General features: G+C 48.5%; 115 protein-coding genes, 2 pseudogenes and 3 riboswitches. Of the genes and pseudogenes, 94 read left to right on the plus strand and 23 right to left on the minus strand.

From position 1 onward, the window contains the following. The first annotated feature begins 24 nt into the window (after positions 1-24). From KI362_RS07300 to KI362_RS07345, 10 genes are all read left to right on the plus strand, one after another. Positions 25-408, plus strand: a complete 384-nt coding sequence (locus KI362_RS07300) for a DUF6157 family protein (protein ID WP_301626036.1) — start codon at positions 25-27, stop codon at positions 406-408. An 18-nt stretch (positions 409-426) separates the two neighbouring features. Next, positions 427-552, plus strand: coding sequence for a hypothetical protein (locus KI362_RS07305; RefSeq protein WP_301626038.1), 126 nt, complete (start codon positions 427-429; stop codon positions 550-552). Further along, positions 549-1,274 carry a sulfite exporter TauE/SafE family protein gene (locus KI362_RS07310; protein ID WP_301626040.1) on the plus strand — a complete coding sequence of 242 codons (726 nt, stop codon included), beginning with the start codon at positions 549-551 and terminating at the stop codon, positions 1,272-1,274. The genes KI362_RS07305 and KI362_RS07310 overlap by 4 nt, the downstream gene beginning before the upstream one ends. Positions 1,275-1,373: 99 nt before the next feature. Next, positions 1,374-1,577 carry a zinc ribbon domain-containing protein gene (locus KI362_RS07315; RefSeq protein WP_301626042.1) on the plus strand — a complete coding sequence of 68 codons (204 nt, stop codon included), beginning with the start codon at positions 1,374-1,376 and terminating at the stop codon, positions 1,575-1,577. Between the two features lie 269 nt (positions 1,578-1,846). Continuing rightward, entirely contained in the window at positions 1,847-2,638 is a 792-nt protein-coding gene (locus KI362_RS07320; protein ID WP_301626044.1) for a lipid II flippase Amj family protein, read from the plus strand. 24 nt (positions 2,639-2,662) lie between these two features. Continuing rightward, positions 2,663-2,965 (plus strand): putative quinol monooxygenase, encoded by a 303-nt coding sequence (locus KI362_RS07325; RefSeq protein WP_301626046.1) that lies wholly within the window; start codon positions 2,663-2,665, stop codon positions 2,963-2,965. A gap of 21 nt (positions 2,966-2,986) precedes the next feature. Beyond that, positions 2,987-3,514, plus strand: a complete 528-nt coding sequence (locus tag KI362_RS07330) for a GNAT family N-acetyltransferase (protein ID WP_301626048.1) — start codon at positions 2,987-2,989, stop codon at positions 3,512-3,514. Next, the gene (locus KI362_RS07335) at positions 3,514-4,320 is read left to right on the plus strand and encodes a VanW family protein (protein WP_301626049.1); all 807 of its coding nucleotides are present in this window, start codon (positions 3,514-3,516) and stop codon (positions 4,318-4,320) included. Before KI362_RS07330 ends, KI362_RS07335 begins: the two co-directional genes overlap by 1 nt. Before the next feature lie 90 nt (positions 4,321-4,410). Next, on the plus strand, positions 4,411-4,869 hold the full coding sequence (locus tag KI362_RS07340; protein ID WP_301626050.1) for a hypothetical protein: 459 nt from the start codon (positions 4,411-4,413) through the stop codon (positions 4,867-4,869). 43 nt (positions 4,870-4,912) lie between these two features. After that, a complete protein-coding gene (locus KI362_RS07345; protein WP_301626051.1) occupies positions 4,913-5,893 on the plus strand; it encodes a BadF/BadG/BcrA/BcrD ATPase family protein in 981 nt (326 codons plus the stop codon). 63 nt (positions 5,894-5,956) lie between these two features. On the opposite strand, the gene KI362_RS07350 is transcribed toward KI362_RS07345, so the two are convergent. Next, positions 5,957-6,562, minus strand: coding sequence for a zf-HC2 domain-containing protein (locus KI362_RS07350; protein ID WP_301626052.1), 606 nt, complete (start codon positions 6,560-6,562; stop codon positions 5,957-5,959). A gap of 358 nt (positions 6,563-6,920) precedes the next feature. Between KI362_RS07350 and KI362_RS07355 the strand changes: the two genes are divergently transcribed. Together KI362_RS07355 and KI362_RS07360 are read left to right on the plus strand one after the other, a co-directional pair. Next, positions 6,921-7,547 (plus strand): hypothetical protein, encoded by a 627-nt coding sequence (locus KI362_RS07355; protein WP_301626053.1) that lies wholly within the window; start codon positions 6,921-6,923, stop codon positions 7,545-7,547. 3 nt (positions 7,548-7,550) lie between these two features. Then, positions 7,551-8,171: a LysE/ArgO family amino acid transporter gene (locus KI362_RS07360; RefSeq protein ID WP_301626055.1), complete on the plus strand. Its 621-nt coding sequence runs from the start codon at positions 7,551-7,553 to the stop codon at positions 8,169-8,171. Positions 8,172-8,323: 152 nt separating this feature from the next. On the opposite strand, the gene KI362_RS07365 is transcribed toward KI362_RS07360, so the two are convergent. Next, complete coding sequence (locus KI362_RS07365) at positions 8,324-9,223, minus strand: AraC family transcriptional regulator (protein WP_301626407.1); 900 nt, start codon at positions 9,221-9,223, stop codon at positions 8,324-8,326. A gap of 393 nt (positions 9,224-9,616) precedes the next feature. Between KI362_RS07365 and KI362_RS07370 the strand changes: the two genes are divergently transcribed. The 6 genes from KI362_RS07370 (at position 9,617) to KI362_RS07395 (ending at position 18,958) form a co-directional block, all read left to right on the plus strand. After that, entirely contained in the window at positions 9,617-10,444 is an 828-nt protein-coding gene (locus KI362_RS07370) for a class I SAM-dependent methyltransferase (RefSeq protein WP_301626058.1), read from the plus strand. A 3-nt stretch (positions 10,445-10,447) separates the two neighbouring features. Beyond that, the gene (yqeK, locus tag KI362_RS07375; protein ID WP_301626060.1) at positions 10,448-11,566 is read left to right on the plus strand and encodes a bis(5'-nucleosyl)-tetraphosphatase (symmetrical) YqeK; all 1,119 of its coding nucleotides are present in this window, start codon (positions 10,448-10,450) and stop codon (positions 11,564-11,566) included. Continuing rightward, positions 11,563-12,132, plus strand: coding sequence for a DUF4269 domain-containing protein (locus KI362_RS07380; protein ID WP_301626062.1), 570 nt, complete (start codon positions 11,563-11,565; stop codon positions 12,130-12,132). The genes yqeK and KI362_RS07380 overlap by 4 nt, the downstream gene beginning before the upstream one ends. 29 nt (positions 12,133-12,161) lie before the next feature. Further along, positions 12,162-12,698, plus strand: a complete 537-nt coding sequence (locus KI362_RS07385; protein WP_301626064.1) for a GNAT family N-acetyltransferase — start codon at positions 12,162-12,164, stop codon at positions 12,696-12,698. A gap of 124 nt (positions 12,699-12,822) precedes the next feature. Continuing rightward, entirely contained in the window at positions 12,823-13,851 is a 1,029-nt protein-coding gene (locus KI362_RS07390) for a DUF4349 domain-containing protein (protein ID WP_301626065.1), read from the plus strand. A gap of 154 nt (positions 13,852-14,005) precedes the next feature. Beyond that, positions 14,006-14,094: riboswitch (cyclic di-GMP riboswitch) on the plus strand. A gap of 148 nt (positions 14,095-14,242) precedes the next feature. Beyond that, positions 14,243-18,958, plus strand: a complete 4,716-nt coding sequence (locus KI362_RS07395; RefSeq protein ID WP_301626066.1) for a MucBP domain-containing protein — start codon at positions 14,243-14,245, stop codon at positions 18,956-18,958. A gap of 58 nt (positions 18,959-19,016) precedes the next feature. On the opposite strand, the gene KI362_RS07400 is transcribed toward KI362_RS07395, so the two are convergent. Continuing rightward, positions 19,017-19,682, minus strand: a complete 666-nt coding sequence (locus tag KI362_RS07400) for an anthrax toxin lethal factor-related metalloendopeptidase (RefSeq protein ID WP_301626068.1) — start codon at positions 19,680-19,682, stop codon at positions 19,017-19,019. 72 nt (positions 19,683-19,754) lie between these two features. Continuing rightward, positions 19,755-19,842: riboswitch (cyclic di-GMP riboswitch) on the minus strand. 87 nt (positions 19,843-19,929) lie between these two features. Beyond that, positions 19,930-20,016, minus strand: a riboswitch (cyclic di-GMP riboswitch). A 334-nt stretch (positions 20,017-20,350) separates the two neighbouring features. Here KI362_RS07400 and KI362_RS07405 point away from each other — a divergent pair. Next, positions 20,351-22,549: an alpha-galactosidase gene (locus KI362_RS07405; protein ID WP_301626070.1), complete on the plus strand. Its 2,199-nt coding sequence runs from the start codon at positions 20,351-20,353 to the stop codon at positions 22,547-22,549. Between the two features lie 68 nt (positions 22,550-22,617). Here the strand turns inward: KI362_RS07405 and KI362_RS07410 are convergent, their stop codons facing one another. The 5 genes from KI362_RS07410 to KI362_RS07430 all read right to left on the minus strand — a co-directional run bounded on the left by KI362_RS07410 (position 22,618) and on the right by KI362_RS07430 (position 29,684). Next, complete coding sequence (locus tag KI362_RS07410; protein ID WP_044478268.1) at positions 22,618-23,868, minus strand: methyl-accepting chemotaxis protein; 1,251 nt, start codon at positions 23,866-23,868, stop codon at positions 22,618-22,620. 127 nt (positions 23,869-23,995) lie between these two features. Beyond that, positions 23,996-26,437, minus strand: a complete 2,442-nt coding sequence (locus KI362_RS07415; protein ID WP_301626072.1) for a GH36-type glycosyl hydrolase domain-containing protein — start codon at positions 26,435-26,437, stop codon at positions 23,996-23,998. Positions 26,438-26,534: 97 nt separating this feature from the next. Beyond that, a complete protein-coding gene (locus tag KI362_RS07420; protein ID WP_301626074.1) occupies positions 26,535-27,593 on the minus strand; it encodes a LacI family DNA-binding transcriptional regulator in 1,059 nt (352 codons plus the stop codon). Between the two features lie 115 nt (positions 27,594-27,708). Next, positions 27,709-28,632 carry a molecular chaperone DnaJ gene (locus KI362_RS07425; RefSeq protein WP_301626076.1) on the minus strand — a complete coding sequence of 308 codons (924 nt, stop codon included), beginning with the start codon at positions 28,630-28,632 and terminating at the stop codon, positions 27,709-27,711. Between the two features lie 149 nt (positions 28,633-28,781). Continuing rightward, a complete protein-coding gene (locus KI362_RS07430) occupies positions 28,782-29,684 on the minus strand; it encodes a C40 family peptidase (RefSeq protein ID WP_301626078.1) in 903 nt (300 codons plus the stop codon). 187 nt (positions 29,685-29,871) lie between these two features. Between KI362_RS07430 and KI362_RS07435 the strand changes: the two genes are divergently transcribed. Next, positions 29,872-30,870, plus strand: a complete 999-nt coding sequence (locus KI362_RS07435) for an aldose 1-epimerase (RefSeq protein WP_301626079.1) — start codon at positions 29,872-29,874, stop codon at positions 30,868-30,870. Positions 30,871-30,953: 83 nt separating this feature from the next. Here the strand turns inward: KI362_RS07435 and KI362_RS07440 are convergent, their stop codons facing one another. Then, positions 30,954-31,289: a LytTR family transcriptional regulator DNA-binding domain-containing protein gene (locus KI362_RS07440; RefSeq protein WP_044478273.1), complete on the minus strand. Its 336-nt coding sequence runs from the start codon at positions 31,287-31,289 to the stop codon at positions 30,954-30,956. A gap of 179 nt (positions 31,290-31,468) precedes the next feature. Between KI362_RS07440 and KI362_RS07445 the strand changes: the two genes are divergently transcribed. Further along, positions 31,469-32,536: a lactonase family protein gene (locus tag KI362_RS07445; RefSeq protein ID WP_301626082.1), complete on the plus strand. Its 1,068-nt coding sequence runs from the start codon at positions 31,469-31,471 to the stop codon at positions 32,534-32,536. Between the two features lie 3 nt (positions 32,537-32,539). On the opposite strand, the gene KI362_RS07450 is transcribed toward KI362_RS07445, so the two are convergent. Next, positions 32,540-33,613, minus strand: coding sequence for a bifunctional 3-deoxy-7-phosphoheptulonate synthase/chorismate mutase (locus KI362_RS07450; protein WP_044478275.1), 1,074 nt, complete (start codon positions 33,611-33,613; stop codon positions 32,540-32,542). 527 nt (positions 33,614-34,140) lie between these two features. Between KI362_RS07450 and KI362_RS07455 the strand changes: the two genes are divergently transcribed. Beyond that, the gene (locus tag KI362_RS07455; protein WP_044478276.1) at positions 34,141-35,229 is read left to right on the plus strand and encodes an AI-2E family transporter; all 1,089 of its coding nucleotides are present in this window, start codon (positions 34,141-34,143) and stop codon (positions 35,227-35,229) included. 72 nt (positions 35,230-35,301) lie between these two features. Here KI362_RS07455 and KI362_RS07460 read toward each other — a convergent pair whose 3' ends face one another. Then, complete coding sequence (locus tag KI362_RS07460) at positions 35,302-35,820, minus strand: hypothetical protein (protein ID WP_049894837.1); 519 nt, start codon at positions 35,818-35,820, stop codon at positions 35,302-35,304. 131 nt (positions 35,821-35,951) lie between these two features. On the opposite strand from KI362_RS07460, the gene KI362_RS07465 reads away from it, so the two are divergent. From KI362_RS07465 to KI362_RS07500, 8 genes are all read left to right on the plus strand, one after another. Continuing rightward, positions 35,952-36,974 (plus strand): FUSC family protein, encoded by a 1,023-nt coding sequence (locus KI362_RS07465; protein ID WP_301626085.1) that lies wholly within the window; start codon positions 35,952-35,954, stop codon positions 36,972-36,974. A 309-nt stretch (positions 36,975-37,283) separates the two neighbouring features. After that, a complete protein-coding gene (helD, locus tag KI362_RS07470) occupies positions 37,284-39,623 on the plus strand; it encodes an RNA polymerase recycling motor HelD (protein WP_301626086.1) in 2,340 nt (779 codons plus the stop codon). A gap of 83 nt (positions 39,624-39,706) precedes the next feature. Then, positions 39,707-40,960, plus strand: coding sequence for an MFS transporter (locus tag KI362_RS07475; RefSeq protein ID WP_301626088.1), 1,254 nt, complete (start codon positions 39,707-39,709; stop codon positions 40,958-40,960). Between the two features lie 98 nt (positions 40,961-41,058). Further along, entirely contained in the window at positions 41,059-41,733 is a 675-nt protein-coding gene (locus KI362_RS07480; RefSeq protein WP_301626090.1) for a thioredoxin domain-containing protein, read from the plus strand. A 116-nt stretch (positions 41,734-41,849) separates the two neighbouring features. Continuing rightward, positions 41,850-42,524, plus strand: a complete 675-nt coding sequence (gene rpiA, locus KI362_RS07485; RefSeq protein ID WP_301626093.1) for a ribose-5-phosphate isomerase RpiA — start codon at positions 41,850-41,852, stop codon at positions 42,522-42,524. A 28-nt stretch (positions 42,525-42,552) separates the two neighbouring features. Next, the gene (locus KI362_RS07490; protein WP_049894839.1) at positions 42,553-42,975 is read left to right on the plus strand and encodes a GNAT family N-acetyltransferase; all 423 of its coding nucleotides are present in this window, start codon (positions 42,553-42,555) and stop codon (positions 42,973-42,975) included. 155 nt (positions 42,976-43,130) lie between these two features. Continuing rightward, positions 43,131-43,580 carry a MarR family winged helix-turn-helix transcriptional regulator gene (locus KI362_RS07495; RefSeq protein WP_301626096.1) on the plus strand — a complete coding sequence of 150 codons (450 nt, stop codon included), beginning with the start codon at positions 43,131-43,133 and terminating at the stop codon, positions 43,578-43,580. Continuing rightward, complete coding sequence (locus KI362_RS07500) at positions 43,577-46,750, plus strand: MMPL family transporter (protein WP_301626098.1); 3,174 nt, start codon at positions 43,577-43,579, stop codon at positions 46,748-46,750. Before KI362_RS07495 ends, KI362_RS07500 begins: the two co-directional genes overlap by 4 nt. Before the next feature lie 66 nt (positions 46,751-46,816). On the opposite strand, the gene KI362_RS07505 is transcribed toward KI362_RS07500, so the two are convergent. Further along, positions 46,817-47,491, minus strand: coding sequence for a tetratricopeptide repeat protein (locus KI362_RS07505; protein ID WP_301626100.1), 675 nt, complete (start codon positions 47,489-47,491; stop codon positions 46,817-46,819). Positions 47,492-47,618: 127 nt separating this feature from the next. On the opposite strand from KI362_RS07505, the gene KI362_RS07510 reads away from it, so the two are divergent. Then, positions 47,619-48,326: a glycoside hydrolase family 73 protein gene (locus KI362_RS07510; RefSeq protein WP_301626102.1), complete on the plus strand. Its 708-nt coding sequence runs from the start codon at positions 47,619-47,621 to the stop codon at positions 48,324-48,326. Positions 48,327-48,536: 210 nt separating this feature from the next. Beyond that, a complete protein-coding gene (locus tag KI362_RS07515; RefSeq protein WP_301626104.1) occupies positions 48,537-48,941 on the plus strand; it encodes a hypothetical protein in 405 nt (134 codons plus the stop codon). A 35-nt stretch (positions 48,942-48,976) separates the two neighbouring features. Here KI362_RS07515 and KI362_RS07520 read toward each other — a convergent pair whose 3' ends face one another. From KI362_RS07520 to KI362_RS07535, 4 genes and pseudogenes are all read right to left on the minus strand, one after another. Next, the gene (locus KI362_RS07520; protein WP_301626106.1) at positions 48,977-49,204 is read right to left on the minus strand and encodes a hypothetical protein; all 228 of its coding nucleotides are present in this window, start codon (positions 49,202-49,204) and stop codon (positions 48,977-48,979) included. Continuing rightward, positions 49,201-50,334, minus strand: a complete 1,134-nt coding sequence (locus tag KI362_RS07525) for a GerAB/ArcD/ProY family transporter (RefSeq protein WP_301626107.1) — start codon at positions 50,332-50,334, stop codon at positions 49,201-49,203. The genes KI362_RS07520 and KI362_RS07525 overlap by 4 nt, the downstream gene beginning before the upstream one ends. Positions 50,335-50,341: 7 nt before the next feature. After that, positions 50,342-51,562: a Ger(x)C family spore germination protein gene (locus tag KI362_RS07530; protein WP_301626109.1), complete on the minus strand. Its 1,221-nt coding sequence runs from the start codon at positions 51,560-51,562 to the stop codon at positions 50,342-50,344. After that, positions 51,534-53,155, minus strand: a pseudogene (locus KI362_RS07535) (spore germination protein). The gene KI362_RS07530 and the pseudogene KI362_RS07535 overlap by 29 nt, the downstream one beginning before the upstream one ends. A gap of 386 nt (positions 53,156-53,541) precedes the next feature. On the opposite strand from KI362_RS07535, the gene KI362_RS07540 reads away from it, so the two are divergent. Both KI362_RS07540 and KI362_RS07545 read left to right on the plus strand, forming a co-directional pair. After that, complete coding sequence (locus KI362_RS07540; RefSeq protein ID WP_301626110.1) at positions 53,542-54,150, plus strand: TetR/AcrR family transcriptional regulator; 609 nt, start codon at positions 53,542-53,544, stop codon at positions 54,148-54,150. 104 nt (positions 54,151-54,254) lie between these two features. Beyond that, positions 54,255-55,286 (plus strand): alpha/beta fold hydrolase, encoded by a 1,032-nt coding sequence (locus KI362_RS07545; RefSeq protein ID WP_374705630.1) that lies wholly within the window; start codon positions 54,255-54,257, stop codon positions 55,284-55,286. 167 nt (positions 55,287-55,453) lie between these two features. Here KI362_RS07545 and KI362_RS07550 read toward each other — a convergent pair whose 3' ends face one another. Then, positions 55,454-57,250 carry a helix-turn-helix transcriptional regulator gene (locus KI362_RS07550; protein WP_301626111.1) on the minus strand — a complete coding sequence of 599 codons (1,797 nt, stop codon included), beginning with the start codon at positions 57,248-57,250 and terminating at the stop codon, positions 55,454-55,456. Between the two features lie 204 nt (positions 57,251-57,454). Here KI362_RS07550 and KI362_RS07555 point away from each other — a divergent pair, with 204 nt between their 5' ends. Genes KI362_RS07555 through KI362_RS07565 form a run of 3 tightly spaced genes read left to right on the plus strand, consistent with a single transcriptional unit; the run spans position 57,455 to position 60,027 of the window. Next, entirely contained in the window at positions 57,455-58,366 is a 912-nt protein-coding gene (locus tag KI362_RS07555) for an ABC transporter ATP-binding protein (protein ID WP_081671662.1), read from the plus strand. Further along, positions 58,363-59,301 carry an ABC transporter permease gene (locus KI362_RS07560; RefSeq protein WP_301626113.1) on the plus strand — a complete coding sequence of 313 codons (939 nt, stop codon included), beginning with the start codon at positions 58,363-58,365 and terminating at the stop codon, positions 59,299-59,301. The genes KI362_RS07555 and KI362_RS07560 overlap by 4 nt, the downstream gene beginning before the upstream one ends. Before the next feature lie 21 nt (positions 59,302-59,322). Further along, the gene (locus KI362_RS07565; protein WP_301626114.1) at positions 59,323-60,027 is read left to right on the plus strand and encodes a hypothetical protein; all 705 of its coding nucleotides are present in this window, start codon (positions 59,323-59,325) and stop codon (positions 60,025-60,027) included. Between the two features lie 195 nt (positions 60,028-60,222). Here the strand turns inward: KI362_RS07565 and KI362_RS07570 are convergent, their stop codons facing one another. Further along, positions 60,223-61,065: a hypothetical protein gene (locus KI362_RS07570; protein WP_301626115.1), complete on the minus strand. Its 843-nt coding sequence runs from the start codon at positions 61,063-61,065 to the stop codon at positions 60,223-60,225. Between the two features lie 207 nt (positions 61,066-61,272). Between KI362_RS07570 and KI362_RS07575 the strand changes: the two are divergent. The 12 genes and pseudogenes from KI362_RS07575 to KI362_RS07630 form a co-directional block, all read left to right on the plus strand. Next, positions 61,273-61,695, plus strand: a pseudogene (locus KI362_RS07575) (IS5/IS1182 family transposase); the annotation flags it as partial. 110 nt (positions 61,696-61,805) lie between these two features. Continuing rightward, positions 61,806-62,447 (plus strand): hypothetical protein, encoded by a 642-nt coding sequence (locus tag KI362_RS07580; protein WP_301626116.1) that lies wholly within the window; start codon positions 61,806-61,808, stop codon positions 62,445-62,447. Between the two features lie 474 nt (positions 62,448-62,921). Continuing rightward, positions 62,922-63,161 (plus strand): hypothetical protein, encoded by a 240-nt coding sequence (locus tag KI362_RS07585; protein ID WP_301626117.1) that lies wholly within the window; start codon positions 62,922-62,924, stop codon positions 63,159-63,161. Positions 63,162-63,181: 20 nt separating this feature from the next. Next, a complete protein-coding gene (locus KI362_RS07590) occupies positions 63,182-63,334 on the plus strand; it encodes a hypothetical protein (RefSeq protein WP_301626119.1) in 153 nt (50 codons plus the stop codon). Positions 63,335-63,538: 204 nt separating this feature from the next. Beyond that, positions 63,539-63,745: a hypothetical protein gene (locus KI362_RS07595; protein ID WP_301626121.1), complete on the plus strand. Its 207-nt coding sequence runs from the start codon at positions 63,539-63,541 to the stop codon at positions 63,743-63,745. A gap of 396 nt (positions 63,746-64,141) precedes the next feature. Then, positions 64,142-64,576: an RHS repeat-associated core domain-containing protein gene (locus tag KI362_RS07600; RefSeq protein ID WP_374705631.1), complete on the plus strand. Its 435-nt coding sequence runs from the start codon at positions 64,142-64,144 to the stop codon at positions 64,574-64,576. Further along, positions 64,516-65,079, plus strand: a complete 564-nt coding sequence (locus tag KI362_RS07605) for a hypothetical protein (protein WP_301626123.1) — start codon at positions 64,516-64,518, stop codon at positions 65,077-65,079. The genes KI362_RS07600 and KI362_RS07605 overlap by 61 nt, the downstream gene beginning before the upstream one ends. 11 nt (positions 65,080-65,090) lie before the next feature. Further along, positions 65,091-65,450 carry a DUF7674 family protein gene (locus tag KI362_RS07610; protein WP_301626125.1) on the plus strand — a complete coding sequence of 120 codons (360 nt, stop codon included), beginning with the start codon at positions 65,091-65,093 and terminating at the stop codon, positions 65,448-65,450. 282 nt (positions 65,451-65,732) lie between these two features. Then, positions 65,733-66,137, plus strand: a complete 405-nt coding sequence (locus KI362_RS07615; RefSeq protein WP_301626126.1) for a YxiG family protein — start codon at positions 65,733-65,735, stop codon at positions 66,135-66,137. A 110-nt stretch (positions 66,138-66,247) separates the two neighbouring features. Then, positions 66,248-66,745 (plus strand): hypothetical protein, encoded by a 498-nt coding sequence (locus KI362_RS07620; RefSeq protein ID WP_301626127.1) that lies wholly within the window; start codon positions 66,248-66,250, stop codon positions 66,743-66,745. Positions 66,746-66,981: 236 nt separating this feature from the next. Continuing rightward, on the plus strand, positions 66,982-67,425 hold the full coding sequence (locus tag KI362_RS07625) for a hypothetical protein (RefSeq protein ID WP_301626128.1): 444 nt from the start codon (positions 66,982-66,984) through the stop codon (positions 67,423-67,425). Positions 67,426-67,441: 16 nt separating this feature from the next. Next, on the plus strand, positions 67,442-67,708 hold the full coding sequence (locus KI362_RS07630) for a hypothetical protein (protein ID WP_301626129.1): 267 nt from the start codon (positions 67,442-67,444) through the stop codon (positions 67,706-67,708). Positions 67,709-67,801: 93 nt separating this feature from the next. Here the strand turns inward: KI362_RS07630 and KI362_RS07635 are convergent, their stop codons facing one another. Beyond that, a complete protein-coding gene (locus KI362_RS07635) occupies positions 67,802-68,380 on the minus strand; it encodes a hypothetical protein (protein WP_301626130.1) in 579 nt (192 codons plus the stop codon). 174 nt (positions 68,381-68,554) lie between these two features. Between KI362_RS07635 and KI362_RS07640 the strand changes: the two genes are divergently transcribed. The 4 genes from KI362_RS07640 (at position 68,555) to coaD (ending at position 70,788) form a co-directional block, all read left to right on the plus strand. Beyond that, positions 68,555-68,695: a hypothetical protein gene (locus KI362_RS07640; RefSeq protein WP_301626132.1), complete on the plus strand. Its 141-nt coding sequence runs from the start codon at positions 68,555-68,557 to the stop codon at positions 68,693-68,695. Between the two features lie 381 nt (positions 68,696-69,076). Beyond that, complete coding sequence (locus KI362_RS07645; protein WP_301626134.1) at positions 69,077-69,313, plus strand: helix-turn-helix domain-containing protein; 237 nt, start codon at positions 69,077-69,079, stop codon at positions 69,311-69,313. Positions 69,314-69,685: 372 nt separating this feature from the next. After that, positions 69,686-70,279: a 16S rRNA (guanine(966)-N(2))-methyltransferase RsmD gene (gene rsmD, locus KI362_RS07650; protein ID WP_301626136.1), complete on the plus strand. Its 594-nt coding sequence runs from the start codon at positions 69,686-69,688 to the stop codon at positions 70,277-70,279. Continuing rightward, positions 70,276-70,788, plus strand: a complete 513-nt coding sequence (gene coaD / locus KI362_RS07655) for a pantetheine-phosphate adenylyltransferase (protein WP_374705632.1) — start codon at positions 70,276-70,278, stop codon at positions 70,786-70,788. Before rsmD ends, coaD begins: the two co-directional genes overlap by 4 nt. An 18-nt stretch (positions 70,789-70,806) precedes the next feature. On the opposite strand, the gene KI362_RS07660 is transcribed toward coaD, so the two are convergent. Beyond that, positions 70,807-72,024, minus strand: a complete 1,218-nt coding sequence (locus tag KI362_RS07660) for a nucleoside recognition domain-containing protein (protein ID WP_301626138.1) — start codon at positions 72,022-72,024, stop codon at positions 70,807-70,809. Positions 72,025-72,164: 140 nt separating this feature from the next. Between KI362_RS07660 and KI362_RS07665 the strand changes: the two genes are divergently transcribed. Then, complete coding sequence (locus KI362_RS07665; protein WP_301626139.1) at positions 72,165-73,190, plus strand: SepM family pheromone-processing serine protease; 1,026 nt, start codon at positions 72,165-72,167, stop codon at positions 73,188-73,190. A 50-nt stretch (positions 73,191-73,240) separates the two neighbouring features. Here the strand turns inward: KI362_RS07665 and KI362_RS07670 are convergent, their stop codons facing one another. Further along, positions 73,241-74,482, minus strand: a complete 1,242-nt coding sequence (locus tag KI362_RS07670) for a nucleotidyltransferase (protein ID WP_301626140.1) — start codon at positions 74,480-74,482, stop codon at positions 73,241-73,243. 316 nt (positions 74,483-74,798) lie between these two features. On the opposite strand from KI362_RS07670, the gene KI362_RS07675 reads away from it, so the two are divergent. The 23 genes from KI362_RS07675 to KI362_RS07785 all read left to right on the plus strand — a co-directional run bounded on the left by KI362_RS07675 (position 74,799) and on the right by KI362_RS07785 (position 95,567). Beyond that, complete coding sequence (locus KI362_RS07675; protein WP_212938625.1) at positions 74,799-75,314, plus strand: YceD family protein; 516 nt, start codon at positions 74,799-74,801, stop codon at positions 75,312-75,314. A gap of 47 nt (positions 75,315-75,361) precedes the next feature. Beyond that, positions 75,362-75,535, plus strand: a complete 174-nt coding sequence (rpmF, locus tag KI362_RS07680; RefSeq protein WP_018750828.1) for a 50S ribosomal protein L32 — start codon at positions 75,362-75,364, stop codon at positions 75,533-75,535. Positions 75,536-75,948: 413 nt separating this feature from the next. Further along, entirely contained in the window at positions 75,949-76,518 is a 570-nt protein-coding gene (gene fapR / locus KI362_RS07685) for a transcription factor FapR (RefSeq protein WP_044479872.1), read from the plus strand. Positions 76,519-76,533: 15 nt separating this feature from the next. Next, complete coding sequence (gene plsX / locus KI362_RS07690; protein WP_301626152.1) at positions 76,534-77,532, plus strand: phosphate acyltransferase PlsX; 999 nt, start codon at positions 76,534-76,536, stop codon at positions 77,530-77,532. Next, positions 77,529-78,518: a beta-ketoacyl-ACP synthase III gene (locus tag KI362_RS07695; RefSeq protein WP_301626153.1), complete on the plus strand. Its 990-nt coding sequence runs from the start codon at positions 77,529-77,531 to the stop codon at positions 78,516-78,518. Before plsX ends, KI362_RS07695 begins: the two co-directional genes overlap by 4 nt. Positions 78,519-78,556: 38 nt before the next feature. Then, positions 78,557-79,498: an ACP S-malonyltransferase gene (gene fabD / locus KI362_RS07700; RefSeq protein WP_301626154.1), complete on the plus strand. Its 942-nt coding sequence runs from the start codon at positions 78,557-78,559 to the stop codon at positions 79,496-79,498. 282 nt (positions 79,499-79,780) lie between these two features. Next, positions 79,781-80,530 (plus strand): 3-oxoacyl-[acyl-carrier-protein] reductase, encoded by a 750-nt coding sequence (gene fabG, locus KI362_RS07705; RefSeq protein WP_301626155.1) that lies wholly within the window; start codon positions 79,781-79,783, stop codon positions 80,528-80,530. 70 nt (positions 80,531-80,600) lie between these two features. After that, positions 80,601-80,834, plus strand: coding sequence for an acyl carrier protein (locus tag KI362_RS07710; RefSeq protein ID WP_044478311.1), 234 nt, complete (start codon positions 80,601-80,603; stop codon positions 80,832-80,834). Positions 80,835-80,953: 119 nt separating this feature from the next. Continuing rightward, complete coding sequence (gene fabF, locus KI362_RS07715) at positions 80,954-82,192, plus strand: beta-ketoacyl-ACP synthase II (RefSeq protein WP_301626159.1); 1,239 nt, start codon at positions 80,954-80,956, stop codon at positions 82,190-82,192. A 12-nt stretch (positions 82,193-82,204) separates the two neighbouring features. Next, entirely contained in the window at positions 82,205-82,906 is a 702-nt protein-coding gene (gene rnc / locus KI362_RS07720; protein ID WP_044478312.1) for a ribonuclease III, read from the plus strand. Between the two features lie 156 nt (positions 82,907-83,062). Next, the gene (gene smc, locus KI362_RS07725; protein WP_301626161.1) at positions 83,063-86,635 is read left to right on the plus strand and encodes a chromosome segregation protein SMC; all 3,573 of its coding nucleotides are present in this window, start codon (positions 83,063-83,065) and stop codon (positions 86,633-86,635) included. Between the two features lie 22 nt (positions 86,636-86,657). Further along, positions 86,658-87,659, plus strand: a complete 1,002-nt coding sequence (gene ftsY, locus KI362_RS07730) for a signal recognition particle-docking protein FtsY (RefSeq protein ID WP_044478314.1) — start codon at positions 86,658-86,660, stop codon at positions 87,657-87,659. Positions 87,660-87,766: 107 nt separating this feature from the next. Then, entirely contained in the window at positions 87,767-88,411 is a 645-nt protein-coding gene (trhA, locus tag KI362_RS07735; protein ID WP_301626162.1) for a PAQR family membrane homeostasis protein TrhA, read from the plus strand. Positions 88,412-88,671: 260 nt separating this feature from the next. After that, complete coding sequence (locus KI362_RS07740) at positions 88,672-89,025, plus strand: putative DNA-binding protein (protein ID WP_301626164.1); 354 nt, start codon at positions 88,672-88,674, stop codon at positions 89,023-89,025. 24 nt (positions 89,026-89,049) lie between these two features. Then, positions 89,050-90,429: a signal recognition particle protein gene (gene ffh, locus KI362_RS07745; RefSeq protein WP_212938614.1), complete on the plus strand. Its 1,380-nt coding sequence runs from the start codon at positions 89,050-89,052 to the stop codon at positions 90,427-90,429. A gap of 62 nt (positions 90,430-90,491) precedes the next feature. Then, positions 90,492-90,764 carry a 30S ribosomal protein S16 gene (gene rpsP, locus KI362_RS07750; protein ID WP_044478319.1) on the plus strand — a complete coding sequence of 91 codons (273 nt, stop codon included), beginning with the start codon at positions 90,492-90,494 and terminating at the stop codon, positions 90,762-90,764. A gap of 22 nt (positions 90,765-90,786) precedes the next feature. Then, positions 90,787-91,017 carry a KH domain-containing protein gene (locus tag KI362_RS07755; RefSeq protein WP_044478320.1) on the plus strand — a complete coding sequence of 77 codons (231 nt, stop codon included), beginning with the start codon at positions 90,787-90,789 and terminating at the stop codon, positions 91,015-91,017. Positions 91,018-91,114: 97 nt separating this feature from the next. Next, positions 91,115-91,633, plus strand: coding sequence for a ribosome maturation factor RimM (gene rimM / locus KI362_RS07760; RefSeq protein WP_301626168.1), 519 nt, complete (start codon positions 91,115-91,117; stop codon positions 91,631-91,633). 1 nt (position 91,634) lies between these two features. Further along, positions 91,635-92,381: a tRNA (guanosine(37)-N1)-methyltransferase TrmD gene (gene trmD, locus KI362_RS07765; protein ID WP_212938612.1), complete on the plus strand. Its 747-nt coding sequence runs from the start codon at positions 91,635-91,637 to the stop codon at positions 92,379-92,381. Positions 92,382-92,489: 108 nt separating this feature from the next. Then, the gene (locus KI362_RS07770; protein ID WP_158297311.1) at positions 92,490-92,639 is read left to right on the plus strand and encodes a hypothetical protein; all 150 of its coding nucleotides are present in this window, start codon (positions 92,490-92,492) and stop codon (positions 92,637-92,639) included. A 165-nt stretch (positions 92,640-92,804) separates the two neighbouring features. Continuing rightward, the gene (locus tag KI362_RS07775) at positions 92,805-93,164 is read left to right on the plus strand and encodes a BlaI/MecI/CopY family transcriptional regulator (RefSeq protein WP_301626172.1); all 360 of its coding nucleotides are present in this window, start codon (positions 92,805-92,807) and stop codon (positions 93,162-93,164) included. 1 nt (position 93,165) lies between these two features. Further along, the gene (locus KI362_RS07780; protein WP_301626174.1) at positions 93,166-94,752 is read left to right on the plus strand and encodes a M56 family metallopeptidase; all 1,587 of its coding nucleotides are present in this window, start codon (positions 93,166-93,168) and stop codon (positions 94,750-94,752) included. Next, the gene (locus tag KI362_RS07785; protein WP_301626176.1) at positions 94,749-95,567 is read left to right on the plus strand and encodes a TraX family protein; all 819 of its coding nucleotides are present in this window, start codon (positions 94,749-94,751) and stop codon (positions 95,565-95,567) included. Before KI362_RS07780 ends, KI362_RS07785 begins: the two co-directional genes overlap by 4 nt. A gap of 524 nt (positions 95,568-96,091) precedes the next feature. Here the strand turns inward: KI362_RS07785 and KI362_RS25520 are convergent. After that, entirely contained in the window at positions 96,092-96,181 is a 90-nt protein-coding gene (locus tag KI362_RS25520) for a putative holin-like toxin (RefSeq protein ID WP_222860704.1), read from the minus strand. A gap of 214 nt (positions 96,182-96,395) precedes the next feature. Here KI362_RS25520 and KI362_RS07790 point away from each other — a divergent pair, with 214 nt between their 5' ends. The 9 genes from KI362_RS07790 (at position 96,396) to KI362_RS07830 (ending at position 103,460) form a co-directional block, all read left to right on the plus strand. After that, a complete protein-coding gene (locus KI362_RS07790; protein WP_301626178.1) occupies positions 96,396-96,737 on the plus strand; it encodes a hypothetical protein in 342 nt (113 codons plus the stop codon). Positions 96,738-97,065: 328 nt separating this feature from the next. Next, positions 97,066-97,410, plus strand: coding sequence for a 50S ribosomal protein L19 (rplS, locus tag KI362_RS07795; RefSeq protein ID WP_044478328.1), 345 nt, complete (start codon positions 97,066-97,068; stop codon positions 97,408-97,410). A 99-nt stretch (positions 97,411-97,509) separates the two neighbouring features. Further along, complete coding sequence (gene lepB, locus KI362_RS07800; protein WP_301626179.1) at positions 97,510-98,163, plus strand: signal peptidase I; 654 nt, start codon at positions 97,510-97,512, stop codon at positions 98,161-98,163. Positions 98,164-98,178: 15 nt separating this feature from the next. Further along, positions 98,179-99,066 (plus strand): ribosome biogenesis GTPase YlqF, encoded by an 888-nt coding sequence (gene ylqF / locus KI362_RS07805; RefSeq protein ID WP_044478330.1) that lies wholly within the window; start codon positions 98,179-98,181, stop codon positions 99,064-99,066. A 208-nt stretch (positions 99,067-99,274) separates the two neighbouring features. Further along, the gene (tnpA, locus tag KI362_RS07810) at positions 99,275-99,748 is read left to right on the plus strand and encodes an IS200/IS605 family transposase (protein ID WP_301626180.1); all 474 of its coding nucleotides are present in this window, start codon (positions 99,275-99,277) and stop codon (positions 99,746-99,748) included. A 327-nt stretch (positions 99,749-100,075) separates the two neighbouring features. Next, complete coding sequence (locus KI362_RS07815) at positions 100,076-100,693, plus strand: ribonuclease HII (RefSeq protein WP_044478331.1); 618 nt, start codon at positions 100,076-100,078, stop codon at positions 100,691-100,693. 54 nt (positions 100,694-100,747) lie between these two features. Then, positions 100,748-102,754, plus strand: coding sequence for a flagellar hook-length control protein FliK (locus tag KI362_RS07820; RefSeq protein WP_301626182.1), 2,007 nt, complete (start codon positions 100,748-100,750; stop codon positions 102,752-102,754). After that, complete coding sequence (locus tag KI362_RS07825) at positions 102,751-103,050, plus strand: EscU/YscU/HrcU family type III secretion system export apparatus switch protein (RefSeq protein WP_301626184.1); 300 nt, start codon at positions 102,751-102,753, stop codon at positions 103,048-103,050. The genes KI362_RS07820 and KI362_RS07825 overlap by 4 nt, the downstream gene beginning before the upstream one ends. Then, the gene (locus KI362_RS07830) at positions 103,047-103,460 is read left to right on the plus strand and encodes a YraN family protein (protein WP_301626186.1); all 414 of its coding nucleotides are present in this window, start codon (positions 103,047-103,049) and stop codon (positions 103,458-103,460) included. The genes KI362_RS07825 and KI362_RS07830 overlap by 4 nt, the downstream gene beginning before the upstream one ends. Before the next feature lie 35 nt (positions 103,461-103,495). Here the strand turns inward: KI362_RS07830 and KI362_RS07835 are convergent, their stop codons facing one another. Then, complete coding sequence (locus KI362_RS07835; RefSeq protein WP_301626412.1) at positions 103,496-105,091, minus strand: YifB family Mg chelatase-like AAA ATPase; 1,596 nt, start codon at positions 105,089-105,091, stop codon at positions 103,496-103,498. Positions 105,092-105,504: 413 nt separating this feature from the next. Here KI362_RS07835 and KI362_RS07840 point away from each other — a divergent pair, with 413 nt between their 5' ends. The 8 genes from KI362_RS07840 (at position 105,505) to hslU (ending at position 115,217) form a co-directional block, all read left to right on the plus strand. After that, positions 105,505-105,819 carry a hypothetical protein gene (locus KI362_RS07840; RefSeq protein WP_301626188.1) on the plus strand — a complete coding sequence of 105 codons (315 nt, stop codon included), beginning with the start codon at positions 105,505-105,507 and terminating at the stop codon, positions 105,817-105,819. Between the two features lie 394 nt (positions 105,820-106,213). Further along, complete coding sequence (gene sucC / locus KI362_RS07845; RefSeq protein WP_044478338.1) at positions 106,214-107,374, plus strand: ADP-forming succinate--CoA ligase subunit beta; 1,161 nt, start codon at positions 106,214-106,216, stop codon at positions 107,372-107,374. 51 nt (positions 107,375-107,425) lie between these two features. Next, complete coding sequence (gene sucD, locus KI362_RS07850) at positions 107,426-108,355, plus strand: succinate--CoA ligase subunit alpha (RefSeq protein ID WP_301626193.1); 930 nt, start codon at positions 107,426-107,428, stop codon at positions 108,353-108,355. 123 nt (positions 108,356-108,478) lie between these two features. After that, the gene (dprA, locus tag KI362_RS07855) at positions 108,479-109,567 is read left to right on the plus strand and encodes a DNA-processing protein DprA (RefSeq protein ID WP_301626195.1); all 1,089 of its coding nucleotides are present in this window, start codon (positions 108,479-108,481) and stop codon (positions 109,565-109,567) included. Positions 109,568-109,656: 89 nt separating this feature from the next. Continuing rightward, positions 109,657-111,759 (plus strand): type I DNA topoisomerase, encoded by a 2,103-nt coding sequence (gene topA / locus KI362_RS07860; RefSeq protein ID WP_301626197.1) that lies wholly within the window; start codon positions 109,657-109,659, stop codon positions 111,757-111,759. 57 nt (positions 111,760-111,816) lie between these two features. After that, the gene (trmFO, locus tag KI362_RS07865) at positions 111,817-113,136 is read left to right on the plus strand and encodes a methylenetetrahydrofolate--tRNA-(uracil(54)-C(5))-methyltransferase (FADH(2)-oxidizing) TrmFO (RefSeq protein ID WP_301626199.1); all 1,320 of its coding nucleotides are present in this window, start codon (positions 111,817-111,819) and stop codon (positions 113,134-113,136) included. Positions 113,137-113,257: 121 nt separating this feature from the next. Beyond that, complete coding sequence (hslV, locus tag KI362_RS07870; RefSeq protein ID WP_301626201.1) at positions 113,258-113,797, plus strand: ATP-dependent protease subunit HslV; 540 nt, start codon at positions 113,258-113,260, stop codon at positions 113,795-113,797. Between the two features lie 16 nt (positions 113,798-113,813). Next, positions 113,814-115,217 (plus strand): ATP-dependent protease ATPase subunit HslU, encoded by a 1,404-nt coding sequence (gene hslU / locus KI362_RS07875; RefSeq protein ID WP_301626203.1) that lies wholly within the window; start codon positions 113,814-113,816, stop codon positions 115,215-115,217. Positions 115,218-115,343 lie beyond the last annotated feature (126 nt).

The raw sequence follows: 115,343 nt of genomic DNA on the forward strand, positions 1-115,343 counted from the left end.
AAAGAATTGTGAGGGGATTTCTCGTTGAAAGACATCAATTACTACAGCACATTCATTGCAGTCGCAGACGACTGTCCGGTAAGCGCAGCGGAAGTTCCCCAAGCTAAAGGCGGGGTGAAGACCGTTCCTGTAATACAGTATGAAATGATTTCGCGCAGTCCGTATGTCTATACCCAAGCGGATGTGCTGTTTGAAGTACATGCTGATCTGGAGCGGGAGAGTTTTTTTTCCAGGAGCCAGGCCTGCTTGCGTGCGTCTGCATTGGGCAAGCGATACGGGTGGGGAATACACCATAATGCCGAAGGGAAAATGGCGCTTTACGCCGTTGAATCCGAGGAATACCGGAAGCTATTGCAGGACCGTTCAATTAAGCAAGTAAAGGCAATGCGTTCCAGCCGGAAAAGCTGACTTAGAGCGAATAACTTGATGAAGAGGAAGAAGAGAGAAACCATGGTAGCGATCAACTATGCAAAAGAAACTGACCGGGGTATGGACTGTTTGCTGCAGGAGCATGATCCTCTTGAAGTCATTTTTGAGAAGACATTATCATGACTATGGTATATGGATGGCTAATCGTTCTCATTGCCAGCATTGCGCAGGGGCTGACAGGCTTCGGCTTTGCGCTGATTGCGGTTCCATTATTGTCCATGGTCCTGCCGTTTAATCAGATTGTGCCTATCGTTGTCGGCCTAAGCCTGGTGTCTAATCTGGTCATGCTCTGGAGACTATACAAGCATGTGGAGTTGAAAAAGATCTGGCTGCTTATTGTCTTCGGATTTATCGGAATTCCTATCGGCGGTTATCTTTTGCTGGTATTAGATGGGGTCATCCTTAAAATTAGCGTCGGTCTGTTGATTTTCGGCTTTGCAATTCTGCTGCTCAGGAAGATCACATTTCCGATTCGGAATGAATATCTGGCTTATCCGACGGTAGGCCTGTTAAGCGGCATACTCAATGGCAGCATCTCCGCCAGCGGTCCTCCGCTCGTTCTCTTCCTTGCGAATCAGGGGAAAGATCAGCAGGTATTCAAAGCGAATTTGGCATTTTATAGTATTTTCCTTAACCTCTCCACATTAGCGGTATTTTATTTTAACGGAACGCTGGATAGAGCGGTTGCATCCATTATCGTCCAACTGCTCGTCATCATGATTGCAGGCACTGGAATGGGCATGGCTATGGCGAGGCGGATTGACCAGCAGATGTTTAGAAAGCTTGTCATTTACTTATTAATAGCCTCATCCGTCTCGATGATCCTGGGGGCAATTCCATTTTAGTCGTTCTGTAGAGGGTAAAGACAGGATACCGATGTAGGAACGTAACGTTCATTCAAACGTATAAGTTAGACAACAGCACAAAATACGGAGGGATACGTAATGAATAAACAAGGTTGCATCAAATGCGGCAGCAGGGACGCAAGAACAAAAGAGGTGGCTATGACCGGCACGGGTCTTTCCAAGATGTTTGATATCCAGCATAATCAATTTGTTGTCGTATACTGCGCAAAATGCGGTTATTCCGAGTTTTACAATAAAGCTTCATCCACGGGATCTAACGTGCTTGACCTGTTTTTTGGCTGATTTCAGCCCAATCTTAACTAATAGATGTAAGCAAAGACCGACTCAAGTGCTTGAGCCGGTTTTTGTTTGAGCTAAAATCTTGTAGCTAGGCCTTATTCGATGAATATAGATAATGATGTTTTCGCATTCAAGATGTATAATTATGGAATGAGTTCAGTCTATGAGAAGCTAGGACCCAAGAGGGATCAGGCGGGGTTCGGGTGCTGTGGAAATGAACTAGTCAAGCATGTCATTGAGCCGACCAATTGTGACTAAGTGAGGTTGCATGTATGGTACAAAACTTAATTATCATTTCTGTTCTAACAATGATTATCCATATGGTTGAAACTTCATCCTATGCATTACGGTTGGCAGGAGTGAGGATAAATAAGCTTGCGGTAGCTCTTTCATTACTGGGAATCACTGTTCTTGTTTCTAGGACTGCGAACTTGATTCAGGCACCCATGACGGCAAAGTTTATCGACAACAGCAAGACTGCCGTTCAATTTGATGTCTTGGAGTATTTGCGGATTATATTGCTTGCTGCGTCTTTGGGCACGCTGTTGGGTATTCTTTTGTTTCCTACGCTTGTGAACCTATGGCAGAGAGTGATCTCCAGATTTGAAATCGCAGGCTCTTTGCCCAAATTATTTCTGAGCGTAACCGTCGGGCAGTTGAAGAATACCCGGCATTATATTCAAAGACCCTCTTTCCGGCTTTCAGGGTTGCGGTATTTGGGTATTCCCAAGCGGTTCATTCTTCTAAATGTGCTCGTGACTGCTATCTACACAGTAGGTGTGCTGTCTTCACTCTATGCTGCGCATCTGGTTCCCGAATTGGGGACGGCAGCTTCGCAATCCTCGGGACTGATTAACGGAATCGCGACGATCCTGCTGACCATTTTCATCGATCCCCAGGTCGGACTCATTACGGATAAGGCCTGTAACAGCGAACTTTATAAGGAGAAGCTGGGGAAGATTTATGTATTGCTCATGATCTCGCGTTTTTTTGGAACACTGCTTGCTCAGTTTTTGTTGGTACCGGCAGCTTACCTCATTAGCATTGCAGTCAAGCTTTTTTAACTATCAGGACAAGGAGAAGTGACGATGAACAAATTTGGACTTTACACGAAATTTACCACCCATGAAGGGCGGCGGGATGAATTGGCCGGTATGCTGCTTGAGGCAGCCCAAGGCATGGCCTCTGTGGAGGGGTGTGACGTATATGCTATAAATATCCCGGATGAGGACCCGACTGGCGTATGGGTGACCGAAGTATGGAATGATTCGTCGGCTCATCAAGCCTCTCTGTCATTGGAAGAAGCCAAGAGCTTGATCCAAAAGGCAAGGCCGCTGATTGCAGGCATCGAACAAATCAAATTAACCACCTTGGGCGGGAAAGGAATCTAGTGAGCTGGAAAGGAGAGTCCAATGGTATCCATAAGAGAAATAAGGGGAGAAGATGCCGAGAGGCATCTGGCCCTATGCCATAAGCTGGATCATGAGACGAAGTTTATGCTGTATGAACCCGGAGAAAGAAACACGTCTCTTGAGCATCACAGAAAATTTATACAGTCTTTCATTGCTTCCGATAATTCAACAATCCTGATCGCAGAACACGGCGATCAGCTTGTCGGATATCTCTTAGTGGATGGAGGGAAGGCGAGGCGAATCAAGCATGTCGGATATATTGTTGCGGGAATCCTGGCTGCTTATCAAGGACAAGGGATTGGTACCCGTTTATTTCAAGCTTTGGAAGAATGGCGGAAGAACACCGAATTAAAGAGACTTGAGCTAACCGTTATATCTCATAACGAAACGGCCGTTTCTTTATATAAGAAAATGGGATTCGAAATTGAAGGCACCAAGAAAAAGTCGTTATATATCGAAGGAAGATATATCGACGAGTTCTATATGGGAAAAACGTTTGAATACGCGCGGTTAGAAGGAGGGGAATGATGAAGCCGAAGAAGAGATCCAGACTAAGAATCAAGGCAGGTTCCTATTATTTCAAGCTTAAGCGGTATATGAAATGGTATTTCGGAAACGTAACATTCGCAAACCGTATTCTCGACGATCATCTGCCTCATTCGGCTGCAAGTCATGCTACCCCGCTTCTTCGAAAGCTGAAAAATGTGGATATGTGGCTCCAGCACAATAAGATTAAAAATCTGCAAATCGCAATCCCCCGGCTTCATCAAGTCGTGATTGCTCCCGGAGAAACCTTTTCCTATTGGAAACTGATCGGCAATCCAACCAAGCGAAAAGGTTATGTAGAAGGAATGGTTCTCTATTATGGCACCTTTAAACCCGGAATTGGCGGGGGACTGTGCCAGCTATCCAATTTGATCTATTGGATCACACTCCATACTCCGTTAATCGTGACCGAGCGGCATCGTCATAGTTACGATGTATTTCCGGATGCGAATCGAACCCAGCCATTCGGAAGCGGGGCTACCTGTTCTTATAATTATCTGGACCTGCAAATCTATAATCCCACGGATCAGCCCTACCAATTGCTCGTTTATATGGACGAGGAATCTTTGCATGGAGAATGGCGGACAACGCGTAAGCCAGCCCACTATTTTGAAGTGTATGAGCGAGATCACCGAATATCCCAAGAGTACTGGGGAGGATACGTCCGAACCAATTCCATCTACAGGAAAAAATTTAATCTAGATGGCGAACTGCTTGCGGATGAATTCATTACAGGCAATCAGGCCTTGATGATGTACCAGCCTTTGCTGAAAGCGAAGGCGGAATAAGAAGGTTTAAGGGAATTACCTTAGCTATCTAATCACAGAGGGGCTATGGTCTATTTCTAGAGAAAGGAAGACGATATGGAAGATGCAAGCTTGAATAAAACATATGACATTAAGCTCCCGGCTTCCAGCTGGGTTGCGCTTATTTTACAGCTGCCGGTCATATCGATGATATTTTTTTCCGCTTTAACAGGTAGAGGCTTTTACTCTTCTATTTCACCGATGATCGGAACTCTATTTTCTCTATTTTATACAGGCGCACTAATAGCACTCGGTATCAGAATGGTCATCCAGCCGCGTTCTATGGAAATTATCGGTGAGAAGATGATTGTAGGACGTAAGGAGATTACTGCAGTCCATATCGATAAGTTGGTTATTCAAGGCTACCTCAGCCAGATTATCGGAATCAAGCCTAAGGGAAAACGATTAGTTCCCAGCTTGCTATGCTTTAAGATCAAAGGAAATGAAGAGGAGAATATCGAAGAAATTATCCAGTGGGCCAAACGGAATGGAATCCAGATTAAATACGGGAGGATATTCCGCTGGATCTGAATTCTGCTGATCAATTATTAGCGGTGTCTTGGAGGAGTGCGCTATGAGCGAAAAAAGGGATGGGACCGTGATTGGCATTGATGGCGGAGGAACGCATACCCGGGTGATGATAGCCGATCTTTCCGGTCGTGTTCTTTCGTACATACAGAGCGGTTCTTCCTCCATTTACAAAGATTTGCGTGCGAAGGAAAATATGCAACAGGCCATGAAAGAAGCTTTGGAGCGAGCAAGAGTAAACCCTGCTGAGGTAAAAATGCTGGCGGCGGGTGTTGCCGGCTTGGATACGGAATCCGATTATGAATGGGTTCAGCCATTGACGTCTTTAAACGGGCTGGCTTGTCCAAGAAAGCATGTGAACGATGCAGTCGTAGCTCATTACGGCGCTTTTCTAGCGGAGCCGGGAATCGTATCTATATCGGGAACCGGTTCAATCATCTATGCAAGGACGGAAACAGGAAGAGAGATCAAAAACTATGATCTGCATCATTATGCGGCGAGTGCGGCAAGATCGTTGGCGATGGAGGCTACGTTTGAGCTGCTCGCGGGAAATAGTGATGATAGTGATTCGGGCTTGACCCGGGACATCCTTCATTTCTGGAAAGCAAGCAATGTTCAAGAGCTATCCCTGCTAGCCCTCCAAGGCTTTATTAAGGAGCCGCTTGAACGAAACCGAAAATTTGCCGAACTGGCCCCGTTTGTTACCAAAGCGGCGATGCAGCATAGCAGGCTGGCTCGGCGGGTATGTGATCGTGCTATCCGGCAAATTACTGTCGGAACGGAGCTTCTGGCCTCTTATTTCTCAGAACCGGAGGTTAGTGTGACTTTCATGGGAAGCGTAGCGCAAAGCGATTATTTTCAACAGCAGCTCACTGCGGCAATGGCTAGAGGCAATAACAAGAAGTATCGGCTTGTACAGCCGGCATTCACACCGGTGGCAGGTGCCGTATTGCTGGCATACAGAGAGCTTGGTATCGAGATAACTCCTCAAATTTTGAGTAATCTAAGCGGTACCTGCAAGGCATAGTCAGAAAATAAGACCCCCATCAGAAGCATGTCTCTTCTGATGGGGGGTTCGCATGATCTTTGGCTATTCAACGAATTGATCGGATGTGAACTCAATCGTACGATCGGCCATTTGAAGCTCAACTTTATACGCTCTCTGCGCAAAGCTGCTCATCGTGCCGCCAAACATGAAGGAGTCGTTTCCTTTCTCCAAGAGTGGAGAGGGCACGAGCTGATAAGGTTTCAACCGGATTCCGATCACCCGTCTGATTCCGTTGGCACCGGGAGTATCATAGATGGGCTCCGTCCTTACAAGCAAGGACTTTCCATTTGTAAGCTGCAAGTGTATACGCCATTCTCCACCTTCAATAGAGGTGGTGTAAGTGAGATCTTCCTCGTCTACAAGGGATCCAATTGCGAGAAAATAAGTTAATAAGGAAAAAATCAATAAGAGGAAGATGCCCCCGGCTATCCATTTTTTCGAGGTCCTTTTTCTAACTTTTTTCAAATAATCTAATTCTTCCATATCAGCTGGGGGAGGATCCGCCAGCGGAGCGGACAGCTTATCATGAAGAGCTCGGCAGGACTCGCATACCTGAAGGTGTTGCTCAATATCTTTCATCGTATCCGGGTTCACCAAACCATCGACATAATTTGGCATTAAGTCTTGGACAATATGGCATTTGATCAATTATAGCACCTCCATAATTTTCTGCTTGGCCCGGTAGAAAGTGACACGCGCCCAGTTCTCAAGACATGGTTGGCGTATTCTCTATAGATTCCATCCAAATCCTCCGCCACTTTCTCACCTCCTAAACTATATATCTGAAATTATCGCATTTCGTTACAAGGACAAGAAAATAATTATGACATGAGCAGAGAAAAGAGGATTTTTTTAAGACAGGTCAGAATAGTATCTTAATCTGCTATCGGTACGGGCGCAGCTGAATCTATGAGAGCGGAAGGGGCCACGCCGAATGAACAATCTACAGCGTATCAAGCCTGCCATAAAGAACCATTAATAGAAGCACGAATAAGGAGTGGAAAAGTTGAAAATTCTTATCGGCCTTCCTAAGCTGGAGAACCAAAATCGGCAGCTGGAGGAGGTATTGCGCGGAGAACCTGAGGTCGATCTGGTCCTCTTCCCCGAAGGGTATTTGAATGAGGACCTGAAACTGGCTAGTACGTTAATGAGGTCCTGTGGAACAATGCTCGTCTCGGGGTATAGAAAACCCAAGGATCGACTGGTTATAATCGGCCGGAATGGCGAGGTTGTTCTAGACCGGGCGAAGTACGAGCAGCACGGTTCGGTGGAACTGGAGGGAGTACGAATGACTTCCCTTTTATGCGACGAGCTAGTGAAGCAAGGATTAATAGGCGATGGTCATACTTTGGATCTCATCTTCCATCCGATCGGGGTAGGCATGTTCAGCGAAGAGCAATTCAGCGAATGGATTGGACTGGCGAAAAATATAGCTAAGCAGCATGGAGCGATAATGATTGGCACCAGCCATGCGGATGGAGCTTACCGCGACAGTGAAATATCGATTCCAATAGCCTATTGCATTAACCAGAATGGTGAAGAAATCTTTGTAAAGAAAAATGATGTCCGAATGGTAATTTTGGATACAAACACGGGAAGTTTTCATGAATATGCCCTTGTTGAAGGAGCGTAGACAATGACACCGCTTTTTAACGGCCTGCTGCTCGGATTTTCTATCGCTGCACCAGTAGGACCGATTGGAATTCTATGTCTGCGAAAAACCTTGACCCAGGGAAGATCATTTGGATTCGTGGCGGGTTTAGGGGCGGCTTCGGCCGATGCAATCTACGGAAGCGCGGCTGCCTTGGGGCTGACCATAATCTCACAATTTCTAATTAAATATGCTTCATGGGTTCAATTGGTGGGCGCTTTATTTTTATTATTTCTTGCTTACCGTACGTTTAGCTCCCCGGTTATGCATAGGGAAGACTCTGACATCTCCAGGACCGATTACCTTAGGACCTTCGTGACTACTTTCTTCCTGACGCTCACTAACCCGTTGACGATCCTGTCATTTATAGGCATTTTTGCGGGGATGAACTTGGCCTCAGGCTCAGTGTCTTCGGTTTATCTCATCGTTGGGGTATTTCTAGGTTCGGCTGCATGGTGGCTTCTTTTAAGTACGGTAGTGGGGCTGCTCAGGAAGATGATCGGATCTAAGACAATGAAGTTCATCAATCTCTTCTCAAGTCTTATCCTATTATCCTTCGGAATTTACAGCATGTATTCCGCTTATGAAGGGTTAGTTCATCCATAGGAACCATCGTAAGGAATAATAAAAAACCAAGACAGCCGCCCATCGGCGGTTGTCTTGGTTAATATCAGTTAAGCAGCTTTCCTGCAGAAAGCTTTCACTTCAGCACACTTCACACTTATGCTCTTACTACGTAGTTTTTTTGATCAACTTATTCAGTTCTTTTTCTTCACAGGAATGTAAATGTCCATCTCTACCAACTCGTTGCGGTCACTCCAGCAGCGCTCGTCATAATATTCAAAATCGGGCGCTCCGGAGTGCTCATAGCCTGAATGAGGGAACCATTCACTGAAGATTGTCTGCCAGGTTGCTTGAATGGAATCGGTGAACTGATCCAGGGGCACTCTCGGAGTTGTAAATACAGCATAAGTCTGCTCCGTTATATGATGTCTTTCCGCACCTTCAGGAACAACGGCGTCGGCATGAGCTTCAACGCCAATGATGTATTTAAATTCTTCCGTCTCCAAATTGCATGGGGCACAGATGCCATACTCTGCATTGGAAGCGGCCTGATCATACAAAGTCTGCCCCAGCTTCTCTTCCATATAACGTTTCCAGAAGGCGGGGATTTCCCGGCTGTTTTCTCCTTCCTGGGAAGTTGTAAGGATTGAGTAGCCAATGATGTCAAAAGCAGGTTTCGTCACAATTTCATAATTCATCTGAATTCCTCCTAAATATGAATTGTAGCATGGCTGCATGACGGATACTTTCGGGTAAGCAGGAGGCTGGATGCCCCGCTTCCGATATTCTCCAGGCGTCATGCCATATAATCGGCGGAAGGCGCGAGTAAAGGTTTCTGGAGTACTGAAGCCGCAGTCCAGGGCAATATCCAGCAGCCTCTCATTGGAATAGGCTACCTTATTGGCGGCGCAAATGAGCCTTCTTTTTCGAAGATAATCCATCACCGTAGTTCCAGTCATGGCCTGGAAGACCCGATGGAAATGGAACTCCGAAAAGCCGGCCTGCTTAGCCAGGGTTGGAAGAGACAATTCCATAAAGAGATGTGCTTCGATATAGTCTATGATATCCTGAATTATAGCCTCGTAAGTCGAAATCATGCTCGCCTCCTTCTGAAATTAGTCTATCATCGCGGGAACAGATGTTCTTGACGTTTTTTGCTTCTTTTTTGAAGGGCAATTAAGAATATGTAATCAAAGTAATCTTACTATAGGTAACTGGAAGAAATCACTAGAACAAATTTTAACTATTATAGATGGGGGAAGATCATTCTTTCAATCAGCGGGGTTATCGGGTTCTTGCTTGTGAATTTCCGGGGCAGAAAGCGAGATCATGAAATGGTCTTGGGGATTGCTTGTTTAGCCTCTTGGATGTGGCTTGTGTATTAAAGCATGATATCGATCATATTCCCATCGGGTTTTATATTATATAGTTCCTTCAAAGTATTAGCTCATTGATGAAACGGCAAGAGTTGAATGAGGAGGCGGCTTATGAGTCGGATTGTCCAAGCATATTACGATAACCATGCGGACCGGGAATGGAGCCGGTTGGAGAACCCTTATAGCAGGGTAGAATGGCTATCAACCTTAAGGCTGATGGATCGGTATTTTCCTGATACAGGCCATATTTGCGATATTGGATCCGGACCGGGAAGATATGCGATTGAATTACTGCAGCAAGGCTATCAGGTAACGCTTATGGACCTGTCCTCCAACGAGCTTGCTCTGGCTCAGAAGCGCATTGAGGGTCTGGGGCTTCAGGCAGAAGCTTATTTGTGCGAAAGTGCGATTAACATGCATGTTTTGCACGATCAATGCTGTGACGGCGTCCTGGTACTGGGTCCGTTATATCATCTGCTCAAGGAAGAAGAACGTTCACAGGTGATACGTCATGCCTACCGGATCTTGAAGCCCGGGGGAGTCGCGTTACTTGCCTACATCAATTCATGGGGAGTCCTTAAAGCCGGGGTTTCCGAGTTTAGTGAATCCTACAGAGATCCTGAAGAGATATATAAGTATTTGCAGGAGCAGCAGCTTCATGAAAATGAAGGCTTCACCCAATGCTATTTCACCATTCCTGCCAAAGCTATGGAAGAGATTAAGGCCGGAGGATTCGAGATTATTACGTATGCCGGTGCGGAAAGCTTTTTGGCTGGAATGCGAGAGGAAGTGAGCCGATTGTACATAGAAGATCCAGTGGTCTATGGAAATCTGCTGCAGGCTGCCAGTGAGACGAGCGAAGCACCGCAATATCGCGACGCTACAGAACATATGGTAATTGTGGTCAGAAGGCCGGAAAATTCAGAATTTGGAGGTTAATCCATGCGTGATGAACAACGGAAGTCCGGGCTTGAAGCCTATCTCAAGGATTTGGTGCTGACCGGGAGCTTGCTCCAGGATGTGGGTGCTTTCTTTAAATTGCATGGTGATTTAGCGACCTGGGATCATACCCTTAAGGTGACCAGTCATGCAGTTAGAATTGCGCGGCTATATGATGTGGATCCGATGAAGGCAGAGCAGGCGGCGCTTCTTCATGACATCAGTAATGTCATTCCGGTGTCTCTTTTTCTGGAGACCGCACATGAAGCGGGTATAAAAGTATTGGATGAGGAGCACGCCTATCCGCGGATTATCCACCAGAAGTTGTCTCGAGTCATGGCAGAGCAGCTGTTTGGAGTAGACGATCCTCAAGTGTTGGATGCGATAGCTTGCCATACGACACTCAGAGCAGAAGCTACCTGTTTAGATAAAGTAGTATTTATCGCAGATAAAGTGGCTTGGGATCACGCAGAGGAGCATGCTTATCTGAATGAAATTCGACAGCTTGTAGATGAGGAACACTTGGATCAAGCCGTCCTGGTCTATTTGAATCATGTATGGAATCAGCGCGGCAAGTTGAAATTAGTTCATTCCAGCTTGATTCAAGCAAGAGCTTATATGTTAGAGCAAAAAGAGGTGGCAGAGGATCCTGCCAAGCGCAATTTAAGGCGGATGTTTCAGCATATGGACTGGTCCAATCATCAGATTCTGGAGGTTTTGGACCGGGAACAGCCTGAGGGTGATCGTGTTAACAAGCTGTTTGCTCATATCCTTTCAGCGGAAGCTATATGGATATCCCGAATCGAAGGGAAGAGGGTTCAGGCGGCAGTTTGGCCGGATCATATGCAGTTAGAAGATTTACGGATTTTGGTGTCGGAAAATAGAGACCGGTTCTCGTGTTATTTCGATGAGGTTACCCCGGAACAGCTGCGGCAACCCGTCACTTATGTTACGGGAGCGGGAGCGGAATATACTACTGAACCTGTAGATATATTGATGCATGTGGCGCTGCATGGCAGCTACCATCGGGGACAGATTGCTACCTTGCTGCGAATGGAGGAGATCTCCCCGCCCGCCACGGATTATATACTTTATGTGCGGCAATTGGAGCGCAAGGAATGAAGAACTCAATACTTGGGATTCATGATCTTAAGTCAGGAACCACGTTACAGCAGGAAGTTTACAAATTGCTTCGCCGACATCGCTTCATGGAAATTCTGCATAGTTATCAACCGATTCTTGTCGGAACGGTGCCTTTGGACATTCAGGTTCCTGGCAGCGATCTGGATCTGATCTGTGAAGTGCATGATTTTGAGACGTTTCGCATGGAGTCCGACACTCATTTTGCACATTATGCCGGGTATACGGTTCATGAGCGGGAAGTGGACGGTGTACCTCGCATCAAGGTTAACTTTCATTGTGAGCATTGGCCGATAGAGCTGTTCGGTCAGCCTGTTCCGACGACACAACAGAACGGATATCGACATATGATGATAGAAGCTAGATTATTGTCGCTTTATGGAGAATCCTTTAAGCAAGCTATCATTCAGCTGAAGCAGAACGGATTGAAGACCGAGCCTGCCTTTGCCAAGCTGTTGCACTTGGAGGGAAATCCCTATGATGAGCTGCTGAAGCTTGAGGGAAGAGAAGATCAGGAACTGCTTAAGCTGTTATCTGTAAGTGAATAGAAATGCAAATTTGTTGAGGAGTGATGAAAATGCCGCATTTAATAGGAGAACGGATTATACTGCGTGAGTACCGCATGGAGGACATTCCTGCAATCCGCAAATGGGTCAATGATGAGGAGATCACGGATACGTTAAGCGATATTTTTTCTTTTCCGCAGAGCTATGAGAACTCAGAGTCCTTTGTTCGCTCCATGGTGGAAGGGAAGACTGATACGAAGGGCTTTATTATTTCGGAAAAAGACACGCTGGATTACATTGGCCAAATCGATTTGTTTAAATTCGATTGGCGTAATCGCTGTGCAACCATCGGGATTGTGATTGGGCGCAAAGAGTTGCTGGGACAAGGCTATGGACGCGAAGCGCTGCGGTTGATTCAAGAGTTTGCTTTCAAGACACTGAATCTGCACCGATTGGAGCTTCAAGTGATGGATTTTAATGATCGGGGATATCGGTGTTATGCCAGCTGCGGCTTTAAGGAAGAGGGGCGGCAACGACAACGGATATTTTATAATGGTCAATATCGGGATATGATTACGATGAGTATTCTCTCCCATGAGTATAATTAAATAGATGTTCATCAAGCTGATCCTGCATCGCCGTCAATTTTGCGATGCAGGATTTTTTATTTGAGCAACCTTCCAAACCCTTCCAACGTCAATAAAACAAAAAGCAATACAAGGGGGAGTCTATGTGAAAAAGAAAATGTGGTTTCAAGGGATATTCTTGCTGCTGAGCCTGCTGCTGCTGCTTAGCGGATGCGGGAGCGCTAACAATGCTGATCATGCTTCCAGTGCGTATGACGGCTCTGCCAACTCAGGCGGAGCTGAGACAGAGAGCTCATCCATGAATATGGCTGCTTCCTCTTCAGCAGAGGCGCCTTCCTCCTCGGCGATGGATAAGGCGGTTACGGCAGCACAGGAGCCTCAGTCTCTGCCTTCCGGTTCAGGGATTCCTTCGGGAAGTATCGCAGATGATTTGAACAAGAAGCTCATTTACCGGGCAAATGTTGTTATGAAGGTTGAAGAATTTTCAAAGACACAGGCACAGATCAAGGATTTGGTTAGCTTATCCGGCGGTTATATTGTTGAGTTCTCGGAAAGTCAGTCTACGTATGAGCAGGGCGGGAATTTTGTGCTTAAGGTTCCGGCGTCCGGATTTTCCTCTTTTCTGGAGCAATTAGAGCAGCTTAAGCCCGAATCTTTTCAGCAAAGTATTCAAGGACAAGATGTATCTGAGGAATATGTGGACCTGGAATCCCGCTTGAAGGTTAAGGAGGCTGTAGAAGCAAGATATCTGAAATTTGTTGGGGAATCAAAGAGTACAAGTGATCTGGTTCAATTCACGAATGAGCTGGAACGGATTCAGACAGAGATTGAACAGATTAAGGGGAGAATGAGGTATATCGATAATAATGTCTCCTTCTCCACCATTGAAATTCGTGTGTATCAAACAGATGATAATTCCTTGACCAAGCTGAGTCAGGATCAAAAACCACTCTTGAAACGGGCCGGGAATGCGTTGCAGGAAAGTCTTGAGGCAATCTCGGTCATCCTTCAGTGGCTCGTCATCTTTATTTCCGGAGCACTTCCGGTAATTGTTATAGGCGCGGTGATTTTTGCAATTATTTGGCCGTTGAGACGGCGGAGAGCCCGGTTGCGAAATGAGAAAATTGACAGTCCTTTAGTTGAAGCAGAGCCTGAAAATAGGCTAAAAGACTAGTGTTCTGCAGAGTTGAATGGAAGGTCAATATGTGCGCTATGATAAATTTAACAGCCGAGCTCGTTGACAAGTCGATTTTTTTGAAATATATTGAAAACAAGACAGACGAACGTGAGCGGCAGAAATAACAAACGGGACTTTTTGACTAGATAATTAAATAATTTGGCACACCAAATCGAAAGATTGGGTCGCAAAGCCTTGGAGTCTAATAATCCAGTGATTAATGACCGTCCGGCTGCATAACAATAATTATTGTTTATGCAGCCGTTTTTTGTTTTTCTCACGTTCTCTGCGGCTATATGCCGTGAGATAAAAAATACCCAACAGTAAGGAGGGTAGAAAATAACGTGCCTGAAAGGGAGGAAATCTATGAAAAAATGAGGAGGAACTTATGAAACGCGGGTTGAAGATTGTAGTATCTTGGCTATGCCTATTTTCACTTTTTGTTGGACCGTTGTCTGTATTTGGAGCAGGAACAGGGGAGATCTCCTGGCCCAATCCGGGGGCAACACAGCTGACGAAGACGGCTGAACCTACCGGGAAGTCAGGGGAGTGGGAAATAACCCTGAAGGTGGAGGGAAAGAACATTCAGTCTAGTTCGGATGTTGTGCTGGTTATTGATAAGTCCGGGAGCATGGACAATGGCTGGTGGTGGGAGGATGGCAAAATTGACAAAGCAAAGGAAGCAGCAAAGAAATTTGTGGACAATTTGCTTCTTTCCGGTTCAAATAACCGGGTAGCCGTTGTTGACTTCAACAAATCGTCTTCTCTTGTCTCCGGATTTAAAGGGCCTGCCCAGAAAACTGCCCTGAAGAATGCAATTGATGATATTGAAGCAGACGGTGGTACTAATATTCAGTCAGGGCTTAAAAATGCCCGTGATCTATTGGGAAGCAGTTCGGCACAAAATAAAATCATTGTTGTACTGAGTGATGGTGAGCCGACATACAGCTTCAAGGGAACACAGGCAACAAGCTACAGCTGGTCGAACAATAGTTATGGCTATGCCTTAACAGCTTTTAATTATAATGAGACCCTTGGCAGTGGCTCAAATTTCAATATTTCCAATTATAACGTCAATGGATATAGTGTAAAAGACAATGGAATTGGAACGATTTCGGAAGCCAAACTCGCCAAGGACGCAGGCTATAAAATTTACTCTGTCGGGCTGGATGTTTCCAATAACAGCAATGCGATTAAAGTGCTGAAGGACGTTCAGAGCGAGGGCTACTATTCCGCGAACAGTCAAGAATTGAACACGATCTTCCAGCAAATGGCGAGTCAAATCACTTATGCAGCTCAAAACGCCAAAGTGATCGACCCAATGGGAGAAATGTTTAATCTCAAGAAACAAGGAGCCGTAGTTAGTCCAACGGATTATACGGCCTCACAAGGAACGGTTACCTGGAACGCTACGACAGAGACATTCACCTGGGATATCGGCAACATTGCAGAGGGGACTCCTGCGACCCTCACCTACACAGTGGTCATGGACCAATCCAAAAACCCCGTTTCAAACGAACTCTATCCTACGAACGGAACAACAACGTTGACTTATACAGATGTAAATAATAAGAACGTTTCGAAGGATTTTGAGGTACCGAAGGTAAGTGTCGGTAATGGTTCTATCCTCATTAAAGGTTATCTTGTAAATGAGGCTGGTAATCCGATCAATGCAGAAGGCGTTGAGGTGGAGGGGCCAGCATTTGCAGAGCCTTTGTACAGTGAGTATTACAAGGATCAAAGTGGTAAGGAAGCATTCCCTGTAGGCACTACACATTCTATAGCGGCAAAGACAGTGGAAGGATATCTATATCAAGTCGGGGGAAGCCCTAAGTCGGTTACTCTTACTGTAACGAATCCAACCCCAACTGTGTGGTTCGGTTATACGGTTGCAACTGAAACCTCGGTACAGGTGAAGTACCTGGAGCAGGGAACGGAGAAAGAACTGCGAACTGCAACAACAGTACCAGGTGTAGTCGGCCAAACATTGAAGCTGACAGCGGAAGTTATTGACGGCTATACGGTAGTAGGAACTGGTGAAGAGAATTACAGCTTTACTGGATCAGCAAACCAAGAGTTCGTGTTCTATTACACAGCGAATGAGCAAACTGTCACTGTGAAGTACATTGACCGTGAGAGCGGCAATGAAATTGCTGCTGCGACCAGTGAGTCTGGCGTCACTGGCAGTACGGTAACGCTGGAAGCGAAGGAAGTAGACGGCTATACCCCGGATAACAGCACATACGAGTACACGTTCTTGCCGGAAGGTAACGAATACACCTTCTACTACAATGCTGCTGAGCAAAGTGTAGAAGTGAAATACCTGGAGCAAGGAACGGAGAAAGAACTGCATCCGGCAACAACAGAGCAAGGCGTAACCGGCCAGACCTTGGAGCTGACAGCGAAGGATATCCCGGGCTACACCCCGGTAGAACCAAGCTATAGCTACAAGCTGGGAACGACAAATGCGCCGCATGTGTTCTACTACACAGCGAATGAGCAAAGCGTCACTGTGAAGTACATTGACCGTGAGAGCGGCGATGAAATTGCTGCTGCGACCAGCGAGTCTGGCGTCACTGGCAGTACGGTAACGCTGGAAGCGAAGGAAGTAGACGGCTATACCCCGGATAACAGCACTTACGAGTACACGTTCTTGCCGGAAGGTAACGAATACACCTTCTACTACAATGCTGCTGAGCAAAGTGTAGAAGTGAAATACCTGGAGCAAGGAACGGAGAAAGAATTGCATCCGGCAACAACAGAGCAAGGCGTAACCGGCCAGACCTTGGAGCTGACAGCGAAGGATATCCCGGGCTACACCCCGGTGGAACCAAGCTACAGCTACAAGCTGGGAACGACAAATGCGCCGCATGTGTTCTACTACACAGCGAATGAGCAAACTGTCACTGTGAAGTACATTGACCGTGAGAGCGGCAATGAAATTGCTGCTGCGACCAGTGAGTCTGGCGTCACTGGCGGCAAGGTAACACTGGAAGCGAAGGAAGTTCCAGGCTATACCCCGGATAACAGCACATACGAGTACACGTTCTTGCCGGAAGGTAACGAATACACCTTCTACTACAATGCTGCTGAGCAAAGTGTAGAAGTGAAGTACCTGGAGCAGGGAACGGAGAAAGAACTGCATCCGGCAACAACAGAGCAAGGCGTAACTGGCCAGACCTTGGAGCTGACAGCGAAGGATATCCCGGGCTACACCCCGGTAGAACCAAGCTACAGCTACAAGCTGGGAACGACAAATGCGCCGCATGTGTTCTACTACACGGCGAATGAGCAAAGCGTCACTGTGAAGTACGTAGACCGTGCGAGCGGCGAAGAAATTGCCGAAGCAACTAGCGAGTCTGGTGTCACTGACGGCAAGGTAACGCTGGAAGCGAAGGTCGTTGAGGGTTACACGGCAGAGGTAGCGAGCTACGAGTACACGTTCTTGCCAGAGGGCAACACGTACACCTTCTACTACAATGCTGCTGGGCAAAGTGTAGAAGTGAAGTACTTGGAGCAGGGAACGGAGAAAGAACTGCATCCGGCGACAACAGAGCAAGGCGTAACCGGCCAGACCTTGGAGCTGACAGCGAAGAGTATCCCGGGCTACACCCCGGTGGAACCAAGCTACAGCTACAAGCTGGGAACGACGAATGCGCCGCACGTCTTCTACTACACTGCGAATCCAGTTGTGACAGTTACCGTTGCTGTGTACCACTTGGATATCGACACAGGGGAAGAAATTGCTGCTCCAAGTGTTCTGGATGGGATTGGCGGCCAAACTTTCGAATATACTCCTCAGCCGATTACCGTAACAGATGGCACCTACACTTACTATCCAAAGAAGCCTGTTTACAGTATCGACCTGACTTTTGAACCGGAACAAAGATTGGATGTCTACTATGAAAAGGGAGATCCGGCTAATGCTGTGACACTTACAGTCATTTATCTGGATGAAACAACCGGAGCTGAGTTAGGAAGAGATGACTTTATCAGAAGTGCCGGAACATCGGTAGCAATAACAGCCAAGGACTTTACGGGCTATACCCCGAGAAAGTCCAGTGATGTGATTAACCTTACTGATGAGCCATCACAGACCTACACCTTCTACTACACGAAGGATGCTCCTGCCCAGAAGACGCTGACGATCAAGTACCTTCTGAACGGCACGACTACTCAACTGGCCAACCCGACGACAGACAGCGGAACGTCAGGCGAGACGAAGACCTATTCGGCGATTGGCATTTCGGGCTACACCCCGGTTCAATCGACGAAGAACTATACGTTCAGTGACGAAGACGGTCAGGAATTGATTTTCTACTACACTAGAAATTCAAGCTCTGGACCATCCAATCCATCACCGTCACCGTCACCGTCACCATCGTCTAGCGTAACACCGCTGCCGGCTGTGCCGCCATTGCCGCCGTTGCCAGCTGTACCGCCAGTACTTGATAGAGAGAACCATTATGACTACATCAACGGGTATCCTGACGGCTCCGTCAAGCCGCTCAACAATATCACCCGTGAAGAAGTTGCGGCGATCTTCTACCGCCTGATGAATGATGAGAGCAGATCCGCATACCTGACGACAACCAATTCGTTCTCGGATGTGGGAGCAACCCGTTGGTCCAATAAGCACATTTCCACCATGGAAAATGCAGGTATCATCACAGGATATCTCGATGGCACCTTCAAGCCGGGACAATACATCACCAGATCCGAGTTCGCGGCAATCGCTTCCCGATTCGACCAGCTCGATGAGCGGGTGAACGATATGTTCAGCGACATTACCGGACACTGGGCAGAAAAATACATTGTCTCAGCTGCTAACAAGGGCTGGATCAAAGGATATGTGGATGGCACCTTCAAGCCGGATCAATATATCACCCGTGCTGAAGCTGCTGCATTCATCAACGGCGTATTGAACAGAAAAGTAAATCATGAAGGTATTCATGAGGATGCAAAAGAATGGCCGGATAATATCGCAGGCAAGTGGTACTATTACGATATTCTGGAAGCCACTAACCATCATGAATACACCAGAGAAGAGGATTCAGACGCAGAGGTGTGGGAAGAAGTGCTTCCAAACCGGGTCTATCCTTAAACTCAGTAAGAAATTAAATTCAGGCTCTCTTCCCACAGAAGAGAGCCTGAATCTTTTTTTATAGGTTAGAGAACAGCTTGTCCAGAAAGTCGTAGGTTAAAGGCATATCCTCTTTCAGTTCTTTGCGCGTCTCTTCACTGTAAAAATAGAGAGTGGCCGTCTCTGCGAAATATTCAGTCGAGTATACCGATACATAACCGTCATTCTTGTAGTTCACATCAGCTTCTTTCTTCCAGACGTTCAGAAAAGCAGCGGAAGAACTAACATTGTTCAGCACAAGCCGGTCGATCGCGTGGAAGGTCTCATGAAGCTCAAGGTTTTGACCATTATGTCCCTTGCCTTTATTGCTGTAACCAATTCTGGCAATCACGACATTTGAGCTTACACCGGGAACATCGTCCCAGGTTAGACCTGTATTTTCCCAGCCTCTTGGAGTCACGCCTTTGTATTGGGCGAACTCGGGTTCATCCGTAATTTTTCCGTTAACGAGCTTGATCTTGACGCTGTTATCCTTCAACCCTTGCAGAAGGGAGGCCGGAATAGCTGATAATCTGCTGACCATTTTGTCTGCAGAAGCCTTATTGTAATCAGACTTCGGAAGCACAACGATTTGGCTAAGGAGCTCATCGGAAGAGGGCTTGGCCGAAGTTTCGGCGGATACCGGAATCACTGCTAGATTTATAGATAGGATCAGGGCAATAGTCAAAGTTAGTATTCGCTTCATGTTTCTTCCTCCCAAGGAATCTCTCATCCGAGCTAGGAAGAAACGAAATAGCACTATTTACGTTGCTTCCATATCGGTAACTGGCTGGCATTGCGGATGAACCGCTGTAGCCCCTGTAGCTTTGCGTCGCCATCTTTCGATGGATTTGCCTTTATCAATATGAAAATTATGAAGTTATTCTACGAAAACAAAAAACCTTCTTACCGAATAAGAAGGTTAGCAAGCATGGTTACACGCTTCATTCTTTATCGGTAGCTGGCTGGTTTAGCGATGAATCGCCTTAACCCCTGTAGCTTTGCGTCCCTAGCTTTCGATAGGTTTGCCTTTGTCAATCAAGAACTATGAAGTTAATTGTTGAAATCTACCAAACTATCTATCCATAGAATAAGTCTAATAGACTATATAGTCAAGACTTCTTTTAAATAATCACAAGGAGAATTAGAGGTTTTGTCGAACTATGTCGATAGAGCCATGAAACAAGGTGAAGCTGGGATATCCTTCTACCATTTAATAAGAGACCCATAGGAAAAATATCATAGTTTTACTAAGGAGAAGATATCACATTTGTCCATCTAAGTGTTTACATTATTAACGTTACTCTTTTGGGGCAGCATAGTAGAATGAGATTGAAAAGTGAAGTTCCAAAACTGTCCAGGAGGGTACAAGGAATGCCTATTTTTTATAATGAAGAACAGGGGATCTTTCATCTGCAATCCCAAAACTCCAGCTATATCATTCAACTCATTCACGGCTATGCCGCGCAAGTCTATTATGGGCCGAAGCTGCGGGAGGGTGCCAATCTGACAGGAATGCTCACGCGGGTTGAACGCAGCTCGTTCTGCCCGAATCCGGTGAGAGAAGATAAGACATTGTCGCTGGATACATTGCCTCAGGAATATCCCCAATATGGAACCAGCGATTTCAGAAGTCCTGCTTATCAGGTGAAATTAAGGGATGGCAGCAGAATTACGGAGTTGAAATATCATTCCCACTCCATCGTACCGGGGAAGCCAGGACTGGAGGGACTCCCTGCAGTTTATACGGAGCAAGATCAAGAGGCGGATACATTGCTGTTGGTGCTTGCAGATCCCGTAACGGGACTTGCAGCCGAATTGAGCTATACCGTATTTAATGACTTTAATGCGATAACCCGATCCGTCAAGCTTCGCAATGATGGGCAGGAGACAGTAGAGCTCGAACGAGTGCTGAGCGCTTCTGTAGACTTTCCTGATGCTGACTTTGACGCTTTGTACTTGTCCGGGGCCTGGGCGCGTGAGCGTCATATCCAGCGGCGGAGACTGGCACCGGGGATGACCGGGATTGGCAGCCGCAGAGGCTCCAGCTCGCATCAGCACAATCCGTTCATGGCTTTGCTGCGTCCCGAGGCAAATGAGCGCCAAGGAGAGGTGTACGGCTTCAGCCTAGTGTACAGCGGCAATTTTACCGCGGAGGCAGAGGTGGATCAGTTCGGAACAACTCGAATGCAGATCGGCCTGCAGCCCTTTGATTTTGCCTGGAATCTTGGGCCAAGTGAAGTCTTTCAAGCTCCGGAAGTTGTGATGGTCTATTCAAGTGAGGGGCTGGGCGGAATGTCCAGAACCTATCACCGGCTATACCGTACCCGTTTGTGCCGCGGCACACATCGGGACCGCGAGCGTCCGATTCTTGTGAACAACTGGGAAGCCACGTATTTTAACTTCAATGCAGATAAAATAGAATCCATAGCGCTGGCCGGCCGTGAACTGGGCATAGAACTCTTCGTACTGGATGATGGCTGGTTTGGCCACAGAGACAGCGACAATTCATCGCTGGGGGATTGGGTCGAGGATCGGCGGAAGCTCCCTCGCGGACTGAAGGACCTGGCTGAGCGCGTGGAGAAGGCCGGCCTGCAATTCGGATTGTGGTTCGAGCCTGAAATGGTATCGCCAGACAGCGATTTGTACCGCAGTCATCCTGACTGGTGTCTTCATGTTCCCGGGCGGCGCCGTACCGAGGGGAGAGAGCAGCTTGTTCTTGACCTGTCCAGAGAAGATGTCCGGAATTATCTGTATGACCAGTTAAGCAATATTTACGCTTCCGTGCCTGTGTCTTATGTGAAATGGGATATGAACCGGAACATGACGGAGATTGGTTCAGCGCTTGCGCCCGGCCAAAGACAGAAGGAGGTTGCTCACCGGTATATTCTCGGTCTGTATGAGCTGCTGGAGCGCTTGACAGCAAGCTTCCCGCACATCCTGTTTGAGAGCTGCTCCGGCGGCGGCGGCCGCTTCGACCCTGGCATGCTGTATTACATGCCTCAGACCTGGACAAGTGATGATACAGATGGGGCGGAGCGCTTGAAAATCCAGTACGGCACAAGTCTGGTGTACCCGGTATCTACCATGGGAGCTCATGTATCCGCCGTACCTAATCATCAGGTGGGCCGAACGACCCCGCTGTCTTTCCGCGGTGATGTGGCTATGTCGGGTAACTTCGGTTATGAGCTGGATTTGACCAAGTTTACCGAGGAAGAGTGCGAGATTGTTAAATCCCAGGTCGAGGCCTATAAGGAATTACGGGGGTTGGTCCAGCAAGGAGAAATGTACCGTCTGCTTAGCCCATTTGAGGGGAATGTAACTGCCTGGATGTTCGTCAGTCCCGACCGTAGTGAGGCCCTGCTGTTCTATTTCCGTGTGCTGGCTGAGCCGAATGCTCCGCTCTCCCGGGTTAAGCTGCAAGGACTTGATCCTCACCGTAACTATCAACGGGTTCAAGGGGGAGAAGTATATGGGGGTGACCGGTTAATGTATGCCGGCTTACCGATGCATGAGGTTCATGGTGATTTCTCCAGCACCTGGATTCATCTTAAAGATACCGCCAAGAGCTAACAAAAAAAAGCAGATGCTTTCGGTTCACCCGACGGCATCTGCTTTTCAGTTATACATTCAAGTCTGACTTAGAATTTGAAGATATGAATTGTCTTTTGCAGCTGGAATACAGCATTTTTCATAGCTTCTGTCTCTTCACTCATCTTCTGAATTGCCCCGATCTGCTCATTCATTGAAGCGGACACTTGCTCTGTGCCGGCAGCCGACTCTTGAGTAATCGCAGAGATATTCTGAATCGAGGATGAAATATGATGAGCGCTCTCCAGCATCGATTCACTTTCTTTGGAAAATGCGGATATTTCTTCGGATATGTATTGAACACTCTGGACAATTTCCGCGAAGATACGTTCCGATTCCATAATCATTTCATTCTGCTGGCGCACTACCTCTTCGTTAATTTTAATATTATTGTCAGCCAGCTTGATATCCTGCTCAATACTGCGAACCAGATTGAATACTTCCTTCGTCGAGGCGGTAGACTCTTCAGCCAGCTTGCGAACCTCTTGGGCAACAACTGCAAAGCCCGCTCCGTGCTCGCCGGCCCGTGCTGCTTCAATCGAAGCGTTCAGAGAGAGCAGGTTAGTCTGTTCGGCGATTTCAGAAATCGTTGCGGTGATTTTCGTGATGCCTCTGGCGTTTTTGGCAAGCTCCTCAATAGACTCGGCAACCTTTCCGGTCGCTTCAATATTTTTGCGCATGCCTTCAGACTGCATGGAGACCGATTCACGCCCTTTTTCTACAAGCTCCAGCATATCGATTGAGCGGTTGTTCATCTCTCTTGTGGAATGGGTATAATTACTTACCTTATTTTCAATCTCTCCGATAGAGTCTTTCATGCCGCTGACATCTTCGGAGATTGAATTCGCGCCGAGTGCCAACTCGTTGGAGGACTGGGCCACCTGGGTCATTACACTTGTTAATTCCTGACTCCGATCAGCAATGGAGCGGGTCGAGTCCATAACCTTTTGTGTAATCTCGGAAGTCTCTTGTAAAATTTTGCGGAGCTTGTCCACCATGCTGTTAAAAGCTTTGTTCAAATCCTCCATGCCGCCCGACTCCATGATTCGGCTGGTAAAGTCGCCCTTTGCAATCTTGGCAGAGGCATTGGTGATGTCGCTGAAGGAGCCGAGCAAGGCGCCTTGGACGTAACGGGTAAGCGGATAGGTAAGCGCTGCCAAAATAATAATGACGATCAACCCTATTACGAGCTTGCCGATCAGTGCAAAGACGACAAGCACCGGTACGGCAAACAATGCAGCAACAAGGTAACAAGCAGCAGGGATCTTCTTAGCTAGAGGGAGTCTGTTGAACCATGTCATATGTATGATGCCTCCTTGAGATTAGGATATAACTACCATTGATTATAGCATCGTTCTGTGAAAGGGGATACATAAAAAAATCCCGGACAACGTCGAAAATTGTCCGGAATTTGTGTATAATCCTGTCTTATCCGAGCGTGACAAGGACTTGATGCACACCGCCGTCGCCAATCGGCTTGATGATATTGCCTTGCACTTCTTTTCCGTCCACGGTCATGCTCTTAACGCCTTTGCTGACATGGTTCGGATTTTCAATCTTGATCACGTACGTATCGCCGCGGTAGACCCGGGTAATTTCATATCCATCCCAAGCGGAAGGAATACAAGGATCAATCTTGAGTCCGGTAAAATCAGCCTGAATACCCAAAATGGCTTGTGTAATAGCCACATAGTTCCACGCGGCAGTACCTGTCAGCCATGAGTTTTTAGCTTCTCCATGACGAACCGCATCCTTACCTGCAATCATCTGAGAGTATACATACGGCTCCATCCGGTGAACTTCGCTAATCTCCTCAAGATAGGCCGGAGCAATCTTCGAGTAAATCTCGAAGGCTCTGTCGCCATGTCCAAGCACGGTCTCGGCAATCATAATCCAAGGATTGTTATGACAGAAGATACCGGCATTTTCCTTATAGCCCGGCGGATACGTCGAAATTTCCCCAAGGTTCAGGTAATACTTCGAGTAGGCAGGCTGTTGAAGCACGATACCGTACTTGGTATCCAGTCTCTCGGCTACAGAGACCATGGCTTTGTCGGCCAACCCTTCTTCAACACCGATGCCGGCCATGACGCAGATCCCTTGCGGCTCAATGAAAATTTGTCCTTCCTCATTTTCTTTGCTGCCGATTTTCTGACCATAGTGATCATAGGCACGCAGGAACCAGTCCCCATCAAATCCGTGCTCCAGCGTAATGGCACGCATGCTCTCCATATGGCTTTTCGCTTCGGCAGCTTCCTGATCCAATCCGCGCATCCGGCAAATTTCGATGAAATCGGGGCTTACGTAGACGAACAAACCGGCGATAAACACTGACTCTGCTGTTCCGCCTGCGATATTTTCGGTAGTCTGGAACGATTCGCCTGGCTCCTTGGAGAAGCAGTTCAGGTTCAGACAGTCATTCCAGTCGGCGCGGCCGATCAGCGGCAAGCCGTGAGGTCCGAGATTGTGGATGACATGATAGTAAGAACGCTTCAAATGTTCGAACAGTGTGGCCGTGTTGTCCGGGTTGCTGTCAAATGGAACTTGCTCGTCGAGAATGCTGACATCGCCGGTCTCTTTGATATAGGCAGCTGTGCCGAGCACGAGCCAGAGCGGATCATCATTGAAGCCGCTGCCGACCTCGTTATTCCCTTTCTTCGTCAACGGCTGGTACTGGTGGTAGGCGCTGCCGTCTTCAAATTGAGTGGCTGCAATATCAAGGATCCGTTCTCTTGCACGCTCCGGAATTTGATGGACGAAGCCGAGCAGATCCTGGTTGGAATCCCGGAAGCCCATTCCCCGTCCGATGCCGGATTCGAAATAAGAGGCAGAGCGGGACATATTGAACGTAACCATACACTGATACGGGTTCCAAATGTTAACCATCCGGTTCAGCTTCTCATCGCCGCTGTTAATCTGATACTTGGACAGCAGACCGTCCCAATAGGTAGCCAGCTCTTCAAGCGCACGATCCACGTCGGCATCGGTAGCGAACTGATCGATCATCGCCTGCGCAGGCTTCTTGTTAATCACACTTGGCGCTTCCCATTTGTCTTCCTCAGGCACTTCCACATAGCCAAGGATAAATACCAGACTTTGCTCCTCCCCAGGGGCGAGGGTCAGCTTTACTTCATGGGAGCCGATGGGGGACCAGCCGCTTGCAACCGAGTTCGAGGCTTTGCCTTCAACAACCACTTGAGGCTCATGAAGACCGTTGTACAGGCCTACAAAGGACTCGCGGTCCGTATCGAAGCCGTCAATCGCACGGTTCACCGAGTAGAAGGCATAATGGTTTCTGCGTTCACGGTATTCGGTCTTGTGGTAAATGACAGAATCCTTGACTTCAACCTCACCCGTGCTGAGATTGCGTTGGAAGTTGGTCATGTCATCCTGCGCATTCCAGAGACAGAACTCGGCAAAAGAGAAGAGGGAGACAGTCTTATTGGCGGAGCTGGTATTTTTCACTGTCAAACGGTGAACCTCGCCCGTATATCCAAGTGGGATAAAGGCTAATTGCGAGACAGAGATGCCGCCTCTTTCTCCTGTAATAGAGGTGTATCCCAGCCCGTGGCGGCATTCGTAGAAGTCAAGCTCACGCTTAACCGGCATCCAGCCCGGTGTCCAGAAATCGTTGTTGTCATGGTCGCGCAAATAGTAATAACGGCCGCCGGTATCAAGCGGAATATTATTATAGCGGTAGCGGGTAAGGCGGCGCAGGCGTGCGTCGCGATAAAAGGTGTATCCGCCGGCTGTATTGGAGATCAGCCCGAAAAATTGCTCGTTGCCCAGATAATTGATCCAAGGGTAAGGTGTTTTCGGCGTGTTGATTACATACTCTTTACGGACATCATCAAAATTACCGTATTTCATCAAAATACTCTCCCTTCTTTTTGTGAACGCGCGTTTATAATAGACGGAAAAGATTGCCCCCGAAAGGGCAAGGTGAGTGAAACCTGTTGTGATGCGGTTACTCGCGCTCCTTAAGCTCTCTGCAGGATTCCCTGACGATCAGGGCAGTAGGGAAGCTCAGCGTGCTGAACGCCGATTCCTCCGCGTTGCACAGAGCAATGACCTTTTCTACAGCAGCCGTCGCCATTTCATGAATCGGCAGCTTGACCGAGGTAAGCTTGGGATTCATGCGGCCGGCAAGCTCAACATCGTCAAATCCGACCACAGACAGATCATCGGGGATTCGGATGCCATGCGCTGTGAAGGCTTCCATCGCTGAAATCGCCATATCATCGTTACAGCAGAACAGGGCGGTAGGCCATATCCCGCTCACCGCAAGCCGCTCGGCCTCTTGGTAGGCGGTTTCCTTCAAGAAATCCCCTTCAAGAATGAATTCCTCCTGAAGCGGCAGCCCGTGCTTGCGCAACGTATCTTCATAGGCAACGTAGCGCTCTCTGCCAGAAAAAGTACTCATTCTTCCCTTCATGATGCCGATGCTCCGGTGGCCAAGCTCGATCAAATACTCAATAGCATGAACTGTGCCCTCATAGTCCATAGAGTTAATGACGGCCAAGTGATTCTTGTTCAAGCGTTCAGCCATAATCTCCGAGATATCGTAATCGATCAGGACAAGAGGAGCCTCTTGGCCAACCATCTCACGGACCAGCTCACTATCCTTCTGGGTGCCGACAAGAATGCCGCCGTCGATCCGTTTCTGTTGGTAAGCCTGCTTGATTTTTTGAAAATCACCGGGAGAGTAAACGGTATGAATGAGTACATAGTAGCCCAGGGAGTTTGCCGTATCGACCACCAGATCGACGATCGGGCCGAAGTAGCTGTTCTGATAGATTCGGCTTGCATTTTCCCGTTCATTCATACTAATGGCGAACAGGCCAATCGTGTCTGTCCGCTTGCCGGCGAGGGCTCTGGCGAAGCTGTTCGGCTCATACTGATACTGCTCGATTATACGCAGCACCTTCGCTTTTGTCGCCTCGGGCACGTTGGCGTAGTTGTTGATGACCCGGGATACCGTGCTGCGGGATACCCCGGCTAATTTTGCAATATCTTCGCTGCGCAATGCTGTTCACCTCTTATAAACGCGCGTTCATAGTCTTATTGTAATGGAAGCGTTCCCTAAATTCAATTCTTTTCTTCGTCTATAAAAACAGGCGCCGTAGGCGCCTGAACTAGCTTTATTCCGAGGCAGGAGTCGTCTCCAGATAACGTTTAATCAACTCAACAGCCTTGTCTTTGTTCTCGGAGTCGATCCGGACCGTCACAATCATATCTGGCAGATACAGCGGAAGCTGCTTGGCCAGTTCGCTATCCTTTACCCGAATGCCGTAGATGTGATCCTCAGTATCCTCTTCAGATCTCCCCGTAACGATGGAGTCCTCTTTTAACAGCGGCTTGAGTTCACCGTTCGCGTCTTCGTCCAGGTTCATAAACAGGCCGCTGTTCATCAGCCAGTCTAATGCGTTCTCATCAACAATATATACGTCTGGACGCTCCGTTGAGAGCAGGGCCATCGCTTTCTGCTGAAATGCGATATCCTGGGACCCGATCACATCTGCCTCTTGCGAAGGCAGATAGACGAGCTCCACCTCTGTACGCTGCCAATCCGGCATCGTTGCTGTGAAGGCATCCTCTAGCGCATTATCCCCGCCTTTGCTGTCATCAGCCATGAAGGTGCCAAGGAACATGACGGATAAATCGAGCGGGGGAAGAGCCGCGATTCGGCGTTTCTCCTCCAAGTTGTTCATAATGGCCGTAATTCCAACAATAACAACGATAACTGAGATGATTCCGATTATGATTTTGGTCTTATGAATTCTGAAAAAATCATTGCTTTTTTCTGCGGTGCCGGCAAATCTGCCCCATTTGGAGTAACGCTCGCGGCTAAGCTCTTCGATCTTTTTCTTCTCTTCATAGTCGACAATCGTTCTGTATGCCTTCAGCTTCAGCTCGTATTCATCCGGTTGGTTCTCGGCAGTATTCTGAGCAGGCTTGCGGGAGCGGGATTTGCGGATCAGAATATCAAATTCACGGTCCAATTCCTCCCGGGAAGCGCTCTCGGGAAGGCCCAGAATCTCATAGGCTTTTTTCAGTTCATCCATCGATCATTCGGTCTCCTTGTATATGTATTTAACTAGCTTTAATTATACTGTGGATGAGCATGAATGTGAAATTTGCGCACAAAGCAGGGATAGCCGCCCGGCATTCAATGCCAGAGCGGCCCAGCGGTATCCTTATAGAGACTTGATAGCTAGATTCGGCGCATGGACAATATTTGTTCGTTCCAGTATCCCGAATCCAGCGGGCTGATCTGAACGCCGGGATCTCCCCAGGTATGAATGAATTTTCCGTCTCCGATGTACATGCCGACATGACCGGGGATTTTGTCGCTGGAGAATCGTCCGGGAACGGTGAAGAAGATCAGATCCCCTGCCTTAAGACTGCTTCGGGATACGGCAGAGCCCCTTTGGGCCTGATCCCGGGCGAGGCGGGGGAGATCGACGCCGAAATGGTCATAGATATGCTGAGTAAAGGAAGAGCAATCAAAGGTTTTGGACGTCGAATAATCCGCGGCTCCAAATTCGTAAGGAACACCTAAAAACCGCTTGGCATAAGACACCATCTCGCTGCGGTCCGATGGAAGACTCAAGATACGGATTTGTCCGGTATCGGACTCTGACTCTGACTCAATTTCGGTTGCTCCGGAGCCGCCATGGGCCTGTTCGAGCGAAGATACGGAGACCTTGCCGGTCGCTTCATCCCGCTGAATCGAGGTCTGCAGCAAGGCTTCCGCAGATCGCGGGCTGATGTACACCCAGCCGTCGTGCCGGATGGGAGCATCAGGGAGCATCACTTGCTTGCCGAAGGACAAGGCCTCCTTGCTTCCGGCTGCCACCTCGAAGATCGGATCCGTGTAGCCCATCTGAATCAGGTTCTTCCGGCTGACAAGCCGCAGATTCATCGAATCGGCCAATTGGTTCATTTGCAGCCAGGTATTCTGGGTGTTGTGTGCCTCGCGCAGGGAGGAGCTGTCTTGAGATCGGAGCGACTGTGCAGTGTAACCATTCGAGGCATCTCCACAGGCGTTCAATATCCCCGTAAGCAGAAATAGAAGCAGGCAAAGAGCGGTTGTTTTCATGCGACTGCTGTTCATTGATATAGACACTCCATTTCTTTAGTGAATATTTGAAGTATGCAGAAATGTAGGTTTTTTATGTATGCAATCCGGATTTTCATAACCTGTGCCGGTGACGAAGGGAGCCCGGATTTGATATAATGCGTACCAGAACAGTCTGTCTGTCCTATTAAGGATTAGGAATGTGGCGAAGGGAGATCAAATAATGACGCAGTTCAAAGCTTATGAAACGGTATTTCATGGGGAGCCGGCGATCGGGCTTCAGGCGGGGAAATATGAGGCGATCATGTTGGCGCATGTGGGAGGCAATCTGATTGCTTTCCGCGATAACGAAAGCGGTTACCGCTTTTTGCGGGAGCCGGCGGAGTCGGAAATGGAGAGCTTCAAGAGCAATCCTGGCGTGCACGGAATTCCGGTGCTGTTCCCGCCCAATCGGTATGAAGACGGCCGCTTCCCTTGGAAGGGGAAGGTTCTGAATTTCCCGGTGAATGAGCCGGCGACAGGCAACCATCTGCACGGTTTCCTGCACACGGCAGCCTGGGAGGTTGAAGAATTCGGAGTTGCCGGCCACGAGAGCTTCGTAACGGTAAAAATAGACGTTGATGAACAGCATGCCATTTATCAATACTTGCCATTTCGTTTTACGGTCAAGCTGACCTATTCCTTGGGAGCCGATGGACTTCGTCAGCATCTGTTCGTGAAGAACAATGGGGAGGAGGAGATGCCCTGCCTGCTCGCCTTCCATACAGCTGTTAATGTACCGTTCGCACAAGGAAGCTCGTCCGAAGATTGTACTGCGAAACTGACGATCGGAAAGAGATGGGCTTTGAATGACCGGATGCTGCCGACCGGTGAGTTCCAGGAGCTAAGCAAGGAGGAACTGTTGCTGCAAGGAGAAGGTATTAGCCCGTTCTTCGCTGCGATGGATAATCACTACACAGCCGCACCTCAGAATGGACGGAACCGGATGGAGCTGACGGACCGCAAAGAAGGCGCCGTGCTGGTATATGATGTGGGAACGTCATACAAGCAGTGGATGGTTTGGAATAGCGGAGCAGCAGGCGGATTCTTTTGTCCTGAGCCGCATGTGAACCTGGTGAATGCCCCGAATGTGGATTTGCCTGCCGAGGAGATAGGTCTCTTCAGTCTCAAAGCGGGGGAGATTTGGGAAGAGACATCCCGCTTCTATGTGAAGCCGATTTAATGGCAAACTAAAAGAAGCAGCCTGATGCAGCACTTGCAATAAGTGCCGACGGGCTGCTTCTTTCAGATTATTTGCCCGCTTGTTTAAGCAGGAATCAGCCGTTTGATCTCTTCCAGATTACGTCTTGGAACCTGCAAGGTTTTGATTCCGTGAATTTGATCCCGGAACAGAATCTCATTCTCCCGGATCTCGGAGATTTTGGAGAGATTCACATAGCAGCTGCTGCTGATGCGGTAAAACGAAGGGTCTGCGATGAGCTTGGAGACTTGTTCCGCGGAGAATCTCTTTTTTATGCTGTAATATCTGCCGTGGAAGCATACCAATCCCTGGACTCCAATCTTGAAGAAATACGTGTCGTGCGGCTCTAAATCCTCGTACACATCGAACACATGATTCTTCTCCTGTCCGACATTCATCATTCCAAATTCCCCCTTTAGAAGATGTTGTGGAAGCGCTTGCAGTATAACATATTTTTCTGGATTTGTGTAGGGGTGCAATTTTAAATTTTAGCTATTCAAGGAAGGATTGCTGGACTTTTCAAGGAATATACGAAAAAATAGAGATTGAATAAGGAGTGCAGAAGGAGGAAATTATCAGCATGAAATCAAGTCCAAATCGAACCTTGCTTATCGTTGGCTCCTATGCCGACCCCGAGCAAAACGGAGTATATGTATACGAACTGGATAAAGAACAGGAGACGTTAACCCGTCTGGATGCGGTGTCCGGTATGAAGAACCCGACCTTTGTCGGATTGGATGAGACAAGAGGTCTTGCTTATGCCATTTCCGAAACAACCGAGAATGGAGAGCGGATCGGTGAGATTGTGCCCTTCCGGATCGATACCGAAACCGGCAAGCTTGCAGAATTGGCCCGAATCAAGACGCTCAAGCCCTCGACCTCACATATCGAGATTGACCCTTCCGGCCAGTATGCGGCGGTCTCGGGATATCACGGAGGAAATGTCGGGCTGATCAGATTGTCAGGTACAGGCAGACTGACTGATGAACAGCAGCATGAGGGGCAAGGAGCCGATCCTGTCCGTCAGGACCGCCCTCACCCTCATTCTGCCAAATTCAGTCCGGATAATCGCTTCCTGCTGGTAGCGGATCTAGGGCTGGACCGGGTGCGCAGCTATGCCGTCGATGTTGCGGAGGGCAAGCTGTCTCCCGCTTACGATGCCGTAACTCCCCCCGGATCAGGGCCAAGACATCTGGCCTATCATCCCGACGGGCTGCATGTGTATTCCATTAACGAGGTAGGCAACTCGATTACCACTTATGAGTATGAAGCAGAGACTGGTAAGCTGACTCCTGTGAATACAGTATCCTCCTTGCCGGACAGCTATACGGGTGAAAATACGACCGCCGAGATTGCAGTGTCTAACGATGGACGTTATCTTTACGGGTCCAACCGCGGTCATGACAGTATTGTCCAATTTGCCATTGAACCGGCCAGCGGGGCATTGTCCTTCGTTCAGCATGTATCCACAGAAGGCGGGCATCCTCGTCATTTTGCGCTGACACCGGAGGGCGATTATCTGATCTGCGCCAACCGGGACAGCAACAATCTGACTTTATTCCGCGTTGACCCTGCCAGCGGCAAGCTGACGTTTACAGGCCAATCTGCTGAAGTAGCCAAGCCGGTATGTGTAAGACCTTTTAGATAATCTTTATTGATGGAAAAGCCCAGAATTGAGTATCCCGCTCCATAACTGCTCAAACTGGGGAATATCCAGCTGCTGTGCGGCATCGGACAACGCAGTCTGCGGGTCGGGGTGCACCTCGACCATAATGCCGTCCGCGCCCGCTGCAAGAGCCGCTCTCGCACATGGCAGGAGGATATCCTTTCGCCCGGTGGAATGACTAATATCAACCATCACCGGCAGATGGGTCTCCTGCTTGAGCAGCGGTACGGCGGAGATATCCAGCGTGTTTCGTGTCCACTTCTCGTAAGTGCGGATGCCGCGCTCAATCAGCATGACCTCCGAATTCCCCTTCACGACGATATATTCAGCGGCGTGAACGAATTCTTCCAGTGTAGCTGCAATTCCCCGTTTAAGCAGAACGGGGATTTTGGCTTCTCCGGCTGCCTTAAGCAGCTCGAAGTTCTGCATGTTTCTTGCGCCGATCTGAATAACATCAATATATTGTTCTGCCAGTTCCATATGGTCCGGGTGCACAATCTCACTGATCGTGACAAGCCCGAACTCATCAGCCACTTCCTTCAGCATTTTAAGTCCCTCCACCCCCAGCCCCTGGAAGTCATATGGGGAGGTTCTCGGCTTGAATGCTCCGCCGCGCATGACCTTGATGCCTGCCTGCTTCAAGGCAGCCGCGACCGTGCGAAGCTGGTCATAGGATTCCACCGAGCAAGGACCTGCGACCATAACCTGTGTGTCGCCTCCAATAAGAGTTCCTTGCAAATTGATAACTGTACTTTGTGGCTGCTTCTTGCGGCTAACCAGCAATTGCTGCTTATGGTCCTCCTCCTGAAGGTTCAGCGACGCCTTGAAGATTTCCTTAAAGAGATGCCTAATCTCGGCATCCTTGAACGGACCGGGGTTAACCCGGGTCAGTTCTTCCAGCATAGCCCGCTCCCGTACAGGATCGAATTTCGGCACGCCCTGCTTTTCTTTGATCTCTCCGATTTCCCGAACAATGCTTGCTCTTTCATTGAGCAGTCTCAGTAATTCGTAATTGATTCCGTTCAGCTGCTCCCGCAGTTGATCCAACGCTTCTGCCATTGCTCCTATCCCCTTTGCATGTAGTAGTGCGCCGATGTACAAAAAAAGGCTGTCTCTCAAGGGACGGGATTACCGCGGTACCACCCTTGTTAGACAACCTTTCAGTTACTCAGCTCAAAACACGATAACGGCGTGTTGCCGGAGCTCCCTAATGGACCGATATGGCCGTTCAGGGCTCGACTCGGGAGCGAACTTCGGCAGTGCGGCTCCATCCGGGGTGCTCTCAGTCTGCGGCACCGCCGTCCCTGTCTGGACGCATCTGCGTACTTTTCTCCGTCATGGTCATTATTGCTGTGCTCATTACGTAATTTATTCGAGATTATAGTCTTTTGTGCATAGGATGGCAAGAACATGCGGCCCAGTGAAGCAAGGGTGAAGCTTTAACGCATTGAATCGGATGGAGAGAATTTTTAACAGATCCAAGGAAAAATAAGCGGTCTTGCTTGCTTTTATGAAGCCGGCTCGCGTAAGATGATTTAGTAGGCAGCAATCAAGCAAAAGTTTGACAAGGAAGCGAGTTGTTCTTAATGGCCTTCTTCAGAGAGTTATTCCAGATGCCGGGCTTTCGCCGAGTGATCGCGCTGGTATTTGCCATCATTGTCCTGTACTATTCCCGCAGCATGCTCAATCTGTTTCTGATTACGTTTATCCTGACTTACCTGATCAACCGTCTACATAATTTTACTGTTCGTAATGTAAACCGAATATTCAAGATTAATTCGGTTATCGTCGTGTTGCTTATTTACGCCATTATGATTTCGCTTCTTGTTACGGCCATATACTATTACTTGCCTGTATTCATTGCAGAGCTGACTGATCTGGTCAATCAGGTCATTTCATTCTACGACAATCCCCCGACCAATCTGCCGGATAATATTCTGCTTAATTTCCTTGTAGATTCTTTAAAAGATATCGACTTGTCCTCTTATATTGATAAAGGCTTTACCTTCCTTCTCAGTACATTGACTAATATCGGGGAATGGAGTCTTAATCTGTTCGTCGCCATTATTCTAAGCTTGTTTCTGCTTCTGGAGAAGGAGAAGGTTACGAATTTTACGGCAAAGTTCAAAGAAAGCCGCCTGTCCGGATTGTTCCTTGAATTGGAGTATTTCGGGAAAAAGTTCGTGCATTCCTTCGGGAAGGTCATCGAGGTTCAATTCCTGATTGCGCTTGTTAATGCAGCGCTCTCCACTACATTCCTATGGATTTTCGGATTCCCGAATCTGATCGCATTGGCGATTATGATCTTCCTGTTGGGCCTTATCCCGGTTATGGGGGTCGTTATTTCATTAATTCCGTTATGTGCCATTGCCTTCAAGATTGGCGGACTGATTAAAATCGTCTATGTTCTGATCATGATCGCAGTCGTTCATGCAGTTGAAGCCTATATATTAAACCCGAAATTTATGTCAAACAAAACTCATCTGCCAATCTTTTATACCTTTATGATCCTGCTGGTGTCAGAGCATTTCTTCGGGGTGTGGGGATTGATTGTCGGGGTACCGATCTTCATGTTCCTGCTTGATATTCTGGAAGTGCCGATAAATGTTCCTGAGCGCCGGTTACTGTCCAGGAAGGCGTCTCCACCTCCTGAACAGGACAACGGAACGACCTAAGTGATGAGGTGTACTCTGCGATGATAGCAGGAGCTCCCCCGAGAACTGCGGAGGAGCTCCTTTTGTGTTGTTCTATTTCTGCTGCGGCTCTGCCCAGTTGATCTGGTTTTGCTTGTAGTCCAGAGCAGGGTGGCCGGGTGCAGTTTGATTCCAGGTTCGGTTAATGATCCGCTTAAGCTTGCCTGGGAGGCGTTCTTTCATGCGTGCCGCGTCCTCGGCACTGAGCCTGCCTTCGGCCTGAGCCTTGGCCATATGACTGTTAGCCGATTCGGTTAGCTTCTGGACATATTGCTCCTCGGTCCACCCTTTGCTCGACTGAACGATCTCAAGCAGCGTCTTGCCTTGCTTAAGCTCTTCCACCAGCGCTTGCGGCTTGATCCCGAGCAAATCGGCGGTGTCCTTCACAATATGTCCTCCGTGAACCGGACGGTGATGACCGTGCTTGTGATGATGCTCCTGCTTCTTGCCGTCCTGACCAGTCTCGGCGGCGGGCTTCCATTCGCCTGAAGCGGATACCTGTACCGCGGCGGGAGCAGCGGCGAGACTGAGAGTCACGATGGACAGTAGTGTCAGTTTGCCTAGTAAATTCATGGACTTTCTTCACCTCTTCAGTTAGAATGATTGGGTTTCATCTCTTAGTGTTGACCATAATGAGCTGTTTCTTATCATTTCGGGTAAAAATAACAAGGAGCTTGGACTGTAAACAACAGGAGGAATGAGATGTGACATTTGGTGCCAGAATGCTGAAAACGGGTTTGGCCGTGACCCTTGCTCTATATGTGGTGAGCTGGTTCCAGTTATCTTCACCGGTCATCGCGGCCGTTGCTGCCATATTTGCAATGCAGCCTTCTATCTATAAATCCTGGAGATATTTGATGGACCAGCTTCAGACGAATACCCTGGGGGCTGTCCTTGCGATGCTTGGCGGCATGATTTTCTCCAATGAGCCCATTGCGGTGGGGCTGGTGTGCATCATTGTCATTATGATCTGTTTGCAGTTGAAAATGGGAGAGACGATCGGCATCACGCTGGTTACCGTTATCGCCGTGATGGAAGCCTCCGGGCAATGGGAATTTGCTCTGAACCGTTTCGCCCTCAGTCTGATCGGCATTGTCTCCGCGTTTATTATTAATCTGCTGGTGTTTCCGCCCAAGCCGCACGTCCAATACACCCATCAGATTCGTGAGACCTTTGATCATCTGTCATTGCTGCTGCGGACTGCCGTGTCTGACGAGATTAAGGAGACGGTGTTTCGCAGTGAGAAGCGCTCGCTGGAGGATCGGATTAATTCACTTGCTGACAAATACAAGCTGATGGAAGAGGATCAAAAGAAGCTAAAGAGTCCGAAGTTCAAGGATAGCCGGCAGCTCGTGGTGTACAAGCAGATGCTTAGAACCTTGAGAAAAGGCTACAATGTACTGGATGCGGTGGAGAGTCATTATTTTCAGGCGCAGCGTACTCCGGAGATTAATCAAGACTTTGATGCGCATCTGGAGCGCTTGATCAAATTTCATGAGCATATTATGTTGAAGTTTGATGATAAGCTGAAGCCGAACCTGCTTGAAGGCGAAAAATTTGAACAGGATAACGACCGATTTTTACGCGGATTACTGGACAAATATGAAGGACAGCAAGAGGATTTCCTGCGGCTTACGATCGTCTCCGCGGAAATGTATGAGTATGGATATCAGTTGGAAAGATTAAACCGGTTGGCAGACCATCGCTCAGCCGGAGAGGTTAATTAAGTTTTTTGCGCCTATTACCTGATCCTGCTCTAGCAGGATCATCGTGTATAGATCGACTATATTATATAAGTTGAACTATAAAAGCTACGTAGAAAGGGCATAAGTGTGAAGTGTTAAAAGCTTTCTGTAAGAAAGCTACTTCGGAAGCATAAAGCGATAGCGTTCGCCTTTGCGAGTGGAATTCTACCTTATAATGGTTTATTTCAATCAGAGAAATCCGCGAACAACAGCGATCGTAAGAACACTTCACACGTTGCCCCGGCGTACAAATCATAATTCAACTAATAATTTCTACAACGGGGTGATTAAATGAACGTTCAGGATCAAGCTTGGCTTGAGGAACAGCAGAGAGTAGAACGAGTGCATGGTGTAATTACTTCAAGGATAGCAACACTGGAACAGGAAGTTGGCTCGGTTCGCGGCGATGTTGTGGAGATGCGGAAGGATTTCTGGGACGAGGTAACCGTGAACTTCAGCGAGGCCGATGATGTCGGGGAGACCTCGACAAGTCTGCGGCAGCAGTCCCAGGTCTTGTCCGAACGCGAGAAGAGTCATCAGCATGCCTCAGCCGCATTGGGGAAGATGAGAAAGCTGAAGCAATCCCCTTATTTTGGTCGAATTGACTTTGCCGAGGAAGGAGACGCTCCGGAAGCTATTTATCTTGGCATTGCCTCTCTTCTCGAAGACGGTGGCGAGCATTTTTTGATTTATGACTGGCGGGCGCCAATCTCGAACTTATACTATGACAGTGTTCCTGGCCCGGCCTCTTACCAGACTCCCTCGGGACGGATTGAAGGAACGATGTCCCTTAAGCGGCAGTTTGTTATTCGTGACAGCCGGTTAAGAGTGATGTTTGATACGGGCGTTACGATCGGTGACGAACTGCTTCAGGAAGTGCTTGGACGCAGCTCGGACGCGCAAATGAAGAGCATTGTCGCAACGATCCAAAGCGAGCAGAACAGGATTATTCGCAATGACAAAACCCGCATGCTGATCGTCCAGGGCGCCGCAGGCAGCGGTAAAACCTCCGCGGCCTTGCAGCGAGTGGCTTACTTGCTTTATAAGCACAGGGGAAGTCTGACTGCGGATCAAATGCTGCTATTTTCCCCGAACCCGATGTTTAACAGCTATGTCTCCACGGTGCTTCCGGAGCTGGGAGAAGATAATATGCTGCAAACGACCTTTCAGGAGTACCTCGAACACCGGATCGGCAGGGAGGTTCAACTGGAGGACCCGTTCATTCAAATTGAATATGTGCTGTCTAATTCAGCCGATGCGGATTATGCAGCGCGTGTTGAAGGCATTCAGTATAAGTCCTCCGTACACTTTCTCGAGGCGGTCAACCGGTACAAGCAGCTCCTGGAGCGTGAGCAGATGCTGTTCAAGCCGCTTCGCTTTCAAGGCAAAGAAGTGGTTAGCGCGGCAGCTATTGCAACGGCTTTTTACGCCTTTGATCCTTCCATTCGTCTTGCAAACCGTTGCGAATTGCTGAAGGAATGGCTGCTTAAGGAGCTCGCCGCATTCGGCAAGCAGGAGCAGAAGGAGCCTTGGGTGGAAGAGCAGATTCAACTGCTGGACAAGGATGAATATCAGCGCTCCTTTCAGCGGATGCGGCGCAAGCAGGGACGGCGCGGTCAATCCTTCAGCGATTATGAGGACGAGAAGACGATCCTCGCGAAGATGATTATCAGCGACCGAATGAAGCCGCTTCGCAGATGGGTTAAATCCCTTCGTTTTGTGGATGTGAACCGCTTGTACCGCCAGTTATTTCAAAAGCCCGAGTTAATGGCAACGCTTAGTCCGGAACCGCTTCCGAAGGGCTGGGAGGATATTTCCAGGCTAACTTTGCAAAAGATAGGAAATGGCGAGCTGTTTTATGAGGATGCCACTCCATATCTGTATCTCAGGGAGATGCTTCTGGGCTTCCGTTCGAATACCTCGATTCGGCATGTCATTATTGATGAAGCACAGGATTATTCGCCCTTTCAGCTGCATTTTCTGAAGCGGCTGTTCCCTAGGGCAAGATTTACGGCGCTAGGGGATTTGAATCAGGCCATCTATGCCCATGCATCTGTACTGCAGGGCACGGCAACCCTGAAGGAGCTGTATGGCGAGGAAGGCAGCGAGTCGATCACGCTGCTGCGAAGCTACCGTTCAACCCGGCAGATCGTTGATTTTACCCGTGCGATGATTCCTGGCGGGGATCAGATTATTCCGTTTAACCGGGAAGGTGAACTGCCGGTAGTCAAGCTTGTAAATAATCTTGAAGACTTGCACAGACAATTGCTGTTGAAGATCGAGCAACTTCGGGGAGAGGGCTATGAAACCATTGCCGTTATTTGCAAAACGGTTGAAGAGAGCGAACAGGCCTTTGCTGCGCTTGCTGCTGGTGTGCCCGTCAAGCTGATCAAGAAGACGACCCTGTCCTTTGAAAAGGGGATCCATATTATTCCCGCTTACTTGGCAAAGGGAGTAGAATTTGATGCGGTTCTGATTTATAACGGGTCTAATAACAGTTATACGAGAGAAGCGGAGCGGAAGCTCTTCTATACGGCCTGTACCCGAGCGATGCATCTGCTGCATATCTACTCTTTAGGGGAACCAAGCAGATTCGTGAAGGAGGCCGGCGAGCAGCTTTACCGTATGTAAGAAATCCCGGGAATATTTTATGCTGTACCATCCACACTAACTCTGATGGATTCGTTCCTAAGCGATGAAGGGTGGTACATAAATTGAAGAACAAGAAAACCGGGGACTTGGCGGCACTGGCCTCGATTCCATTGATCATGACCTTGGGCAATTCCATGCTTATTCCGATCTTGCCGCAGATTGCCAAGGAAATTCATATATCCTCTTTACAGGTTAGCTTTCTAATTACGGCCTATGCCGTTGTTGCGATCCTGCTTATTCCAATCGCAGGCTATTTCTCGGACAAATGGGGAAGAAAAAAAGTGATTATCCCCAGTCTGATTGTTGCGGGTATTGGAGGCGGGGTTGCAGGGGTTGCATCCTGGATCGGCGATGGGGCGTCCGTCTACTGGATTGTGCTGGGGGGACGTGTGCTTCAAGGAATCGGAGCGGGTGGCGCTTTTCCCATCGTACTTCCTCTGGTCGGCGATATGTTCGATAATGACGATGAGGTTAGTCATAGCTTGGGAATTATCGAGACATCCAACACCTTCGGTAAAGTCATTAGTCCGATTCTGGGGGCGTTGCTCGGGGCTTGGGCGTGGTATGTTCCCTTTTTGTCCATTCCGATTTTGTGCGTGCTATCGCTGTTGCTTGTTTTATTTCTAGTACATGAGCCTGAACGGAAGGACTCGGGACAACCGCTGCGGGAATTTGTTAGTTCCCTTAAAAAGGTCTTTAAGGAAAAGGGAAGATGGTTGTATGCCATATTTGCCATCGGTGGAATCTGTATGTTCCTGCTGTTTGGCGTCTTGTTCTATTTATCAGACCAATTAGAGAAAAAGCATGGACTCGAAGGCATTCTCAAGGGGCTTGTTCTGGCCATCCCTTTGGCCGCCCTGTGCCTGGCCTCATATTTAACAGGGAAAAAGATCGGCAAAAACAAGCTGCTAATGAAGTGGTGCGGGGTAGGCGGACTTGTTCTGGCCACGGGTTCTTTGTTCGGAATCAGCCTGTTCAATAATATTTACTATGTCATTGCCTGTCTGATTCTGTGCGGCGTCGGCATCGGGATCGTCTTGCCCAGCTCGGATGCTCTCATTACGGAAGGAATTGAAAAGAAGCTTCGCGGCTCCATCACTTCCATTTACAGCAGCATGCGATTTATCGGCGTATCTCTGGGGCCCCCGGTCATCTCCTTATTGATAGGTTCCGGGCATATTGCCTTATTCACCGCCGTAGGAACAGTATCACTGATCGGTGTGATTCTTCTGTTAACCCTCGTCAAACCGGAAGCTGGCGCCGGGGAATCAGGCAGAAAACAACAGATTATGCGGAAGTCTGCCCATCAGCCCTGAGCTTCGAGGAATGACCGGTCTATGGTGATCTTTTTCCTTGACATCCTCTCCATTTATTTCCTAATATTGGGCCACTACATTACATGGAGGGAAATGATGTGACCGGGATAGAATTCACTTTGAAAAGGATGGCTGTACTGCTGCTTGCAGTTGTAGTCTTAACCGCATGCTCGGTAAAAAGGGAGGAGCCAAAGGCTGTGTCTCCCGACCTTGGCGCTACCGAGAAGGTGGGCAGCTCAAAGGGCTTTGATCTTGACAACCAGCCTTATCTCGGCGATCCGGATGCGCCGATTCAGATCATCGAGTTTGCGGATTATAAATGTCCTGCCTGCAAACGGTGGAAGGATGAAGTGTTGACTCCGCTTAAAGAGAACTATATTGATGGCGGACAAGCAGTCTATTATTATATCGACCTGCCATTTTTGGCACCGGACTCCACATTGGCCGCTTTGGCGGGAGAAACCTTGTATCAACAGGATCCCTCCTACTTTTGGACCTACTTCAACCTGATGATGGAGCATCAGGGGAAGAAGGATGAGGAATGGGCGAATCGGGAATTTATCATTGGGCTGGTGGCTGATGAGATTCCGAAGGCAGACCTGGAGCGGTTTACGCAGGAACTGGATGAAGCGAAATATCTGCCGCAGATTGAGAAGGACATACGGATTGCAGATGCTCACGAGGTTGGCGGAACCCCGACGGTATTCGTCAATGGGCAGTTGGTGGAAGATGTCTCGTACGCAGGGATCAAGGCTGCTATAGGTGGAGAGTAAACCAGGGGACAGTGCATGAATATCGCATTCGCGATGGAATGTACTGTTCTTTTTTAGGTTGGTTTTTGTTAAGATAGCATAAGGTGTAATAAGACTTGCAGGAGGGAACCGGGAAGATGAATGCAAAGCAGGCAGCTGGATATAAAGCCGCAGAATGGGTTCAGGAAGGAATGCTTGTTGGTTTGGGGACAGGCTCTACTGCATACTATGTGATTGAACGAATTGGCCAACGGGTAGCAGAAGGGCTTAAGATCCAGGCCATTGCGACCTCGAAGGCATCGGAGGAGCTGGCGGAGAAATACCGGATTCCGCTCATTAAAGCAGCGGATGTGAGCAAGCTGGATCTTGCCATTGATGGTGCGGATGAGGTCGATCCTGCCCTGGCTTTGATCAAGGGCGGAGGCGGAGCATTGCTTCGGGAGAAGCTGGTCGCCATCAACAGTGACAAGTTTATTGTCATTGCCGATCCGGGCAAGCTGGTTCCGCATCTTGGCGCCTTCAAGCTGCCGATTGAGATTGTTCCATTCTGTTATGAATGGACCCTTGTCCAGCTTAAAAGCCGCTACGATATTGAGTTCCAAATGCGTACCCGTGACGGCGGGCTTTATATGACCGATAACGGAAATTATATCGTTGATGCTTCGTTCGGGGTGATTAAGGATCCGGGAACTCTGGACGCGGAGCTTAAGCAACTGACCGGCGTGGTCGATCACGGATTATTCGTGAATATTGCGGATGTTGTAGTTATTGGACATGAGGACGGTACAACCGAGATGATTGAGAAACCGTAAGCGGATGAAGAGAGAAGGAGGAGATCCCTTGCTGAACCATATTAACAGCGAGCCGGTTGATCCGGCGGTTCGGGAATTGATGGAGATTGCAGCAGGCTTCGACCCGGAGCAGCAGGAAGAGATGTGGTCCCGTTACCGTTCTGGCAGAGAAGCGGAACTATATGCATATCAGGACAAGGAAGAATGGATCGGCTTGATCGGCATTGAGATGCTGTCTCCGGAACGCATGGACATTATGCATCTGGCCATTCGCCCTGAGGATCGGCTGAAAGGCTATGGCAGAGGTCTTATTTTAGAAGCGATTGTCTTGAAAAAGCCTAAATTAGTCACAGCTGTTACCGATGAGGAGGGAGCCGACTTTTTCCGGAATATCGGGTTTAGTGTAACGGGCTTTTTCGCAGCACCCGGACAGCCGGAGCTCTTCCGCTGCGTGTATGAAGCCGAAGAATAAATATACAAGAATCCTCCTCAAGGTCTGAGTACGACGCTTGGGGAGGATTTTTTGTTGGCTGTTTGACTTTGAGAAAAAATCGCCATATAGTTTTATTGTCGAATAGTTCTATGATCGAACTTGTTGGTGCAGGAACAGACCGGGGGTGAATAGAGGTGAATCTGGAATCACGAATCGTATATGAGCGTTATATGGCCGCATTCTTTAAGGTTACCAAGCGGATGTACAATGAACTGAGGAACAGTCTTGAAGATGAACTGACCTTGGAGCAGTACCAGCTTATTGATTACATCGCAACCAGAGGTGAAGTGACTTCGACGGAGTTAGCGGATGTATTCTCTGTTGGCAAAAGCTCGATAACGGCAATTACGACGCGTTTGACAGATCGGGAAATTTTGAAGCGGAACAGGGATGAGAGCGACCGAAGGATCGTATATTTATCTTTGGCGGAGTATGGGAAGGAACTGCATTCCCGAACCCGAAAGCAAATTCTTGATGTCATTTCGGCGTATATGGTTCACTACAGTAAGGACGAAATTGAAGGCTTCATCCAAACGTTTGAGAAGCTGGCGAACATGATGGAAAAAGGGAGTGGAGAATCTTGAGATTCATTCTGAGAGCTAGATGGGGAATCGTGGCACTGTGGCTGGTTATAGCTGCTGTGCTTATCTTTACTGCGCCGTCGATGGGGGAGCTGGTACGGGAAAAAGGAGATATTACTGTGCCTGAGGGTTATTCCTCCTCCACTGCGTCCTCGATTTTGAAGGAGATCTCCGATGCAGATGGAGGCGGCAAGGAGCTGCAAATTGCGCTTGTATTCCATAAGGAACAAGGCATAAGTGACGGAGAAAGACAAGAGATCCAGCAAGCGCTGGATGAGCTCAGAACGAACATGAACGAGCTGAGCATCAGCAGCATTACGGATCCCTTCTCTACGCCGGAGGCGGCAGACAAGATGATCTCGAAAGACGGTGCGACCCTGCTGACCTCGCTTAGTGTTCAGCCCGGTGACCGTACGATCAAGGAGCTCGAGCAAGGCATCCGAGAGGTGCTTGATCAGGTATCGGTTGAACATTACATGACGGGTGAAGAGCAGATTAATGGAGATATGATCGACAGCTCGGAGCAAGGCTTGAAGAAATCGGAATATTTCACCGTCATCTTTATCCTGCTGATTCTGGTTGTTGTATTCCGGTCGGCGATCGCTCCATTTGTTCCGCTTCTTACCGTGGGACTTAGTTATGTTGTATCCCAGTCCATTGTGTCGTTCCTGGTGGACCGCTTTGACTTCCCAATCTCAACCTATACACAAATCTTTATGGTTGCCGTTATGTTCGGCATCGGGACGGATTATTGCATTTTGCTGATCAGCCGGTTCAAGGAGGAGCTCCAGACAGCAGCGGATAAGTGGGAAGCGATCGTTCAGACCTACAAAAAAGCGGGTAAAACCGTATTCTTCTCTGGCTTAGCCGTACTGGTCGGCTTCTCGGCGATCGGGTTCTCCCAGTTTGTATTGTATCGTTCGGCAGTAGCGGTTGCAGTCGGAATCGCAGTCATGCTGCTGGCGCTGATTACGATTGTTCCGTTCTTTATGGCTGTGCTGGGCAGCAAGCTGTTCTGGCCGCTTAACAAATCGCTGGAGCACAAGGAGAACCGGTTCTGGGGGGCTATCGGCAGGTTCTCCCTGAAGCGTCCATGGGCAGCGCTGCTGATTGTGGCCGCTGTTACGGTACCCTTCCTCTTTACCTATTCGGGAAATGTATCCTTCAACAGCATGGAGGAAATCGGAGAGCAATTTGAATCGGTCAAAGCCTATAATATTATTTCCGAGAGCTTCGAGCCAGGGGAGACCCTTCCGACCAAGCTGGTTATTCGCAACGATGAAGAGATGGACTCTGCGGAATATATGACGCTTGCCGAGAAAATCTCTCGCGCTATTACGGAGGTGGACGGCGTTGCCAGCGTCAGAAGCTTGAGCCGGCCTGCGGGCGATGAGCTTACGGAGTTTACCCTGAACAGTCAGGTGAAGACAGTGGGGGATGGACTTGGTCAGGGCAGCGAAGGACTCGGCGCCATCCGGAATGGATTGGCTGAAGCAAGTGCGGCACTGAACGAAAATGAGCCTAAGCTGGCAGAGGCGGCGTCCAGCACAGGACAACTGGTATCGGGCACCGCTGAATTGAAATCAGGCATAAGTCAAATGCAAGATGGATTAACAGCAATTCAGCAGGGGATTCAGGATGGCTCTGCTGGAGCAGGAGAATTGAAGAAAGGCTTGCAGCAGGTGAAGAGCAGTGCACAGCAGCTTGCAGATGCCAATTCCCAGCTCCTTGCCGGCTATCAGCAAATTGGCGGGGGACTAACTGAATTGAATAGCGGGCTCGGGCAAATGAGCCAGCAGCTTGAAGCGGCAACACAAGGCTTTTCTGCTCTCGATGCCCGGTTCATCAGCCTGGAGGGCAAATATCCTGAGCTTGCTGCGGATATGGACTATTTAACGATTCGCGGCACGATTACTGAGTTAGGCGCAGCACTTCCGCAGCTTGCGGCAGGCTTAACCCAAGTTCATTCAGAGCTTGGAAAAGTAGTCTCGGGCATGGATCAAGCCAACCAGGGGTTTGCAGCTGCCGTGGCTGGCGGTCAACAGCTTGCAGGAGGACTGGATCAATTCATTGCGGGTCTCGATCAGCTTGAGAGCGGTTTGAAGCAAGCAGCGGCCGGACAGGGCCAAGTGATTGGCAATATTCCGGATGTCGTAGCAGGGCTGTCGCAAATAGAGGATGGACAACAGCAGATACAAACCGGCTTCAGCCAGTTTGCCGGACAAATTTCGCTTTTGACAGACGGATTGGATCAAAGCGTCGATGGTCTTGCTCAGGTATCCGATGGCCTGAATACGGCGAAGGAGTACTTGAATGAGGTCGGTTCGTCCGACAGTGAGCTTGCAGGCTGGTACGTACCGGCAGAAGCGCTTGAGCACGAGCAGATCAATCAGGTCTTCGACTTGTATCTGTCTCCGGACCGCAAGGTTATGACTATGGACGTAGTGTTCTCCAGCAATCCGTACGGTACGGCAGCCATCGATGAGATCGATGCAGTTCAGGCAGCAGTGGCCAAGGCTGTTCAAGACACCAAGCTGGAAAATGCGGAGATTGCTGTTGGCGGAGTCACAAGTACGTTTAATGATCTGAAGACCATTTCCGGAGAGGATTACACGCGTACGGTGATCCTGATGCTGGCGGGTATCTTTATAATCTTGGTCATCCTGCTGCGGTCTTTGATTATGCCGCTCTATATCATTGCTTCACTCGTGCTAACCTTCTATGCCTCGATGGGCTTCTCGGAATGGATCTTCGCGGATGTGCTCCATTATTCAGGCATCAGTTGGGCTACGCCGTTCTTTAGCTTCGTCATTCTTGTCGCGCTCGGCGTTGACTACAGTATCTTCCTGATGGATCGCTTTAATGAGCACAAGGACTGGGGAGCAGGGCAGGCGATTCTGCATGCCATGAAAAATATGGGGACTGTTATCTTGTCAGCGGCTGTGATTCTGGCCGGAACGATGGCCTCCATGTACCCATCGGGCGTGCTGTCCATGCTGCAGATTGCCACGGTCGTCATTACGGGATTGTTCTTGTACTCTGTAGTACTCCTGCCGTTCTTTATTCCGGTCATGGTCAGAATGTTCGGCAGCTGGAACTGGTGGCCGTTCAGCCGTGCTGAATCGGAAGACAACGCTGCAGGACACAATCAAGGCAACCATTATACGATGTAAATTACTGCTGCAAAATAAAGAACGTCCCTTCCAGCCTATGCGGCTATGGAAGGGGCGTTCTTTATTTCATAGGGTCATCCGTTTGAAGAAACTGCGCAAAGCCCATTTCCGCTCATGTCTTTTCTTGTATTTCGGAAGCGTACGATAGATTGCAATAGACTCATCCAGGCTGGCTCTTGCTTCTTCCTTGCGCCCCAGAGCCTGGTACAAACTGCCCAGCAAATAGCATGCCTCGCTGGAGGAGGATTGGATCGTGCCGAACTGTCCGGCATAGCGGAGCGCCTTCTCCATATCCTTATCCCGGAAAGCCATTGCCAGTGTCAAATAGGGCTGTCCGTATTTAACCCGCTCGTTCAACTCAAGGGCCTTCAGGATATGGGCTTCTCCTTCTTCAATCCGTCCCAATCCGATCACAGCTGTTCCAAGATCATTCCAGAATTCTGCAGAGGCTTCCGATTGAGCTTCAACCCCTGACAGCAGATCTGCCGCCTCACGAAAGTTTCTTTTCTCCAATAATAGACGTGCTAACTCACGCTTGGAAGAAACATCGAATTGATTCAGCGCAAGCTGTTGTCTGAGCTTGGATATCTGACGTGAGCGCTTGAAGGGCTTGGAGATACTGGGAAGCACACCGACGAATCGCCGGTCCAGAAAATAGATAATCAGAAGTAATACAAGGATTGCCAGGAGCGGATTTCCCAGCAGCCAGGATAATAGGAAGAACAACATGACCTTACTCATAAAAACCTCCACCTGATATTGTATTTTCCAATTATAGCATAAAGGAAAAAGGTGATATACATATTTGTGAGGACGTCTAAGCGGATCGGATGAGCTGTGCATAACCTGATACTAGGGAGGTGAGAAGATGGACAGGATGGCATTTATCGCGAGGATTGCTCCTGATGCAGTCCGCGATTGGCAGCAGAATCGGATTGCCGCATCTCTTACGATCGCCCAGGCAGCCTTGGAATCCAATTTTGGAACAAGCGGATTAACGGTGAAGGCTAACAATTTGTTTGGAATTAAAGGGACAGGACCGGCAGGCAGTGAGCAAATGCAGACCACAGAATACAGAGGAGGCTCTCCGATACGGGTAACCGCATCCTTTCGCAAATACCATTCATGGGCCGAGTCCATTGCGGATCATTCCAGATTGCTGCTCACGAAGCGTTATCAAGCTGTTCCCGGCAAGACAGGCAAGGAGGCTGCGCGGGCCGTGGCAGCGGCAGGCTACGCTACCGACCCTGGCTATGCAGCCAAACTGATTGCGATGATGGATAAATACGAATTATATAAATATGATCTTCAAGGAGGGGATGAGCCGATGACTACAGAAGAGAAGAAATTGTTTCAAGCGCTGCAGGCTACCGTATCGAAGCAAGCGGAGCAAATTGCAGCGCTGCAGCGCTATCATGAGCTTCCAACTCCGGAGTGGGCGAAGGAGTCGATTCAGGCGGCGCTGGATTATGACCGGAAGAACCCTCTGATCCAGAACCCTGAGCAGGGAAGCCTTGATTTTTATCGGATTATTACGGTGTTGCATCGCAGGGGATTATTTAAGAAAAGTGGATAAAGTCGCAATTTCAGGGGCAAATGCTTTTCCAGATCATACCTTTGGGACCATTTGCCCTCATACAAAAGTAACATTTTTGTCATAATTATATATACTTCATGGCTGAATGGAGTTATAATGTAACCAATACATCCATACAAGGTAACGTTTCTCTAGGTCCGTAATGATATCCTTTGTGATAAGTGCGTTGGACGGAAAGGAGTGTATCTTATGGAGAATATCGAGGAGCTTAAAATTCAATATATGTTGCTGGAAGAGCGAATCCGCAGCTTCATCTTGGTTCACTCCGATCTGGAGTATGTGCAGGGCTCCAATGAAATCGTGGAAGGCGGAGCGTTCACCTGGACGGAATTATCTCCCGAGTCCAAGGCGCTGCAGTTGGAGCTATGGAGAGAATATATTTCAATCAGCAGACAAGCCCGGAAATTTCTGACCGAGACGGACAGCCCCCATCTCGAGCTCTTTGAAGAGAGCTTTCTCGAGGTCAAGACTTGCCTGAAGCAAAACAGCATGCTCTGGGGACCGTGCCTTCAGGATATATTCAGCAATATGAAGAAGGAGCTTGACTTGCAGCGAAGTCTTGTAAGTCAGGTAAATTACTTAAGCAGACTGTAAGTAGAACCGCTCATGAGGATGGGCGGTTTTTTAATTCAGGAGGCTTTGAAACTCAAGCCAAGAATGTCACGGTAGATGACCTGAATCGCTTTGATAGGGCTCGGGACTTTAATATCTGAAGCAACGAGCACTCCAAATGTAAGCACCGATAAGAAGATCGCTGAATAGATGGCAAGATTTCGCCACTGTTTGTTTTTAATCATGTCAGGCAGATCCATCCCGGCGATACCGCAAAAAGCTATAATTACCAGAAGTACCTTCATTCTCTCACCTCCCGAGCTTTGCCAAGCTTTCGCAAGAAGGCGACCAACAAGGACACGGCTGGCAGCAGAAGTTCATAAGTCAGTGAAAAGAAGGGCGCTGTGCTTGCACCCCAATCTATATTCTCCATCGCGGACTCAAATACAATAAGCGAATAGAAGAATACAAGGGCCGTAGAAACGAGCGTGAGAGGCGGAAAGCTTCTCAGACTCGAGGGTTGATCTGCATTAAATGAAGGATTAGTATGATCCTGATTCGGCAGCGGCTGATTTTTTCTGCCCAGTATATGACCTAATCCCAGTATAAACGCATATAGCAGAATGCAAACTTTAAATAAAAAGAGAAGAATCAGCACCACCGCATAAATACTCTCCATCCGTGTAAGGGTATCCGCAAGGGTCACATAACGTATCGACTCAAAGGATGGCAGCGATACAATAGAGACGAGAGGTCCTAGTGTTAAGATATCACGCAGCATGGCAAACGCCATGGAAAAGGCTGAAAGGAGCAGCCCGAACAGGAGTGGCTTTAGCACTTTTTTCTCTTTTTCCAGCATTGGAGTAATCATTGTAAAGGCGATAATCTCGCCCATCGGGACCGCACCTATAGTAACTGTGCCCTGAATGTAGTTCATGAGGTCCATTTGGAAAAAAGGCTTCAGAAATCCCGGGTTCATGTCATTAAGCACCAGAATAGAATTGATGGCTACTGCACCCGCGACGATCATGCTTAAGCAGATCGATAAATACATGAGGTTTTCGATTCCCTTGCGGAGAGCGTAGGCGCATCCCATTAGGGAAATAAGAAGAACCATCGCTACCGGAGTTTCCGGCATCAAGTAACGCACAACAAAGCTTCCAAGGTCATGGGCATTGAGTGCTGCGAGCGATAAGAAGAAAAACAGATAGAACGCAGATACAACTTTCCCTATAATCGGCCCGAAAATACAGTCGCTGATCTCAATGAGATTCTTTCCGGGAAATTTACGTAGCAGCGCTGCGTAGATAGCCACGATCGGAATCGCAAACAAAAAACCGGTCATAGCCATCGCCCAGGAGTCCTGCCGGGTCACAGCAATGATATAGCCTGAACGCAGTACAGTAGCCTGTATAAAGCAAAACACTGCAAACATCAGATCTTTAGGAGATATATTTCCGCCTGTGCTCTTCACTGTGCACCTCCTGGATGACTGGCCGGACCAGACCGCCCGTGGAACTCAGTTTGACATTTACCCGAATGTCAAGTTCAATCTGAGGAAACATGGTATCCCAGTTGTTCTTCATCTTTTCCCATTCTTTCGGATATTCGCGGCGGATGATCTCGCCAAAACCGAACACATCAGCGGAAAGGGATCTTGCCTGACTTAGTGCATTTTCAATATCAGACCGGATGGCTTCTTTCATCAGTTCCTTCAGTTTCTCCACGTTTTCCAGACGAGACAGATCCTCTGTGGTCTCATTACTTTGAATGGCTCCCTCCTCATTGACGGTCAGTTCCATACGAATGGCTCCGTCCTTGGTTCTTACTGGCTTCAAACTACTATTAGAATGGAGATACTCCAAAGCAACCTGACCCCACTCTGTATCCACGGTCAACGCGCCGCCCCGGGTCCTGTCCGTTATCCAAAGCAATCCCCTTGTTTGGGACTTATCAAGCTCGCCGATCATCTTTCCCTTTTTGAAAACCGCTGTACCGTAGAGCTTCACCTTATCCTTCTTCATCTCGACGATCGGAACTACGGGGGCGGTAGAACCGCTCAATGTGGCAATATTATAATCGCGCAACGTTACAACTGCTGTTTCAGAATTTAATTTCTGGTTCTCCATCATGCCGAAAAGATGAAGGGACGGCACCTTTTCCAAATCGACTTCTTCCTCCAGGATCTTGAAGGCCTTGCCTTTCGAGATCAGAAGCTGGATATTCATGCGCGACTCATAGTCCCGCGTAAATGTATCCAGCCCTTTACCCATTCCTAGCTTTGCAAGCTCGCTGCTAATAACAAGCACCTTATTGTGTGAGAAGTACAATCTTCGGTTTTGCATATGCGAGATTCCTCGCACGGCAGAAAGCACGCTTCTGTCGGTATAACTCATATTCACGTAGGCCTTACCGCCGGAGCTGCTTTTTTGGGATCCGGCACTGGCTCCCATCTCAGCCGCTTTAACCACTTGTGCAGTCAGTTTCAGGGTATCTGGCTGGTCGCTAATATCCAGGGCAGTCCCCACAACAATGGCTAATTTGCTCAGTTCCCGCTGACTCCAGCAGCCGGTCAGGAATGAGGCTAGCAGTACACAGATCCCAAAAACAGTAATACTGCGGGGTAAAGCCCCCTTACGGATCGTACTGTTGTTCCTTGTCATGATTCCTCACTCCAGTCGCCTTTTCACTGCTCGATGGATTTCTGGGAGGATTTGATCTTTGTCGCTTCAAATCCTGCGGATTGGTTGCACGAGGGCGGGTATGCATAGCCCAGAGCGGAGCACGCACAGCAGTATCCTTTAGATCCCTTCTTTGAAATGGTGCTAGCGGTGCAAGATAATGGGCGCCGAAGGATCTGAGGGAAGAAAGATGGACGAGCAAAATGAACACCCCTACAGTTATACCGAGGTTTCCCATCGTAGAGGCAAGAATCAGCAAAAACCACCTTATAATCGAAACAGCATCCATGAGAAAAGGAATAGCAAAGCTTGACACAGCGGTGATTGCAACGACAATAACTACCGGCGCTCCTACGATTCCGGCTTGCACAGCAGCTTCTCCCATGACCAGAGCACCCACGATACTGATGGTCTGTCCGATTGGCCGGGGCATGCGAACCCCTGCTTCCCGCAGAATCTCAAAAATCAGCATCATGATCCCCATTTCCACTGGGGCAGGAAAAGGAATACCTTCACTGGATGCTGCCGTTGTAAACAGCAGTGTGGTTGGAATCAATTCCTGGTGAAAGGTGGTGAACGCGATATATAACGCGGGAGCAAACAGACTGATAGTAAATGCAATTAAGCGCAATATGCGCATTGAAGTGGCATAATGGCTGCGCGAAATATAGTCCTCTGCGGTTTGAAAATTTTCGATAAACAGCATAGGCATCGTCATCACAAAGGGCGTGCCGTCTACGGCAACGGCAACCCGTCCCTCCAACAGCTTACCCGCGACTGCATCCGGCTTCTCACTGCACCAAATTACAGGAAATGGTGTATAGGGGTTATCCTCGATGCGTCGGTATCAATTTTTTTTAAACGGCGTTCCACTTCATCTACCAGGACGGGATCGACGATTCCATCTATATAAAGCAGGTTTACCTGCGTATGGGTCCGTGCTCCGATGACAGCAGAGCGGATTTTAAGTGAAGGATCTTTTATCTTTCGGCGTATCATGGCCGTATTGGTGCGCAAATTCTCGGTAAGGCCCTCCCGTGGACCGCGAACAGAGGTTTCACTGACAGGCTCGGAAACAGCTCTTTTTTCCCCGCCTTTCGCTCCGATATCAAGGGCCTGGCAAAATCCGTCAGTCATCAGTATTGCATTACCTGACAGACAGGCCTCTATGACCTCGTTAGGGGTATAGATGGTTTTGACCACTCCAACGGACAAGAGCCTGTTCCGGATTAAATCCAAATCTGAGAGATCAGATGCTTCTTCTTCGTAAAGGAGATGGTTGTCGTGCATAAGCGGCTTGATGATGCTATCGTTTATTATTGTAGGGTTGGTCAATCCATCTAAAAAAATCAGTGCGGCTTTAACTTCTTTGTCCTTATTTGTTCCAAAGGAAAATTCTCGAATGACAAGGTCAGAACTATCCTCGAACGTAGCCCTGAGAGCAGCAAGGTTTTTTTGTAGTTTTGAGGAAAGAAGCTGTAGCATCTCCTCTCCATGCTGTCGAGCGTCTGTCGATGTCCGCCTTTTCTTTTGCCGCTCTTTAAACAGTCTGATTAATTTTGCGGTATAACGCATTTGATCTAGCCCCTCAATGCCTAGATAATATAGTTTAGGTTTGTGCTGTATAGTTTGGAGTATTTGGAGGGAGTTTATACGGCGCGGCTATAACCTCTGCTGTAATAAAACTAACAAAAGGGCTTTTAGTTCTGTTCGCAACTAGAAAAGTTGATTAAGAAGAAAGAAATCTTTTGAAAATATCAATGTGATATTAGTATGCCACCACTAAACATACAAGTTATGTGCAAAGAGACAATTATTCGCTTGTATATAATACAACTGTACTATATAATACATTTGTATTATATAGTTTAATGTATTTCATTATTGTGCACAGTTGCGTTGCCTATGGAATTGTTTTTTTGGAATGAACAACGAGCAAGCGGGGAAAGGAGCGAAACGATTTGCCGAAAATAGTTGATTATGCTGCTGAGAGGGCCAGGATTGCCGAAGCCGCTTGGCGCTTGATTCAAAAAGAGGGGATTGAGCGCGTTTCTGTCAGAAAAGTGGCCAAAGAGGCTGGGGTTTCAGCAGGAGCGTTGCAGCACTATTTTCGTTCACAAGATGAGTTGCTGGGTTTTGCTATGAGATTGGTGATTGAACGAGTGGAACAACGTTTTGATGAAGTGAACGAGCAACTTGATGAAGTCAGTGTATCAGGTGCTAAGTCTTTACTGTTTGGTCTGCTTCCGCTCGATCAGGAGCGAAAAATAGAGGCGGAGGTTTGGATGTCTCTGTGCGTCAAGGCACTGCATCATGATGGGTTATTCAGTATTAGTCAAAGCGTCCATAAAGCGATGCAGGAACTGATGGTGCTGCTCCTTCAACAACTTGCGGCCGAGCGGTTACTAAAAAGGGGGCTTGATTTAGCAAGTGAAGCTGTCAAGCTCCATCTGCTTTTGGATGGTTTGACCATTCAGCATATGATGCAACCGGCTGTGATGACGCCGGAACAGATGCAAAGGATCATGAATCAACATCTGGATGAATTGATTAGTAGAACAGATGATTAGAGGCGGGGATTAACGTGCAATCACATGAGCTACAAGATGAACTCGGATCGAATGGTTAGTGCCACAGCGGGAGATAAGAGAATTGACTGAGGGGGACATGGAGATTGAACAAGAAGGATAAAGAGCGGAGAAACCGTAAAAAGAAGAATATATGGCATTATACTAAAAAGAGTTTTATAGTTCTGTTGAGCGTGTGCATTCTGATCATTGGAACTGGATTTTTGTATGAAGCTGTTGCGGCAAGGAAGGAAGCCCGATTGTATCCGCCACCCGGGGAACTTATAGACGCGGGGGGTTACAACTTGCATCTTGTTAAAAAGGGAAGTGGAGCACCAACAATTGTGTTTGAAGCAGGTAGTGGTGAAACCAGCCTTTCTTGGCGCGGAATTCCCGATGCATTGTCCGAAGATGCCACCGTTGTTGTTTACGATCGTGCAGGTTACGCATGGAGTGAGCAGGCTCCAAGTGCACGAAGCGGGGAGAACATTGTGCAGGAATTACATGAGGCTTTACAGAATGCTGAGCTACCGGGACCATATATAATGGTGGGTCATTCACTTGGCGGTATGTACGTGAGGCTCTTTGCTCAAACATATCCTGATCAAGTGACGGGACTCGTACTGGTAGATGCGCGTCCAGAAAATGATGAACGCGAGAGCAAGCCCATTTTGGAGAAGGAGAACTTTTCAGGCAATCCGTCGGTCTTTACCATGAAGCTGTTAAAGAGTTCAGGGGTTATGCGCATCTTCAAAGACGGGCTGCTTGAAGGACTGATTCCGAAGGAAGACAGGGATATGTTCGTAAATGTAATAGCCAAATCGACTTTTTTTGAGGCGAAGGATGAAGAAGGCAGGCTTGCTTATATTACGGAGGATAGCATTCGAGGGCAGCATCTTGGCAATCTGCCGGTGCGAATTATAACGCGGGGAATAGCACCAGATTATGTATCTGCAGGGATATCCGAAGAAGGCGGGCGCAAACTAGAAGAGATATGGCAGACTGGACAGCGCCAATTGCTGGACATTTCGTCGGATAGCGAGCAAGTTATAGCAGAAGCAAGCGGACATATGATCATTCACGATCAGCCTGAGCTGGTCGTAGATACAATACGGGAACTGCTTCCTTCGCAGCCGTAATTACATTTATCCTGCCCAGGGATCGATGTAGCCTAAATCGACGAAGCTACTTTTCCTGAATCAATAAAAATTAAACCCGAACTATTGCGGAATTCAAAATTAGAATTTCGCAAAAGAGTCCGGGTTTTTCTTTAATTGAAGTTCTTTTAACCCAACCTCATCACAAATTAACAAACGGACTGGATTAAACCCTCAGCTATTGTCTTCTCAACCGCCTCTGTACGGCTAGCAACTTGAAGTTTAAGGTAAGTGGACGAAATATAGTTGCGAATCGTACCTTCGGATAAGTGGAGTTTGAGAGCAATCTCCTTGTTACGTAAGCCCTCTACCAAGTATTTAAGCACCTGAATTTCTCGATCCGTAAGCTCATATGGGTTTGATTTTTCTGAGTCGAACTGATTATGAAACAAATGCTGGGCAATTTCCTGAGAAATCAGCGTTCCCCCACCGTGAATGAGGCGAATAGATGCCGCAAGTTCCTTGGGATGAATTGACTTTAGTAAGTATCCTTCTGCTCCTAAATGCAACGCTTGTAAAGCAATGTTCGAGTCTTCAATTGAGGTCATCATGATTATCCGAACTTCAGGCCACGAGGCTTTAATCTGGCGTGCTGTTTCGATACCGTCTTGTTTGGGCATGTGAATGTCCATAAGTACCACATCAGGTTGATGCTTCTCACAGTAGGTGATAGCTTGCAACCCATCTTCCACCACAACAAGTTCAAGATCCTTCTCTTCTCCCAGAAGAAGCCTCATGCTTTCACGAACCAGAGGCTGGTCATCTGCTAACAAAATATGAATGGGCTGATTGCTTGCTTCAAACGAATTGGGAATTGTACATGTAATAATTGTCCCTGAATCCACTTGGGAATCTACAAACAACTGGCCTTGTAAGGGAGTCAGCCGTTCTTTCATACTGTTCAATCCAAAGCCGAAGTGAAGCTCTTCAACTCCTTGACCGTTGTCTTGGATCTGTAACATCAGATGTGTCAGATCATAATGCAGAACAACCTGAATCTTACTTGCGTGACCATGCCGGCTTGCATTGGTAAGGGCTTCTTGAAGACATCGGGATAGAGCAAGCTTAACTTGGATCATGACCGGGAACGGTTCGCCGGAACTTCGAAAAATGACATGAACCCCCGCGTTGGTTACAAACGAATCGATAATTTGCATTAAAGTTCGATCTAGAGGCAAAGCCTCTTCAGGTGAAGCCATTTGATGGACTTGCTTCCTAATATCATCCAATCCTGTGCGAGCGAGTTGAATCAGTTTCTCCGACTTAGTCTTTCCTTCAGGCGAGGAAATATATTTGCTCAGTGCTTCCATGCCAAGAATTAATGAGGTGAAGTTGTGACCAATGGTATCGTGTAATTCACGTGCTAATCGATAACGCTCTTCAAGCAAAGTCATACGTTCAATCTGTGAAGAATACTGCTCCAGAATGGCATATTGTTCTCGAATCAAAGAGAGCCTATGGCGGATGGACTCAATACCGCGGCTTCCTTTCTGAAGGGCAAAGCTGAAGCCATACAAAATGACAGCATCGAACAGGGCCTGGTAAAAAACCGGAAAAAAATCTGCCGAATTCACAAGTACGCCGGAGCTTCCAATTAACAGCAGAGCGCTGATTGGAAAAGATATGCCATGGCGAGAGCCGCGTGTGAAGAAGGCGATTGTAAATAAAGATGGAAGAAAAAGCCTGGTCAATCCCCATTCATAAGCCATGAGTATTGAAATGCCGCCGCATAAAACGACCTCAGCAGTCAGATAAAGCCAATAGCGGCCTTTTAAAAGCATGAAAGGAATCAGGTTACACAAAATGACCGGTATGAAGACCCACCAGAAGGAAAAGGAAGCCTCATCTTGGTACATCAAGATCAGAACGGTAGTGACCCAAAGAACACGAAGTAGGAATAGGGATTTATCCTGCCATGACCAATGGTTGAAAATAGATAAATTCACAATATATAGACTCCTTGTTTATAAAATAAAGCGCTATGTGCTTGGAATATCGCCTGGACTGTTTGTCATATTCAAAATATGACATCCTGTCACTCGATTATATGATAAGAGATTTGGTATGTATGGTGGTGCAGGTAAAGCGGGTTTCCATGCAGATAGGGAAATTATAGCTCAATACAAAAATGAATGAAAGGATTGGTGGCATTGCCGTTATTAGAGGTTGTGGGATTAACAAAAAAGATAGGCTCCAAAGCACTTGTTGAAGATGTAACATTTAGCATGGAAAAGGGGGAAATACTAGGTTTGCTTGGTCCGAATGGCGCAGGAAAAACAACAACAATTCGCATGATTGTTGGACTGATGAGCAGAACGGCAGGACAGGCACAGATTAATGGTTTAGACACATTAAAAATGTTCAAAGAAGCGATGAGGCATGTCGGTGTAATTGTGGAAAATCCGGATTTGTATAAGTACTTGTCAGGTTACGATAATTTGTTGCATTTTGCCCGTATGACACCCGGTGTTAGTAAAACTAGAATTCAGGAAGTTATTGAGCTTGTTGGTCTGACTGATCGTATATCGGATAAGGTTGCCGCGTATTCACTGGGAATGCGTCAACGATTGGGGCTGGCTGTTGTGCTCGTCCACCAACCCTCCTTGCTCGTACTTGATGAACCCACTAACGGTTTGGACCCGTCTGGTATCAGGGAGTTACGCAATCATTTGAGGCATTTAGCCCATCAGAATGGTGTGGGGGTTCTTGTTTCCAGTCATCTAATGTCAGAGATGGAGATGATGTGCGATCGGGTTGTCGTGTTACAAAAGGGAAGACTGGTGGGTACCCATATGCTCGGCGACATTTCTGGTCATGAGCGCTCACTCATAGGCTTTGAAGTGGATCGAACCGATCTGGCTATGCAATTGTTGCAGACTCTTATGAAGGGTGCGGATATTACAACGGAACAGAATGTTGTCCAGATTATGATTGATAAGTCGCAAATTCCGGAGATTAGTCGAAAACTGATGGATGCTGGCGTAAATGTATACGGAGTTTCCGCTGCTAAAAAAACGTTGGAGGACACTTTTTTGGAAATGACGGGAGGGAAAGAACATTGATTTCACTCATACGAAATGAGAATTTGAAGATTTATAAACGAACTCGGACATGGGTAATGATGGGAATTGCCATCCTCTATGTTGCCTTACAGATTTTTAACATAAACTCGGCCGGGGAAGGTGTGGTGAGAGATAACTGGCAAGTACAGCTTGAACAGGATAACAGGCAACTTAGTAAAGTTGCCAATCAGCTGGATGCCTTGCCTATAGAGATCATACAAGCCGAGAAACAAATCCTTCTCAATCAGTATCATCTTGATCATAATATGCCGCCATCAGTCAGTGGTTGGGCCTTCACAATTGATCAACTACGAAATATTGTTTTTGCGTCATCCTTAATTGCCATCATTATTGCAGGTGAAATTATGGCAGGCGAGTTTGCAGCAGGTACAATCAAGTTGCTTTTGACTCGTTCAGCCAGCCGGACACAAATTTATTGTTCAAAGTATATCGCCTCGCTGGTATTTGCATTGTTCTTAACAACGATCTGTGTAGCAGTGGCCATGGTGCTTGGTGGTGTGTTTTTTGGATTTGCCGGGCTGACCTCGTCCCATCTCTATGTTCAAGATCAGACAGTTATGGGAATACCGGTACTACAGGCATTATGGTCAGGGTATATTCTGCAGCTTCCCTTTCTGCTTGTCGTAGTGACGTTGGCGTTTATGATATCTGCCGCATTTCGCAGCATTACGTTCTCCATTGTTATTTCTATGTTGATCGCGGTGGCGGGATTTGTGATCTCTATTGCGATGGACGGTTGGGACTGGACACGGTATTTTATTTTTTCTCAGACGGATTGGACACCTTTTGTATACGGTAATCCTTCTGTTGAGGATGTGAGCATGTTATGGGCAGTAGCTTTACTATTATTGCATGTTGTAATTTTGCATTCGATTTCTTATTTTTCGTTTGTAAAACGCGATGTTAGACAATAGAATTCAAAGGGAGTCAAGAACATGAAAAAAATCCAATTCGCAAGTCTTGTTTGTCTTTTGCTTGTCCTAGCAGCTTGTGGCACATCTGGGACAGCAGAGACAACAGATACCAAACAGCTTGAATTATCGGCTCAGGAAGTGGCTAAGTTGGTGGTTGACCATCGGAACGGAACAATCAGCGTGAGAAGCGATACTAGTAGCGACCATATTCAGGTTGAGGCAGGCGTACGATCAAATGGGGCGAGTATGAAGAAGCTCGAACTGGATTTAAGAGCAGATCACAACATTGCCTATTTAGATGCCCGTTTTGAAGGACAATTTTTGGCTACCGGCTCAGGAGCTGTTGACTTGGAAGTCACTGTTCCCAAGGGGGTAGATGTAGAAATTAAGTCGCATCGTGATGGTGATATTACACTTAATCAACTGCAATCCAGTGCATCCATAGATAATATTAATGGTGATATCTTTGTTTCTGGGTTGTCTGGTTCGTTGGTGATTGACAATCGAGACGGGAATGTGACTGTTACGGATATTGCTGAGACGGTTATCATTGATAATTTGAACGGACATGTAGCAATAGAACGCATAGATGGTGCAGTAGAAATCCATGTAGGTGATGGTAGTCTGGCAATTGATCAAGTAAAGAAGGATGTAACGATTACACAAACGGGGAAAGGTGAAGTTTCCATAGGAGAAATAAATGGAAATGTCGTTCACAAAAAATAAACAAGGGCTGAATGTGCGGTTTTGATTGACCGAACTTTGTGTATCATAAAATAATATTTTTCTGAAACAAAAAAGGCACCGATCAATTTTCTTTTGATGGGTGCCTTTTTTTAAAATTCAGCTATTTAATGTTCCGCCCCATGACTATATGGGGAAATTATCGGCGGGTTGGATGCGATTGGCCCAAGAATTACACTAACAAGGCAAAAAACTACCATCACGGATAAATACATTTTCTTCATTACTCAATTCCTCCTTAAGAAGTTGATCAATAATTTGGTAATACCGCGTTTGTTGATCTTCATTGCACTTCTTTCGAGTTGACTCAAAAATGACAGTAAATTTTATAAATGCCCTTGTATCATTAAGAATATCAGATAATTCCAAACCTTGTAAAATTATATCTATTGCAACATGATTTTTATTTCGCGCGAGGTAATAGATTGACATTTTATAAAGAACTTTTGTTATGTATAGTGCTCTTTTATGTTTATAGTATTCAATAGCTCTTTCGATTTCGTGTCTAAACGAATCTAATAAATCGTCAATTTCAAAATCATACCTCAATGAGGAGTTAATAATATTCAGTAGTCCTGGCATTAACTCATCAATTCGTGATTCTCTCAGAAATTGGATATACTGATCTAGGTACTCTAGATTCCCTTCTAGAACATTTACTGCGAGCATATTTGCTCTGGCAAACATGCTGAAAAAGGCAATTTCCTCACTGGCTTCTTTACTCCCATCATCCAGCCAAGAAAGGTCGTTATACCTTTCTATGAGTTCTTTGGATTGACTGTATTGTTCTTTATTTTGTAGTGCGATTCCCTTCATTAACTGACTGTACCCGATGTAATAGACGATGTGCCTTTCGTAATGACTGCGTTTAATTCTAAAATTCTCTTCGGACTCTTGAGCTGAGTGATAGAGCTTGTCAGCAATTTCAATCATTTTATCCCAATCTTCTAATGCATAGGTAGCTTTTAACAAGTCCACTAATGAATCCATTTTTAAATCGTTGAGATATGATGATTCCAAAGAAGATCCTCCCATCCACATTTTTCCTTTTTAACTATCATATTGAATAATTTACCATAAGTCAATTGTCTAGAGAGGATGTGTTGTTCTAGAAATGAGATAGACTTAATATTGTAACACATTGTACAGATTCTGCCGTAATAGTGACACAGTGACAATGGCGGTATTTGCAGTTGATGCTCATAGGGATCGAATTAAGCTCATATATATGGAAGAAAGCCTCATCTGGCGGTAGGAAGCGAGCGCCAGTACAATGCCACAATGGACGCTGGATACGATTGCGAACCGATTTACAAGCAAGTTCGTTCACTCGGCTCATGCCGTCATTGCATACAACCGTCGGATAGAACCTGAACTTGTAGGATTCGATGAACATTTTGCACCCACTTGCGTCAGAGAGCATTCCTATCGATATGATAGCTATGATCTCAAGTATGAGACATTGAAGGACGTTCGTCTGAAAGAGTGTGTGAGGACTTTCATTGGCACAGGATTCGCTATGCCAGAAGGTATACAAGATGAAAACGACGACCGATCTTCGCAAATACACTGCCCCTGCACGCGGAACAATGTCATGGAAAGGAACTCGCTAAGAAGAGATCCGCAGTCGAACGAGTAAATGCGTACTTGTAAGAACATCATATTGCCGTTTAAGTATTGATCATTATTAAGACATATGCGACAATGGTAATTAAGGTAAATGTACCTTAAAAAACCATTTTAATACAAGGAAGAGAATTGTGAAAAAGTTAGTTGTATTGTTACTGGCTGTTATTATGCTTGTTTCCGTTGTCCCCAGTACTTTTGCCCAAGATTTTACTAAGGACACTATAATTCAAGAGGAGATTAAATCTAGCTTTACGAAAGATGATATTTTAAAGCTGAGTCCATATGTTTCTGTTGAGAAAGGATATTTTGTATTAGATTCTGAAAATGCGTTGCGGGCTGGTCATAGTAAAGAGTTGATTAAAGGACAGCAAAGTTATTTTGATTATTTAAATAAAGAAATTCAACAGGGTAACTTGGCTGCCAAAGAGAATTTGGAAATTATTAATCTTAAAACACCTTCCGATAATTTCAACATTGCGGCTTCCTGTGAAGGTATATCTACTGCTGTTGAACATCATTGGTGGGGTTATAGTAGATATATGGATAGTTGTGAAGCTGATCGATTTGCGGCAGATCTAGCAAGCGCTGCTTCTGTTGCCACTGGAGTTGCAGTAGTAGCTGCATACTTTGGAGGAGTCCCAGCAATCCCGCCTGGATTAGGAGCTGCTTACTTTGCATTAGTATCGTCTAGAGTATCGTCTAACAATGCACATGGAACGGGAATATTTATTGAAATGACCTGGGTTCTTGTTTTTGATATCACTCCCCAGTAAACTCAAATAGGAGATCTCATATGTCATCAACCACTTGGATTGCTTACACCATGTTGGCGTTATCGGGTTTCATAGTAATCAGATCCATTTTAAAGATCATTAATCGTTCAATAGCAAACAAAGACGAACGTCATTTAACCGCTAAGAAGCTTGTCCTTATAATTGCTGCAACTTTTGTATTTCTTGCTGTTGTAGTCTATTTACTTGTAAGTAGGTAATCTTGATAATAAATATCAGGTATCGCATAAAACTAGCCCCCATGTCTTAGAAATGGGGGCTAGTTTTATGTTTCCCGGTCTATGGTCATCCCCAGCCTGGAAGCTACTTTCGGCTCAACTTAGAAATACTATTTCAACACTTCCGGTCATTTTATTCTGATTACAGATAACTACGGGAACCGCGTAGAATTGCGCTATTTTACGGGAGCGCATAATGGGGCAACGGTGCTGTCCAGTATTCAAAATAGCGACGGACATGTGCCTGCCTTTTGCGGCCGGACGGATCACCGTTTCTCAAACCGGGACCGAGCGAAGAGTGGAGTATGTTACCGCATTAGATGATGAACAACCCATCTTGAGCGAAGTGAAGGATGCGCTGGGGCGGAGTACAAAATATTTTCACTATTACCCCGCGTCCCGTAACAATTTCCTGGCTGCACTAAAGGACCAGGAGACCCTTCAGCCTGTCAAGCATTTCGCCTTATTGCTGCGCTGAATCATCCGGCTTCGGGGACAATGGAACTGGACTATACCCCGGCTCGCAAGCGAATCGGCGAGCATGCTACGGATTTTGTCTTTAAGGACAAGGAACGTAAAACCTTTATTCTACGCCACTGGGAGATGTTGCTCTTCACCCTGCTGAATTCACTTATTCGGGGGAAGATTTGAACAGCTATGGACAAGCTGCAGTGGACGACGACAGTAATGCTCTGCCATTACCTACCCCAGTTCATTGTATTGATAGGTGGCCGTTAGAGGCGAAGACTCGCTTCCCCCTTGCTTAGGAACTACACTGTTCAACCACTCAGCGAATAGTAATTATTTTGGGACCCAAGAAGATAAGGCAGTAGATAAGTTAAAGTCATTAGATTTATGATTCGACTCAGACAAAAACAAATAGAACAATGGGTCAATAGCTGGAGCTTTGGTGATTTTTTCTTGGGGAAAGATTGCGAATCAATGGATGATGAAATAATTTTGAAGCAGTTTGGAGATATCTTGTTATATAACTGGATGAGGAGAGTTAAAGAACTTTTTCCAAATAGAAATGTTATTGTTGAATATGGGGTCAAGGGCTGATGGGTGAGTTAGGTCTTTCAATTACTTTTTATCAACAATAACTTCTACTGGTTGAACCAATTAATTTGAATTGCAGAAACAACCGCTATCTTCGCTAAAACGGTTGTTTTTGCGTATATATTCCTGTTATTTACCTACCATATCACCAACTCCTTACCTGAACTCTTGTTGCTGACTGACGTCAGTGGCAACAAATGGGAGCAATCTTATACCTACGGAGCTGGCGTAGGCGGAGCAGCGTGAGTTATCTGTCGAGTGCAGATGGAAGTAACACTTGGAGCCTAGCAGAAACCAATGGAACTGCACCTCAGTGAACTAGAATTGTGAAGTGGCACCTAGCTACCATCACGATTAGTTCGAGATATTTAAGCAACTGGAGATGTATCGACTTGCCTGTTGGGGACTGGACTGGGATGCGTAGATCACAGCAGCAGTCAGGTGCAATATTACCAGCTTAATGGTCACGGGGATGTTGTGGGTCTGACCGACAGTCAAGGACAGCAACTCAACGCCTACACCTACGATATTTGGGGAAACCCGGAAACTGAAGAAGAGACCGTACCGAACATATTCCGCTATTCGGGCGAGTATTGGGACAGCACCACGGATCTGCAATACCTGCGTGCACGTTGGTATGATCCGAATGCGGGAAGATTTGTTTCCAAGGATCCTTATCAAGGCAGTCTTGATAATCCGTTGAGTTTGAATCGGTATTCGTATGTGAGTAATAGCCCTCTAAAATATGTGGACCCTTCAGGCTACCGACAGGAGTGGGTGGAGATACTCCCAAGTCAGTATGGAAAAAGATTGGTGACGGTGCTTACCAGATAGTAGATCTTTACACAATGGGCGATCTAAGTGACTATGTAGATGTCTCAATAAATAGACCGTATACTGTTGAACACTTTACAAAAGCTGGGTTATTAGTACTCTCAGTGGTTCCCATAGCACAAGCCGAGAAGGCAAGTCTAAAGGCAGCGGATGAGGGTGCAAGCTTAATTCAAAAAGCGGGAAAATGGTTTAAAGTTAAGGTTATGGGTAAGGGGAAGATTGATTTAACGGTTAAACCTATTGCCGAAAACCAAAAGCTTCAAAATGCAATAAACCAACTATATCGTCCAAATGCTACTGTTGGAAATGGAAGTACGATGGATGCAATCAGGCATGAGTTGAATACGGGTCAACTTGTTGGAGGGAAAAGTCATTTGCAAAAAGGTCAAGAGAGAGTAAAGAACTTAGAGAATATACTAAAAAAGGAACAGCTTAGCACTCAAGATAAAGCATTAGCTGAGGCGTTACTCCAAGATTTGAAAGCTGCTCTCTCCGGAAAGTAAGGTGACTAAGTATGGATTATAATAACGTTGTTCAAAAAATGCTCAAGGTAATACCTGAGGTCACTCCGCTATATGAAAAAGAGTTAGAATGGTGGGATGAGATATTACCACATATCGTTTTCGGTGATGTTGTAAATCCCTACATCATTAGATTGTTGCGTGAAGGTAACGACGAACAAATAGCAAAGAATGTTTTCAATTTTCTTGAGGAGATGGCTATTTGTTCGGACGAGAAAGTTCATGAAATATTAGCGGTAACAGTGCTTGAACAACTAGGTGACGACCCGACGATTTTAGAAGAAGCAAGAAGATACATGGGAAATGAAACAAAAAAAATATCCGACGAGGTAGAAAAGGGTTGGGGCAGATAACCCTATGCCTTTATTCACGAAACCTTGATTGCCTAAGCCCTGCATTGAAAAATGGTTGGAAAGTTGAAATTCCTAATGGTAAAAAACCTATTGTAGTACGAATTATGAATGAGGGTTCGGGTGGCAGGACACAACCTTATTTTAGGGTAAGTATTGACGGGAAAAGGCTCCTTTACGTTGGATGGAAAACTGACTAACGATAAAGGACGGACGCATATTGATATGACGGACGACTTCTTGAAGCAAATCACAGACATTGTAAATTCTTATACTGGGAAGTGATTGAATGAATTGAAGTTACAATTAAATAAATTATGGGCAGGGACAATCGAAAACCTAAAAATAGACTTACTGAATAGTTCGATCGCTTTGAAAATTCGGGTGATTGAAAACGGGGTCCTTAGTAATTTCGAAGTGATTTTTTATGAAATCTCTGCACATTACTTTATTAAAAAGAGCGGTGAAAATAGACTTGAGAATATTCAGGTTGAAGAAGGTGATTACTTAGAATTAACGTCTATTGATTACTTTGAAACTGGTATTGGGGATATAACTATTAGATCAATGACGAACAATTGGGTTAGCCAATACTTTTCATCTGCTAATTTTGCATTAGAAATATGGAGTTCATTGCTTTTCATTGAGGCTAAAAAAATTGCCATCAATGGTGTTATTTTTGATGCTTAGAAGATCAAACTGCAATTAGAAAAATAGACTAAAACCTTGATTGGCTTCGTGTCTTTCAAGGTTTTTCTTTGGTGGTGACTGTTTACTGACCAATAAAAGGAGTCGATAGTTTGGACAACCTTGAAATTATTCTAGAGGACTTTCGAAAAGACATGTTAAACAAGCTAGTGTTTGAAGAACTTAAGATTAGTTCATTAGAAGCGAAGTCATCTCATTTCTTTGATAAGAACAGTGGAGATGATATTGAATTTTATCAAGTGAAGAATTTAAAGGAAATACTCTCACCATTAGGAACGGGAAATGTATTTCTGAACCAAGTAGAAATAGGATGTAGCATAAATAATGTTCTGATAATATTTTCCTTTGATAAAGATGTAGGGGATATTACTTTTAATTTTTCAGAAAGAGAGTTATTAGGAGGTGAGGGAACTGAAATAAAGCTGAAAGCTAAGAAAATAGTGGAAACTCTCTTAGTTCTAAAAGACAAATATGATATTCCGAAAATCAGAATTGGTTTTGAGCCTGCATCCGATGATGATAGTTGCTTACTAGTGATTTGTCAGGAAGCGATTGATTTAGAGAGTGCTGTTGAACGAATTTTGAGATAGCACCTAAAAACTTAAGGAGACGTTATATCCCCTTAAGTTTTTTTGGCAAGTGGATCCAAGTGAGTTTACGCATATGCACGGGGCTGGAGTTGTCGGGGAACTCCCAAGTCAGTAAGGAAAAAGATTGGTGACGGTGCTTACAAAATAGTAGATCTTTACACAATGGGCGAGCTAAGTGATTATGTAGATGTCTTGATAATAGGCCGTATACTGTTGAACATTTTGCAAAGGCTGGATTGTTAGTAATCTCAGTGGTTCCCGTAGCACAAGCCGAGAAGGCAAGTCTAAAGGCAGCGGATGAGGGTGCAAGCTTAATTCAAAAAGCGGGAAAATGGTTTAAAGTTAAGGTTATGGGTAAGGGAACAGGGAATTCCCTAAATAATATTAAAGGATTAGATGACATCTTGAATGACACAAGTAAGTTGAAAGGGGTTAAACCAGAAGAGCTTTATAAGTACCTAAATGATAATGGGTATAAGCCATCACCACTAAATAAGAGTCGAAATTATACAGGAGTGCCTTTTGAAGAAGGTGGAGGCTTCAAAGTTAATTGGGGAGGTGACAGAATACTACAATATCATCCGGGAAGTAGTTATCATGGGGATGTACCATACTATAAAATATCTTCAGGTAGTACTGGAACACGGAGATTTGATATTGACGGAAATCTTTTAGAATAAAAAGTAGAGGTGAGACATGGAGACAATTGAAAATAAAATTATTTTGCTATTTAAGGAACTAAACTTCAAGAGGGAGGTAATCAATAATTCTGTTGTTTATGAATCCGAAGGAAAGTATCTCAAATTAACCTTTATTAACAAGCTAAAGTCTTACGTTATTGAATATGCCGATAGTTATGACGAAGCTAACAAGAATCTTTTTGAAGATGGCGATTTATATCCTATAACTATGGATGAAGACGAATTAATTTGTAAGATGCGTAACGAAATAATTAACTCCTGAAAAACACATTTTGCAGGTAAATGAATATGCAAATGGTAAACTGAAAAATAGTTAAACCCACTCAGATAATAGCTCTAAGTGGGTCTGAATATATTAAGATTGCGAGATAGTTAGTGTTCCAGTGCTTGCTGTAACTGTGTAATTCATATTTACTGGGAAAGTAGCACCAGATAGGGCTCCACCACTTGGGGATTGAACAGTCCCATTAAACGACTGGACTAATTTAGCATATCCGCTTCCTGTCGTGTTATTATACGTTGGTGTTGTGAAGGTGCATCCAAGATAAACGCCGTATGCTTTAAGTGTTAATGGATAAGAAGTTATGGTAGCGCTTGAATAATTTGTTATCTTAGCAGTAAGACTACCTTCAACAGTTGCTACTTTATAGTTTCCTAAGTACACACTTTGATCAACAATAAATGTAACATCTTCTATTTCTGCTAATATAGTTATTGCTTTACTAAGCTTCTTTGATCCTGAAATAACAACAAGTCCTTCTTCATTTTGAGAAATACTTACATCGTAACCTTTAGTTAGGTACTCGTTATAAGTAGCTTGTTGGTCAATGGTTAGGTCATGAAAGCTTAAAGTTTTAGGACTCGCATAGGCAGGAATAGCAAGAGCAAAAAGAAAAAGTAATGATAACGATGTGCAGAGTAACTTTTTAATCATTATAAAAAACCTCCCTTTTTTGGTATATTGTATAGTTCGACATACACATTTTAAATTCCTTCTTATGGAATATTGGAAAAAATGTGGTGTTTTTGTGGATTATTTCTTCATATTGTCATAATATAAATACATCACTTCATTTTGCACTCCAATATCACTTAAGGGGAATGAGTTATGGAGATCTTGTGGGGAATAGGGAAATTTTTTCTTTTTATTGGGGGAATAGGATTGGCAATATATGTGTATAGTTTAACAATAAGAGGTCTCAATCAAATACCTGACCATGACGACAAAAAGGCAAAAGATAATGATTAATTATTAGAAAAAGCAGAGGGGTATATCCATAGGGCAAAACACATGTCCTGTAAGGAATAGGATGCCTAAGGTTGCTTAGGAAATAGAGAATTTCAAAAGTTACGAATGGACATCGAGTACTAATTGCTGAATAAACAAGTATACCTGGCATTTGTGAATAAAGTTGCCAGATTAATAAAACTTATTAGTTAGGTGACGCACTATACCATAATAAACTAGCCTAGACGATAATTTATTCCGTGGAATACCATGAATTGATGGCCTGTGATTGTTATTCACAGGTCTATTTCTATTTTGAAGGAGGAAGTGTCCAATGAGTTTTAGTGACAAACGTGAGTTTGAATTTTCGAGAACGTTAGCTAATAATAGTACGATCTTCCAGTGATTTTTTCGCAGTTAGCTCAAATATTGAAACAACAAAATGTATCAACAGAACATAAGACTCTTGATGTTAAAAAAGCGGCAGCTTTTTTAAGGGTCTCCACTTGGATGATTTACGAAATGGTACGAAAAAAGAAAATTCCATTCTTTCGTATCGGCAGTCGGATATTTTTTAGGCAGGCTGACCTGGAGATGATGATAAAAGAGCAAGTGCAAGGTAATGTGAATCGAAGATAAATGAGTTCTTTTATTGGGGATTTGGTCCCCAACTCATCAAGAGGGCTTATGTTATATTGTTTAATACTGCTCTGTATCAGTCCTAAAGGCCTTATCTAATACGGGCTAAATAAACTGTTATAATAAAAAAGCGGGGCTCTCTTTCGAGAGCCCCATCATGGGAGAGGAGAAACCGGACGAAGAGCTTATGGGGAAACGTAAGTCTTCTCCGCGGTTGTCTACGACATTTGTGATGTCGATAGCTCCATTGTGTCCCTTCCAGCCAGAATTATACATAGTGTGATGAAAAACTTGTGTGGATTGCATTTTTCAATCCTTATGTGATTGTGGTACGATATCGACAGGCATTTCAGCAAAGAAGGTGTGCAGACAATGAGAGTAATATCAGGTCAAGCCCGCGGGAGAACGTTGAAGTCGGTTCCCGGCATGGGAACAAGGCCGACTACAGATAAAGTCAAGGAGGCTCTGTTCAGCATGATTGGGCCTTATTTTGACGGAGGGCAGGCATTGGATCTGTTCGCTGGAAGCGGCGGCTTGGGAATTGAAGCGTTGAGCCGGGGGATGGACAAGGCTGTATTCGTTGATTTGGAGTACAACAGCATCGAGGTGATCCGCGCCAATTTAAAGGCAACCGGCTTTGAGCAGCAGGCAGAGGTGTACAAGAATGATGCGGAGCGGGCGCTAAAGGCGCTTGCCAAGCGCGGTGCTTCGTTCGATCTTGTCTTTCTGGATCCGCCATACCGATTGAAGCATGGAGACAAGCTAATGGATACGATGGACAGCCTGAATCTGTTGAATACCGGCGCAACAATAGTGCTTGAATATGAATCTTCCTATACATATCCGGAAAGACCGGGTTCTTTTATCGAGCTGCGCAAAGCACTATATGGTGAAACTGCCGTCTCCATTTACAGCTTTGAAAAAGAAGACACGGTCCGGCAAGATGCCGGACAAGGAGGAGAATGATGGAACAACCTTTTCCAACACCGAGGGTTGCGGTGTACCCTGGGAGCTTTGATCCTGTGACGAAGGGCCACATGGATATTATCCAGCGGGCTTCCCGCCAGTTTGACAAGTTGATCGTGGCCGTACTGAATAATTTGAGCAAGAAGCCGTTGTTCACGGTGGAGGAACGCAAGGAACTGCTAGCCGCTTCGACGAGCCATCTGCCGAATGTGGAGATCGATAGCTTCCGTGATCTGCTGGTCAATTACATGGACTACAAGCAGGCGCATGTCATTGTTCGCGGAATCCGTTCTGTAACCGATTTTGAATACGAGCTTCAGCTGGCTTCGACCAATCATAAGTTGAACAGTGAGGTCGAGACGATCTTCATGATGACCAACCCGAAGTATTCTTATCTTAGTTCCAGCGTGGTAAAAGAAATTGCCTGCTTCAACGGAGATGTGTCGGATCTGGTGCCGTCCGAGGTTGAGCAGGCATTAATAGCGAAATATCAGAAGCCGCAAGGCTGAAGCCTGTCATTCATGAAATCAGCGGATTCTGAGCCTGCGGAGCCAAAGAGCTATGCAGATGCTTCCTGCCAGTATGGCGGCTAGCAGCAACGATTGAAGCTGGAGCATACCGGCTATTTGCTCCCAGGTTGGCAGGGGCGTATAGCTCGTGATGTCAGGATCAACGGAAGCGGTATTAATCCCTGAGGCGGCCGGCAGTGTGCCGGGGAACCAGCGCAGCAGCGGTTTCCATAGCACCAGGGCGAGCAGACAGGCATAGGCCGCATGGATCATTCGGTAGAGAATAAAGCTGCGGATGCCGATTCCCGCGGGATATAGAATCGAGCGAACCTGAAGCAGCGCACAAAGCCCTCCCCAGCCCAGCATTGCGGAAATCCATGCAGCAAGTACGGATGGCGGAAGGGCCATTTTTGCTGCGGTATAGGCCCCTAAATGAAGCTCCAACAAGCCCGACACCAGGGCTTGTGGCAAGAAAGAGGGCCATGCGCGGGTTAAGACATGAATGACGACGGCAAATATCAGCATGTAACCGCCGATGTTCATTAAGGTCTGAACGCTTTTACTTACGGCATCCCCTAGAAGCTTTCCGAAGCTGCGCCCGTCCTCCTCTTGCGCCCGTCTCATTTCCGAGAAGACAAGATGCAGGATTCCTTTGTTTTCGGAAGGCTTGGAGGAAGAAGGGAACCTGTTGGAGCTGCCGGGACTGGTTCCGCTGCTCCTCAGAGTCGCTGCTGCGCCGAGCCCTGCGAGCCAATGGATCCCTAGAAGCAGGAGGCCAAGTGCGGGTGAGCCGATGAAGCCCGTGCCAATGACGACGGTCAACAGCATCGGGCTTCCGAAATGAGCCGCGGCGGCCATTCGTTCCGCTTCTTTAGAGGTTATTTTTCCTTGCTGATATAAAGAAGCCGAAGCTGTCGCGGCCGCCGGAAATCCAGCGATCAACCCTAAGGGGATCACATAGCCTGCCAAGCCGGGCAAACCGAGGATACGGCGGGTGAATGGCTCCAGGAGCACGCCAAGACCTCGTGCAAATCCGCTTGCAAGGACAATTTCGGTCAGCACGAGAAAAGGAAGCAATGCAGGAAAGACGATGCGCCACCAGATTGCCAATCCTTGACCGGAGGCCTTGAAGGCTTCACTGGGGGCGTATACGATACAGATCACAAGAATGACGGCGGCCAGCCCGAACACTAGCGTAGAGCTGAGACGGCCGGCCGTTGAGGAATTGCTGGGCAAGGCATTCACCTTCCTTGGCTCTCGTAATGGGTCGTTGTGATAATCTAACAAGTACAAGTCTTAGCTATACCGAATATATGCTGAAGCTGGGGCAAGCATGACTCTTCAACAGCAAGCGTAGTAACAGAGGAGGACAGGAAATGCGCAGAACCCGATCGCCCGTAATCAAGGCGGGCTTATATGTAATTTCTATAGCTATTCTGGTCTATGTGGTGGTCTATATGCCCACTCCTTATATGGTGAACCAGCCGGGCACGGCGGAGGAAGTGAAGCCGATGGTTACGATCATCGGAGGAGATACAGAGGAGCAAGGCACCTTTATGCTGACTACGGTATCCGTGAGCTATGCTAATTTGGCGCTGCTTTTATCGGCTCAATTCAAGCCTCATGCTGAGATTGTTCGCAAGGAGCCCGACAGAAATGACGAAGAGTATCAAACCCAGCAAAGATACTACATGAGCACTTCCCAATCCAGTGCGATTATGTCCGCGTACCGACAAGCCGGAATCGAATATGAGGTGGTTCCCGAATATGTATTCATCGTCGGATTTTCTGATGCGATTACACCGAAGGGCGACTTTCATCCGGGTGATATTCTCAAGGAGATTAATGGCAGTCCGATCGGCAAATTCGAGGATTTGTCAGGTCTTCTGAAGGGGATGGCTCCGGGTGATCAGGTGGAGCTTACGTATGATCGGGGCGGTAAAATAGCTACCCAGAAGGTCGAACTGGTGAAGATTAGCGAGGAAGATGGCAATATCAGAGCCGGCTTGGGCGTGACGGTGGGCGAGGTTCGGAAAATTGAGCCGAAGGATGCGGATAAAGAGGTTCAGTTCGCAGATACTCGAATCGGCGGCCCTTCCGCCGGGCTCATGTTTACACTGGAGATCTATAATCAGCTAACCCCTGGCGATCTGAGTAAAGGCTACCGGATCGCCGGTACCGGAACGATGTCTGAGGATGGTGCCGTCGGCCCGATCGGAGGCGTAAAGTTTAAAATTGTTGCCTCGGATCGGCAGGATGCGGATATTTTTTTCGTCCCGGAGGGCAATTATAAAGAGGCAAAGACCAAGGCCGACGAGATTAAAAGCGAGATGAAGCTCGTGCCGGTTAAATCAGTACAGGATGCGCTGGATTATCTGGATGGTTTGGAGCCAGCGGCATAAGGGTGACTGGGGCCGAACAGCCGCCCCTCATGCCCCGCAGTCACCAATAATTAAAGACTGGGGCGGATTGGCGGCTGACGGTATTCTCTCAGCAAGCCTTCTGTAGTTCGGGGACTATAGCTGTTGGCATATACGGCAGCCGCTTGCAGATCAAGCTCTAGCTGGTCTCCGCTCATTCCTGCGACCCTGGTCAGCACAGGCAGCAGGGCAGTTTTCTTCATTTTACGAAGCAGCTCCCGGCCTGCATCATTGAAGCCCAACACGCGCAGGTATTCAGGTCCGGCAGACAGAGAGGACTCCGAAAGCTTGCTCCGGTCATGCTGCAAAAGAATATGAGCAAGAGTGCGCTGGAGCTTGGTGCGGGTATAGCGCTTGGTCTTGATCTGATCGAGCAACTGCTCCACGCTCGGCGAGGTTAGCTTGGGGAGAGCTTGCTTGAAGCGGTATTCAAGTCCTTCGGTCATGTCATACAGACCGGAGAGCTGCTGGGGCGAAGCCAGCAGCAGCTGGTGGAACAGCTGGGGCGCGAAGCTCTCCCAGCTGACCGGCCCGCGGCCCGCGGCGAATTCGCGGGCCAGGATTTGCGCCGTGCTCGGCGGCATGTAGGGCGCTGCGGCCGCGAGGCCGACGCCCGACAGCAGTGACCGCACGGCGGTAGCGCTGGCGATGTCCGCAGCCTGCGGCGCGGCATCATGGTACCCCGCGGCATAGCGCCGCACCGTAAGCGGCGCTATGCCGCTCTGCAGCCGCCGCAGCGCGATCAGGTAATGCAGCCCCAGACTATTGTTGGGCTGCATCAACAGCTCGCGCGCTGCGGCGGCATGCAGGCCCGCGCCGGCGCAGGTGCGCTCGGCTGCGGCTGCGTAGGCGGCGGGATAGCTCGCCCCGGAGGCAAGCTCCTCGGCTACCGCCGCCTTCATGTCGGCGCTCTCGTCCGCCAGCCGCTCTGCGAGCGGCTGCAGTGTCTCGAGCGCCCCCGCTTCGCTGCCGAAGCACAGATGCGTCACGACGCCGGTGGCGTCGAGCAGCGCGGCGGCGCCATAGGCGAACCATTCCGCCGGCTGCAACGCATAGGCGACCGGCAGCTCCAGCACAAGATCGACGCCGAGCGCGAGCGCCATCTCTGCACGAGCCCACTTGTCGACGATGGCCGGCTCGCCGCGCTGCAGGAAGTTGCCGCTCATGACGGCGACCGCGGTATCCGCCCCCGACAGCCGCTTTGCTTCGGCGAAGTGATAGGCATGCCCATTATGTAGCGGGTTGTATTCGACGATTAATCCAACGGTTTTCATGCATTCATCACCCTTTAGAGGTAGTTCAAAAGTCAACTTTTGATCACGAAGTGTTTTCAAGAGGTTGATTCGACATCGAATCTTACGTTCACCCTAGAAGTCCAAGCGGATGCTTACGAGGTATGCTTCCTTTGGAAGCATTTCGCTCATGTAGGTTCTGCCTACACTCTTAAGTATAGAATATACCATAGGAATGGTTTTTGTCGGAAAGTCACGGATTGATATGGGTCAAATGGTAAACTAAACGCCTTACGGCTGTTGACAAAACTTGCTCGGAATCGGTATAATAATTTTTGTTTGTTTGGAGTGATATTTCATGATTTTGCAACTTCGACAATTGGCTTCATCCGATCGACCGGTGGATCTCCATCAGGAGCTGGATATAAGCCATGTGATCAAGGGACGCAAGGATATCGCCGGCGCGGGGCCGCTAAAGGCCGACCTGCGGGCTGCCTCTTCTGAGGGAGGAGTCGTCCGTGTAACCGGAAACCTTGGAGGCCAGTTGGACATGTTCTGTTCCAGATGCCTGAAGCCCGTGAGCCACAAAGTTGATATTCCATTTGAAGAGAGCTTCAAGCAAAGCGATCATCCGGACAGCGAACCGGAGGACGGGGAAGAAGAGGTTACCTATGTGACGGAGGACCAGCTTAATCTGGTGCCGTATATCGAGGAGGCCTTGCTTCTGAACTTGCCTTACGCTGTAATTTGCAGTGATGATTGCAAAGGGCTTTGCCCGATTTGCGGAACCGATCGGAATGAGCGGGATTGCGGCTGCAATACGGAGAGAATTGATCCTCGTCTGGCCTCGCTCGGCGATTTTTTCAAAAAGTAAACAAAGCTTGAAGTGAACGGTTTGATCTGATTAAGGAGGTGGGAACCATGGCAGTACCTCAACGGAGAACGTCCAAAACGCGCCGCGACAAACGTCGTACGCATTTTAAATTGGCTGTGCCGGGCATGGTAAAATGTGAACAATGCGGAGAATTGAAGCTTGCTCACCACGTATGTAAAGTATGCGGAACATACAAATCTAGAGAAATTATCAACCAATAAGATAATGATTCTAGGAACCACGAATAGTATCTCATTCTTTTGAGATACTATTTTTTTGCCATTTATGAGGTAGTTCAAAAAGTCAACTTTTGATCACGAAGTATTCCAAGGGGATGATTCAGCGTCGAATCTTGCGTTCACCCTCGAAGTCCGGTACTCATGTAGGTTCTGCCTACACTCCGCTCCTCCTTCTTCGGGTTCTCGCAACCTTCTCGGTGCTGAAAAGCTGACTTTTTGAACTTACACTTTATGCTTGATTCGCTGTGATTCGGATGATGAATGGGGAAGAGTCTCTTTCTTTTTGAAGGAAGATGTTTTATACTTGGATTTAGTACCTGGTTCTAAATTAATGATATCTCAGAGTATCCTTAGATATAAACCTGGTTGTTCAGGGGGTGTTGTCCATCGAACGCGTGCCGAAGAAAGAACGCCAGCAGCAGCTGGTGAAGCTGATCGAAGATAATCCGTTTATGACAGATCAGGAATTGACGCGTCATCTCAAGGTAAGCATACAGACCATTCGGCTTGACCGTCTGGAGCTTGGAATTCCCGAGCTCAGGGAGCGGATGAAGCTGATGGCTGAACGCTCATACGATCAGGTCAGATCGCTGCCGCTTCATGAAGTGATCGGGGAGGTCGTCGACCTGCAGTTGGATCGAAGCGGGATATCCATCTTTGAAATCCGCGAGGAGCATGTCTTCTCCCGGACAGGAATTGCCCGGGGCCATCATGTGTTTGCCCAGGCGAACTCACTGGCCGTGGCTGTCATTAATGATGAGATTGCCCTGACTTTCTCTGCGGACATTCGATTTATCCGTTCCGTGCATCTGGGAGAGAAGTGCATCGCCAAGGCTTATGTGCGTCAGACGCCGGAGCTGAAGGGGAAAGCCAAGGTTGAAGTGTTCACTTATGTGGGTGAAGAGATGGTGTTCCAAGGAAACTTTGTCATTTACCGGTCCACCGGGGATGACAACCAAGGGTAGAGGGAGGAAACTTGCATGCGGATCGCAATTGATGCGATGGGCGGTGATCACGCCCCGAAGAGTACGGTGGAAGGGGCGCTTGCGGCGGCCAAGGAATGGAGCGATATCGAGCTTATTCTAGTAGGCCGAAAGGAAGAGCTGGAGCCGTTGTTGAAGGAAGCTCCGGCGAACATTACGCTTCATCATGCCGAAGAGGTGATCGAGGCTGAGGATGAACCGACAAGAGCGGTTAAACGCAAAAAGGATGCTTCGATGGTCGTTGCCGGGAGATTGGTTCATGATGGTTTGGCGGATGCGATGATATCGGCAGGTAACACGGGGGCGCTCATGACCACAGGACTGTTCGTGGTAGGCCGGATGGAGGGCATCAAGCGTCCTGCGCTGGCTCCGATGATCCCTACGCTGGACGGGCGAGGTGTATTGGCACTAGACCTGGGAGCAAATATGGATTCCAAACCGGAATATCTGGCCCAATTTGCCGTGATGGGCAGCATTTATCGCCGCAAGGTGCATGGACTGGAAAATCCCCGCGTAGGTCTTCTGAATGTCGGAACAGAGCCGGGTAAGGGGAATGAGCTTACAAAGGCGGCCTATCCGCTTCTGGAAGGATTGCCAATTAACTTTGTAGGCAATGTCGAGGCGCGTGATGTGCTGACAGGAGCTTGTGATGTGCTGGTGTGTGACGGCTTTGCCGGTAATATTTTGCTGAAATCGCTGGAAGGAACGGCTGGTGCGCTCTTCTCCTTGCTCAAGCAGGAGTTCACCAAATCGCTCAAGAACAAGCTCGCGGCCGCAGTACTAATGCCTTCTATGCGGGGATTGAAGCAAATGATGGATTATAAGGCGCATGGCGGGGCACCCCTGCTTGGACTTGGGGGTCTTGTGCTCAAGGCTCATGGTTCATCTGACGGGGAAGCCTTCATGAATGCGGTTAGACAAGCGCGTGAAGCGGTTAAAGCGAAGCTCAATGAAAGTATAGCGGAAGAAATCAGCAGAGAGCAGGTGGAACAATGAATACAATCCGGCCGATTGGTATTATCGGGTACGGTAAATATGTGCCTGAACGAATCTTGACGAATGCAGATATGGAGAAAATGGTAGAGACCAACGACGAATGGATCGTTTCGCGTACAGGAATCCGCGAGCGTCACATCGCAGCGCCGGAGCAGGCTACTTCGGACCTGGCTTATGAGGCGGCTGTTCAGGCGCTGAAAACGGCGGGAATGTCGGCGGAGGATCTGGAATTGATTATCGTAGCTACGATAACTCCGGATACCTTCTTCCCTTCAACCGCTTGTATTTTGCAGGATAAGCTGGGAGCGAAGAAGGCGGCGGCATTTGATTTGTCCGCAGCCTGCTCCGGGTTTGTGTATGGGATGGCTACGGCCAATGGCATGCTACAGACAGGGATGTACAACAATGCGCTCGTTATTGGAGCAGACGCGTTGTCCCGGATTACGGATTATACCGACCGCAACACCTGCGTGCTCTTCGGAGACGGTGCCGGCGCTGTCGTGCTGGGCGAGGTTTCGCCAGGCAGAGGCTTCCTTTCCTTTGATCTCGGGGCGGAAGGCTCGGGCGGAAGCCTGCTCAAGCTGGAGGCCGGCGGTTCCCGGCTGCCTGCATCGGAAGAGACGATTCAGGATAAGAAGCATTATATTTACATGAACGGACGCGAGGTGTTCAAGTTTGCGGTTCGTGTAATGGGGACGGCAACCGAAGAGGTTCTGCGCAAGGCCGGAAAGGGCAAAGAGGATATCGATCTGTTCGTTCCGCATCAGGCGAATATCCGGATTATTCAATCCGCTATGCAGCGTCTCGATTTGCCTGAGGAGAAGTGCGTGATCAACGTTGATAAGTACGCGAACACCTCGGCAGCGTCGATTCCGCTTGCGCTGGTAGAAGCGGCGGAAGAAGGACGGATGAAAGAGGGAGACACGATTCTGCTCGTAGGCTTTGGCGGCGGGCTGACTTGGGGAGCTTCCGTGCTTGTGTGGTAATGACATGAATCTGAGTGTAGCAAGGAGTTGCTAAAGGAATGGGGAAAATCGCATTTGTATTTCCGGGGCAAGGCTCCCAAACGGTCGGAATGGGGAAGGATCTCTACGACCAGCTTCCGGAGGCCCGGTCCAGATTTGAAGAAGCGAACGAAGCCTTGAGCTTTTCGTTGACAGGCCTTGTATTTGAGGGCCCGGAATCCGAATTGAAGCAGACGGCCAATACACAGCCTGCGCTGCTGACCACAAGCTATGCATTGTATGAAGCCTTCGCGGCGAAAGGAATCAAGCCTGATTACTTGGCCGGACATAGTCTTGGAGAATACAGCGCTTTGGCGGCCTCTGGCGTGCTTTCTTTTGAGGATGCGGTCAAGATTGTCCGGGCCCGCGGCCAGTTCATGGAGCAGGCTGTGCCTGGAGGGCAAGGCGCTATGGCTGCTGTGTTAGGTGCAGAACGTGAAGCTCTGGCTGCACTGTGCGGCGAGATATCCGACAGCGGCGCTGTCGCTGAGCTGGCTAACATCAATTGCCCGGGACAAATCGTCGTATCCGGGGCAAAAGAGGGGATCGAGCAAGTGACGGCCAGAGTCAAAGAGATCGGTGCCAAACGGGCGATTCCGCTGGAGGTTAGCGGACCGTTCCATTCATCATTGATGAAGCCGGCATCCGAACGGCTGGAGGCTAAACTGTCTGAGGTCGCTTTCCATGACGGGACTACTCCGGTAGTTGCTAATGTAACGGCCCGGCCGGTGCAAGAGGCTTCCGAGATTCCTTCCCTGCTTGTCCGTCAAGTCTACAGCCCGGTATTGTGGGAGGACAGTGTAGCTTGGCTAATCGAGCAAGGCGTGGATACTTTTGTAGAGATCGGATCAGGCAGCGTGCTGACCGGCTTGATCAAGAAGATCGACAAGTCGGTCCGGCTGTTTAACGTCAGCAGCTTGGAAAGCCTGGAACAGACCGTTGCGGAGCTGGCAACTGTATAAGTTAAGCTAAAAAAGCTGCGCTGCGTAGAAAAAGGAAAAAGTGTGAAGTCGGATAGACGAAAATCGGCTTAAGACAAGGCATCGTGAGGTCAGGGCATAAGTGTGAAGGGTTGTGAAGAAGCGTCAGCGTTCGCCTTTGTGAGCGGATTTCATCCTAGTTAGAACTTAGTCCAATTTTAGAAATCTGCGAACAACAGCGATCGTAGCAACTCTTCACACGTTGCCTTCAGCGCATGAAAGTTGGCTTTAAAGTGAATTCCAGGAAAGGAGATGAACAAGAAGATGGCAAAATTGCTTGAGGGACAAACGGCTCTTGTAACGGGAGCATCCCGCGGCATCGGCAGAAGCATCGCGCTGGCGCTGGCGGAAGCGGGGGCTAATGTGGCGGTGAATTTCGCCGGGAACGAGGCTGCCGCCGCTCAGGTTGTATCCGAGATTGAGGCGATGGGCGTCAAAGCCTATGCGGTTCAAGGGCATGTCGGCAGCAGCGAACAGTTTGAAGCGATGGTCAAGGGCGTGCAAGAGGCCTGGGGCCGGATCGACATTCTGGTGAATAACGCCGGCATCACGAGAGATAATCTGATTATGCGGATGAAAGAGGAAGAGTTCGATCAGGTGATCGAGACGAACCTGAAAGGGGTCTTTAACGGCATCAAGGCAGTCACTCGCCCTATGATGAAGCAGCGCAGCGGGCGGATCATCAACATTTCTTCGGTTGTGGGTGTTTTGGGGAATGCCGGGCAGGCGAACTATGTTGCCGCAAAGGCCGGTGTTATCGGTCTAACTAAGTCTTCAGCCCGTGAACTGGCTTCCCGCGGCATTACGGTCAACTGTATCGCTCCCGGCTTTATCGAGACCGATATGACGGACCAGCTTCCGGCAGATATTAAGGAAGGCATGCTGGGAAGCATCCCGCTGGCGCGTCTTGGCAAGGCTGAAGAAGTTGCCAAGGTGGTTGTATTCCTGGCTTCTGATGCGGCATCCTATATGACCGGTCAAACGCTGCACGTAGACGGCGGTATGTACATGTGACTTGCTTCCAGGGGTCTATGGCATTTTAGAATTAATTCTCGTATAATACCAAGGAGGAGGTGAACCGGAAATGTCCGATGTATTGGATCGCGTAAAACGCATCGTAGTGGATCGCCTTGGCGCTGATGAGGCTGAAGTGACGCTCGAAGCTTCTTTTAAAGATGATTTGGGTGCTGACTCCCTCGATGTCGTGGAATTGGTCATGGAGCTCGAAGACGAATTCGACCTGGAAATTTCAGACGAAGATGCAGAGAAGATTACGACCGTAGGTGAAGTTGTAAGCTACATACAATCTCATACCTAAAGTCATCTACAAAGTCCCGTACCTTCTTATCAAGCAGGCGGGACTTCTCCTCATCTTTGGAGATTGGCCAGTGTCAATTTGAACGATATTACACATGAAGTCTATAAGAGGTGAATGTGTTGAAGCATAGAGTGGTAGTTACGGGAATGGGTGCAGTGACAGCGTTAGGGCATGAGCTGGACGCATTCTGGAATAATTTGATTCAAGGCAAATCCGGCGTGTCTCTCGTTGAAGCCTTTGATGTCAGCGAGTATCCGACCCGGATTGCAGCTTCCGTAAAGGATTTCAATCCGGAAGATTATGTAGATCGCAAGGAAGCCAGAAAGATGGACCGTTTCGTTCAGTTTGCAGTAGCGGCTGCGACCAATGCGCTTAAAGACAGCGGCCTGCAAATTGGCGAAGATGCTGATCCCGACCGGGTAGGCGTGATGATCGGTTCGGGAATCGGCGGACTTGGCACCTGGGAGGATCAGCACGATGTTCTGGTGCAAAAGGGACCGAAACGGGTCAGCCCGTTCTTTATCCCGATGATGATCGCGAACATGGCTTCCGGCCATGTATCGATCCTGTTCGGAGCCAAGGGACCGAACAGTACGGCGGTGACTGCGTGCGCGACCGGAACTCACTCCATCGGCGACTCGTACAAGCTGATTCAACGCGGCGATGCCGATGTAATGATTTGCGGAGGCGCGGAAGCAACGATCCGTCCGATGGGGATGGCCGGCTTCTGCTCGATGCGGGCTATGTCTACCCGCAACGACGAGCCTGAGAAGGCGAGCCGTCCGTTTGACAGCGAGCGTGACGGATTTGTCATGGGCGAGGGCTCGGGCATTATGATTCTGGAATCGCTTGAGCATGCGCAGAAGCGCGGAGCAAAGATTTACGGCGAAGTGATCGGATACGGTCTCAGCGCAGACGCTCATCACATGACTGAGCCTGACCCGAATGGTCCGGAACGCTGCATGAAGATGGCGATACGAGATGCTGGCATCGATCCGGCTGAAGTGGACTATATTAATGCGCACGGAACCTCGACACCGGTCGGTGACCGGTCAGAGACTATTGCAATCAAGAATGCGTTTGGCGATCATGCTTACAAGCTTGCCGTTAGCTCAACCAAGTCGATGACAGGTCATCTGCTAGGTGCGGCTGGCGGTGTGGAGGCTGTAATCTGTGCCTTGACGCTGAATAACGGAAAAATTCCGCCAACGATTAACCTGGAGCATCCTGATCCTGAATGTGATCTGGATTATGTACCGAATGTTGCTCGGGAGGCTGATGTGAAGGTGGCGATGTCCAATTCCTTCGGTTTTGGCGGACACAATGCAACACTTATTTTGAAGAAATTCGAAGCATAAGGGGACAGTCTGTTGAGTGAGGATTTGAAGCAACTACAACAAAAACTTCAACTGGCATTCCGGAACAAGCAATTGCTTAAGCAAGCATTTACCCATGCTTCCTATGTCAACGAACATCGGTTCAGCCAACAGGAGGATAATGAACGGTTGGAATTTCTCGGCGATGCGGTGCTTGAATTAACGGTATCCGAGCATCTGTACCGGATCTTTCCTGATCGTCCTGAAGGCGAATTGACGAAGCTGCGCGCAGCGATTGTCTGTGAGCCTTCTCTTGTCCGGTTCGCGGAGAGCCTGGAGTTCGGCAAATATGTGCTTCTTGGTAAAGGGGAGGAGCTGACAGGCGGCAGAACGCGCCCGGCCTTGCTGGCCGATGTGTTCGAATCGTTCATCGGTTCCCTGTATCTGGACCAGGGGCTGGAGGCAGTGACGAAGTTCCTGCACAGCTTTGTATTCACCCAGATCACCTTCGACGGCAAACTGCAGACGACCGATTACAAGACCGAGCTGCAGGAGCTGACCCAGCATCATAATATGGGGGCGTTGGAGTACCGCATCATTGAAGAACGGGGACCGGCGCACGAACGGGAATTTGTCTCTGAGGTGTTCATGGAAGGTGAAGGGCTTGGCCGAGGTAGCGGCCGTTCCAAGAAAGAAGCGGAGCAGCAGGCTGCTGCTGTTGCGCTGGAACGGTTGAAGCAGAGCCAATTGGATTAGTCTTTTAGGGTAAATACGCATAGGGCTGGCCGGCATCGTTGCGGCCAGCCTTTTTAATGGGAAGAAGGACAGTTTCATGACAATGCTTGTGACTTCTGTGCCTGTCCGACAAGCCTTTCAATATGATACAATAGGGCTAGAGGTGATCGTGAAGGTATGTTTTTGAAACGGATCGAGCTATCAGGCTTTAAATCCTTTGCCGACAAGACGGAAATGGAATTCGTCCGCGGTATTACCGCCGTGGTTGGACCTAACGGAAGCGGCAAGAGCAACATCTCAGACGGAATCCGCTGGGTTCTGGGAGAGCAGAGTGCCAAGAGCTTGCGCGGCGGCAAGATGGAGGATATTATCTTCGCCGGCAGCGATGCCCGCAAAGCGGTTAACTATAGCGAGGTGTCCTTGACACTGGACAATAGTGATCATGTGCTTCCGCTGGATTTCAATGAGGTTACGGTAACCCGGAGGGTGCACCGCAGCGGGGACAGCGAATATCTGATCAACAAGCAATCCTGCCGGCTGAAGGATATTACGGAGCTGTTCATGGATACCGGGATCGGCAAGGAAGCTTATTCGATTATCGGACAAGGACGGATCGAGGAAATTCTGAGTACCCGTTCCGAGGATCGCCGGGGCATCTTTGAAGAGGCATCCGGTATTGTCAAATACAAGAGCCGCAAGCGAGAAGCACGCCGGAAGCTTGACGAGACGGAACAAAACCTGCTGCGTATTCACGATCTGGTCAGTGAACTGGAGGACCAAATCGGCCCGTTGAAGGATCAATCCGAAAAAGCGCTGAAGTATAAAGAGCTTCGCGAGCAGTTGAAAAATAAAGAAATATCGCTCTATGTTCATCAAATTGAACAGATCCATACAAGCTGGAGCGATGCCAATACGAAGCTGAACCGGCTGAAGGAAGATCAGACCGCCTTGTCTACGGTAGTGTCTGCCCATGATGCCGGGCTGGAGAGCGACAGACTTGCTCTTCGCCAGATTGAGGACAAGATTGAGCAGTTGCAAGGTCAATTGCTTGAATTCAGCGAAAGCTATGAGAAGAATGAAGGCTATGGCGAGCTGCTCAGGGAGCGAGCCAGAAACCTGGTGCAAAACCGGGAACAGCTGCGCCAGTCTCTGGAGGTTAGTGAACAGCGCTATGCTCAGCGTGCAGCGGAGATGGAGGAGCTTGCAGCCAAGGTTGCGGCTGCCGAGAAGCAGCTGAACGAGCTGCGAACCCAGCTTTCTGCAGAGGAGGCTAAATTAGCCGGGGTCACAGGCGGGATCAGTCAGGCTCAAGAGGAAGGACTGAAAGGTCAGCTTCTGGAGATTATGAACCTGATGGCCCAGACTCGCAATGAAGTCCGTTATGCCGAGCAGCAGAAGGAGGACGTACAGCGCCGGATGACCCGTTCTGAAGAAGAAGGGATCAAATGGCAGGAAGAGCTGGAACGCTTGAAGGCGAAGAAGGCGGAGCTTGAGCAGGGACTTGCCGGACTCGGCGAGGAAATATCTGCCCTGCGGGGGAAATATATCTCCGAGAGCGAGCGGGTTCAATCCCTGGAGAAGCTGGTGGAAGAGAGCCGAAGCGGGATCCGCAAGTGGGAGCAAAAGCGTGAAGCGCTGATTTCCCGAAGAGATACAATGAAGGAAATGGACGATGATTTCGACGGCTTTGCACTTGGGGTCAAGGAGGTGCTTAAGGCAGCTCGCAAATCTGCGCTTCATGGCGTGCATGGCGCGGTTGCCGAATTGATCACCGTTCCCGAGAAGCTGGAGATCGCTGTGGAGACTGCGCTTGGCGCGGCCATGCAGCATATTGTGATGGAGAACGAAGCCGTCTCGCGTCAGGCTATCGCATTTCTGAAGCAGCGGCAGCTGGGACGCGCTACATTCTTGCCGCTGGACGTTATACGACCGCGTCAAATCTCGCCGGCCGATAAGCGTCAGATGGAGGATGCGGATGGCTTTGTGGGCATCGGAGCCGACCTGGTCGGTTTTGAAGCGCGCTATGGTGATATTGTCGGCAGTCTGCTCGGGAATGTCGTGTTTGCTACGGATTTGGAACGTGCCAATAAAATGGCGGCACGCTGCCAATACCGTTTCCGGATCGTAACCCTGGAAGGCGATGTGGTCAATGCCGGCGGTTCGATGACCGGGGGCAGCCAGCATCGCAAGAACAGCAATCTGTTGGGAAGAAAGCGCCAGCTGGAGCAGCTTGCGGCGGATATTGCCGAGAGTGAAGCTATGCTGGACAAGCTGCAGAAGGGACTTGCCGATGTGCGGGAGCAGCTCCAGAGCGCAGAAAGCGGACTGGAAGGCCTGCGTGAAGCGGGTGACCGCAAGCGTGCGGAGGAGCAGACGGTGGCAGGCGACCTGAAGCAGCTTAATCACGAATGGCGCCATGTGTCCGAGCAGTTCGAATTGTATGGCCAGGAAAAGGGACACTATCTGAAAGAGCTGGAGAACCTGGATAAGGCCAAGGCTGATGCCGAGCAGAAGCTGGTACAGCTTGAGCGGGAGGAGCAGCAGGTTCACCAGTCGATTCATGCGGCTGAATTTGCTCGCAAGGCGAATGAATCGGCGAAGGAAGAGCTTCAGGATACATTGACCGAGCTCAAGGTCAAGGAGGGCAAGCTCGACCAGGAATGCTTCTCGGTTCGTGAGCAGCTTCGCCGCTCCGAGGAAGATTGCACGATCATGAGACGCGAGCTGGAACAGAATCGCGCGATTATGCAATCCATCGAGGCGGATCTGAAGCAAAATGAAGAGCAAAGCGTCACGCAGCGGGAAGACTTGAATGATTTCAAGCTCAAGAAGGAGCGCGCTGGCGAACAATTGGAACTGGAACGGGCTTCCCGCGCCGCCCTGGTTCGCAAGCTTGAGGAAGGCGAGAGCGAGACCAAGGAACAGCGTATCGCGTTAAGAGCGGTGGAGGAGCAGCTTCGCCAGACCGAGATTCAAGCCAACCGGCTTGATGTGGAGCTTGATAATATTCTTCGGAAGCTGGCGGATGATTATGAGCTTAGCTATGAACGGGCCAAGGTCCTCTATCAGGTGCCGGAGGATGTGCCTCAGACCCAGAACGATGTCCGGGAGCTGAAACGCCAGATCACGATGCTTGGCGAGGTCAATCTGGGGGCCATTGAGGAATACCAGCGAGTAAATGAACGCTACGAGTTCCTCAGCGAGCAGAAGAATGACCTTGTTGAAGCCAAGACGACGCTTTATCAGGTGATTAAGGAAATGGACGATGAAATGTCCAAGCGCTTTAAGACGACCTTCGATGCCATCCGCCGGGAATTCTCGATCGTCTTCACCAAGCTGTTCGGCGGCGGCCGTGCGGATTTGATCCTGATCGATCCGGAAAACCTGCTGGAGACCGGAATCGATGTGGTAGCTCAGCCGCCGGGTAAGAAGCTGCAAAATTTGCAGCTGCTGTCGGGTGGAGAACGGGCGCTTACAGCTATGGCGCTGTTGTTTGCTATTTTGCAGGTGAAGCCGGTGCCGTTCTGTGTGCTTGATGAGGTTGAGGCGGCGCTTGATGAAGCCAATGTGGCGCGTTTTGCCCAATATTTGCGCGAGTTCTCCGAGCAGACCCAGTTTATCGTAGTCACGCACCGCAAAGGGACGATGGAGGAGGCGGATGTACTGTACGGCGTAACGATGGAGGAAGGCGGCGTATCCAAGCTCGTATCCGTCAAGCTGGAGGACGAAGAGACGATGGAAATCGCCTAAGGGATATTTCAGGAGGGAAGCCATGAGCTTTTTTAAGAAACTGAGAGAGAGTATTGCTACGAAAACCGAGACGGTGACCAAGCAGTTTAAGGACGGCCTGGAGAAGAGCCGCAAAGGCTTTGTCGAAAAGGTAAGCGACTTGATCACCCGCCGCAAGAAGATTGATGAAGAATTCTTCGAGGAGCTCGAAGAGATTTTGATCGGTGCGGATGTCGGCGTGAACACGGTCATGAAGCTGGTTGAAGAGCTGCGCGGCGAAGTAAGAAAGCAGCGGATCGAGGATCCGGCGGAGCTGCAGCCGATTCTGTCGGAGAAGCTGGTGGAACTGCTGCGCGGAGATGAAGACAATGAAATCGCGATGAGCCCGGATGGAATCACGGTGATTTTGTTTGTCGGGGTGAACGGGGTTGGCAAGACCACAACGATCGGCAAGCTGGCCCATCATTTCAAGCAGCAGGGGAAGAAGGTCATCATGGCCGCAGGGGATACGTTCCGTGCCGGTGCGATTGAGCAGCTGGAGGTATGGGGCACCCGCGTTGGGGTCGAGGTGATCAAGCAGCAGGCTGGAGCTGATCCGGCAGCAGTGATGTACGACGCCGTTCAGGCTGCCAAGCAGCGCGGAGCAGATATACTGCTCTGTGATACCGCAGGTAGACTGCAGAACAAATCGAACCTGATGGAGGAATTGAACAAAATTTTCCGTGTCATTCAACGGGAAATTCCTGGCGCACCGCATGAGGTTTTGATGGTACTGGATGCTACAACCGGTCAGAATGCGCTTAGCCAGGCCAAGCTCTTCGGCGAGAAGAGCGGCGTCACCGGGCTGGTGCTGACCAAGCTGGACGGTACGGCGAAGGGCGGCATTGTTATTGCGATCCGTCAGGAGCTGAGCTTGCCGGTGAAGCTGGTAGGTCTCGGCGAGAAGATGGAGGATCTGCAAAAGTTCGATTCCGAGCAGTTTGTGCACGGGTTATTCGCAGGACTTATTGCTGAAGATCCCGAGGAAGCCGAGGAGACGAAGTAGCCTTTACGTGGGAGTTCAAAAAACCTCTTTAAGGGAATAAGCGTCACATGTACGGATGCAAAAGCATACATTTTCAACAAGTTCGTTTTTAAAAGGAGGTGGAGAGGATGGCCAACACACATACTTATCCGCGTCGAGAAGAAGTCGCCAATGCCATCACTCATGGAATCGGCGCACTGCTCAGTGTTGCTGCACTGGTGCTGCTGATTGTCTTTTCTAGTATCAAAGGTACGGCTTGGCATGTGGTCAGCTTTACGATTTATGGTGTAAGCATGCTGCTGCTTTATACGAGCTCGACGCTGGTTCACAGTTTCAAAGAAGGTAAATTGAAGGATCTGTTTGAGATCTTCGACCACTCCTCCATTTATATCTATATCGCAGGGACCTATACTCCATTTATGCTGGTAGCTGTTCGCGGACCGCTTGGCTGGAGCCTGTTCGGCATCGTATGGGGAATTGCGTTGTTTGGCGTGCTGTTCAAGGCTTTTTTCACAAAAAGGTTCTTGTTCATGTCCACGATCTTCTACGTCGTGATGGGCTGGCTAATTGTAATCGCCTGGGGCCCGCTAACTGCGGTGATTCCGTCTACAGGCATTACGCTGCTGGTTACTGGCGGCATTATGTACACGCTGGGAACCGTATTCTATGTATGGCGGGCATTCCCCTACCATCATGCGGTCTGGCATCTGTTTGTTCTTGGAGGAAGTGTTACACACTTCTTTGCGATCCTGCTGTACCTGCTTCCGCATTGATCCAGCGAATGTATAAGCTGCTTTTGTTAGCGGATTTCTCCGGAGAATCAAGGTCCCGACCACGGAGAAGTCGGCAGCAAGGCGGCTTTTTTTCATGTAGCTGTGTCTCTTTTTCTTTACACGGATGCGCCTTAAAACGTGCTTTATTACGTCACTTTGAGCTGTTAAGGGAAAAGACTTGACATTGATACCCCATTTCGATATGATAAGGAACGTTGATACGTTGTAAAGTGTTTTTCCTTGACGGAGGGGGTGCCCAGATGAGTCAAGAAAATCGGCTTGAGAAGACAAACCGCATCAACCTGTTGTTTGACTTTTATGAGAAGCTGCTCACTGAGAAGCAGCAGACGTTTATGAGATATTATTTCCTGGATGACTTCTCCTTGGGCGAGATTGCTTCCGAATTCAGTATTAGCCGTCAGGCGGTGTATGAGCACATCAAGCGGGCGGAAGAGATGCTGGAGAATTACGAGGACAAGCTTGGTTTACTGCGCAAGGAAGAGGAGCGCAGTGAATTATTGACCTCTCTGGGGCAATTGATACAAGATAGTGGGATGACTGGGTTACATAAAGAAAAGGCAATGGAGCTGCTGCGCAAGGCAGTAGAACTATAAAGAAGCAATGGAGGTGATCCGATCATGGCATTTGAAGGTTTGACGAGCAGATTGCAGAACGTATTCAGCAAGCTGCGCGGAAAAGGCAAGGTGTCCGAAGAAGATGTTAACGAAGCGATGCGCGAAGTGCGTCTGGCCCTGCTGGAAGCTGACGTTAACTTTAAAGTGGTCAAGGAATTCATCGCCAAGGTAAAGGAAAAGGCCGTAGGCAGTGAAGTGATGGACAGCTTTACACCGGGCATGGTCATCATCGACATCGTAAACAAGGAAATGACGGAGCTGATGGGCGGCAGCCAGGCCAAGCTGGCGAAGAGCAATCGTCCTCCGACCGTGGTCATGATGGCGGGCTTGCAAGGTGCCGGTAAGACAACCACTTCGGCGAAGCTGGCCAAGCTTTTGCTGAAGGGCAATCATCGTCCGCTGCTGGTGGCCGGAGATATTTATCGTCCGGCAGCGATAAAGCAGCTTCAAGTATTAGGTGAACAGATCAAGGTTCCGGTCTTCACCCTTCCAGAGGGCAATAGCCCGGTAGAAATTGCGCGCCAGGCTTTGCAGCATGCGAAGGATAACGGCAATGACTATCTCTTGATCGATACGGCAGGCCGCCTGCATGTGGATGAAGCGCTGATGGAGGAATTACGGCAAATCCATGAAGTGACTAATCCGGACGAGGTGCTGCTGGTCGTCGATGCGATGACAGGGCAGGATGCGGTTAACGTTGCGGAGAGCTTCAATCAGCAGCTGACGCTGACAGGCGTCGTTCTGACGAAGCTGGACGGAGATACGCGCGGGGGTGCTGCGCTATCCGTCAAGGCGGTTACCGGCTGTCCGATCAAGTTCGCCGCGCTCGGTGAGAAGATTGATGCGCTGGAGCCGTTCCATCCGGAGCGGATGGCTTCCCGGATTCTCGGGATGGGCGATATGCTCTCCCTGATTGAGAAGGCCCAATCGAATATCGACGCCGAGAAAGCCAAGGAAATGGAACGCAAAATGCGGAATGCAGAGTTCACGTTCGATGATTTCCTGGAGCAGATGGATCAGGTGAAGAAGCTTGGGCCGATTGACCAGATCATGGATATGATTCCCGGCATGGGCAAGATGAAGCAAATGAAAGACGTTAAGGTCGATGAGAAGCAAATGGGCCGCGTTGAAGCGATCGTGCATTCCATGACCAAGGAAGAGAAGCAGAACCCGGATATGATCAATCATAGCCGCCGCAAGCGGATTGCAGCAGGCAGCGGAACGACGCTGGCTGATGTGAACCGGCTGATCAAGCAGTTTGATGAAATGCGCCGGATGATGAAGCAGTTCTCGGATATGATGGGGCCGAAGGGCAAAGGCAACAAGATGATGAAGCAGCTCACCAAAAAGGCGGGCAAAGGAATGAAGTTTCCGTTCCGGTAAGCCTTCTGGTGCATACCGGATGAAATAAATGATAGTTTGATTCTTTAAAGGAGGTGAATTTCGTGGCAGTTCGTATTCGTTTGAAACGCATGGGTGCTCATAAAGCTCCTTTCTATCGTATCGTGGTGTCGAATTCCCGTTCCCCGCGTGACGGCCGTTTTATCGAGGAGATTGGTTACTACAATCCGGTTGCACAACCGGCAGTAGTGAACATCGACGAAGAGAAGGCGTTGAAATGGCTGCAAGACGGTGCACAAGCATCTGATACCGTTCGCAACTTGCTCAGCAAAGCAGGCGTTATGAAGAAATTTCATGAGTCCAAGCTTCAGAAATAATTGCTGATTCGGAGGGTCTCTAATGGAACAATTAGTCGGCGTTATTGCGAAGGCTCTTGTTGATCATCCGGACGATGTCCGTGTGAAGACTGTGGAGAAGGATCACCTGATTGTATATGAACTGACCGTACATCCTGATGATGTCGGGAAGGTCATTGGCAAACAGGGAAGAATCGCCAAAGCGCTTCGCACGGTTGTAACATCGGCAGCCGTTAAGATGGATAAGCGGGTTACCGTGGATATCATGTCTTAAAGATATACGAAAGCGGGCTAGGAGGATTATCCTAGCCCGTTTTCGTACATGCTGAAGCTGAATGAAACGGAGCTAGAGAGTATTTTAGGAGGTAACTATGTCAGATTCATTATTGTCAGTGGGGAAAATTGTTAATACGCACGGAATTCGCGGTGAACTGAAAATTTGGCTGCAGACCGATTTCCCGGAGGTGCGCTTTGCGCCAAAGGCGAAGCTTCTAATTATGCATCCGGAGCATGGTGAGCAGATTACAGTTACCGTAGCTGCTTCAAGACCTTATAAACAGATGTATATCGTCCAATTTGCGGAATTCAATAATATTAATCAAGTTGAGAAATACAAGGGATACGAGGTGAAGGTATCCAAGGAAGAAAGCGTAGAATTGCCGGAAAATGAATACTATTTCCATGAAATTATCGGCTGCAATGTGGTTGATGACGAAGGAAAGGAGCTTGGCGTCATTCAGGATATCCTGCGTCCCGGGGCAAATGATGTTTGGGTTGTAAAGATGCCGAATCGTCAAGAGCTGCTTATTCCTGTCATCGATGATGTGGTGCTGGATGTCGATGTTGAATCCAAGCTGGTCAAGATCCACTTGATGGAAGGGCTGTTGTAGCATGCGGATGGATGTGCTGACACTGTTTCCGGAAATGTTTGAGGGCGTATTTACGAGCAGTATCTTAGGCAAGGCTCAGGAAAAGGGCATTGTGTCGCTGTCAGCCGTTAATTTCCGTCAATATGCAGGCAATAAGCATGGGACAGTTGATGATACGCCGTATGGCGGCGGAGGCGGGATGGTACTAAAGCCAGACCCGATTTTTCGTGCGGTTGAGGATTTGCTGGGTCGGACGGAGCAAGGAACGGTCCCTCGGATTATCTTGATGTGCCCGCAAGGAGAGACCTTTACACAGCGTAAAGCAGAGGAGCTTGCGCGTGAAGAGCATCTGATTTTTATTTGCGGACACTATGAGGGATATGATGAGCGGATTCGCGAGCATTTGGTGACGGACGAGCTGTCCATTGGCGATTACGTGCTGACCGGAGGGGAGGTTCCGGCCATGGTCATCATTGACAGTATTACGCGGCTTCTGCCGGGCGTGCTCGGCAATGAGTTAAGCGCGGTAACGGATTCATTCAGCACAGGACTGCTGGAATACCCGCATTACACACGGCCGGTAGAATTTCGCGGCTGGAAGGTGCCGGATATTTTACTCAGCGGTCATCATGCCAACATCGAGGACTGGCGGCGGCGGGAAGCGTTGCGAAGAACATGGCTTAGACGCCCTGATCTGCTGGAACGAATGGAGCTTTCGCCAAAAGAGCGGCAATGGCTGGAGGAGCTGCAAATAGACGAGGAGCATTAATTTCGTTGAAGCATAGAAAGCTGTCAACTTTCTTTATGTTGTTGCATATCATGCAAAGTTGGGTAATAAAAATTGGCATGATTTCAAGGCAGCAAGGAGGAAGTATAGATGGATATGGAGTACAGTTCCGAAATGGAGCAAGCGCAGGCCACACTGGGTGGCCAGCAGCAACCTACCAAAGATACAGGAATTCAGGAGGAGGAAGAGCCCCTGATTACTGTGGATGATATTTTAAACTTCTATAGCAATAGGCACTAAATAACGAGAGGCGGTTCGGAGGTCAGTAAAATTGACTTCTGAACCGCCTCTTTTATGCCTTGAACTTTCTGATCAGTCACATATTGACAACTCGAGACTATTGCGATAGTCTGTGGATATAAAGCAGACTACTGCAATAGTCTTAGAGGAGATGAAGATGACTTTATGAATAATAAGCTTTTTGATTCGGAGCTTAAGGTGATGGAGGTTTTGTGGGAACATGGAGCTATGACTGCCCGGGATATCGTAGATATATTAACGGAGCGTGTAGGTTGGAATAAGAACACTACTTATACGGTGATCAAAAAGTGTATTGAAAAGGGTGCTATTGATCGGGAAGAGCCTGGATTTGTATGTAAGCCGCTGGTTACGAGAGACGAAGTACAGCAGAGTGAAACGGAGCAGTTAATTGATAAAATGTTTGGCGGCTCCAGTGAATTGTTCTTTTCAGCTTTTCTTAAAAATCAGGGCATTTCAGAAGAGGAAGCCAAACGGCTTGCCAAGCTGATCAAGGAGGCGAAATAATATGCTGCACTTCAGGATGGATATGCCGCTGTATCTGATCGCTTTGTATGGCAGTGCTATGATTATTATCGTGTTGCTGCTTAGAAGCTTTCTGCGAGATCGCTTGCCAAAGTTTGTGTTTCCGCTGTTGTGGGGCGTAGTGCTTATTCGGTTGCTGTTTCCGTTTTCACTGTCCAGTCCGATTAGCGCGACGGTGCCTGAATGGCAGCAGCAGCAGGAGCTTTCAGACAGCTCAAGCATCTATGTAAGTGGACTTATGGAAGGAACAGTCACCACAGATGTAAGTGCTTCGGAAGCTGTGGCCTATACTACGGAGAGCTCCGACCACTTGATGGTAAACTGGTGGACTGTTTTGGCGGTTATATACGGATTAGGGGGTGCCGCCACAGCGGGAGTAATGCAATATCAAAAGCTTCAGTATTCCAGGAAATTGAAGAACAGCCTGTTAGTCGAGCATAATCAAAGCATCAACACCATTCTTAGGGACATGGGAATGGGGCATGTTTTAGTATTCACGAATGATCAAGTTGCTTCTCCTCTTGTGTGCGGTATTTTACACCCCAAGATTTATCTGCCGGCGAGCATAGATTTCCGCAACCATCAGCTTCTGCGGCATATACTTACTCATGAAACAATGCATATCAAGCGCAGAGATAATTGGCTGAAGGCAGTCATGCTGCTTGCATTATGCCTGCACTGGTATAATCCCCTGGTGTGGCTCATGTCAAAGAGCCTGGCCTCGGATTTGGAAGCTGCTTGTGATGCTGCTGTACTCAGAAAGACTGGTGCGGACGAACGGAAAAGCTATGCGTCGAGCCTTCTCACCATGGCAATCACCGGCAGCCGCCCGGCACTGCTTTATAGCGCCTTTTCCAAGACAGAAGTAGAGCGTCGCATTCAAAATGTTTTAAGCTACAAGAAGGCAACCGCCTTTGTTCTATCGGTTTCTATACTGTTTGTTCTGGCTAGCACAGTTGTGTTTGCAACCGGAGCGCAAGCCCCCTTTTCGTCGTACCTGAGCAGTTATTGCAGCAGTGATTCCTCAAGGTGGGCAGTCAAGGCGGAGCTTGCAAGAGATATCTCATTAGGTGAAAACGCAAGGCAGCGTGCTGATATAGCCATTTTGGATGTGCTGCGAGCGGATACTTCTCATGATCCTGATATTATTGTCCGGGAGGTTAAATCAGCACTGGCAAGAGAATTTAACGTAGAAAAGGGAGCTTTCCGGTTAGTAGTTGATCTTAGTCTGATGGAAGATGAGGTGCTGGAGGAGTATGCCAAAGAAGGCATTACCCGGGGGCAGGACGGATTTTATGTTTACAATGGAGAAGCAGTAAGAACCTATGAGGATGAAATGCTCGGCTCGGTGCAGACACGGGAGCAGGGCGCAGTGGATATTGCTGTACACCGGGATCGTCTGGGTCAAATTACATCTGTAATGGTGCTAAAAGAGGGAGATGCCGAATTTGATCGCCGAACGAAGGAGATACAGCGAAACCGCTATGATACGGACTCTGCCTCAAATTCTCCTGTGGTTGAGCAGACTACGGACGTTGAAGAGGGTACGGAACAAGGCTTCTTCAGATGAACAGTAAACAGTTGAAGATTCTGGCGCTGATCTCTATGTTCTTTGATCATTTTATACGTATTTTCCCGTTATCAGATGCTATTGTTCCTGTGGCGGATAGATTTGCTTCTATTGGTCTGGAAAATTTGAGCATATGGATAATGTCGTGGGTTCCACATGTTCTGATGTATTTTGGCCGAGTAGCAGCGCCTGTGTTTATGTTTTGTATTGTCGAGGGGTTCTTACATACCAGAAACATCCAAAAGTATATCTTGCGCATTTTCTCCACTGCGATTCTGGCGCAAATTCCTTATATTCTGTTCAATCTGGCAGAAAATCGATTGTATGGTATTGCCGGGGATTGGAGGGCGGTCCCCTTTAATATCCTGTTTACATTGGGATTGGGGTTACTCGCACTTTGGGGTTATGAAGAATGTAAGGGGAAAGGACATAAGCGGCTTGCAATCGGGTTCATCATCCTGGCCGGGGCTCTGGCGCGTCTGTTTCAGTTTGAAGGCAGCGAGGGATACATCTTTATTATCTTTATGTTTTACGTATTGCGAAACCGCCCGGTTTGGCAAAGGACTCTGCTCTTTATTCCCATGCTTGTCCTTGCGCGCTATAGATTGGTTGCTTATACACTGGAGAATTTGGATCTGCTACGAACCTGTATTCTGAATATACTCGGACCCTTTCTTGGTATTCTGGCAATTTGCTTTTATTCAGGTGAAAAAGGAGATACTGGCAGGAGATTTCAATGGTTCATGTACATATTCTATCCGCTTCATTTGATTGTTTTAGCTGTGATAGGATATTTAAGGGTTCCTTTTGTATGACAATCGGCGATGTCAGAAAATTATCCTATGTATTGATTTGTATACATCCGAAGAAAAACGGCTATCCAAGGCAGGGGCTACACTTCCAATGCTGTGTTGGAGGCTATGGAAACTTAGTTCAATGAGCAAGGAGGACTTTCAAACGGAGTTTCCCTCTACCCACACAGAAGCTTTTAAAACGAGTGGACGGAATGTATTCGACCAAGGAAAGATACTTAAGCGTTTGAATAATATTCCTACCTGATACGCTCCATAAATGGATTGGTAAAGGTTATCGCGGTTCTGAAGTTGCCAGTGGGAGCGGTGGAGATTCGCAATCATGATGATTTAGTGATAAGCTTGGGGCTTGCTATACAGGCACGTAAATGGGAAAATGGTATGTTTGAATTCTGAGTTTTAAAAGTAAAAAATACAATTCGATAAAAATGGATTGAAAATATCTAAACGTTCGTTTAAACTGGCGATCAGGCTTTAATAAAGGGATGAATGACAAAAAGTAGGCCATTTACCTTGTCCAGGGCGGCCTACTTTTTGTTGTGGAAAGAAAGTATAAGTACAACGAGTGTCGCAAATGAGATCATTAGCGTCAATGATTGGTATACTTCCACAGGCATCACCTCCCTTCCGAGAGGTTAGCCGACCGCCCTTGTAAGCCTATTCTATCGCTTGTTAAATTATAGTATGTTTTATTGTAGAGGAGTAGAAGATATTCCAGATTGGAATATTGGTTACTTCTTTTTGTTTTGTCTAACCCAATAGCCAAATGTGATTGAGTTTCGGAAGTTGTGATTTGCGACATCTAAAATCGTGATTCACGATAATGAAAATATGGAGCTGAAATGCTGCTTCTTTTGTTTTGATAAATATAAATCTATTAAGAGTGATTTCGTACAATTTTATAAGGAGCTAGAAGATGTATTAAATTATGGTTCTCGCTTGATTGAATATGCTACCTCCTATCTGGTAGGCAAGCAGATTACATTTAGCGGTGATTCTGATGTAGTGGACGATCAGACAAGTTCAACTGCATTGGGAGAGATAACAAGTCAAGACGGTGCGACATGTACATTTAAAGGCGTTACACTTGGATATGTACAATTAAAGGTTAGTCTGGTTAGTGATCCAACAGTCTATTTATGGCAGCGGATACGGGTAAAAGGTTTGATTTGATGAATAACTTTTTGCTAATTAGTTTATATTTATAATGGATTAGATGAACTCTATCTTCAAAAATTCGCTTGAACACTTTACTCTTTTTATTGAACCCCCTATAATTTTATTTAGTGGAATGAAAAGTTAGTGTTCAATTCCTTCTTAATAATGAAGAAAAGCCCCATTTATTATGGCTTGAAGAACGTGCAATATTTCTTGCGATGAGCTTGTAAATATGATATTATTACTTTTGTTGTGAATTCGGTGGTCCGCTGCGGATGATGAGGGAAAACAGAGGGTTTTCCGGAAGAGGCATGAACACCTGAGTGGAAGGAGGGAGTCCTAGATGAATATCGTTCAAGCGATTACGCAAGAACAACTTCGTAAGGATATTCCGAGCTTTCGTCCTGGTGATACTTTGAAAGTACACGTTAAGGTTATCGAAGGAACTCGTGAACGTATCCAGCTGTTTGAAGGTGTTGTAATTAAGCGTCGTGGCGGAGGAATCAGCGAAACTTTTACAGTTCGTAAAATTTCCAACGGTGTAGGCGTGGAAAGAACTTTCCCGCTTCATTCCCCGAAAATCGATAAAATCGAAGTGGCTCGCCGTGGTAAAGTGCGTCGTGCGAAGCTGTACTATCTTCGTGAACTTCGCGGTAAAGCAGCGAGAATTAAAGAAGTACGTCGTTAATTCATTAACGAACAAAAGGGGCTTGTTTGATCAAGCCCCTTTGTTGTCTTTAAATATAAGAGTCGATACATATTTTATGACAAAGCGAGGTCAGGAAACATGGAGCATTTATCAGAGTCTGAACAACCGGTCCAGCCGGAAGAATCCCCCGAGAACCCGCCCAAGCAAGGGAAGAGCGAGGCGCTGGAGTGGCTGAAGGCTATCGTGATCGCTGTCGCTTTAGTGCTCGTGATCCGCTGGCTTTTCTTTGCCCCTTTTATTGTAGACGGTCCTTCCATGCAGCCGAATTTCCATACTGGGGAGCGGATTATCGTTAATAAGATCATTTATGACATACGGGATCCAAAGTTTGGCGAGGTCGTGGTATTCCATGTGCCTACGGAAGGACGCGATTTCATTAAGCGCGTTATCGGTGTGCCTGGAGATGCCGTGGAGGTGGACGGCGATACCGTGAAGATTAACGGTGAAGTCATCGAGGAAGTCTATATCCAGGACGTATTGGATGAAAAACACGCCAACAACGAGCTGTATAACAGCAGGCAAAACAATCCCACATCCAATTTTCCTAATGAATTTGTTCCTGATGGAACGGTGCCGGAGGGCTATGTGTTTGTCATGGGTGACAATCGTCCGGACAGTACGGACAGCCGGAGAATCGGGTTTGTTCCGTATAGCGATATCATTGGCCGTGCGGATCTCGTATTCTGGCCGATGCAGGATTTTGAATTCGTAAAACATAATTACGGGAACTAGAGGTGATATACAATCATGACAATACAATGGTTTCCCGGGCATATGACCAGGGCAAGGCGGCAGATTGAGGAAAAGCTTAAGCTGCTGGATCTAGTCATTGAGCTGATCGATGCCAGACTCCCCTTGTCGAGCCGAAACCCGATGATCGACGATATTTTGCAGGGAAAGCCTCGTCTGATCGTGCTGAACAAAGCGGATCTGGCAGATCCTTCGGTGACACGAGAGTGGATCGAATATTTCCGTGAGGAAGGTCATGCTGCTATCCAGGTGGACGCATCCAGTGGACAAGGCATCAAAGAGATCCCTGTTAAGGCAAAGGAATTAATGCGGGAGAAGATCGAGCGCCAGATTGCGAAGGGAATGAATCCGCGCGCGATACGGGCCTTAATCGTTGGTATTCCCAATGTCGGAAAGTCCACGCTGATCAACCGGATGGCTGGCAAAAATATTGCAGCGACCGGCGATCGTCCGGGTGTGACCAAGGCACAGCAATGGATTAAGATCGGTACTGAATTGGAACTGCTTGATACACCCGGGATTCTGTGGCCGAAGTTCGAGGATCAAAATGTAGGCTACCGGCTTGCGGTAACCGGCGCGATTCGGGAAGAAATTCTGAATCTTGAGGATATTGCGTTTTTTGGCGTGAAATATCTGGTTCAGTATTATTGGGAGGCGCTCAGTGAGCGCTTTGATCTGAAGGAGCAGCCTCAAGATCCCGACAATCCGGATGAAATTGTGGCTGTGATGGAAGCCATCGGGCGTAAACGGGGATGTATTGTAAGCGGTGGACGGGTAGATCTGGAAAAGGCATCCGGAATATTCCTCCGAGAGCTGAGATCAGGCAAGCTTGGGAGATACACGCTTGAGGCACCGTTTCATCTGAACAACCCGGCTCTGCTATAAGTGCGGGTTCTAGAAGAATAATGTGCGTAGAGACAGAGTCAGCCGAAGAAGCTGACTCTGTTTTGTTTAGGCTTTAGCCAGTTGAGCTCGCGAAGCGTGCGAAACAAAAAACCACCCGCTATGCGGGTGGAGGAATCAAGGGTTTGACCACTAAGACCAAACCGATAGAATTGAGATGTTCAGGCTCAATTGAAAGGAATGGTCTTAGATGGCAAACAAGAACTACAGTCTTGCGCACACCAAGTGGATGTGCAAATACCACATTGTGCTCACCCCGAAGTATAGACGGAAAGAGATCTATAATCAAGTGAGAAAAGATTTGATCGAAATCATGAAACGACTATGCAAGTACAAGGGAGTGGAGATTCTAGAAGGTCATATGATGCCAGATCATGTACACATGATGGTGGCCATCCCACCGAAGATTTCGGTATCCTCATTCATGGGATATCTGAAGGGGAAAAGTTCACTGATGATCTTCGAAAAGCACGCCCAATTAAAGTATAAATACGGAAATCGAAAGTTTTGGGCAGAAGGCTATTATGTAAGTACAGTGGGGCTGAACGAAGCAACCGTAAGGAAGTATATACGTGAGCAAGAGGCACATGATCAAGCGGTAGACAAGTTGAGTGTAAAAGAATACGAAGATCCATTTAGTAGTAATCGGAGCAAAAAGAAGTAAAACCAGTTTGACTGGTAAGTGAAAGAGACAAATAACACTGAGCCTGAACAGATTTGCTGTCAGGCTAGCGTCTTTAGGCGCAGTTTGGCAACAGGGGGTTATACCCCAAGAGCAAACCACCCGTTGGACGGGTGGTCCTGATTTTTTTACGCAAAGCTTACAAAAACAGATGCAGAATGCCGATACATATACTATAGAGCCGATAATGAGTAGACTTGTGCTCATTAGGCTGTTGTATTGCCGGAATGCCAAATAACTTGAAAAATGACTTGATATTGACATCTATGATAAGTTACTTGTAGAGAGAGTTGGGAGTGAGGTGGCATTATGGACGATTTGTTAGTTCATGAGCGGGAGTACTGGCAGCAATACCGGCATATTGCCGGTATTGACGAGGTTGGCCGGGGATGCCTGTTTGGCGATGTTGTAGCAGCGGCTGTTATTTTGCCCCAAAGGCTGGTGCTGGAGGGAGTTACAGACTCTAAGAAGCTAAGTGAGAAGAAGCGCGAGAAGTTATATGACATCATTATGAGTAAAGCTTTGGCCGTCGGTATCGGGTATGCAGACGCTGAGACGATTGACCGGATAAATATAAAACAGGCCACCAGGCTGGCTATGAAGCAGGCTGTCGGGCAGCTTTCGCTTGCGCCGGACCTTCTGCTGATCGATGCGGAACGGATTGATATGGAAATTCCGCAAGCTTCCTTGATCAAGGGAGATGCAACGAGCCAGTCGATTGCGGCGGCTTCGATCGTGGCGAAGGTCACGCGTGACAGATTGTGCAAAGGGGAGTGGGATGCCATGTACCCGGAATATGGAATTGGCACACATAAGGGTTATGCGACGAAGTTCCATCGTGAGCAGATTCAGGCGCTGGGACCTACTCCGATGCATCGGAAGAGCTTTATGACAAACCTGTTTATTGAGGAACAGACTTTGTTTTAAATGACCCGCCTATTGCCGGCGGGTTTTATATATCGTAATGACTAGGGGGAGAGCATGAGTATTGGACCGATTATACGGGCGATGGCAGGGGAAATTAAGCCGGGAACGCCTAAAACTTTGGAGCTGAAAGCCGGGCAGGTTGTTCGCGGGACGGTGCTGAGCGTCTCTGAAGACGGACAGGAAGCCGTACTTAACGTGCAGGGCGTCAGGCTTCATGCAACTCTTGAGACTCCTCTCCAGCCAGGCCAGACCACGCTCCTTCAAGTGCAGCCGCAGGCAGAGGACGGAATGATGCGGTTAAAGCCGATTCAGAGTGCGATGAATGGAGAGCTGACCGGAGCCGGGCTTTCCAAGGCATTGGCAGCTCTGGGGATGGATAATACTCCAGCAAACCAGGAGCTTCTGCAGATGATGCAGTCGGCCGGAATTCCTTTGACCAAGGAGAATCTGGCCCAGCTGTCGGCGTTAAATGCTCAAAAGCCCGCATCGGTGAATTTATCCGAATGGATTCAGTCCGCAGGGATTGCCTTAAGCCGGTCATTGCCGCTCACGGCGGAGACGGTTTCCGGACTGCACCAAGCGGTGTTTGGTCCTCAGCTTCATGTGCTGTTATCTTCCTTGGAGGAGCAACTTACAGCTTTGCTTAGTCAGATGAATGCACAGGGGGGCGAAGGCCAAAAAGGATCAGCAGCAGGGACTGGATCAGGTCCTGGAACCGCTGCAAACCCTACAGGAAGTCTTCTTGCTCAAGGGGAAAGCATTGCCGCAAACGCTAATGCAGTAAGAACTGTGGACGGTCAAGCTGCCGGGAACACGGGAAATCAGGCAGCGCCGGGGATGATGACGGCGGCTTCGGGCTCCGGCCTGTCGCAGATGCAGGAAGAGGCAGCGCCTCCTGCTGCTCCAGGCCAGGCCGCTGCAACTCCGGCAGAAGGGACTGCTCTGCCGGAAGCTGGCCGCCAGATGGCCGCAGCGGCCAAGGGAGATGGCCGTGAGCTGCTGCAGAAGCTGCAGCAGGTGCTCACGGAGCTGAAGGGCGCCGCGCTTACGCAGGGCGCTGCGACTGCTTCTGCGGCTGCCGGTAAGCAGGCAGCCGCAGAAGGGCCCATGGCCGCCGGCATGGCATCGGCGGCCATGGATGGCGAAGCGCCTGCGGCAGCTTCGCCGGGAGCGCGCCCCCAGCCCCAGACGGAGTCGTGGGTGGGGCGCGTGCTAAAGCTGCTCGGTGCGGAGCACGAGCAGCAAGTGCTGCGCGCAGCGGCCGCCGATGGCAAGGCCGCTGGCGCGCCTCAGGCGCCGCAGGCCACGGGCCAGGCTGCGCCGGGTGCCTCGCTGCCGCCGCAGGCGCAGCAGCAGGCAACAACGACGGCGGCGGCTGCACAGCCCGCCGTCGCCACCGCGGCAGCGCAGCAAGCGCAAGCCGCTGCCGCCGCGCCTTTGCCAGCGCAAGTGCAGCCTGCGGCTGCTGCAGCGCTGGCATTCACGGACGTTGGCGGGGATGAGGCCGCCGCCGTCCGTGACACACTAAAAGGCCTGCTGCTGCAAGCCGCCGCAGCAGACCAACTGCCCGAGCCGCTCAGAGAAGCGGCCCGGCAAATCGTACAGCAGCTGACCGGACAACAGCTGCTGCTCACCACAGATCGGACCACGCCATTTGCGCAGGTAACGATGTTTCTGCCCTTTACCGGTCCGAACGGCGAAGAGACGGCTTCCGTCCAGATTGAAGCCCGTCGCGGACGCAAGGGAGAGCTGGATGCAGCGAATTGCCGACTGTGGTTTGATCTGCAAATGAAAGCATTAGGACAGCTCATGGTCGATGTGCAGGTTGCTGACCGGAAGGTCATCTTGAGAATCCTTACCGAGGATGAAGCAGTGGGAGCCTATCTGGAGACAAAAAATGAGGACATCGAGCAGGCGCTGAATGGAGCGGGATATCAGTTGCTCTCCCTGAAGACAGAGCCGCTTATCACGTCCATGGAAGCTGAAGGTTCTACTCTTGAATTAGGCCGATCCATGACCTATGCTCCTACCCCGTACAAAGGAGTCGATTACCGCATATGAGCGAGCAGGACAAGAAGAGGAACTCCTCACTCAAGAAGGCGGTTGCGCTAAAATATGATCCTGCACAAAACGATGCTCCTGTCCTGGCAGCGAAAGGGACCGGTTATCTTGCGGAGCGTATCCTGGACCTGGCTCGCGAGCATGAAATTCCGGTTCAGGAGGATGCTGCATTGGTAGAAGTATTGTCCAAGCTGGATCTGGACCGTCAGATTCCGCCCGAGCTCTATAATTTGGTGGCCGAAATATTGAGCTTTATTTACCGGGCAGACCGGTATGCAGGAGGCAGATTAAGATGAGCGGCGGGACGTTGGGGCCGAGGGAAGGATCGGGAGGTTCAATCAAAGATGGCCGCAAGCTTCGCGGACGGGAAGCCGAGGAGCGTGCGGCCCAATACTTGCTCAAGGAAGGCTATCTTATTATAGAACGGAATTGGCGTTGCCGGAGCGGTGAGCTTGATATTATTGCCAAAAAGAACGGAATGCTTGTCATTGTGGAGGTCCGCAGCCGAAGCAGTCGAAGCATGGGCTTCGGAACTCCGGCTGAATCGATGACCCCGCGCAAAATTCGGCAGGTCAGGGATACGGCCGCCGTCTATTTGCTCCAGCACGGAGCCAGCACTTCCAATGTGAGATTTGATCTGATCGGAATTGTGCTGGGACCGGACATGAAGGTTGAATCCCTGGAGCATTACATAGCTTCATTTTAATACCTACTAGGCAATAGTAGTGCTAGCCGAATCCTTCAGGAGGCGCTTGGGCTGCGGCGGTCCAGACAACGGTACTGGATCGCTTCTGCAATATGCTCGGATTTGATGTCGCTGGAAGCCTCCAAATCGGCGATCGTTCGCGACAGCTTGATGATACGGTCATAGGCCCGCATACTGAGCCCGAGTGCGCCAAAGGAAGCCTGCAATAATTGCTCTGCTTCCGGCAGTATTCGTGCAGTCCGCCGCAGAGCCGCGCCGCTAAGCTCGCCATTGCGGCGATAAGGCGACCCGGCATAACGTTCTAACTGAATGCTCACAGCTTTCTCTACCTCCATTCGCATCTCGCCGGAGGATCGCGGCTCAGGATCGTGCTGCCATTTCGGCGGTCTTGGAACCTCCACATGCATATCGATCCGGTCAAGCAATGGCCCCGAAATTTTCTCCCGATACTGCGCAATTCGATAAGGAGAGCACGTGCAGAGCTGCTGTGGGGGCTCATTGCCAAAAAAGCCGCACGGGCAAGGATTAAGACTAATGGTTAACAGAAAATGAGCTGGAAATGTAAATGCTGCGCGGGAACGGCTAATCGTAACCCGTCTTTCCTCCAGCGGTTGTCTCAGCACCTCTAGAGCTGTCCGCGAGAATTCGGGCAGTTCATCCAGAAACAGCACCCCTCGATGAGCCAGGCTGACCTCTCCCGGCTTGGGAATGCCTCCTCCGCCAATCAGCCCGCCTGCAGAAATTGTATGATGTGGCGAGCGAAAGGGCCGCGTGGTCAATAGACCGCCGGTATGCTGGCGCAACAGACCAGCCGCGCTGTAAATTTTCGTGACCTCCAGCGACTCCTCGGGAGAAAGGGCGGGGAGGATGCCCGGAAGCCTGCGAATCAGCATCGTCTTGCCCGTGCCCGGAGGTCCTATTAGCAGCAGATTATGCATCCCTGCAGCGGCAATGGTAAGCGCCCGTTTGACATGATGCTGTCCCAACACATCACAGTAATCCTCGGCTATGCTGGAGGGCTCTGCCGCCGGAGCTGATGCATCCCTTTCCCGTGTCGGCTGGCGGATCAAGCGTTCCCATGTTGCCGAATCAGCGGCGCTGGCTTGTTCCTGCTTGCCGTGATCTAAGTCACTTTCCGGCAGAAGCTGCTTCAAATGTTGAAGGCCATAAATGGTCATCCCTTCCAACAGCAACGCTTCCTGAACGTTGCCTTCAGGCACAAGCACGGCATGAAATCCATTCCTTCTCGCCAGATCCACCATGGCAAGGACGCCTGGAACAGGGCGTAGCGCGCCGTCAAGTGCCAGCTCGCCAATGATCAGGAGCCGGTCTAGGCCCGGCAACTGGACTTGTCCGCTTGCGGCAAGCAGGCCGATGGCGATAGCCAGATCAAAGGCGGTACCTTCCTTGCGAATATCGGCAGGCGCAAGATTGATCGTTATTCGCTGCATGGGAAAGGTGAACCCGCAGTTTTTGATCGCAGATCGTACCCGTTCAACCGCCTCCCGGATCGCCGAATCCGGAAGTCCCACCACCGTGGTCTGGGGAATCCCGCTCGCCAGATCGACCTCTACTTCAATCATAACTCCATCAATACCGTACAGACATGCGCTGGACACTTTGCTATACAACACAAAAATACACCTTCTTCCATTGAATTCATTCGGCTTTGGCCGGTTCAAAGGGAAAAAGGTGCTTCCTTACTTCCGTGATTCTCTTATGATACTCTACTGATTCTCTATTGACTCTCTATTGACTCTCTAATGATTCTCTATTGGTATCCTAGTTGCTTCCAGCTTAATTGTCAATTCATTCAGGGATTAAAAGTGGTTGTTCAAAAAGTCATCTTTTGATCGCGAAGTGATTCAAGAGACTCATTCGATGTCGAAGGATCCTCTTGATCCTCCGCTTCTCCGATTTTTAACGGACATTACGTCTTCTTAGAACTGATTACTGATGATGATGGAATTGTAACGGACATTTTGTGCACTTAGCTAGCAGATTTGAAGGGGAAAGGGGGGATTGAGCATTCTAAGTGGCGAAAATGTCCGTTAGCGATCAAAACAGTCCGAAAAGGCTCGCTAACAATCCAAAATGTCCGTTAGAGGATCGGCGAAGCAGCCGCACGATGAGGGGACCAGCGAAGCAGTGCGCAATCGAGGGATCGGTGGAGCATCCGCAAGATCGAGGGACCGCCGAAGCAACTGCACGAGCGAGATCCTACGACGTAGCGGGTGTGAAGCAGGAGTGGAACGTGACCCTGCGGTGCGCAGCAGATGGGATGCAGGAGTGGAAAGCGGCCCTGCGACGCGCGGAGCGGGTGAAGCAGGCGCTCCTAAATCAAAAATTGATTATTTGAACATGTACACATAGATAGATTTCAGAAAATCAAGTTACAAGCTCACAGGGGAATAAATTAATTTGCAAGCAGTACAGGTGCTCCAAAGCTATGAGAGTGATACCTAATTGATATCAATATACATTGCATTTTCCAGATTGAAGTGCAGCAAGGATCGACGGCATCTCTTATTTTTTCTGGAAATACGACTATTTTAGCAAGGAATAAGCCTTTTTAAAATTGGAAGGACGTCACCCTCTGATCGTTCTCGAAATGAGATAATATCCATATTAAAAAGTTGTGTATAAATCATGAACTTTTTAAGGAAAGCGTTTTAAAAACATGATACAATGGGTTGGGTTTTATCTAATAAGGCTTTACCTCTAATACCGCCTGTGACAGGAGGATTCCAAGTATGAATATCCACGAATATCAAGGAAAAGAAGTGCTTAAACAGTATGGAGTTGCCGTTCCGGAGGGACGAGTCGCATTTTCTGTAGATGAAGCGGTAGCTGCCGCGGAGGCGCTGAACAGTCCCGTTGTGGTTGTCAAGGCTCAAATCCATGCCGGAGGCCGCGGAAAGGCCGGCGGCGTCAAGGTGGCAAAGAGCTTGGAGGAGGTCCGTACATATGCGGATGACATTCTTGGCAAAGTGCTGGTCACGCATCAGACAGGGCCGGAAGGGAAAGAGGTCAAGCGCCTGCTGATCGAACAAGGATGCGATATTAAGAAGGAATACTACGTAGGTGTGGTTGTAGATCGTGGAACCGGACGAGTCGTTATGATGGCTTCAGAGGAAGGCGGCACCGAAATCGAGGAAGTTGCCGCACATACGCCTGAGAAAATCATAAAAGAGATTATAGATCCTGCTATCGGACTTCAAGCCTTCCAGGCCCGAAGATTGGCTTTTGCCATAAATATTCCGAAGGAGCTTATCCAGGAAGCAGCCCGGTTCATGCTGGCTCTTTATGAAGCATTTATGGATAAGGATTGCTCCATCGCGGAGATCAATCCGTTGGTTGTGACCGGAGACGGGAAGGTTATGGCGCTGGATGCCAAGCTGAACTTTGATGCGAATGCCTTGTATCGCCATCCTGAGATTGTGGCGCTGCGTGATCTGGAAGAGGAGGATGTCAAGGAGATTGAAGCCTCCAAGTACGATTTGAGTTATATCGCACTGGACGGCAACATCGGTTGCATGGTGAACGGAGCGGGCCTTGCGATGTCCACGATGGACATTATTAAATATTATGGCGGAGACCCGGCCAATTTCCTGGATGTCGGGGGCGGCGCGACAGCAGAGAAGGTTACTGAAGCGTTTAAAATTATTTTATCCGACTCGAAGGTAAAAGGGATATTCGTCAACATCTTCGGCGGGATCATGAAATGCGATGTGATTGCTTCGGGGATCGTTGAAGCTGCCAAGCAAGTAGAGCTGGACCGTCCGCTGGTGGTGCGTCTGGAAGGAACCAATGTCGAGCTTGGCAAGAAAATATTGGGAGAGTCAGGGCTTGCGATCGTATCGGCGGATTCTATGGCTGATGGCGCGCAGAAGATCGTCGCCTTGGTTTCCTGACCGTTGAACATCACCATATCACCTGTTCTATATTAGGGGAGGTATTTTTAGATGAGTATATTGATCGGTAAACATACCCGGGTTATTACCCAAGGAATTACAGGTAAAACGGCATTATTTCATGCCAAAGGGGCTTTGGATTACGGTACGCAAATGGTCGGCGGCACCTCGCCAGGAAAGGGCGGAACCCAGGTGGATATCGCCCTCGAAAACGGAGAGACCGTAAGTCTGCCTGTATTCAACACAGTTCGTGAAGCGAAGGAGGCAACGGACGCAACGGCCAGCGTAATTTATGTGCCTCCTGCGGCGGCTGCAGATTCGATTCTGGAGGCGGTCGAAGCCGAGATGGAACTCGTAATCTGCATCACGGAAGGCATCCCGGTGCTTGATATGGTCAAGGTAAAGCGGTATATGGAGGGAAAGAAAACGGTGCTGATCGGGCCGAACTGTCCGGGGGTAATCACACCTGGAGAGTGCAAAATCGGCATTATGCCGGGCTATATCCATCTCCCCGGGCATGTAGGTGTCGTATCCCGCAGCGGCACGCTGACTTATGAGGCGGTTCACCAGTTAACGACCCGCGGGATCGGTCAATCCTCGGCGGTGGGCATTGGCGGAGATCCGGTGAAGGGCTCGGAATTTATCGATATTCTGCAGCGTTTTAATGAGGACGAGAATACCCATGCGGTCATCATGATCGGCGAAATCGGCGGGACAGCCGAAGAAGAGGCTGCGGAATGGATCCGGGATCATATGACCAAGCCGGTTGTCGGATTTATTGGCGGGGCAACAGCTCCGGCAGGTAAACGGATGGGTCATGCGGGAGCGATCATTTCCGGGGGCAAGGGCACGGCCAAGGAGAAGATTGAAAAGCTGGAGGAATGCGGGATTACGGTAGCTCCAACTCCTTCAGAAATGGGCTCAACGCTGGTTCGGGTGCTGGAGGAAAAAGGGATCCTGCAAGCCTGTCAGGCCAGATAGGCTGTTGCAACATGCGCAACTTTTGATATAATCAGTTCAAAGGTAAGCAACCTTCAGATTCCTGCGGGAAATGAGGGTTGCTTTTTTTGCGTTGTGCTAAGTTGAGGGAAGGATGTGACTTCCGTGGATCGACGGAATATGCTGATTGGATTGCATGAGTGCCCCGGATTAGGGTGGAAGCGAATTGAAGGTATTCTGCGCAAGGAGAAGCAGTGGACAGAAGCATGCCATTTTCAAGCCGGGGACTGGATGGAGTGTGGACTGGAGTCAGAGCTTGCGCTCCGGCTGGCGGATGAGTTCGATGAAGCATGGATTGAGACGAGGTTATCCTTGATGGAGAGAAGCGGTGTTCAGGCGATCACCATTTTCGATCCCGAATATCCTGTATTAATGAAGGAAACGGCAAAACCGCCCTGGGTTCTGTATGCTATCGGCGATCCGGAGCTCTTAAACAGGGTAACGATTGCAATGATCGGGACGCGCATCCCGACCGCCTATGGACGCAGGGTGGCAGAAGATCTTACGGAAGCCTTGTGTAATGAAGGTGCAGTTATTGTCAGCGGGCTGGCGCGCGGAATCGACGGAATTTGTCATGAGGCGGCAATTCGCTGTAACGGATCCACCGTTGCGGTGCTGGGTACGGCGATTGACACGGTCTATCCTTCAGAGCACAGCGGGCTATACCGGATGATTGCACAGCGAGGTCTGGTGCTGTCCGAATACCCCATAGGGACGAAGAGCCATCCCGGGCTGTTCCCCCAGCGCAACCGGATCATTGCCGGTATTTCCCGCGGGGCGGTAGTCGTGGAAGCCGATGCTCGAAGCGGATCCCTAATTACTGCGGATCAGGCGCTGGAGGCGGGCAGGGATGTGTTCGCGGTGCCGGGACCGATTACTTCGCCCAAAAGCAGGGGGACGCTGGGGCTTCTCAAGCAAGGAGCGAAAATAGTGACCGAGCCCTCCGATATTCTAGAGGAATATGAGCAGGAATTAAAGGGCCGCGGTACGAAAAGCCGCCCCCTCCTTACAATAAACGAGTTGACAAATGAGGAGCGCAAAATATACCATATGCTGGAGCAGGAGGACTTTACTTTTGACAGGCTAAGGGAACAGACCATGTGGGAGTTTGGACATTTACATTCAGTTCTGTTATCTTTAATCATGAAAAAAGCGGTAGTTCAATTACCTGGTTCTGTTTATAAGATTATATAGTCCATTCCTAACTGAGAGTGGCTTGTACAAGTGACTATATACTGCGTATTTTATTCAAGTGTTGTAATGTCTGAGAGGAGGATGAACCTGTGGCGGATTCACTCGTCATCGTGGAGTCGCCTGCCAAGGCGAAAACGATTGGCAAATACTTAGGGAGCAAATACATCGTGAAAGCCTCAATGGGACATGTTCGCGATTTGCCCAAAAGCCAAATTGGGGTTGAAGTAGAGAATGACTTCAGTCCGAAGTATATTACGATCCGCGGAAAGGGTTCTGTATTAAAAGAGTTAAAGGATGCCAGTAAAAAGGTAAAGAAAATTTATCTGGCGGCTGACCCCGATCGTGAAGGTGAAGCAATCGCTTGGCACTTGGCTCATGTACTGGATCTGGACCAGACGGAAAGCTGCCGGGTCGTATTTAATGAAATTACGAAGCAAGCTGTAAAGGATGCATTCAAAACCCCGCGTAAAATCAATATGGACCTCGTTAATGCCCAACAGGCCAGACGGATTCTCGACCGCCTTGTCGGTTACAAGATCAGTCCGCTGCTGTGGAAAAAGGTAAAGAAGGGCTTGTCTGCAGGCCGTGTTCAATCGGTTGCCGTCAAGATCATTCTGGACCGGGAGAACGAAATTTCGGCGTTTGTGCCCGAAGAATACTGGAGCATTACGGCTCGCCTGACGACAAAGGGAACTCCTTTTGAGGCCAAGTTCTATCAATATAAAGGAGAAAAGCTGGAGCTTACCAATGAGCAGCAGGTTCAGACCATTCTGCAGGGGATCGAAGGAGCAAATTTTTCCGTCGCAGAGGTGAAGGAGAAGGAGCGCTTGCGTCATCCGGCAGCTCCATTTACAACGAGCTCCCTGCAGCAGGAGGCAGCCCGGAAACTGAACTTCCGTGCCGCGAAGACGATGTCTGTTGCTCAGCAGTTATATGAAGGGGTCGACTTGGGCAAGGAAGGCACCGTCGGTCTGATTACCTATATGCGTACAGATTCCACGCGGATTGCTGCTTCCGCTCAAGAGGAAGCCAAAGATTATATTCAAGCCAAATATGGCGAGAGTTATGTGCCTGAATCACCGCGTCAATACTCGAAGAAAGCAGCTGGTTCACAGGATGCGCATGAAGCCATCCGTCCAACCTCGGCGCTTCGGGATCCGGATTCGGTGAAGGCATTTACAAGCCGTGATCAATACAGGTTATACAAGCTGATCTGGGAACGCTTTATGGCGAGCCAGATGGCTTCGGCAGTGCTGGATACGATGTCTGTTGATATTGCAGCCGGTGAATCGGTATTCCGTGCAGTTGGTTCAAAAATTCGGTTCCATGGATTTATGAAGGTATACGTAGAAGGAAATGACGATGGAACTACCGAGGATGATAAGTTTCTTCCTCCGATGCAGACAGGGGATGCGCTGGAGATCCACGAGATCGAGCCAAAGCAGCATTTTACACAGCCTCCTCCAAGATATACCGAGGCCAGACTGGTGAAGACGCTGGAGGAGCTGGGAATTGGACGTCCGAGTACGTACGCGCCAACGCTTGAAACCATCCAGAAGCGAGGCTATGTAGCGATCGAGGAGAAGAAGTTTGTCCCTACTGAGCTTGGAGAACTGATAAATGAGCAAATGGAACAATACTTCCCGGAAATCCTGGATGTAGAATTTACCGCTCATATGGAAGGCGACCTCGACCATGTAGAAGAAGGCTCGGAGGACTGGGTTCGAGTCCTGGGAGAGTTCTACAAGACCTTTGAGCAGCGTCTTGAGGTGGCTGAGGAAGAAATGAAGGAGATCGAGATTGAAGATGAGGTCTCTGACGAAATATGTGAGAAGTGCGGCAAGCCTATGGTCTATAAACTCGGCCGCTTCGGGAAATTCCTGGCATGCTCCGGATTTCCGGATTGCCGGAATACGAAGCCGATCATCAAGGATATTGGCGTGACCTGTCCAAAGTGCAAGGAAGGTCATGTGGTTGAACGCCGCAGTAAAAAGGGCAGGATCTTTTATGGCTGCGACAGATACCCTGAGTGCGACTTTGTGTCATGGGATAAGCCCTCTCCGAAGCCTTGTCCTAATTGCGGCTCCTTGCTGGTCGAGAAGCGCAACAAGCAGGGTGGGAAGCTGCAATGTACGGCCTGCGACTTTACGGAGCAGATCGAGGATCAGGATGACGATAGCATTGATGATTGAGTGATAACCTTATCAACTCTACTTGAAGATTACAGCAAGATCCGGGAGGATAAGACATTGACAGACACGAAAAAGGTAACCGTCATCGGAGCGGGTCTGGCTGGCAGTGAAGCTGCATGGCAGCTTGCCAGCCGGGGCGTTCCGGTGAAGTTATATGAGATGCGGCCGGTCGTAAAGACGCCGGCCCATCATACAGATAAATTTGCCGAGCTCGTATGCAGCAATTCGCTGCGGGCTAACGGGCTTACCAATGCGGTGGGTGTGCTGAAGGAAGAGATGAGAATGTTGAATTCTCTGGTCCTCGGTTCGGCTGACCGCAATGCGGTGCCTGCCGGAGGGGCACTGGCTGTCGACCGTGACGGATTCTCCGGTGAGATCACCGCTTCTCTTCATGAGCACCCGCTCGTAGAGGTTGTAAATGAAGAAATCACCCGAATTCCGGAGGATGGAATTGTAGTTATTGCCACGGGACCGCTGACGTCTCCGGCATTATCGGAGCAAATCCGCAACTTAACGGGTGAGGATTATTTTTATTTCTATGATGCGGCTGCCCCGATTGTGGAGAAGGATTCCATCGATATGAGTAAAGTGTACCTGGCTTCTCGCTATGATAAGGGGGAAGCGGCTTATCTGAACTGCCCGATGAGCGAGGAGGAGTTCGATGCCTTTTACGAGGCGCTGATTACGGCCGAGGTTGCTCAGCTCAAGGAATTTGAGAAAGAGATTTATTTTGAGGGCTGCATGCCGATCGAGATTATGATGCGGCGCGGCAAGCAGACAGCCCTGTTCGGACCGATGAAGCCGGTTGGCCTGGTCAATCCGCATACCGGAACACTTCCTCATGCGGTGGTGCAATTGCGCCAGGATAATGCTGCGGGAACCTTGTACAATTTGGTTGGCTTCCAGACTCATTTGAAGTGGGGAGAACAAAAGCGGGTATTTTCAATGATTCCCGGACTTGAAAATGCCGAATTTGTCCGGTACGGGGTCATGCACCGGAATACCTTTATCAATTCTCCAAGGCTGCTGTCTCCGACTTACCAGCTCAAGGAACGCCCGACTTTATTCTTTGCTGGACAAATGACCGGTGTGGAAGGATATGTAGAGTCTGCTGCTTCCGGCTTGATCGCAGGGCTTAATGCTGTTCAAGCTTATCATGAACGGGAAGGAATTGTATTCCCGGAAGATACGGCGCTTGGAAGCATGGCGAGATATGTTACCAATGCGGATATTGAGCATTTTCAACCCATGAATGCGAATTTCGGTCTGTTCCCGAAGCTCGATACCAGATACCGGAAGAAGGCGGAGAAGAATGAAGCGCTGGCGCATCGGGCTCTTGACAGTCTGAGGTCTTTTATCGGTGAAAAGGGACTATAACGCAAGATTCGATGTCGAATCAACCACTTGAAATACTTCGTGATCAAAAGATGACTTTTTGAATAACCTCTATAATATACGGTAACTCAGCGAGCTAATCAAAAGGGAAGGAAGCGGTACGATGATTCCTAGTTTTCATGCCACGACAATCTGTGCTTTGCGTCAGAATGGCAAATGTGCCATTGCGGGGGATGGACAGGTGACCTTCGGAGAGAGTGTTGTCATGAAGCAGACAGCCAAGAAGGTTCGCAGATTATATCGGGGACAGGTTATAGCAGGATTTGCAGGTTCTGTTGCAGATGCAATCACCTTATTCGAGAAATTTGAGGCTAAGCTGGAGGAGCATCACGGCAATCTGCAGCGTGCAGCAGTTGAGTTAGCCAAGGATTGGCGGCAGGACCGGGTGCTTCGTAAGCTGGAGGCATTGATGATCGTTATGGATCGTTCGGGAATGCTGCTCATTTCGGGAGGCGGAGAAATTATTGAGCCTGATGATGAAGTGCTGGCTATCGGATCCGGCGGCAATTTTGCACTGTCGGCTGCCAGAGCCTTGAAACGGCATACCCAGATGGAAGCTAAAGAGATTGCTTATGAAGCACTCAAAGTGGCTTCTGAAATTTGTGTGTATACGAACAGCAACATTATTGTTGAAGAACTGTGACCGGAGGGATGCTGCAATGCAGAACGCTAATTTGACGCCCAGACAGATCGTTGCTGAGCTCGACAAGTATATTGTAGGACAGAAGCAGGCGAAGAAATCGGTTGCTGTTGCACTGCGGAACCGTTATCGCCGCAGTTTGCTCAGCGATGAGGTTCAAGACGAAATTGTGCCTAAAAATATATTGATGATTGGTCCTACAGGTGTGGGGAAAACGGAAATTGCCCGCAGGCTCGCGAAGCTGGTGGGAGCGCCTTTTGTGAAGGTGGAAGCTACCAAATTTACAGAAGTCGGATATGTCGGACGTGATGTAGAGTCCATGGTGCGTGATCTGGTTGAGGGCGCGATTCGCACGGTCAAGCTGGAGCGGACGGAGAAGGTGAAGGATCGGGCGGAGGAGCTGGCGAATGAACGCCTGGTTCAAATTCTAGTTCCATCCGGGAATAAGTCTAAAAGCAACCGCAATCCTTTTGAAATGCTGTTTGGTAATCAAAATGACAGCAATGCTCCGGCGGAAGGCAAGGAGGAGGAAGACAGTCAGGTAACGGAGAGCCGCCGGCAGATCCGGTTCAAATTATTGTCCGGACAGCTCGAGAACGATATTGTCGAGATTGAGGTTGAGGATCATGCCCCTACGATGATGGATATGTTTGCGGGGCAAGGCAACGATCAGATGGGAATGAATATGCAGGAGATGTTCGGCAATATTTTGCCAAAGCGCACAAAGAAGCGCAAGCTCTCGGTAAAGGAAGCGCGCAAGGTGTTGACACAGGAAGAGGCCGCCAAGCTGATTGATCAGGATGACCTGATCCAGGAAGCGGTGGAGCGTGCAGAGCAGTCCGGCATTATTTTTATCGATGAAATTGACAAGGTGGCCAGCAAAGGGCAAGGCTCGGGTCCTGATGTCTCCCGCGAGGGGGTACAGCGGGATATCCTTCCGATCGTGGAAGGCTCTACGGTTATGACAAAGTATGGTCCAGTGAAAACAGACTATATCCTCTTTATTGCAGCTGGCGCCTTTCATATTGCGAAGCCTTCCGACTTAATTCCCGAGCTTCAAGGACGCTTCCCGATCCGGGTCGAGCTTAGCAGTCTGTCGCTCGATGATTTCGTCTCCATTTTGACTGAGCCGAAGAACGCGCTCACTAAGCAATACACTGAGCTCCTTCGGACAGAGAATATTGAGATCGAATTCTCTTCGGACTCGATTCGGGAGATTGCTTCAATTGCAGCCACTGTCAATGCCAATAATGAGAATATCGGAGCGCGTCGTTTGCATACAATCTTGGAGAAGTTGCTTGAGGATCTATCTTTCGAGGCCCCGGAACTAACTTTGGAGCGGATGGTCATTACACCGGAGTATGTTCGGGAGAAATTGGGCGATATAGCCAAGGATCGTGATTTAAGCCAATACATTTTATAGTATAAGAATTGTTAATATAAGGCCATAGGACCCAATTTTTGCGGGTCTTGTGGCCTTTTGTCGTTTACGCGGGATTTTAGCAGAATTTAACCGGGACTCCTCGTCAAAATTGCAAAAAAATACAAA

The organism is Paenibacillus apis (assembly GCF_018333295.1).
Lineage (GTDB): Bacteria > Bacillota > Bacilli > Paenibacillales > Paenibacillaceae > Fontibacillus > Fontibacillus antibioticophila.

What these genes read in the sequence shown, in the direction of transcription:
- KI362_RS07305 (WP_301626038.1), top strand. Translation starts at nt 427, where the DNA reads ATGAAGAGGAAGAAGAGAGAAACCATGGTAGCGATCAACTATGCAAAA.
- KI362_RS07310 (WP_301626040.1), top strand. Translation starts at nt 549, where the DNA reads ATGACTATGGTATATGGATGGCTAATCGTTCTCATTGCCAGCATTGCG.
- KI362_RS07315 (WP_301626042.1), top strand. Translation starts at nt 1,374, where the DNA reads ATGAATAAACAAGGTTGCATCAAATGCGGCAGCAGGGACGCAAGAACA.
- KI362_RS07320 (WP_301626044.1), top strand. Translation starts at nt 1,847, where the DNA reads ATGGTACAAAACTTAATTATCATTTCTGTTCTAACAATGATTATCCAT.
- KI362_RS07325 (WP_301626046.1), top strand. Translation starts at nt 2,663, where the DNA reads ATGAACAAATTTGGACTTTACACGAAATTTACCACCCATGAAGGGCGG.
- KI362_RS07330 (WP_301626048.1), top strand. Translation starts at nt 2,987, where the DNA reads ATGGTATCCATAAGAGAAATAAGGGGAGAAGATGCCGAGAGGCATCTG.
- KI362_RS07335 (WP_301626049.1), top strand. Translation starts at nt 3,514, where the DNA reads ATGAAGCCGAAGAAGAGATCCAGACTAAGAATCAAGGCAGGTTCCTAT.
- KI362_RS07345 (WP_301626051.1), top strand. Translation starts at nt 4,913, where the DNA reads ATGAGCGAAAAAAGGGATGGGACCGTGATTGGCATTGATGGCGGAGGA.
- KI362_RS07360 (WP_301626055.1), top strand. Translation starts at nt 7,551, where the DNA reads ATGACACCGCTTTTTAACGGCCTGCTGCTCGGATTTTCTATCGCTGCA.
- KI362_RS07370 (WP_301626058.1), top strand. Translation starts at nt 9,617, where the DNA reads ATGAGTCGGATTGTCCAAGCATATTACGATAACCATGCGGACCGGGAA.
- yqeK (WP_301626060.1), top strand. Translation starts at nt 10,448, where the DNA reads ATGCGTGATGAACAACGGAAGTCCGGGCTTGAAGCCTATCTCAAGGAT.
- KI362_RS07380 (WP_301626062.1), top strand. Translation starts at nt 11,563, where the DNA reads ATGAAGAACTCAATACTTGGGATTCATGATCTTAAGTCAGGAACCACG.
- KI362_RS07385 (WP_301626064.1), top strand. Translation starts at nt 12,162, where the DNA reads ATGCCGCATTTAATAGGAGAACGGATTATACTGCGTGAGTACCGCATG.
- KI362_RS07395 (WP_301626066.1), top strand. Translation starts at nt 14,243, where the DNA reads ATGAAACGCGGGTTGAAGATTGTAGTATCTTGGCTATGCCTATTTTCA.
- KI362_RS07400 (WP_301626068.1), bottom strand. Translation starts at nt 19,682, where the DNA reads ATGAAGCGAATACTAACTTTGACTATTGCCCTGATCCTATCTATAAAT.
- KI362_RS07405 (WP_301626070.1), top strand. Translation starts at nt 20,351, where the DNA reads ATGCCTATTTTTTATAATGAAGAACAGGGGATCTTTCATCTGCAATCC.
- KI362_RS07410 (WP_044478268.1), bottom strand. Translation starts at nt 23,868, where the DNA reads ATGACATGGTTCAACAGACTCCCTCTAGCTAAGAAGATCCCTGCTGCT.
- KI362_RS07415 (WP_301626072.1), bottom strand. Translation starts at nt 26,437, where the DNA reads ATGAAATACGGTAATTTTGATGATGTCCGTAAAGAGTATGTAATCAAC.
- KI362_RS07425 (WP_301626076.1), bottom strand. Translation starts at nt 28,632, where the DNA reads ATGGATGAACTGAAAAAAGCCTATGAGATTCTGGGCCTTCCCGAGAGC.
- KI362_RS07430 (WP_301626078.1), bottom strand. Translation starts at nt 29,684, where the DNA reads ATGAACAGCAGTCGCATGAAAACAACCGCTCTTTGCCTGCTTCTATTT.
- KI362_RS07435 (WP_301626079.1), top strand. Translation starts at nt 29,872, where the DNA reads ATGACGCAGTTCAAAGCTTATGAAACGGTATTTCATGGGGAGCCGGCG.
- KI362_RS07440 (WP_044478273.1), bottom strand. Translation starts at nt 31,289, where the DNA reads ATGATGAATGTCGGACAGGAGAAGAATCATGTGTTCGATGTGTACGAG.
- KI362_RS07445 (WP_301626082.1), top strand. Translation starts at nt 31,469, where the DNA reads ATGAAATCAAGTCCAAATCGAACCTTGCTTATCGTTGGCTCCTATGCC.
- KI362_RS07450 (WP_044478275.1), bottom strand. Translation starts at nt 33,613, where the DNA reads ATGGCAGAAGCGTTGGATCAACTGCGGGAGCAGCTGAACGGAATCAAT.
- KI362_RS07455 (WP_044478276.1), top strand. Translation starts at nt 34,141, where the DNA reads ATGGCCTTCTTCAGAGAGTTATTCCAGATGCCGGGCTTTCGCCGAGTG.
- KI362_RS07460 (WP_049894837.1), bottom strand. Translation starts at nt 35,820, where the DNA reads ATGAATTTACTAGGCAAACTGACACTACTGTCCATCGTGACTCTCAGT.
- helD (WP_301626086.1), top strand. Translation starts at nt 37,284, where the DNA reads ATGAACGTTCAGGATCAAGCTTGGCTTGAGGAACAGCAGAGAGTAGAA.
- rpiA (WP_301626093.1), top strand. Translation starts at nt 41,850, where the DNA reads ATGAATGCAAAGCAGGCAGCTGGATATAAAGCCGCAGAATGGGTTCAG.
- KI362_RS07505 (WP_301626100.1), bottom strand. Translation starts at nt 47,491, where the DNA reads ATGAGTAAGGTCATGTTGTTCTTCCTATTATCCTGGCTGCTGGGAAAT.
- KI362_RS07510 (WP_301626102.1), top strand. Translation starts at nt 47,619, where the DNA reads ATGGACAGGATGGCATTTATCGCGAGGATTGCTCCTGATGCAGTCCGC.
- KI362_RS07515 (WP_301626104.1), top strand. Translation starts at nt 48,537, where the DNA reads ATGGAGAATATCGAGGAGCTTAAAATTCAATATATGTTGCTGGAAGAG.
- KI362_RS07520 (WP_301626106.1), bottom strand. Translation starts at nt 49,204, where the DNA reads ATGAAGGTACTTCTGGTAATTATAGCTTTTTGCGGTATCGCCGGGATG.
- KI362_RS07525 (WP_301626107.1), bottom strand. Translation starts at nt 50,334, where the DNA reads ATGTTTGCAGTGTTTTGCTTTATACAGGCTACTGTACTGCGTTCAGGC.
- KI362_RS07530 (WP_301626109.1), bottom strand. Translation starts at nt 51,562, where the DNA reads ATGACAAGGAACAACAGTACGATCCGTAAGGGGGCTTTACCCCGCAGT.
- KI362_RS07565 (WP_301626114.1), top strand. Translation starts at nt 59,323, where the DNA reads ATGAAAAAAATCCAATTCGCAAGTCTTGTTTGTCTTTTGCTTGTCCTA.
- KI362_RS07585 (WP_301626117.1), top strand. Translation starts at nt 62,922, where the DNA reads ATGTGCCTGCCTTTTGCGGCCGGACGGATCACCGTTTCTCAAACCGGG.
- KI362_RS07590 (WP_301626119.1), top strand. Translation starts at nt 63,182, where the DNA reads ATGGAACTGGACTATACCCCGGCTCGCAAGCGAATCGGCGAGCATGCT.
- KI362_RS07595 (WP_301626121.1), top strand. Translation starts at nt 63,539, where the DNA reads ATGATTCGACTCAGACAAAAACAAATAGAACAATGGGTCAATAGCTGG.
- KI362_RS07610 (WP_301626125.1), top strand. Translation starts at nt 65,091, where the DNA reads ATGGATTATAATAACGTTGTTCAAAAAATGCTCAAGGTAATACCTGAG.
- KI362_RS07630 (WP_301626129.1), top strand. Translation starts at nt 67,442, where the DNA reads ATGGAGACAATTGAAAATAAAATTATTTTGCTATTTAAGGAACTAAAC.
- KI362_RS07635 (WP_301626130.1), bottom strand. Translation starts at nt 68,380, where the DNA reads ATGATTAAAAAGTTACTCTGCACATCGTTATCATTACTTTTTCTTTTT.
- KI362_RS07640 (WP_301626132.1), top strand. Translation starts at nt 68,555, where the DNA reads ATGGAGATCTTGTGGGGAATAGGGAAATTTTTTCTTTTTATTGGGGGA.
- rsmD (WP_301626136.1), top strand. Translation starts at nt 69,686, where the DNA reads ATGAGAGTAATATCAGGTCAAGCCCGCGGGAGAACGTTGAAGTCGGTT.
- coaD (WP_374705632.1), top strand. Translation starts at nt 70,276, where the DNA reads ATGATGGAACAACCTTTTCCAACACCGAGGGTTGCGGTGTACCCTGGG.
- KI362_RS07665 (WP_301626139.1), top strand. Translation starts at nt 72,165, where the DNA reads ATGCGCAGAACCCGATCGCCCGTAATCAAGGCGGGCTTATATGTAATT.
- KI362_RS07670 (WP_301626140.1), bottom strand. Translation starts at nt 74,482, where the DNA reads ATGAAAACCGTTGGATTAATCGTCGAATACAACCCGCTACATAATGGG.
- KI362_RS07675 (WP_212938625.1), top strand. Translation starts at nt 74,799, where the DNA reads ATGATTTTGCAACTTCGACAATTGGCTTCATCCGATCGACCGGTGGAT.
- rpmF (WP_018750828.1), top strand. Translation starts at nt 75,362, where the DNA reads ATGGCAGTACCTCAACGGAGAACGTCCAAAACGCGCCGCGACAAACGT.
- plsX (WP_301626152.1), top strand. Translation starts at nt 76,534, where the DNA reads ATGCGGATCGCAATTGATGCGATGGGCGGTGATCACGCCCCGAAGAGT.
- KI362_RS07695 (WP_301626153.1), top strand. Translation starts at nt 77,529, where the DNA reads ATGAATACAATCCGGCCGATTGGTATTATCGGGTACGGTAAATATGTG.
- fabD (WP_301626154.1), top strand. Translation starts at nt 78,557, where the DNA reads ATGGGGAAAATCGCATTTGTATTTCCGGGGCAAGGCTCCCAAACGGTC.
- fabG (WP_301626155.1), top strand. Translation starts at nt 79,781, where the DNA reads ATGGCAAAATTGCTTGAGGGACAAACGGCTCTTGTAACGGGAGCATCC.
- KI362_RS07710 (WP_044478311.1), top strand. Translation starts at nt 80,601, where the DNA reads ATGTCCGATGTATTGGATCGCGTAAAACGCATCGTAGTGGATCGCCTT.
- smc (WP_301626161.1), top strand. Translation starts at nt 83,063, where the DNA reads ATGTTTTTGAAACGGATCGAGCTATCAGGCTTTAAATCCTTTGCCGAC.
- ftsY (WP_044478314.1), top strand. Translation starts at nt 86,658, where the DNA reads ATGAGCTTTTTTAAGAAACTGAGAGAGAGTATTGCTACGAAAACCGAG.
- trhA (WP_301626162.1), top strand. Translation starts at nt 87,767, where the DNA reads ATGGCCAACACACATACTTATCCGCGTCGAGAAGAAGTCGCCAATGCC.
- KI362_RS07740 (WP_301626164.1), top strand. Translation starts at nt 88,672, where the DNA reads ATGAGTCAAGAAAATCGGCTTGAGAAGACAAACCGCATCAACCTGTTG.
- ffh (WP_212938614.1), top strand. Translation starts at nt 89,050, where the DNA reads ATGGCATTTGAAGGTTTGACGAGCAGATTGCAGAACGTATTCAGCAAG.
- KI362_RS07755 (WP_044478320.1), top strand. Translation starts at nt 90,787, where the DNA reads ATGGAACAATTAGTCGGCGTTATTGCGAAGGCTCTTGTTGATCATCCG.
- rimM (WP_301626168.1), top strand. Translation starts at nt 91,115, where the DNA reads ATGTCAGATTCATTATTGTCAGTGGGGAAAATTGTTAATACGCACGGA.
- trmD (WP_212938612.1), top strand. Translation starts at nt 91,635, where the DNA reads ATGCGGATGGATGTGCTGACACTGTTTCCGGAAATGTTTGAGGGCGTA.
- KI362_RS07770 (WP_158297311.1), top strand. Translation starts at nt 92,490, where the DNA reads ATGGATATGGAGTACAGTTCCGAAATGGAGCAAGCGCAGGCCACACTG.
- KI362_RS07775 (WP_301626172.1), top strand. Translation starts at nt 92,805, where the DNA reads ATGAATAATAAGCTTTTTGATTCGGAGCTTAAGGTGATGGAGGTTTTG.
- KI362_RS07780 (WP_301626174.1), top strand. Translation starts at nt 93,166, where the DNA reads ATGCTGCACTTCAGGATGGATATGCCGCTGTATCTGATCGCTTTGTAT.
- KI362_RS07785 (WP_301626176.1), top strand. Translation starts at nt 94,749, where the DNA reads ATGAACAGTAAACAGTTGAAGATTCTGGCGCTGATCTCTATGTTCTTT.
- KI362_RS25520 (WP_222860704.1), bottom strand. Translation starts at nt 96,181, where the DNA reads ATGCCTGTGGAAGTATACCAATCATTGACGCTAATGATCTCATTTGCG.
- KI362_RS07790 (WP_301626178.1), top strand. Translation starts at nt 96,396, where the DNA reads ATGGAGCTGAAATGCTGCTTCTTTTGTTTTGATAAATATAAATCTATT.
- rplS (WP_044478328.1), top strand. Translation starts at nt 97,066, where the DNA reads ATGAATATCGTTCAAGCGATTACGCAAGAACAACTTCGTAAGGATATT.
- lepB (WP_301626179.1), top strand. Translation starts at nt 97,510, where the DNA reads ATGGAGCATTTATCAGAGTCTGAACAACCGGTCCAGCCGGAAGAATCC.
- ylqF (WP_044478330.1), top strand. Translation starts at nt 98,179, where the DNA reads ATGACAATACAATGGTTTCCCGGGCATATGACCAGGGCAAGGCGGCAG.
- tnpA (WP_301626180.1), top strand. Translation starts at nt 99,275, where the DNA reads ATGGCAAACAAGAACTACAGTCTTGCGCACACCAAGTGGATGTGCAAA.
- KI362_RS07815 (WP_044478331.1), top strand. Translation starts at nt 100,076, where the DNA reads ATGGACGATTTGTTAGTTCATGAGCGGGAGTACTGGCAGCAATACCGG.
- KI362_RS07820 (WP_301626182.1), top strand. Translation starts at nt 100,748, where the DNA reads ATGAGTATTGGACCGATTATACGGGCGATGGCAGGGGAAATTAAGCCG.
- KI362_RS07825 (WP_301626184.1), top strand. Translation starts at nt 102,751, where the DNA reads ATGAGCGAGCAGGACAAGAAGAGGAACTCCTCACTCAAGAAGGCGGTT.
- KI362_RS07830 (WP_301626186.1), top strand. Translation starts at nt 103,047, where the DNA reads ATGAGCGGCGGGACGTTGGGGCCGAGGGAAGGATCGGGAGGTTCAATC.
- KI362_RS07840 (WP_301626188.1), top strand. Translation starts at nt 105,505, where the DNA reads ATGTCCGTTAGCGATCAAAACAGTCCGAAAAGGCTCGCTAACAATCCA.
- sucC (WP_044478338.1), top strand. Translation starts at nt 106,214, where the DNA reads ATGAATATCCACGAATATCAAGGAAAAGAAGTGCTTAAACAGTATGGA.
- sucD (WP_301626193.1), top strand. Translation starts at nt 107,426, where the DNA reads ATGAGTATATTGATCGGTAAACATACCCGGGTTATTACCCAAGGAATT.
- hslV (WP_301626201.1), top strand. Translation starts at nt 113,258, where the DNA reads ATGATTCCTAGTTTTCATGCCACGACAATCTGTGCTTTGCGTCAGAAT.
- hslU (WP_301626203.1), top strand. Translation starts at nt 113,814, where the DNA reads ATGCAGAACGCTAATTTGACGCCCAGACAGATCGTTGCTGAGCTCGAC.